Annotated in this window: 96 protein-coding genes, 1 tRNA gene and 1 pseudogene (1 of these 98 running past the window's edge); 37 read left to right on the forward strand and 61 right to left on the reverse strand. The window is 73.4% G+C overall.

Annotated elements, in window-relative coordinates; genetic code table 11:
• The 10 genes and pseudogenes from QUV83_RS00005 to QUV83_RS00050 all read right to left on the reverse strand — a co-directional run.
• Positions 1-461 (reverse strand): annotated as a pseudogene (locus tag QUV83_RS00005) (hypothetical protein); the annotation flags it as partial.
• Between the two features lie 159 nt (positions 462-620).
• A complete protein-coding gene (locus QUV83_RS00010; protein ID WP_289561536.1) occupies positions 621-1130 on the reverse strand; it encodes a flavin reductase family protein in 510 nt (169 codons plus the stop codon).
• A complete protein-coding gene (locus QUV83_RS00015) occupies positions 1127-1495 on the reverse strand; it encodes a hypothetical protein (RefSeq protein ID WP_289561537.1) in 369 nt (122 codons plus the stop codon). The genes QUV83_RS00010 and QUV83_RS00015 overlap by 4 nt, the downstream gene beginning before the upstream one ends.
• 40 nt (positions 1496-1535) lie before the next feature.
• Entirely contained in the window at positions 1536-2540 is a 1005-nt protein-coding gene (locus QUV83_RS00020) for a PIG-L family deacetylase (RefSeq protein ID WP_289561538.1), read from the reverse strand.
• A gap of 11 nt (positions 2541-2551) precedes the next feature.
• Positions 2552-4465 (reverse strand): translational GTPase TypA, encoded by a 1914-nt coding sequence (typA, locus tag QUV83_RS00025; protein ID WP_289561539.1) that lies wholly within the window; start codon positions 4463-4465, stop codon positions 2552-2554.
• A 107-nt stretch (positions 4466-4572) separates the two neighbouring features.
• Positions 4573-6315, reverse strand: coding sequence for a dipeptide ABC transporter ATP-binding protein (locus QUV83_RS00030; protein ID WP_289561540.1), 1743 nt, complete (start codon positions 6313-6315; stop codon positions 4573-4575).
• Positions 6312-7262 (reverse strand): ABC transporter permease, encoded by a 951-nt coding sequence (locus QUV83_RS00035; protein WP_289561541.1) that lies wholly within the window; start codon positions 7260-7262, stop codon positions 6312-6314. The genes QUV83_RS00030 and QUV83_RS00035 overlap by 4 nt, the downstream gene beginning before the upstream one ends.
• Positions 7255-8181, reverse strand: coding sequence for an ABC transporter permease (locus QUV83_RS00040; RefSeq protein ID WP_289561542.1), 927 nt, complete (start codon positions 8179-8181; stop codon positions 7255-7257). The genes QUV83_RS00035 and QUV83_RS00040 overlap by 8 nt, the downstream gene beginning before the upstream one ends.
• A gap of 136 nt (positions 8182-8317) precedes the next feature.
• The gene (locus QUV83_RS00045; RefSeq protein WP_289561543.1) at positions 8318-9934 is read right to left on the reverse strand and encodes a peptide ABC transporter substrate-binding protein; all 1617 of its coding nucleotides are present in this window, start codon (positions 9932-9934) and stop codon (positions 8318-8320) included.
• Between the two features lie 418 nt (positions 9935-10352).
• Positions 10353-12173: an ABC transporter ATP-binding protein gene (locus QUV83_RS00050; protein ID WP_289561544.1), complete on the reverse strand. Its 1821-nt coding sequence runs from the start codon at positions 12171-12173 to the stop codon at positions 10353-10355.
• An 82-nt stretch (positions 12174-12255) separates the two neighbouring features.
• Here QUV83_RS00050 and QUV83_RS00055 point away from each other — a divergent pair, with 82 nt between their 5' ends.
• Complete coding sequence (locus tag QUV83_RS00055) at positions 12256-12831, forward strand: PH domain-containing protein (protein ID WP_289561545.1); 576 nt, start codon at positions 12256-12258, stop codon at positions 12829-12831.
• Between the two features lie 35 nt (positions 12832-12866).
• On the opposite strand, the gene QUV83_RS00060 is transcribed toward QUV83_RS00055, so the two are convergent.
• The 3 genes from QUV83_RS00060 to QUV83_RS00070 form a co-directional block, all read right to left on the reverse strand.
• The gene (locus QUV83_RS00060) at positions 12867-13952 is read right to left on the reverse strand and encodes an ABC transporter permease (RefSeq protein ID WP_289561546.1); all 1086 of its coding nucleotides are present in this window, start codon (positions 13950-13952) and stop codon (positions 12867-12869) included.
• Positions 13949-15475, reverse strand: a complete 1527-nt coding sequence (locus QUV83_RS00065; RefSeq protein WP_289561547.1) for an ABC transporter permease — start codon at positions 15473-15475, stop codon at positions 13949-13951. Before QUV83_RS00065 ends, QUV83_RS00060 begins: the two co-directional genes overlap by 4 nt.
• 263 nt (positions 15476-15738) lie before the next feature.
• Positions 15739-17592 (reverse strand): ABC transporter family substrate-binding protein, encoded by a 1854-nt coding sequence (locus QUV83_RS00070; RefSeq protein ID WP_289561548.1) that lies wholly within the window; start codon positions 17590-17592, stop codon positions 15739-15741.
• Between the two features lie 534 nt (positions 17593-18126).
• On the opposite strand from QUV83_RS00070, the gene QUV83_RS00075 reads away from it, so the two are divergent.
• Positions 18127-18696, forward strand: coding sequence for a dihydrofolate reductase family protein (locus tag QUV83_RS00075; RefSeq protein ID WP_289561549.1), 570 nt, complete (start codon positions 18127-18129; stop codon positions 18694-18696).
• A gap of 17 nt (positions 18697-18713) precedes the next feature.
• Here QUV83_RS00075 and ychF read toward each other — a convergent pair whose 3' ends face one another.
• From ychF to QUV83_RS00090, 3 genes are all read right to left on the reverse strand, one after another.
• Positions 18714-19799, reverse strand: coding sequence for a redox-regulated ATPase YchF (gene ychF, locus QUV83_RS00080; RefSeq protein WP_289561550.1), 1086 nt, complete (start codon positions 19797-19799; stop codon positions 18714-18716).
• 63 nt (positions 19800-19862) lie between these two features.
• Positions 19863-21428, reverse strand: a complete 1566-nt coding sequence (locus QUV83_RS00085; RefSeq protein WP_289561551.1) for a hypothetical protein — start codon at positions 21426-21428, stop codon at positions 19863-19865.
• On the reverse strand, positions 21404-22264 hold the full coding sequence (locus QUV83_RS00090) for an ABC transporter ATP-binding protein (protein WP_436231853.1): 861 nt from the start codon (positions 22262-22264) through the stop codon (positions 21404-21406). The genes QUV83_RS00085 and QUV83_RS00090 overlap by 25 nt, the downstream gene beginning before the upstream one ends.
• Before the next feature lie 75 nt (positions 22265-22339).
• Between QUV83_RS00090 and rmuC the strand changes: the two genes are divergently transcribed.
• A complete protein-coding gene (gene rmuC, locus QUV83_RS00095; protein ID WP_289561552.1) occupies positions 22340-23653 on the forward strand; it encodes a DNA recombination protein RmuC in 1314 nt (437 codons plus the stop codon).
• 70 nt (positions 23654-23723) lie between these two features.
• On the opposite strand, the gene QUV83_RS00100 is transcribed toward rmuC, so the two are convergent.
• The gene (locus QUV83_RS00100; RefSeq protein WP_289561553.1) at positions 23724-24755 is read right to left on the reverse strand and encodes a 4-hydroxy-3-methylbut-2-enyl diphosphate reductase; all 1032 of its coding nucleotides are present in this window, start codon (positions 24753-24755) and stop codon (positions 23724-23726) included.
• Between the two features lie 195 nt (positions 24756-24950).
• On the opposite strand from QUV83_RS00100, the gene xseA reads away from it, so the two are divergent.
• The 4 genes from xseA to QUV83_RS00120 all read left to right on the forward strand — a co-directional run bounded on the left by xseA (position 24951) and on the right by QUV83_RS00120 (position 27881).
• Entirely contained in the window at positions 24951-26234 is a 1284-nt protein-coding gene (xseA, locus tag QUV83_RS00105) for an exodeoxyribonuclease VII large subunit (RefSeq protein WP_289561554.1), read from the forward strand.
• Positions 26235-26242: 8 nt separating this feature from the next.
• The gene (locus tag QUV83_RS00110) at positions 26243-26509 is read left to right on the forward strand and encodes an exodeoxyribonuclease VII small subunit (protein ID WP_289561555.1); all 267 of its coding nucleotides are present in this window, start codon (positions 26243-26245) and stop codon (positions 26507-26509) included.
• Positions 26506-27441: a carbohydrate kinase family protein gene (locus tag QUV83_RS00115; RefSeq protein WP_289561556.1), complete on the forward strand. Its 936-nt coding sequence runs from the start codon at positions 26506-26508 to the stop codon at positions 27439-27441. The genes QUV83_RS00110 and QUV83_RS00115 overlap by 4 nt, the downstream gene beginning before the upstream one ends.
• An 83-nt stretch (positions 27442-27524) precedes the next feature.
• Complete coding sequence (locus tag QUV83_RS00120; protein ID WP_289561557.1) at positions 27525-27881, forward strand: iron chaperone; 357 nt, start codon at positions 27525-27527, stop codon at positions 27879-27881.
• 42 nt (positions 27882-27923) lie between these two features.
• Here QUV83_RS00120 and QUV83_RS00125 read toward each other — a convergent pair whose 3' ends face one another.
• The 5 genes from QUV83_RS00125 to QUV83_RS00145 form a co-directional block, all read right to left on the reverse strand.
• A complete protein-coding gene (locus QUV83_RS00125; RefSeq protein WP_289561558.1) occupies positions 27924-29267 on the reverse strand; it encodes a glycoside hydrolase family 15 in 1344 nt (447 codons plus the stop codon).
• A 124-nt stretch (positions 29268-29391) separates the two neighbouring features.
• On the reverse strand, positions 29392-30648 hold the full coding sequence (locus QUV83_RS00130; protein WP_289561559.1) for an ABC transporter ATP-binding protein: 1257 nt from the start codon (positions 30646-30648) through the stop codon (positions 29392-29394).
• Between the two features lie 30 nt (positions 30649-30678).
• A complete protein-coding gene (locus QUV83_RS00135; RefSeq protein WP_289561560.1) occupies positions 30679-31524 on the reverse strand; it encodes a carbohydrate ABC transporter permease in 846 nt (281 codons plus the stop codon).
• Positions 31525-31526: 2 nt separating this feature from the next.
• Positions 31527-32504 carry a carbohydrate ABC transporter permease gene (locus QUV83_RS00140; RefSeq protein WP_289561561.1) on the reverse strand — a complete coding sequence of 326 codons (978 nt, stop codon included), beginning with the start codon at positions 32502-32504 and terminating at the stop codon, positions 31527-31529.
• Entirely contained in the window at positions 32501-33793 is a 1293-nt protein-coding gene (locus QUV83_RS00145; RefSeq protein ID WP_289561562.1) for a sugar ABC transporter substrate-binding protein, read from the reverse strand. Before QUV83_RS00145 ends, QUV83_RS00140 begins: the two co-directional genes overlap by 4 nt.
• Before the next feature lie 143 nt (positions 33794-33936).
• Between QUV83_RS00145 and QUV83_RS00150 the strand changes: the two genes are divergently transcribed.
• The 6 genes from QUV83_RS00150 to QUV83_RS00175 all read left to right on the forward strand — a co-directional run bounded on the left by QUV83_RS00150 (position 33937) and on the right by QUV83_RS00175 (position 44123).
• Positions 33937-34593 carry a carbonic anhydrase gene (locus QUV83_RS00150; protein ID WP_289561563.1) on the forward strand — a complete coding sequence of 219 codons (657 nt, stop codon included), beginning with the start codon at positions 33937-33939 and terminating at the stop codon, positions 34591-34593.
• Between the two features lie 42 nt (positions 34594-34635).
• Positions 34636-36075, forward strand: coding sequence for a class II fumarate hydratase (locus QUV83_RS00155; RefSeq protein WP_436231854.1), 1440 nt, complete (start codon positions 34636-34638; stop codon positions 36073-36075).
• Positions 36076-36280: 205 nt separating this feature from the next.
• Positions 36281-39577: an FtsX-like permease family protein gene (locus QUV83_RS00160; protein ID WP_289561564.1), complete on the forward strand. Its 3297-nt coding sequence runs from the start codon at positions 36281-36283 to the stop codon at positions 39575-39577.
• Complete coding sequence (locus QUV83_RS00165; protein ID WP_289561565.1) at positions 39574-42345, forward strand: FtsX-like permease family protein; 2772 nt, start codon at positions 39574-39576, stop codon at positions 42343-42345. The genes QUV83_RS00160 and QUV83_RS00165 overlap by 4 nt, the downstream gene beginning before the upstream one ends.
• Positions 42346-42411: 66 nt before the next feature.
• Entirely contained in the window at positions 42412-43410 is a 999-nt protein-coding gene (locus tag QUV83_RS00170) for an ABC transporter ATP-binding protein (RefSeq protein WP_289561566.1), read from the forward strand.
• Positions 43411-43454: 44 nt separating this feature from the next.
• Positions 43455-44123, forward strand: coding sequence for an ABC transporter ATP-binding protein (locus tag QUV83_RS00175; RefSeq protein WP_289562111.1), 669 nt, complete (start codon positions 43455-43457; stop codon positions 44121-44123).
• A gap of 30 nt (positions 44124-44153) precedes the next feature.
• Here QUV83_RS00175 and QUV83_RS00180 read toward each other — a convergent pair whose 3' ends face one another.
• Positions 44154-45521, reverse strand: coding sequence for a PhoH family protein (locus tag QUV83_RS00180; protein WP_289562113.1), 1368 nt, complete (start codon positions 45519-45521; stop codon positions 44154-44156).
• A 314-nt stretch (positions 45522-45835) separates the two neighbouring features.
• A complete protein-coding gene (locus tag QUV83_RS00185) occupies positions 45836-46597 on the reverse strand; it encodes an isoprenyl transferase (protein ID WP_289561567.1) in 762 nt (253 codons plus the stop codon).
• A gap of 184 nt (positions 46598-46781) precedes the next feature.
• On the opposite strand from QUV83_RS00185, the gene trhA reads away from it, so the two are divergent.
• Positions 46782-47456 carry a PAQR family membrane homeostasis protein TrhA gene (gene trhA / locus QUV83_RS00190; protein WP_289561568.1) on the forward strand — a complete coding sequence of 225 codons (675 nt, stop codon included), beginning with the start codon at positions 46782-46784 and terminating at the stop codon, positions 47454-47456.
• A 17-nt stretch (positions 47457-47473) separates the two neighbouring features.
• Here the strand turns inward: trhA and QUV83_RS00195 are convergent, their stop codons facing one another.
• From QUV83_RS00195 to mca, 3 genes are read right to left on the reverse strand one after another with little or no spacing between them, the layout of a single operon-like run.
• Positions 47474-48301, reverse strand: a complete 828-nt coding sequence (locus tag QUV83_RS00195) for a nitrilase-related carbon-nitrogen hydrolase (protein WP_289561569.1) — start codon at positions 48299-48301, stop codon at positions 47474-47476.
• Between the two features lie 37 nt (positions 48302-48338).
• A complete protein-coding gene (locus tag QUV83_RS00200; protein ID WP_289561570.1) occupies positions 48339-48713 on the reverse strand; it encodes a hypothetical protein in 375 nt (124 codons plus the stop codon).
• Positions 48710-49567 (reverse strand): mycothiol conjugate amidase Mca, encoded by an 858-nt coding sequence (gene mca / locus QUV83_RS00205; RefSeq protein WP_436231862.1) that lies wholly within the window; start codon positions 49565-49567, stop codon positions 48710-48712. Before mca ends, QUV83_RS00200 begins: the two co-directional genes overlap by 4 nt.
• A 132-nt stretch (positions 49568-49699) precedes the next feature.
• On the opposite strand from mca, the gene QUV83_RS00210 reads away from it, so the two are divergent.
• Together QUV83_RS00210 and greA are read left to right on the forward strand one after the other, a co-directional pair.
• Positions 49700-50122 (forward strand): DUF4307 domain-containing protein, encoded by a 423-nt coding sequence (locus QUV83_RS00210; RefSeq protein ID WP_289561572.1) that lies wholly within the window; start codon positions 49700-49702, stop codon positions 50120-50122.
• 218 nt (positions 50123-50340) lie between these two features.
• A complete protein-coding gene (gene greA, locus QUV83_RS00215) occupies positions 50341-50826 on the forward strand; it encodes a transcription elongation factor GreA (protein WP_289561573.1) in 486 nt (161 codons plus the stop codon).
• A gap of 117 nt (positions 50827-50943) precedes the next feature.
• Here the strand turns inward: greA and ilvA are convergent, their stop codons facing one another.
• The 3 genes from ilvA to QUV83_RS00230 are packed head-to-tail and all read right to left on the reverse strand — an operon-like array spanning position 50944 to position 54586.
• A complete protein-coding gene (ilvA, locus tag QUV83_RS00220) occupies positions 50944-52149 on the reverse strand; it encodes a threonine ammonia-lyase (RefSeq protein ID WP_289561574.1) in 1206 nt (401 codons plus the stop codon).
• On the reverse strand, positions 52146-53360 hold the full coding sequence (locus QUV83_RS00225) for an AI-2E family transporter (RefSeq protein ID WP_289561575.1): 1215 nt from the start codon (positions 53358-53360) through the stop codon (positions 52146-52148). Before QUV83_RS00225 ends, ilvA begins: the two co-directional genes overlap by 4 nt.
• On the reverse strand, positions 53357-54586 hold the full coding sequence (locus QUV83_RS00230; protein ID WP_289561576.1) for a cystathionine gamma-synthase: 1230 nt from the start codon (positions 54584-54586) through the stop codon (positions 53357-53359). The genes QUV83_RS00225 and QUV83_RS00230 overlap by 4 nt, the downstream gene beginning before the upstream one ends.
• A gap of 94 nt (positions 54587-54680) precedes the next feature.
• On the opposite strand from QUV83_RS00230, the gene msrA reads away from it, so the two are divergent.
• Positions 54681-55343 carry a peptide-methionine (S)-S-oxide reductase MsrA gene (msrA, locus tag QUV83_RS00235; protein ID WP_289561577.1) on the forward strand — a complete coding sequence of 221 codons (663 nt, stop codon included), beginning with the start codon at positions 54681-54683 and terminating at the stop codon, positions 55341-55343.
• A 74-nt stretch (positions 55344-55417) separates the two neighbouring features.
• Positions 55418-56137 (forward strand): DNA alkylation repair protein, encoded by a 720-nt coding sequence (locus tag QUV83_RS00240; RefSeq protein WP_289561578.1) that lies wholly within the window; start codon positions 55418-55420, stop codon positions 56135-56137.
• A gap of 69 nt (positions 56138-56206) precedes the next feature.
• Here the strand turns inward: QUV83_RS00240 and QUV83_RS00245 are convergent, their stop codons facing one another.
• On the reverse strand, positions 56207-56611 hold the full coding sequence (locus tag QUV83_RS00245) for an FKBP-type peptidyl-prolyl cis-trans isomerase (protein ID WP_066584906.1): 405 nt from the start codon (positions 56609-56611) through the stop codon (positions 56207-56209).
• A gap of 156 nt (positions 56612-56767) precedes the next feature.
• Between QUV83_RS00245 and QUV83_RS00250 the strand changes: the two genes are divergently transcribed.
• Together QUV83_RS00250 and QUV83_RS00255 are read left to right on the forward strand one after the other, a co-directional pair.
• Positions 56768-57619, forward strand: a complete 852-nt coding sequence (locus QUV83_RS00250) for an alpha/beta fold hydrolase (RefSeq protein WP_289561579.1) — start codon at positions 56768-56770, stop codon at positions 57617-57619.
• The gene (locus tag QUV83_RS00255) at positions 57612-58217 is read left to right on the forward strand and encodes a TetR/AcrR family transcriptional regulator (RefSeq protein WP_289561580.1); all 606 of its coding nucleotides are present in this window, start codon (positions 57612-57614) and stop codon (positions 58215-58217) included. The genes QUV83_RS00250 and QUV83_RS00255 overlap by 8 nt, the downstream gene beginning before the upstream one ends.
• Here the strand turns inward: QUV83_RS00255 and QUV83_RS00260 are convergent.
• From QUV83_RS00260 to QUV83_RS00270, 3 genes are all read right to left on the reverse strand, one after another.
• Positions 58198-59235, reverse strand: a complete 1038-nt coding sequence (locus QUV83_RS00260; RefSeq protein ID WP_289561581.1) for an acetylxylan esterase — start codon at positions 59233-59235, stop codon at positions 58198-58200. The two genes, QUV83_RS00255 and QUV83_RS00260, sit on opposite strands and share 20 nt — an antisense overlap.
• Before the next feature lie 76 nt (positions 59236-59311).
• Positions 59312-60718 (reverse strand): cystathionine beta-synthase, encoded by a 1407-nt coding sequence (locus QUV83_RS00265; RefSeq protein ID WP_289561582.1) that lies wholly within the window; start codon positions 60716-60718, stop codon positions 59312-59314.
• A gap of 208 nt (positions 60719-60926) precedes the next feature.
• Positions 60927-61772 carry a Bax inhibitor-1/YccA family protein gene (locus QUV83_RS00270; RefSeq protein ID WP_289561583.1) on the reverse strand — a complete coding sequence of 282 codons (846 nt, stop codon included), beginning with the start codon at positions 61770-61772 and terminating at the stop codon, positions 60927-60929.
• A gap of 295 nt (positions 61773-62067) precedes the next feature.
• On the opposite strand from QUV83_RS00270, the gene QUV83_RS00275 reads away from it, so the two are divergent.
• The 6 genes from QUV83_RS00275 to QUV83_RS00300 all read left to right on the forward strand — a co-directional run bounded on the left by QUV83_RS00275 (position 62068) and on the right by QUV83_RS00300 (position 67383).
• The gene (locus QUV83_RS00275; protein ID WP_289561584.1) at positions 62068-63027 is read left to right on the forward strand and encodes an ATP-binding cassette domain-containing protein; all 960 of its coding nucleotides are present in this window, start codon (positions 62068-62070) and stop codon (positions 63025-63027) included.
• Positions 63027-63896 carry an ABC transporter permease subunit gene (locus QUV83_RS00280; RefSeq protein ID WP_289561585.1) on the forward strand — a complete coding sequence of 290 codons (870 nt, stop codon included), beginning with the start codon at positions 63027-63029 and terminating at the stop codon, positions 63894-63896. Before QUV83_RS00275 ends, QUV83_RS00280 begins: the two co-directional genes overlap by 1 nt.
• Positions 63812-65227, forward strand: a complete 1416-nt coding sequence (locus tag QUV83_RS00285; protein WP_436231855.1) for a histidine kinase — start codon at positions 63812-63814, stop codon at positions 65225-65227. The genes QUV83_RS00280 and QUV83_RS00285 overlap by 85 nt, the downstream gene beginning before the upstream one ends.
• Positions 65228-65283: 56 nt before the next feature.
• Positions 65284-65919 (forward strand): response regulator, encoded by a 636-nt coding sequence (locus QUV83_RS00290; protein WP_436231863.1) that lies wholly within the window; start codon positions 65284-65286, stop codon positions 65917-65919.
• A gap of 90 nt (positions 65920-66009) precedes the next feature.
• The gene (locus QUV83_RS00295; RefSeq protein WP_289561588.1) at positions 66010-66873 is read left to right on the forward strand and encodes a siderophore-interacting protein; all 864 of its coding nucleotides are present in this window, start codon (positions 66010-66012) and stop codon (positions 66871-66873) included.
• A gap of 99 nt (positions 66874-66972) precedes the next feature.
• The gene (locus QUV83_RS00300; protein ID WP_289561589.1) at positions 66973-67383 is read left to right on the forward strand and encodes a PLD nuclease N-terminal domain-containing protein; all 411 of its coding nucleotides are present in this window, start codon (positions 66973-66975) and stop codon (positions 67381-67383) included.
• A gap of 12 nt (positions 67384-67395) precedes the next feature.
• On the opposite strand, the gene QUV83_RS00305 is transcribed toward QUV83_RS00300, so the two are convergent.
• From QUV83_RS00305 to mfd, 13 genes are all read right to left on the reverse strand, one after another.
• Positions 67396-67469: transfer RNA gene (locus QUV83_RS00305), tRNA-Leu, on the reverse strand.
• A gap of 72 nt (positions 67470-67541) precedes the next feature.
• Positions 67542-68972 (reverse strand): NAD(P)/FAD-dependent oxidoreductase, encoded by a 1431-nt coding sequence (locus QUV83_RS00310; protein ID WP_289561590.1) that lies wholly within the window; start codon positions 68970-68972, stop codon positions 67542-67544.
• Between the two features lie 102 nt (positions 68973-69074).
• Complete coding sequence (locus QUV83_RS00315; RefSeq protein ID WP_289561591.1) at positions 69075-70295, reverse strand: HAAS signaling domain-containing protein; 1221 nt, start codon at positions 70293-70295, stop codon at positions 69075-69077.
• The gene (locus tag QUV83_RS00320; RefSeq protein WP_289561592.1) at positions 70292-70621 is read right to left on the reverse strand and encodes a PadR family transcriptional regulator; all 330 of its coding nucleotides are present in this window, start codon (positions 70619-70621) and stop codon (positions 70292-70294) included. The genes QUV83_RS00315 and QUV83_RS00320 overlap by 4 nt, the downstream gene beginning before the upstream one ends.
• 206 nt (positions 70622-70827) lie before the next feature.
• Positions 70828-71775: a Ppx/GppA phosphatase family protein gene (locus QUV83_RS00325; RefSeq protein WP_289561593.1), complete on the reverse strand. Its 948-nt coding sequence runs from the start codon at positions 71773-71775 to the stop codon at positions 70828-70830.
• Positions 71776-71818: 43 nt separating this feature from the next.
• Positions 71819-72337, reverse strand: coding sequence for a DUF501 domain-containing protein (locus QUV83_RS00330; protein ID WP_234346580.1), 519 nt, complete (start codon positions 72335-72337; stop codon positions 71819-71821).
• Between the two features lie 119 nt (positions 72338-72456).
• Entirely contained in the window at positions 72457-73041 is a 585-nt protein-coding gene (locus QUV83_RS00335) for an FtsB family cell division protein (RefSeq protein WP_289561594.1), read from the reverse strand.
• Positions 73042-73332: 291 nt separating this feature from the next.
• A complete protein-coding gene (eno, locus tag QUV83_RS00340; protein WP_289561595.1) occupies positions 73333-74616 on the reverse strand; it encodes a phosphopyruvate hydratase in 1284 nt (427 codons plus the stop codon).
• Positions 74617-74812: 196 nt separating this feature from the next.
• Positions 74813-76195: a Re/Si-specific NAD(P)(+) transhydrogenase subunit beta gene (gene pntB / locus QUV83_RS00345; RefSeq protein ID WP_289561596.1), complete on the reverse strand. Its 1383-nt coding sequence runs from the start codon at positions 76193-76195 to the stop codon at positions 74813-74815.
• Positions 76195-77745, reverse strand: a complete 1551-nt coding sequence (locus QUV83_RS00350; protein WP_289561597.1) for a Re/Si-specific NAD(P)(+) transhydrogenase subunit alpha — start codon at positions 77743-77745, stop codon at positions 76195-76197. The genes pntB and QUV83_RS00350 overlap by 1 nt, the downstream gene beginning before the upstream one ends.
• Before the next feature lie 132 nt (positions 77746-77877).
• A complete protein-coding gene (locus QUV83_RS00355) occupies positions 77878-78588 on the reverse strand; it encodes a MazG family protein (RefSeq protein ID WP_289561598.1) in 711 nt (236 codons plus the stop codon).
• Positions 78585-79097, reverse strand: a complete 513-nt coding sequence (locus QUV83_RS00360) for a hypothetical protein (RefSeq protein ID WP_289561599.1) — start codon at positions 79095-79097, stop codon at positions 78585-78587. Before QUV83_RS00360 ends, QUV83_RS00355 begins: the two co-directional genes overlap by 4 nt.
• Positions 79098-79213: 116 nt before the next feature.
• A complete protein-coding gene (mfd, locus tag QUV83_RS00365) occupies positions 79214-82861 on the reverse strand; it encodes a transcription-repair coupling factor (protein WP_289561600.1) in 3648 nt (1215 codons plus the stop codon).
• A gap of 398 nt (positions 82862-83259) precedes the next feature.
• On the opposite strand from mfd, the gene QUV83_RS00370 reads away from it, so the two are divergent.
• The 5 genes from QUV83_RS00370 to wecC are packed head-to-tail and all read left to right on the forward strand — an operon-like array spanning position 83260 to position 89119.
• Positions 83260-84633 carry an MFS transporter gene (locus QUV83_RS00370; protein WP_289561601.1) on the forward strand — a complete coding sequence of 458 codons (1374 nt, stop codon included), beginning with the start codon at positions 83260-83262 and terminating at the stop codon, positions 84631-84633.
• Positions 84630-85655, forward strand: a complete 1026-nt coding sequence (locus QUV83_RS00375) for a hypothetical protein (protein WP_289561602.1) — start codon at positions 84630-84632, stop codon at positions 85653-85655. The genes QUV83_RS00370 and QUV83_RS00375 overlap by 4 nt, the downstream gene beginning before the upstream one ends.
• Before the next feature lie 53 nt (positions 85656-85708).
• Positions 85709-86986 carry a hypothetical protein gene (locus tag QUV83_RS00380; RefSeq protein ID WP_289561603.1) on the forward strand — a complete coding sequence of 426 codons (1278 nt, stop codon included), beginning with the start codon at positions 85709-85711 and terminating at the stop codon, positions 86984-86986.
• Positions 86983-87870 (forward strand): WecB/TagA/CpsF family glycosyltransferase, encoded by an 888-nt coding sequence (locus QUV83_RS00385; RefSeq protein WP_289561604.1) that lies wholly within the window; start codon positions 86983-86985, stop codon positions 87868-87870. The genes QUV83_RS00380 and QUV83_RS00385 overlap by 4 nt, the downstream gene beginning before the upstream one ends.
• Positions 87857-89119: a UDP-N-acetyl-D-mannosamine dehydrogenase gene (gene wecC / locus QUV83_RS00390; protein WP_289561605.1), complete on the forward strand. Its 1263-nt coding sequence runs from the start codon at positions 87857-87859 to the stop codon at positions 89117-89119. Before QUV83_RS00385 ends, wecC begins: the two co-directional genes overlap by 14 nt.
• A 56-nt stretch (positions 89120-89175) precedes the next feature.
• Here the strand turns inward: wecC and wecB are convergent, their stop codons facing one another.
• Positions 89176-90348 carry a non-hydrolyzing UDP-N-acetylglucosamine 2-epimerase gene (gene wecB / locus QUV83_RS00395; RefSeq protein ID WP_289561606.1) on the reverse strand — a complete coding sequence of 391 codons (1173 nt, stop codon included), beginning with the start codon at positions 90346-90348 and terminating at the stop codon, positions 89176-89178.
• Positions 90348-91007 (reverse strand): hypothetical protein, encoded by a 660-nt coding sequence (locus tag QUV83_RS00400; protein ID WP_289561607.1) that lies wholly within the window; start codon positions 91005-91007, stop codon positions 90348-90350. The genes wecB and QUV83_RS00400 overlap by 1 nt, the downstream gene beginning before the upstream one ends.
• Before the next feature lie 171 nt (positions 91008-91178).
• On the opposite strand from QUV83_RS00400, the gene QUV83_RS00405 reads away from it, so the two are divergent.
• On the forward strand, positions 91179-93266 hold the full coding sequence (locus tag QUV83_RS00405) for an O-antigen ligase family protein (protein ID WP_289561608.1): 2088 nt from the start codon (positions 91179-91181) through the stop codon (positions 93264-93266).
• Positions 93267-93342: 76 nt separating this feature from the next.
• Positions 93343-94641, forward strand: coding sequence for a right-handed parallel beta-helix repeat-containing protein (locus QUV83_RS00410; RefSeq protein WP_289561609.1), 1299 nt, complete (start codon positions 93343-93345; stop codon positions 94639-94641).
• 29 nt (positions 94642-94670) lie between these two features.
• Here QUV83_RS00410 and QUV83_RS00415 read toward each other — a convergent pair whose 3' ends face one another.
• Positions 94671-95576, reverse strand: a complete 906-nt coding sequence (locus QUV83_RS00415; protein ID WP_289561610.1) for a glycosyltransferase family 2 protein — start codon at positions 95574-95576, stop codon at positions 94671-94673.
• A gap of 70 nt (positions 95577-95646) precedes the next feature.
• On the opposite strand from QUV83_RS00415, the gene QUV83_RS00420 reads away from it, so the two are divergent.
• Together QUV83_RS00420 and QUV83_RS00425 are read left to right on the forward strand one after the other, a co-directional pair.
• Complete coding sequence (locus QUV83_RS00420; protein ID WP_289561611.1) at positions 95647-96927, forward strand: glycosyltransferase family 4 protein; 1281 nt, start codon at positions 95647-95649, stop codon at positions 96925-96927.
• A complete protein-coding gene (locus QUV83_RS00425) occupies positions 96924-97877 on the forward strand; it encodes a glycosyltransferase family 2 protein (RefSeq protein WP_289561612.1) in 954 nt (317 codons plus the stop codon). Before QUV83_RS00420 ends, QUV83_RS00425 begins: the two co-directional genes overlap by 4 nt.
• On the opposite strand, the gene QUV83_RS00430 is transcribed toward QUV83_RS00425, so the two are convergent.
• The 9 genes from QUV83_RS00430 to QUV83_RS00470 form a co-directional block, all read right to left on the reverse strand.
• Entirely contained in the window at positions 97819-99171 is a 1353-nt protein-coding gene (locus QUV83_RS00430) for a rhamnosyltransferase WsaF family glycosyltransferase (RefSeq protein ID WP_289561613.1), read from the reverse strand. The genes QUV83_RS00425 and QUV83_RS00430 overlap by 59 nt on opposite strands.
• 43 nt (positions 99172-99214) lie before the next feature.
• Positions 99215-100324 (reverse strand): DegT/DnrJ/EryC1/StrS family aminotransferase, encoded by a 1110-nt coding sequence (locus QUV83_RS00435; RefSeq protein ID WP_289561614.1) that lies wholly within the window; start codon positions 100322-100324, stop codon positions 99215-99217.
• A complete protein-coding gene (locus QUV83_RS00440) occupies positions 100321-101880 on the reverse strand; it encodes an oligosaccharide flippase family protein (protein WP_289561615.1) in 1560 nt (519 codons plus the stop codon). Before QUV83_RS00440 ends, QUV83_RS00435 begins: the two co-directional genes overlap by 4 nt.
• Entirely contained in the window at positions 101877-102950 is a 1074-nt protein-coding gene (locus QUV83_RS00445) for a glycosyltransferase family 2 protein (RefSeq protein ID WP_289561616.1), read from the reverse strand. Before QUV83_RS00445 ends, QUV83_RS00440 begins: the two co-directional genes overlap by 4 nt.
• Entirely contained in the window at positions 102947-103807 is an 861-nt protein-coding gene (locus tag QUV83_RS00450) for a NeuD/PglB/VioB family sugar acetyltransferase (protein WP_354003910.1), read from the reverse strand. Before QUV83_RS00450 ends, QUV83_RS00445 begins: the two co-directional genes overlap by 4 nt.
• A 142-nt stretch (positions 103808-103949) precedes the next feature.
• Positions 103950-105167, reverse strand: coding sequence for a DegT/DnrJ/EryC1/StrS family aminotransferase (locus QUV83_RS00455; RefSeq protein WP_289562115.1), 1218 nt, complete (start codon positions 105165-105167; stop codon positions 103950-103952).
• Positions 105168-105217: 50 nt separating this feature from the next.
• Positions 105218-106216: an NAD-dependent epimerase/dehydratase family protein gene (locus tag QUV83_RS00460; protein WP_289561617.1), complete on the reverse strand. Its 999-nt coding sequence runs from the start codon at positions 106214-106216 to the stop codon at positions 105218-105220.
• Positions 106213-107292 (reverse strand): Gfo/Idh/MocA family protein, encoded by a 1080-nt coding sequence (locus QUV83_RS00465; RefSeq protein ID WP_289561618.1) that lies wholly within the window; start codon positions 107290-107292, stop codon positions 106213-106215. Before QUV83_RS00465 ends, QUV83_RS00460 begins: the two co-directional genes overlap by 4 nt.
• Positions 107293-107391: 99 nt before the next feature.
• A complete protein-coding gene (locus tag QUV83_RS00470; RefSeq protein ID WP_289561619.1) occupies positions 107392-112146 on the reverse strand; it encodes a DUF4082 domain-containing protein in 4755 nt (1584 codons plus the stop codon).
• 234 nt (positions 112147-112380) lie between these two features.
• On the opposite strand from QUV83_RS00470, the gene QUV83_RS00475 reads away from it, so the two are divergent.
• Positions 112381-113070: an acyltransferase gene (locus QUV83_RS00475; RefSeq protein ID WP_289561620.1), complete on the forward strand. Its 690-nt coding sequence runs from the start codon at positions 112381-112383 to the stop codon at positions 113068-113070.
• Positions 113067-114254, forward strand: coding sequence for an L-2-hydroxyglutarate oxidase (gene lhgO, locus QUV83_RS00480; protein ID WP_289561621.1), 1188 nt, complete (start codon positions 113067-113069; stop codon positions 114252-114254). The genes QUV83_RS00475 and lhgO overlap by 4 nt, the downstream gene beginning before the upstream one ends.
• Here the strand turns inward: lhgO and QUV83_RS00485 are convergent.
• Positions 114251-115045 carry a polysaccharide deacetylase family protein gene (locus QUV83_RS00485; RefSeq protein ID WP_289561622.1) on the reverse strand — a complete coding sequence of 265 codons (795 nt, stop codon included), beginning with the start codon at positions 115043-115045 and terminating at the stop codon, positions 114251-114253. The genes lhgO and QUV83_RS00485 overlap by 4 nt on opposite strands.
• Positions 115035-115343, reverse strand: partial view of a glycosyltransferase gene (locus QUV83_RS00490; protein ID WP_289561623.1) — the final stretch only. 645 nt of this gene lie beyond the right edge of the window; only the last 309 of its 954 coding nucleotides appear in the window; its start codon lies off the right edge, out of view; the stop codon is at positions 115035-115037. Before QUV83_RS00490 ends, QUV83_RS00485 begins: the two co-directional genes overlap by 11 nt.

The raw sequence follows: 115343 nt of genomic DNA on the forward strand, positions 1-115343 counted from the left end.
GGAGGGACGGCGTCGAGTGCGCGGGTCTCCGCGTGCTCCTCGGGGGCGGGGGCAGGCGCCGGCACGGGCGCCTGGGCCGACGCTGCCGCGCTGGACGCGTCGGCGTCAGTCAAGTCGTCGACCGGCTGCGCCTCGTCGACTGCTTCGGGCGCGTCATCGGGCGCGGCGTCGTCGCCCGGCGCGGCATCAGCGTCATCGGGCTCGTCCGCCTGGGGGGCCTGCGGCTCGGCGTCATCGGGCAGCACGTCGACCGCGTCGAGGACGGCGTCGTCGTCGCCCACAGCGTCGTCAGCGGCCTCGCCGTCGGCAATGCCCTCGTCGCCCGCAGCGTCGTCGCCCGTGGGGGCTGTCCCGTCGGGGCCGTCGGCTATGCCGGAGCCCTCGCGTTCGTGCTCTGCGGTGTCGGGGGTGTCCGAGGCGAGGCTCGGCGCGTGTTCGTCGACCTGTTCGTTGGTGCCCATCGTTGACTCCCCCTGCGACATGGTGGTGCGGGTGATACAGGCGCAGATTCTACGGGCGCCGCCCGGGCTGCCTGGTCAAGCGCAGGCGCGTCACCGGGTCTGCACTCATTCGCCACAGGTGGCGCCGGACAGGGCACGTCACGCGAGGTCTGCGGGGGCTCAGCGGATCCCGTGCATGCGCCCGCGCAGGTGCACCAAGCCGCCGGCGTCGGGGGCTCCCTGCTGGGCGCCGAGGACCTCGCCGACGATGATGTCGTGGTCGCCGGCCGGGTGGATGGCGGCGGTGCGGCAGTCGAACCAGGCGGCGGCGCCGTCGATCCAGGCGGCGCCGGACAGCGGCGCCGTGCGGTGCGCGACGCGGGCGAGCTGCCCGACGGCGGGGCGGCCAGGTGACGCGAGCCAGTCGGCGACGGGTCCCGCGGTGTCGGAGAGCACGCTCACGGCCCAGGTGTCCACGTCGTCGAGGGCGTCACGGAGCCGGGAGTCCTGGTGCACGCAGAACAGGAGCATCGCGGGCTCGAGGGAGACGGACGCCAAGGAGCTGACGGTGGTGGCGTGGTCGGTGCCCCGCCAGCGCAGCGAGACGACGCCGACCCCGGAGGGCAGGCGGCCGATGGCGGCGCGGTAGACGACGGGGTCGACGGGCTGGGGGGCGACGGCGCCGGTCATGGCGCCTCGGGGCCCGTCTTGCCCCGTCGGCTGCGGCGTTCGCGGGGCTCGTCGCTGAAGAGGCGGCGTGGGGCGAAGGCCGCGGCGGCGAGGGCGAGCCCGGAGCCGATGATCCACCACCAGCCGAGCGAGTCCCCGGCCGGGACGAGCACGTCGCCGCCGGGGCCGGTCTGGGCGAGGAGCTGGACCATGAAGTACAGGCCGCCGGCGTAGCCGATGAAGGTGATCCAGCCGGCCCAGGCGCGCACCGCGATGCCCGTCGACAGCACGAGGGCGAGCGCGAGCACCATGCCCCACGGTGTCTCGGAACGGTGCATGACGGTGCCGACGGCGCCCACGACGGCGCCCAGGAGGAGGGCTGCCACGCCACGGAGGATCGAGGCGCCGGTCAGTGGTTGCACGGCTTCAGGCTACCTTTCGGACCCCAGTGGGCCAGGCCACGGCCTCTGGCCGAGATCCCGGCGCCAGGCGGTGGCCCTCGACGGCCAGCAGGGGGGCGAGGACGTCGTTGCTCAGCGCGTATTGGCCCAGCACGACGGGGTCGGCGCCGGGTGACACGCGCCCCAGGGCGTGCACCTGCGTCGCGTGGGCGCGCAGGGCGCCGACGACGGCGGGCAGCACGGGCGCCACGTCGACCACGACGTCGATCTCGTCGTCGGGCACGGCGACGGACGGCAGCGGCCCGTCCGGGTCGGGGACGGCCAGCGCGGGCTCGGCGCTGTGCTGGCCGGGGGCCGCGGGCTCGGCGGCCAGTGCCGCGTAGGCCTGCCGCAGGGCCGACTGCCCCTGCGCGGCCCAGAGCACCACGGGAGTGGTGTGCGGGGCGCCCGCCTCGGGCTCCCATGCGGGGTCCGCCGCGAGCCGCACCGCCGCCATGGCGACCTCGTGGGCGCGCACGTGGTCGGGGTGCCCGTAGCCGCCGCCCGGCTCGTACGTGGCGACGACGGAGGGTCGGCGGTCGCGGAGCACGCGGGCGAGTCGCCCGGCGGCCTCGTCCAGTGGCGCGGCGACGAACGCGTCGGGGGGCAGGTCCGCGAGACGGCCGGCTTGCCCGACGCCGGCCCAGGCCATGCCCGAGTCCGCGTACCGGGCGGCGGAGGGCTCCCCGGCGGGGCCCTGCCCAGCGGGGCCGGGCACGGTGTCGAGGAACACGTGGTCGCGCACGCCGAGCCGCGCGAGGGCGGCCGCGAGCTCGCCGGTGCGGTGCGCGGCGAGCGCCGGGCCGTCGCCCTCGAGGTGCGCGAGGGCGGAGCCGATGACCTCGCCACGCTCGCCACGAGTGCACGTGACGACTGTGGCGGGCGCGCCGGCGGCCGCCCACGTGGCCAGCAGCGCCCCGGTGGCCAGAGTCTCGTCGTCAGGGTGCGCGTGCACCGCGACGAGCGGGCCCACGGCCACCGGGCTCACCACAGGCCAGTCCCTCAGGCGCGCTTGGTGCGGGCGAACGCGCGGGCGCGCTCGGTCTGGTCGAGGATCACCTTGCGGATCCGCACGACCTCGGGGGTCACCTCGACGCACTCGTCCTCACGGGCGAACTCAAGGCTCTCCTCGAGGGTGAGGTGACGCGGCGGAGTGAGGTTCTCGAACGTGTCGCTGGAGGCAGCGCGCATGTTCGTGAGCTTCTTCTCCTTGGTGATGTTGACGTCCATGTCCTCGTTGCGAGCGTTCTCGCCGACGATCATGCCCTCGTAGACCTCCTGCGTGGGGTCGACGAAGAACGAGCCGCGCTCCTGCAGGTTGATCATCGCGAAGGGCGTGACCACACCGGCGCGGTCGGCGACGAGCGAGCCGTTGACACGGGTCTCGATCGGGCCGGCCCACGGCTCGTAGCCCTCGGCGATCGAGGACGCGATGCCGGTGCCGCGGGTGTCCGTCATGAAGCGCGTGCGGAAGCCGATGAGGCCACGGGCGGGGACCACGAACTCCATGCGGACCCAGCCGGTGCCGTGGTTCGACATGGTCTCCATGCGGCCCTTGCGCTGCGCGAGGAGCTGGGTCACCGAGCCCAGGTACTCCTCGGGCACGTCGATGGTCATGCGCTCCATCGGCTCGTGGCGCTTGCCGTCGATCATGCGCGTGACGACCTGCGGCTTGCCGACGGTGAGCTCGAAGCCCTCGCGGCGCATCTGCTCGACGAGGATGGCCAGCGCGAGCTCGCCACGGCCCTGGACCTCCCACGCGTCGGGACGCTCGGTGGGCAGGACGCGCAGCGACACGTTGCCGATGAGCTCCTTGTCGAGGCGGTCCTTGACCTGGCGCGCGGTGACCTTGTGGCCCTTGCCGCCACGGCCCGCGAGCGGGGACGTGTTGATGCCGATGGTCATGGAGATCGCCGGGTCGTCGACCTTGATGAGCGGCAGCGGCCGCGGGTCGTCGGGGTCCGTGAGCGTCTCGCCGATGGTGATGTCCTCGATGCCGGCGACGGCGACGATGTCACCGGGGCCCGCCGAGTCAGTGGGCACGCGGTCGAGCGCCTTGGTCTCCAGCAGCTCGGTGATCTTCACGTTCTGCAGGGTGCCGTCGGCACGGGCCCACGCGACCGTCTGGCCCTTGCGGAGCGTGCCGTTGTACATCCGCAGCAGCGCGAGGCGGCCCAGGAACGGCGACGCGTCGAGGTTCGTGACGTGCGCCTGGAGCGGCGCGCCCTCGTCGTACGTCGGGGCGGGGATCTTCTCGATGATGGTGGCGAACAGCGGCTCCAGGGAGTCGCTGTCGGCGGGGAGGGTGCCGTCGGGCGGCTGGATCCGCGAGGCGCGGCCCGCCTTGGCTGCGGCGTAGACGACCGGCACGTCGAGGATGGCGTCCAGGTCGAGGTCCGGGACGTCCTCGTGCAGGTCGCTCGCGAGGCCGAGCAGCAGGTCGGTGGCCTCGACGACCACCTCGGAGATGCGCGAGTCGGGCCGGTCCACCTTGTTGACCACGATGATCACGGGCTTCTTCGACTCGAGCGCCTTGCGGAGCACGAAGCGCGTCTGGGGCAGCGGGCCCTCGGACGCGTCGACCAGCAGCACCACGCCGTCGACCATCGACAGGCCGCGCTCGACCTCGCCGCCGAAGTCGGCGTGGCCCGGGGTGTCGATCACGTTGATGGTGATGCCGTCAGGCTCGCCAGCCGCCGCGGCCGCGGGACCCGTGTACCGGATCGCCGTGTTCTTCGCGAGGATGGTGATGCCCTTCTCGCGTTCGAGGTCACCCGAGTCCATCGCCCGTTCGTCGACGTGGGCGTGGTCGCCGAACGACCCCGCCTGCCACAGCATGGCGTCGACGAGAGTGGTCTTGCCGTGGTCGACGTGGGCGACGATCGCGACATTGCGCAGGTCGGAGCGCACAGACATGGGGAACTCATTTCGCATGATGGGGAGCGCACCCGTCAGCGGGCGCCCGAGAATCCTACCTGCCCTGACTAGTCGGGCTTTCCAGGGAGCCTGTCAAGGGGCCTTGGTCAGGCGCGGACTCCCTGGTCAGAACCGCCGAAGATATTCAGCGCGGCGCCCGGGATCGCGGCCAGCAGGTCGCGCGTGTACTGCTCCCGGGGGTTGTCGAACACCTCGTCGGTGACGGCGGCCTCGACGATCTTGCCGCTCTTCATGACGCACACCTCGTCGGCGATCTGGCGGACCACCGCGAGGTCGTGCGTGATGAACAGGTAGCTGAGCCCGAGCTCCGCCTGCAGGTCGTTGAGCAGCGTGAGGATCTGCGCCTGCACGAGCACGTCGAGCGCCGAGACGGCCTCGTCGCAGACGATGACTTCGGGGCCCAGCGCCAGGGCGCGCGCGATGGCGATGCGCTGGCGCTGCCCGCCGGACAGCTCGTTGGGGTACCGGCGCATGGTGGACGCCGGCAGCGCCACGAGGTCGAGCAGCTCGCGGACCCTGGCCTCGCGCGACTTCTGGTCGCCGATCTTGTGGGTGCGCAGCGGCTCCTCGATCGTGCGGTAGATCGAGTACATCGGGTCGAGCGAGCCGTACGGGTTCTGGAAGATCGGCTGCACGCGACGGCGGAAGTCGAACAACTGGGCCCGGTTGAGCGTGCTCAGGTCCGTCCCGTCGAACAGGATGCGGCCGCTGGTGGGGTCGAGCAGGTTGAGCACGATGTTCGCCACAGTGGACTTGCCCGAGCCGGACTCCCCCACCAGCGCCATCGTCGTGCCGCGCTTGATCGAGAACGACACGTCGTCGACGGCCGTGAACTCCTTCTGCTTGCCCGGCCGCCCGCCGCGCAGCTTGAAGGTGCGCGTGAGGTGCTCCACGGCCACGACGTCGTCGCGGGTCGTGTTCACGCCGTCGCCGCCCGTCGGGGCGAGCAGCTCGGTGGTCGCGACACCCCGCTCCTTGGCGCTCTGGATGCGCTGCGAGGCGAGCGAGGGCGCGGACGCCACCAGTCGCTGCGTGTACGGGTGCCTCGGCGCGCTGAGGATGTCGCGCGCGGGGCCGGACTCGACGACCTTGCCGCGGTACATCACCACAAGGTGCTCGGCGCGCTCGGCGGCCAGGCCCAGGTCGTGCGTGATGAACAGCACGGCGGTGCCGAGCTCCTCGGTGAGGCCCTGCAGGTGGTCCAGGATCGTGCGCTGGACCGTGACGTCCAGGGCGGACGTCGGCTCGTCGGCGATGAGCAGCTTGGGGCGCGCCGCGAGGCCGATCGCGATCAGCGCGCGCTGGCGCATGCCGCCCGAGTACTCGTGCGGGTACTGCTTCGCCCGACGGGCCGCGTCGGGCAGGCCCGCCTCGGTCAGCAGCTCCGCGACGCGCTTGTCCGCTGCCGTGCCGCGCGCCACGCCGTTGGCCTTGAGGGCCTCCTTGACCTGGAACCCGACGGACCACACGGGGTTGAGGTTCGACATCGGGTCCTGCGGGACCAGGCCGATCTCCTTGCCGCGCACCGCGACCATCTCGCGGCGGCTCAGCGTCGCCAGGTCCCGGCCCTCGAACATGATCGACCCACCGGTGACCTTGCCGGTGCCCGGCAGCAGGTCGATGATCGCGTGCGCGGTCGTCGACTTGCCGGATCCCGACTCGCCCACGATCGCGACCGTCTGGCCGGGGTAGACCGTGAGGTCCACGCCGCGCACAGCGGGCACGACGCCCGCCGCCGTGGTGAAGGAGACCTCGAGGTCGCGGATCGCCAGCAGTGGCTGCTGGTCGCTCGGGCGCGCGGCGGCGCCTGTCGATGTCGGCTGGCTCATCGCTTGCGTGCCTTCGGGTCGAGGGCGTCGCGCACGGCGTCGCCCATCATGATGAAGCTGAGCACGGTCAGGGCGAGCGCCCCGGCCGGGTAGAAGAGCACCGACGGCTGGCTGCGCAGCGACGTCTGGGCCTTCGAGATGTCGGCGCCCCACGAGGTGACCTCAGGGGGGAGGCCGATGCCCAGGAAGGACAGGGTGGCCTCGGCCACGATGAACGTGCCCAGGGCGACCGTCGCGTAGACGATGACCGGCGCCGCGGCGTTCGGGATGACGTGGCGCAGCAGCGTCTTCACCCGGGAGGCGCCGAGCGACTTCGCGGCGGTGACGAAGTCCGCGTTCTTGACGCTCATCACCGCGCCGCGCATCACGCGGGCGAGCTGCGGCCAGCCGAAGATGCCGAGCACCACCACCACGGTGAGGATGTTGCGGCTCTCCTTGAACATCTGCATGACGACGATCGCGGCGAGCACCAGCGGGATCGCGAAGAAGATGTCCGTGACGCGGGACAGCACGGCGTCGAACCAGCCGCCGAAGAAGCCGGCGACAGCCCCGATCAGGCCGCCGACGAGGACCACGACGAAGGTGGTCAGCACGCCGACGAGCACCGAGGCGCGCGCGCCGTAGATGGTGCGCGCGTAGATGTCGCAGCCCTGGCGGTCGAAGCCGAACGGGTGGCCCGCGCTGGGGCCGTCGAGGCTGTTCTTCAGCTCGCAGAACCGCGGGTCCGTGGACGTGAACAGGCCGGGGAACGCGGCGACGGCCACGACCAGCAGGATCAGCGTCGCGGAGATCCAGAACAGCGGGCGGCGGCGCAGGTTGTGCCAGGCGTCGACCCACAGGCTCGCGGGAGCGGCGCCCTCGTCGATGGAGTCCACGACTTCCAGCGGGGCCTGGTCCAGGTTGGCGAAGTAGTGCGCCTGGTGCGGACGGGTGGTGGCGTCAGGCATAACGGATCCTCGGGTCGAGTGCCGCGTAGAGGAGGTCGACGAGCAGGTTCGCGACGATGTAGACGATGACGAGCACCGTCGTCACGGACACGACGGTCGTGGACTGCCCCTGCTGGATCGCGCGGAACAGCGTCCCGCCGACCCCGTTGATGTTGAAGATGCCCTCGGTGATGATCGCGCCGCCCATCAGGGCGCCCAGGTCGGCGCCGAGGAACGTCACCACGGGGATCAGGGAGTTGCGCAGCACGTGCACGCTGACCACCCGGGGCCGGGACAGGCCCTTCGCGGTGGCGGTGCGGACGTGGTCGGCCGTGAGGTTCTCCGCGACCGAGTTGCGGGTCAGCCGGAGCACATAGGCGAAGGAGACCGCGCCGAGCACGATGGCCGGCATGATCAGCGACGTGAAGCTCACGTCCGAGCCCACGGCGGTGGGCAGCCAGCGCAGCTTCACGCCGACGACGAACTGCATCACGAAGCCGATGACGAACGTCGGCACCGCGACCACCAGCAGGCTCAGGACGAGCACGGTGGCGTCGAAGGCCTTGCCCTTGCGGAGGCCGGCGATCACGCCGGCGGCGATGCCGAAGACGGCCTCGAAGACCAGCGCCATCACGGCGAGCTGGAACGTGACGGGGAACGCGTCGGCCATGACGTCCGTCACGGGCCGGCCGGAGAACGTGGTCCCCAAGTCGAAGGTGAAGATGCCCTGCAGGTAGAGCAGGTACTGGACGAGGAACGGCTTGTCCAGGTTGTACTCCGCGCGGATCTGCGCTGCCACAGCGGGGTTGAGCCCCCGCTCGCCACCCAGGGCGGCGACGGGGTCCCCGGGGAGCAGGAACACCATCGCGTAGATCAGCAGCGTGGCCCCGAGGAACACCGGGATCATCTGCAAGAGCCTGCGCCCGACGTACCAGGCCATCAGGTCTCCTCCTCGTGTGGTTCCACGCGCCTCGCGGCCACGCGGACAGACAGTGGGAGCCCGCTCCGGACTTCCCGGGCGGGCGAGCCCTGGGGGTGGGGCCGGCGCGGCTCCACCCCCAGGGCGTCAGGCGAGGTCAGTTCTTGGTGACCTCGTAGAGCAGCGGGACGCTGTTCCAGCCGAACTCGACGTTCGAGACGGTGTCAGCGGAGCCGCCGGTGACGTTCTGGTACCAGAGCGGGATCGCCGGGAGGTCCTGGAACAGGACTTCCTGCGCCTGCGTGAAGTACTCGTTGGCCTCGTCGACCGACGTGGCCGCGGAGCCCTGCGCGAGCAGCGAGTCGAACTCGGCGTTCGAGTAGCCGGCGTCGTTCGAGCCTGCCCCGGTGCCGTACAGCGGGCCGAGGAAGTTGTAGAGGCCCGGGTAGTCGGCCTGCCAGCCGGAGCGGAACGCACCGGAGATGGCGCCGTTGGTGACGTCCTCGCGGAGGTCCTTGAAGGCGGGGTACGGGTTGCCCTCGGCGGAGATGCCCAGGGTGTTGCGCAGGCTGTTGGCCACAGCGTCGACCCAGGCCTGGTGGCCGCCGTCGCTGTTGTAGCCGATCGTGAACGTGCCGGTGTACGGCGAGATCGCGTCAGCCTGGGCCCACAGCGACTTGGCCTTGGCCGCGTTGTAGTCGAGCACCTCGGAGCCGGCCACGGAGTCGGACCAGCCGTCGATCACGGGCGACGTGAAGTCGTCCGCGGGGGTGCGGGTGCCCTCGAAGATCGCGTCGGTGATCTCCTCGCGGTTGATCGCCATGGAGATCGCCTGGCGGCGGAGCTGGCCCTCGGCGCCGCTGAAGTGCTCGAGGCCCATCGGGATGATGAGCGTCTGGATCATCGCGGCGGGCTGGTTGACCGCACGGTCGCCCAGCTCGTCCTCAAGGGTGCTGAACGCGCTGTCCGGAACCTGGTCGAGCACGTCGAGCTGGCCGGCGAGCAGGTCGTTGTAGGCGCCGTCGAGGGTCTCGTAGAACTTGACCGTCACCCCGCCGTTCTGCGCCTTGCGGTCGCCGGAGTAGTCCTCGTTCGGCGTCAGGGCGATCTCGACGTTGTGCTGCCACGCGTCCTCGGAGGCCACCTTGTAGGGGCCGTTGCCGATCGGGTGCTCGCCGAAGGCGTCCATGTCCTCGAACGCGACCTGGGGCAGCGGGAAGTACGCGGAGTAGCCGAGGCGCAGCGGGAAGTCGGCCTCAGGCTGCTTGAGCTTCACGGTGAAGGTCGTGTCATCGACGATCTGGAGCCCGGTGAGCTCGGAGTCCTCGTCCCACGAGAAGCCCTCGATGCCCTCGAAGAAGTAGCTCGAGAGCTGGGCGTTGCTCAGCTTGGCGCCGTAGTTCCAGGCGTCGACGAAGCTCTCGGACGTGACGGGCTCGCCGTTGGTGAACGTCCAGCCCTCGTTGAGGGTGATCGTGTAGGTCTGCGCGTCCTCGGTCTCGATGGACTTCGCGACCTCGTTGTGCGCGGCGCCGTCGGCGTCGTAGTAGACCAGGCCCGCGAAGACCAGGTCGATGATCTTCCCGCCGCCGACCTCGTTGGTGTTGGTGGGGATGAGCGGGTTCTGCGGCTCACTGCCCCAGGCGGTCACGATGCCGCCCGAGCTGTCAGCCGTGGAGCCGCCGCCGTCCGTGCCCGCGCTGGCGCACGAGGTCAGGGCAAGCGCGCCCACCGCGATGGTGGCCGCGAAGCCGGCGAAACGCCTGATCTTCATTGTTCCTCCAGTGGAATCCGGACAGGCCCGGAATTCGGTGACCGCGGTCGGCTCGACAGGCCGCGGTCGAGCAGCAACGGGGGCGCGGCATGCCGGCCGGGTGGCAGGCGTGACCGTCACCGTGCGCGATCGATCCCGAGTGGCTGGAACGGGTGGCACAGGCCGAACAACCCCCCAGCGCTCGAGCACCGAGCGGCGGGCGAGTCGATCCGCCATTCAGGCGGTCGATTCATCCCATAGGGTTAATTTGGACCAAAGCCATCACCTTGCAGCCGCGCACATGGTATACGCCGAATCCGGGAGCGATGGACACACGTCCAATGTGCGGTCACCCGCCCCGCCGCGACCCCTGGCACACGACAGGCAGGGCCGGCGCGGAAGTCCGCGCCGGCCCTGCCTGTCGTGTGGTGAGACGCGCTCAGAGCGCGTTCGGCGGCACCCTGTCCTCGCCGATGCCGTCGAGCCGGGCGGCCGACGCGCGCGCCAGCGCCTCGTGCTCGATCGCGTCCTGCTCCTGTGCGGCCTCGGCCAGCAACGCCGCGCGGGCCTCCCGCCGACGGCGCTGCTCCACCGGGTCCGGCACCGGCACGGCCGCGAGCAGCCGCTGCGTGTACGGGTGCTGCGGGGAGTGCACCACCTGCTCCGTGGCGCCATGCTCCACGAGCCTCCCCTGGTGCATCACGGCCACCCGGCTGGAGAGGATCTCCACCACCGCCAGGTCATGCGAGATGAACAGGCACGCGAACCCGTGCTCGCGCTGCAGCTCCTGGAACAGCTCCAGCACGCGGGCCTGCACCGAGACGTCCAACGCCGAGGTCGGCTCGTCGGCCACCAACAGCTTCGGCTCCAGCGACAGCGCCCGGGCGATGCCGACGCGCTGGCGCTGCCCGCCCGAGAGCTCATGCGGGTACCGGTTGCGCATGGCGCGCGGCAAGTGCACCTGGTCCAGCAGCTCCTCGACCCGGCGGCTCAGCTCGGCGCCCTTGATGCCGGAGTGCAGCATCAGCGGCTCGCCGATCGACTCGCCGATCGGCAGGCGCGGGTTGAGCGAGGAGCCCGGGTCCTGGAAGACGATCCCGACCTGGTGGCGCAGCGGCGCCAAGGTCTTGCGGGACGCGCCGACCATGTCCACCCCGGCCACCCGCAGCGTGCCCGCGGAGACGGGCAGCAGGCCCACGACGGCGCGGCCGATGGTGGTCTTGCCCGAGCCGGACTCCCCCACCAGGCCCACGACCTCGCCCTGGTGCAGGGTCAAGTCGACGCCGTCCACCGCGCGGAACCCGGGCGCGCGCCCGCGACCGGGGTACTCGATGACCATGCCCTGCGCGTCGAGCACGACCGGGCGCTCATCCGCGGGCGGCGCTGTGGGCGCCGGCTCGGGCTCGGTGACGACAGTGGCCGCCGTGCGAGCGGAGCCCAGGTGCGGCACCGCCGCGAGCAGCGAGCGGGTGTACGGGTGCTGCGGGTTCGAGAAGATCTGCTCCGCCGCGCCCTGCTCGACGACGCGCCCGTCCTTCATCACCAGGATCGAGTCGGCCAAGTCCGCCACCACGCCCATGTCATGGGTGATCAGCACGATGCCCGAGTCGATGCGGGTGCGCAGATCGCGCATGAGCTGCAGGATCTCCGCCTGCACCGTCACGTCCAACGCCGTGGTCGGCTCGTCGGCGATCAGCAGCCGCGGGTCGCAGGCCAGCGCCTGGGCGATCATCGCGCGCTGCCGCTGACCACCGGAGAGCTGGTGCGGGTAGGAGTCGAACCGGCGCTCCGGCTCGGGGATCTCCACCATGGTCAGCAGCTCGATGGCGCGGGCCTTGGCCTCCTTGGGGCCCATCGGGAAGTGCGTGCGCAGCGTCTCCACGATCTGGAAGCCGACCGTGTAGACGGGGTTCAGGGCCGTCATCGGCTCCTGGAAGATGACCGCGACCTCCTTGCCCCGCACATGGCGCAGCCGCCCGGGCGACATGCCCAGCAGCTCGCGGCCGTCGAGCATGGCGCTGCCATACGCGCGGCCGTTGGGGGGCAGCAGGCCGATCAGCGACATCGACGACTGCGTCTTGCCGGAGCCCGACTCGCCGACGATGGCGAGCACCTCGCCCGGGCGCACGTCGTAGCTGACGTCCACGGCGGCGGGGAACCACTCCCCGTCCACGTAGAAGTTGACGCTCAGGTCGCGGACGGTCAGGACCGGCTCGGCGCGCTCGCGCGCGGGCGCCTCGACTGCGGTATCAGTGGCCACGGGTGATCTGGTCCTTCCGGGGGGTCCTGCATGCGCCCGCGGGCGTGACAGGCGTGCTCATCGTGTCTGGGAGCATGTGCGCATGGGTGCTGCGCGGGTGTTCAGGTCGATGCCGGGTCGTGTGCTGACGGTCGCGACAGCCTTCGCCGGGCTGGTGTGCCTGGTGGCGATGGCCGTCGGCGGCGGCTCGGAGCTGCTGCGCTACGGCGCCGTGCCGCTGCTCGTCGTGCTGCTGGTGTGGGCCATGTTCTGGCGCCCGCGGGTCGAGGTCTCCGACGGCGGCATCGAGCTGCGCAACGTGCTGCGCACAGTGCATGTGCCGTGGCCCGCGTACCGGGGCGCCGACACCCGCCTCGCCCTGAAGATCGAGACCACCGGCGGCGACTACACCGCCTGGGCGACGCCCGCCCGCAGCGGGGCCCCCGCCCGCCGCGACCTGGCCACGCCGGTCGACGCGCGCCGCACGGCCACCGGGGCCAGCGCCGACGCCGCGGCCCTGGAGATCGCCGCCCGCCACACGGCGCTGCGCGAGGCCGGGCACCTGGACCGGGTTCCCGCGCAGGGAGCCCCAGAGCCGACCGTCCGCTGGCACTGGGATGTGGTGGCCGGCTGCGCGGTGCTGTCCGTGCTGGTCGCGCTCGGCGCCGCCGCAGGCTGACGGGGCCGCCTGCGAGGGCCTGAGCAGGCCCGTCATCAGAGTCCCGGTTCCGTGGCCGGCGCGGCCGACCGCGCCGCACGGGCCGCCGCGCGGTCCATCTTGCGCTGCGACGGGATGCGCTTCTGCCGCGGGTCGAACGCGTCCCGCATGCCGTCGCCGATGAAGTTCACCGTCAGCGCGATCGCCACGATCAGCAGGCCCGGCCACCAGAACAGCCACGGCCGCGTCGCGAACGCCTCCTGGTACTGGTTGATGAGCTGGCCCAGCGACACGTTGGGGTAGCGGATGCCCATTCCCACGAAGCTGAGCGCCGTCTCCAGCAGGATCGCCGAGCTCATCAGCAGCGTCTGGTTGACGATGATGACGCCGATCGAGTTCGGCAGCATGTGCTTGAAGATGATCCGGCGGTCGCTCGCCCCGGCCACGCGGGCCGCGTCGACGAACTCCCGCTCGCGCAGCGACAGGAACTCCCCGCGCACCAGCCGCGCCAACGTCGTCCACGACGCCAGGCCGAGGAAGATCGCCAGCAGGTACGCGCCGCCGGCGCCCGCGGCGAGGCTGCCCAGGATCGCGCCGAGCACGAGCACGGGGATGGTGATGACCAGGTCTGTGAACCGCATCAGCCAGCTGTCCAGCGCGCCGCGGTAGTAGCCCGCCAGCGCGCCCACGAGGATGCCCACCATCGAGGCCACCAGGCCCACGATGACCATCACGGTGAGCGACGTCTGCGTGCCGCGCATGACGCGCGCGAACACGTCACGGCCGGCCTCGTCCTGGCCGAAGGGGTGCTCCCCGATCGCCAGGCCGGTGCCGCCCAGCCATGTGGGCAGGCTCATTGTGGGCGTCCCGCCCGGGTTGGTCAGCGTGCCCGTCTCATTGGGCGTGAACTTCCACCACCCGGGGATCGGGCCGACGCCGATCGACGTGAAGGCCAGCAGCACGATGCCGATGAGCACCACCATCGCCGCGACGGCCGCGCGGTGGCGGAAGAACCGCCGCAAGACGATCTGGTTCTGCGAGAGCCCCTCGACCTCTTTGAGCTCGATGGCGTTCTCGACGGCCTCCTCCGGGGGCAGCTCGTCGAGGGCGCCGTGCGGGGAGGGGGTCGATGGCGTGCTCATGCGTTCACCCGGATTCGAGGGTCGAGTGCGGCATAGATGAGGTCGGCGAGGATGTTCGCGAGGACCGCGAGCCCTGCCGTGATCACGAGGTAGGCCATGATCGGCTCGATCTCCGCGTTGTGCAGCGACTTGATGAAGAGCTGGCCCATGCCGGGCCGTCCGAAGACCTGCTCGGTGATGATCGCGCCGCCGAACAGCGCGACGATGTCCAGCGGGACGATGGTGGCCAGCGGGATCATCGAGTTGCGGAACCCGTGGCGCATCACCACTGTCCGCTCGGAGAGCCCCTTGGCCCGGGCTGTGCGGATGTAGTCCTGGCCCATCACCTCGAGCATGCTGGCGCGGGAGAACCGCGTGTACCCGGCGAAGCTGATGAGCAGCAGCGCCATCGTCGGCAGCAGCAGGTGGGTGTAGGTGTCGAGCGTCCGCACCCAGAAGTCACCGCCCAGGTTCGGGGTCCGGTCGCCGACAGTGGCGATGGGACGGCCGTTGATCGCCGGGGCGGCGAAGTACTTGGGCCACACCTGCATGACCTCGTCGATGAAGATCATGGCGGAGACGGCCAGGGCGGTCAGCGCCGCGGTGCGCGAGGACTGCCCGTGGTCCGGGCCGCCCCACAGCCGCCCGACGAGCCAGCCCGATCCGATGGCGACGCCGCCCAGCGCGAGGGCGAGCGGCCAGCTCATGGGCACGTACGCGAAGAGGTACTGCAGCGGCGTGTAGAGCACGATGCCGAGCACCACGACGGACACCGCGGAGCCGAGCGACCGGCGGTTGCGCAGGCCTGTCGACAGCGTGGTGATGCCGAAGGCGATGCCCGTGCCGACGACGGCGATGAGCACGGGGCCCAGGTGCGGGGTCTTCCACCAGCCGCTGAGCGACAGGTAGGCCAGGACGGCGGTGGTGGCCACGGCGCCGATGGCGAAGCCGATGACGCGCCGGCGGGCATCGCCCCCGACAGCCAATGCGGCGACGACGCCGAGCACCACCCCTGCGCCGATCATCGCCGGCCACGACTGCGAGGCGTCGGCGAGGAAGTCGTTGAACCCGATCGCGCCCCACTGCTTGAGCAGGACCGCCACCCAGAACGCGGGCAGCGAGTAGAGGACGAACGAGACGAAGGTGATGAGGTAGTCGAACGACGTGTACTGGCGCAGCGCGCTGACGATGCCGACGGCCACCCCGAACAGGATGGCGAGCAGCGTCGCGGCGCTGACGAGCTGCAGCGTCGAGACCACGGCCCCGCCGAGCTTGTCGCTGACGGCCTGGCCGCTCACCCACGCCGTGCCGAGGTCGCCGGTGAGGAAGTTGCCGAGCCACTTGACGTACCGGACCACCACTGGCGTGTCCAAGTCGAGGAGCGCCCGCCGGGCGGCGATGAGCTGCGCCTTATTGGGCGACGTGCTCTCGAGGAGGTCGTCGAGGGGCCGGATCGAGACCGACACCATCAGGTACATCAGGAAGCTCGACGCCAGCAGGGTGGCAAGCCCTTGCAGGATTCGTCGCGATATGAAGGTGAACATCGAAAGCGATACCTCGCAGTGACAGCGGAATCCCCCGTGGCCGCGCCAGCGTACGCGCTCCTGGGCCGCGACTCGAAATGCGCGGCCCCCACTGGGGCCCGCCCCGGCCGTCAGAACGGGGGCGGGGAAGAAAAGGACACGACCGTGACGCCGACCGCTGGGGCATGAAACCACGAAGCGCGCCGGAACTCGGGGTTCCGGCGCGCTCGCGTGGTACCCAGACCGCTGTCAGGCCTGGTCAGGCGTATAGCCGAGCCGAATGGTCAGCTGGTGGCGGAAGGCTCGTTGCCCGCCGTCGTGCCCGTGGTCTCCCAGTTCCAGAATCCCGCGAAGATCGTGGGCGAGATGCTGATCGGCGTGACACCGGTGATGTTCTTCCAGGCCTGGATCGCCGGGAACTGGAAGATCGTGGTGCCGAATGCGTCATCCCAGAGGATCTTCTCGACCGCGATCTGGATCTCGATCTGCTTGGCCGGGTCGGTCTCGACCTGGAGCTCGTCGAAGAGCGCGTCAACCTCGGCGTTGGAGTACCCGCCGTAGTTGTTCACGCCACCCGTGCGGTAGTTGGCGTCCGACTCGGTGACGGCCGTCGAGGTGGACTGCCAGCCGAAGAGCGAGGCGTCGTACTGGTCCTGGCCGGAGGACAGGAGCGTGCCCCACTCGGTGGCGGGCTTGCTCGCGTCGACGAGCGTGAAGCCAGCGGCGGCCGCCGTCTCCGTGATGAGCGCGAACTGCGTCTGGCGGCGCGTGTTGTCACCGTTGAACGCGAAGCGGACGTTGATCGGCGTGGTCACGCCGGCCTCGGCGAGCAGCGCCTTGGCGCCCTCGATGTCCTCTGCCGCCGCGTAGGCGTCGGAGCCGTTGCCCTTGACCATGTCGTCGTAGTCAGAGGAGCCGGGGATGATGATGAACGAGTTGCGCACCTCGGCGTCCGGGTTCAGCGGGACGATGAGGTTGTCCACGATCTGCTGGCGCGGGATCGCCTTGAGGAACGCCTGGCGGACCTTGCGGGCCTTGTCGGCGTCGCCGCCGTAGGTGGCCGGGTCGAACGGGCCGCCGTTGTTGAAGACCAGGTCGACGTGCTCGTACGTGCCCTCGACACCGCTGAGCGACGTGACGTCGTCGCCCAGGGCCTCGATCGCGGCGCGGACGTCAGCGGTGGCCTGCGGGCCGATCAGGTCGACCTCACCGTTCTGCAGGGCCGTGACCTGGGCCATCGGGTCCTCGATGTACCGGATGGTGACGCTGTCGACCTTCGGCTTGAGGTCGCCCTTGTAGTCGGGGTTCGCCTCGAGCGTCATGTGCGAGTTCTCGACGTACTCCTTCATCAGGAAGGCGCCGTTGGAGACGTAGACCTTCTCGTCAGACGGCAGGCTCGTGAACTCGAAGCCGGAGTTCCAGACCTTCGAGAGCTTGCTCAGCGCCTCGACGTCGTTCTCCTGGATGGCGGTGACGACGGCGGCCTTGGCCTCCGCGGCGTCCTCGATGCCCAGGGCGAGCTGGCCCGCGACGTGCGCCGGGATGTCGGACTTCTGGAAGTCGGCCTCCCAGTCGGCGAACGGCTTGGAGTAGACGAACGTGATCGTCTTGCCGTCGTCGCTGATCTCCGGGGTCTCGGTGACGAGCGCGCGCCCGGGGACGTTGCCGTCGAAGTAGACGCCAGCGTCGATCTCCGCCTGGTTGAGGACCTCGCCCGTCTCCGGGTCTTCCTCGGCCTCGACGTTGTTGAAGACGTTGGACGTGCCCGCCCACTCGAGGAGCAGGTCAGCGGCGTCGGTCGGCGTGCCGTCGCTCCACTTGACGTCGTCCGCGTACGTGTACTTGACCGTCAGCGGGTCGTCGCTGATCTTCTCGTAGGTGCCGAAGGACTCGTCGTGGACGAGCTCCAGGCCCTCGTTGTAGTACCAGAACGCGCCGTTCAGCATGGAGGTGATGACCGCGTTCTGCGTGGCGTTGCCGTTCACGGAGCTCGTGTTGAGCTCGTTCAGCGGCGCCTCCCACGCGACGGTGATGGTGCTGGAGTCCGAGATGCCGGAGTCCTGCTCCGCCGGGCCCGAGCATGCCGCCAGCACGAGCGAACCCGCCGCCAGCGTGGAGACGGCCGCAACCGCTCGCATCGTCTTCAATGTTCCTCCTGGGAATGTGTGACGAACCCGCCGCACACTGCGACGCGGTTCGGACACCGGGCGCCTCCCGTCCTGTTCGGACAGGCCGGCGCCAAGGGATGTGTGGTCACGCTAGCCATGTCGCCAGGGACATATCGGACTCTGCGGTTTCGCACAGCGGATCGTTACCGTATCGATACTGGGCAGTATCGTCCACGATATGAGATCGACATCCCCGGAAACATCGCTGTTACACAGCGGGGACGGTCGAAGAGCGCGAAAAGTGGCCGATCGCGCTGCATGAACAGGATGCGCATGCTATGGGCGAGCGTGATTCCTCGCCAGACCACGCGCCCAGGGGCACTGCTGGCCCGGCGCACGGCGGGCGATATCGTGCGGTATGCGGCCCACATTCCTGGACTCCACGCCCTCCTGGCCGCATTGCGCGCCGGCGAGGCACAGGTTAGGGCGCCGATGAGAAATGGCGTCGGCAGTGGTCTGCACACCGTCCGGTGAACGCGACGCGCCTCAAGGGAGAGCACCCAGATGAGACCACTTCGATACTCGATCAACGTCACGCTCGACGGCTGCTGCCATCACGAGGCGGGACTCCCCCCAGACGAGGAGTCGATGCGCTACTGGACCGCCGAGATGGAGCGCGCCGATGCCCTGCTCTTCGGCCGGGTGACCTACGAGATGATGGAGTCGGCGTGGCGGAAGCCGGCCACGGGCACATGGCCCGACTGGATGCTGGAGTGGCAGATCCCGTTCGCCGAGGCCATCGACCGGGCGAGAAAGCACGTCGTGTCGAGCACGCTGAGCGAGGTCGACTGGAACGCCGAGCTGGTGCGGGACGACCTAGGGCCGGCGGTTGAGCGGCTCAAGCAGGAGTCAGGCGAGGGCCTGTGGGTGGGCGGCGTGACGCTCCCCTTGGCACTGGCGGATCTCGGGCTGATCGACGAGTACGAGTTCCTGGTGCAGCCGGTCCTCTCCGGACACGGGCCGACGCTGCTCGCCGGACTGCGCGAGCGCATCCAACTCGATCTCGTGAACCGCCACGAGCTCCAGTCCGGAGCGGTCGCCCTGCGATACCGGCCCGCGCCAGTCACGGCCTGACCGCTCCACAAGGAGCCCTAGACGTTGAAGCGGAACTCCACCACGTCGCCGTCGTGCATCACGTAGTCCTTGCCCTCGATGCGCGCCTTGCCGGCCGCACGAGCGGCGGCCACTGAGCCCGCGGCCACCAGGTCCTCGAAGCCGATGACCTCGGCCTTGATGAAGCCCTTCTGGAAGTCGGTGTGGATGACGCCCGCGGCCTGCGGGGCCGTCCAGCCCTGGTGGATCGTCCAGGCGCGCGACTCCTTGGGGCCCGCGGTGAGGTACGTCTGCAGGCCGAGGGTGTGGAAGCCGACCTTGGCGAGCTGCTCCAGGCCGGGCACCTCCTGGCCGTTCTCGGCGAGCATCTCCTTGGCCTCGTCGGGCTCGAGCTCCACGAGCTCGGACTCGAACTTCGCGTCGAGGAAGATCGCGTCGGCGGGGGCGACGAACGCGCGCAGGTCCTCCTGCATGGCGGTGTCCGCGAGGCCCGCGTCGTCGGTGTTGAAGACGTAGATGAACGGCTTGGCCGTCATGAGCTGGAGCTGCGCGAGCTGCTCGGGGTCGATGCCCGCGGCCTTCGCGCCCTGGAACAGGGTCTCGCCCTTCTCCAGCACAGCCTGGGCCTGCTGGGCCGCGGTCAGCAGCGCCTGCTCGGCCTTCTTGCCCCGCACCTCCTTCTCGAGGCGGGGCACCGCCTTCTCCAGGGTCTGCAGGTCCGCGAGGATCAGCTCGGTGTTGATCGTCTCGATGTCGTCCTTGGGCGAGACGCGGCCGTCGACGTGCACCACGTCCGGGTCGGCGAACGCGCGGGTGACCTGGCAGATGGCCTCGGCCTCGCGGATGTTCGCGAGGAACTTGTTGCCGAGCCCCTCCCCCTCGCTCGCGCCCTTGACGATGCCCGCGATGTCGACGAACGACACCGTCGCGGGCAGGATGCGCTCGCTGCCGAAGATCTCGGCGAGCTTCTCCAGCCGGGGGTCGGGCAGCGGGACCACGCCGACGTTGGGCTCGATCGTGGCGAACGGGTAGTTCGCCGCGAGCACCTGCGCGCGGGTCAGTGCGTTGAAAAGGGTGGACTTGCCGACGTTGGGCAGGCCGACGATGCCGATGGTGAGTGCCACGTCGGGCAATGCTACGTGGCCAAGCCGAATGCCGGGCCGAGGCGCCGCGTCGAGGCTGCGAGGTCAGGCGAATCCGCGCATCGTCGTGAGCAGCTCCGGAGCCCGCTTGTCGTACTGCGCGCCGCCCATCCGCACTCCCACCACCAGGATGAGGCCGCCCAGTCCCAGCGACACGACGGCCGCGAGCAGGCCCAGCCACACCGCGCCGATGAGCACCGCCGCCACCGCGACGGCTGTGCTCGGCAGCGCCAGCAGGAGGATCCCCGCCATGCCCGCCATCTGCGAGACCATCGCCGCGGTCTGGCTGCCCTGCGGGGTGGAGAACGGGCTCTCCCCGGGCTTCGGCACGGGGTAGACGACGCGCGCCGAGATGAAGCTCGAGACCCCGGTCGCGGTGGCCAGCACCCCGAGGCTGTACCCCGCCACGGGGACGATCAGGTCCCAGCGCCCGGTCAACGCGACCACCACCACCGACATCAGCAGCGTCGCGGGCACGCCGAGCGCCAGCGACGCGCAGACCCGCCCCCACCGGTCCACGGTGCCGCGGATCGGCGCGGCGACGTGCGTCCAGAACGCCGTGCTGTCGTAGGCGACGTCCGCGGCGATGCCCCAGCCGAAGAGCAGCGCCGCGATCGGCGCCGAGAGCAGCAGCGGTGTGTCGCGCCCGCCCAGGAAGAGGAACAGCACCGGCACCAACGGGACCAGGATCACCGCGCCGGCGTACCGGGGGTCGCGCAGCCAGTACGTCAGGCTGCGCGCGGCCACCGCGCCCACCGGCGTCGCCGGGAAGCGGTCGAACCAGCCGAGCCCGCGCGCCTGCGCGCGCGGCCCCTCACGCCGCTCCCCGCCGGTGAGCGCACGGGTCAGCGCCCTGTCCCACACCCACAGCAACGCCGCGAGCGTCGCCAGCCCGATGGCGAGCTTCGCGACCGCGGGACCCCAGTGCCCCGCGGCGACGTCGACGGCGAGCGCCCACGGCGCCCCGAACGGCGTCCAGCCGAGCGTCAGCGCGACCTCCGGGAAAGCGCCCGACATGCTCTCCAGCCCGCTGCCCACCGCGCCCATGATCGGCCCCAGCAGGAACATCGGGATCAGCACCGCGATCGTGGCGAGCTCACGCACCTTGCGACGCGTGACCAAGGGAGCCAGCGCCGTGGTCGTGGCGCGCGAGCCGACGACGCACAGCGCCACCGCGAGCACCGCGCCCACGAGCCCTGCCGCGACAGCCGCGGGCGCCCGCCACCACACCGCGGCGGACGTCAGCGCCACCAGCACCGTCACCAGGCCGGGAATGCCCACCAGGCCCGCGAGCGAGAGCCCGGCCAGCAGCGAGCGCCGCGGCACGGAGAACGTCGTGAACCGCTGCGGGTCGAGCGTCGCGTCCACCCCGAAGGCGACGAGCGGGACGACCCACCAGCCCAGCACCAGGAGGCTCCCGCCCAGCAGCAGGACAGTCGCGGCGAGCTCCTGGTCGGACTGCACGGCCAACGCCACCAGGCCCACCAACAGCAACGCCGCCAAGCCCAGGCCGTACATGAGCCCGACGATCAGGCCGACGACCTGCCATGCCGACCGGCGCAACCCGTTGCGCAGCAGCGCGACCTTCAGCGAGACGAGGTGCGCAACCACGCGAGGCCCTCCCCCGTGCTCCGGCCGCCGACGAGCTCCACGAACCGGTCCTCGAGGCTCGCGCCCGCGCGCACGTCGTCCACGGTGCCCGCCGCCAGCACATGGCCGTTCGCGATCACCGCGACGTGGTCGCACATGCGCTGCACCAGGTCCATCACATGCGAGGACACGATCACCGTGCCGCCCGAGGCGACGTACGACGTGAGGATCTCGCGGATGTTCGCCGCCGAGACCGGGTCGACCGCCTCGAACGGCTCGTCGAGCACCAGCACGCGAGGGGCGTGCACGATGGCGCAGGCCAGCGCGATCTTCTTGGTCATGCCCGCGGAGTACTCGACCACCAGCGTGCGGGCGTCGGCCGTCAGGTCCAGGGCCGCCAGCAGGTCGGTGGCGCGCGCGGCGACCGTCTCCCGGTCCAGCCCGTGCAGCAGGCCCGCGTACGTCACCAGCTGCTCGCCGGTGAGCCGGTCGAACAGCCGCACGCCATCCGGCAGGACGCCCAGCAGCGACTTGCCCTTCACCGGGTCCGCCCACAGGTCCTGGCCGAGCACCATCACCTGGCCGAAGTCGGGGCGCAGCAGGCCCGTGGCCATCGACAGCGATGTCGTCTTGCCGGCGCCGTTCGGGCCCACCAACCCGTAGAACGAGCCAGCGGGAACGGTCAGGTCGATGCCGGCGACGGCGATCTTGGAGCCGAACTTCTTCCACAGGCCGCGCAGTTCCAGCGCGGCGGGAGCGGCTGAGGCGCCCGTGAGTCCCGTCGACGCCGGGGCGTCGGCGACGGGGGCGGGCGGCTGCGGCGGGGCGGGCTCGTGGGCGGCGGTGCTCTCGGTCACGTGGTCAGGCTAGTGGGGCGCTCGACGGGCCGTCCGCGGTTCCGGCGTGTGGGCGGTCCGTGACACGGTGACGCCATGGACATCTTGGCTGTGCTGCTCGCGCTCGTCGTCGGTGTGCTCGGGGGCGCGTTCGCCGCGAGCAGGCGCTCTGCCGCCCAGCTGCGGACCGCGCAGGTGGACACGGCCCGCGCGCAGGCGCAGCTCGCCGCCGAGCGGGATGCGCACGCCGAACGGCTCGCCGGTGTCCGCGAGGACCAGCAGCGGCTCTCCGAGCAGTTCCGCGCCCTGGCCGCCGACGCGCTGACCAGCAACAACGAGCAGTTCCTCGCACTCGCCCATCAGCGGCTGGCGGCGAGCCAGCAGTCGCAAGTCGGGGAGCTGGCGCAGCGCGAGCAGGCGGTGCGCGCGATGGTGGAGCCGCTGAGCCGCACCCTCGACGCGGTGCGCCACGAGCTGACCACCGCCGAGAAGGCCCGGCTCGAGGGGCAGGCGGCGCTCGGCGAGCAGGTGCGGGCGATGCGCGCCTCGTCCGAGCAGCTCCGCGCCGAGACGTCCCAGCTCGTCACGGCGCTGCGCTCCTCGCAGGTGCGCGGGCGGTGGGGCGAGCAGCAGCTCCGGCGCGTGGTGGAGTCGGCCGGGATGCTCGCGAACGTCGACTTCGTCGAGCAGGACCAGGTGCGCACCGACGACGGCCTGCTGCGACCCGACATGGTGGTCAAGCTCGCCGGGGGGAAGAACGTGGTGGTCGACGCGAAGGTCGCCTTCCTCGGCTTCCTCGAGGCGAGCCAGGCCGCCGACGAGTCCGTCCGGGCGGCCCGGCTCAAGGCCCACGCCCGGCATGTGCGGGCGCATGTCGACGACCTCGCCGCCAAGCGGTACTGGGACCAGTTCGCCCCGGCCCCCGAATTCGTCGTCATGTTCGTGCCGGCCGAGGCGTTCCTGCACGCGGCCGTCGAGGAGGACCCGACGATCGTCGAGCACGCCTTCGAGCGCAACGTCGTCATCGCCACGCCCATGACGCTGCTCGCGATGCTCCGCACCATCGCCTACGCCTGGCGTCAGGACGCCCTCGCGTCCAACGCCCAGCAGGTGCTCACCCTCGGCAAGGAGCTGCACGGGCGGCTGGCGACGATGGGATCCCACCTGGCCAAGCTCGGCCGGTCCATCGACGCGGCCGCGGGCGCGTACAACCAGACGGTGTCCTCGCTGGAGACTCGTGTGCTGGTGAGCGCCCGCCGGTTCGCCGACCTGCGGGTCGTCGACGGCGACCTGGCCACGCCGCCCGCCGCCAACCCCCAGCTCAGCGCCGTCAGCGCACCCGAGCTGCTCGCCTCCGCGAGCGAGCGCTACGTCGCCCTCGACGAGCTCGACAGCGCCGCCGGGCGCTGACCCGCCCGCCGCCCGGAGAGCTAGGCGGCGGGCGGATCAGCGTTGTTCGAGAATCAGCGCTGTTCGGGCATCAGAGCGGCTGGATGCTCAGGTCGCGGCGCGAGCCCCGGCGCGGGGTGCTCACATTGACGCCCATCCGCTTGAGGTCCGAGGCCAGTTCGCGCGGCAGCGAGAACATCAGGTCCTCGGTGGCCGTGCGGACCTCCTCGACCTCGCCGAAGCCGTGCTCGGCCAGCAGGTCCAGCACGTCGCGGACCAGGATCTCGGGCACCGACGCGCCGGAGGTGAGGCCCACAGTGGTGGCGCCCTCCAGCCAGGCGGGGTCGATCTCGGCGGCGCGGTCCACCCGGTAGGACGAGCGGGCCCCGGCGTCCAGGGCCACCTCGACCAGGCGCACCGAGTTCGACGAGTTCGCCGAGCCCACGGTGATGACCACGTCGCAGTCCGGCGCCAGCTTCTTCACTGCGACCTGGCGGTTCTGGGTGGCGTAGCAGATGTCGTCCGAGGGCGGGTCCTGCAGCGTCGGGAACCGCTCGCGCAGCCGCCGCACCGTCTCCATCGTCTCGTCCACGGACAGCGTGGTCTGCGAGATCCACACCACCTTGTCCGGGTCGCGGACCACCACGTCGTCGACGTCCGCCGGGGAGTTGACCACCTGGATGTGCTCGGGGGCCTCGCCCTGCGTGCCCTCGACCTCCTCGTGGCCGGTGTGCCCGATCAGCAGGATGTCGTAGTCGTCGGAGGCGAACCGCACGGCCTCCTTGTGCACCTTGGTCACCAGCGGGCAGGTCGCGTCGATGGTCTGCAAGGAGCGCTCGGCCGCCGCGGCGTGCACCGCCGGGGAGACGCCGTGCGCGGAGAACACGACCCGGGCGCCCTCGGGCACCTCGTCGGTCTCATCCACGAAAATCGCGCCGCGGGCCGCGAGGGTCTCCACGACGTACTTGTTGTGCACGATCTCCTTGCGCACGTAGATCGGGGCGCCGTAGTGGTCGAGGGCTTTCTCGACGGCGATGACGGCACGGTCGACTCCGGCGCAGTAGCCGCGTGGCGCGGCCAGCAGCACACGCTTGCGAACGGGCGAGGGCAACGAGGTGGTCACGCCCGCCAGTCTAGGCAGGCCCCGTGACCACCCGCCCCGCCCGGCGCCGCCCCGCCACAGACCCGTCACCAGCCCACCGCGTCTCCCAGGCCGCCGTGGCCGGCATCGGCGTGCGGCGGCCGCTGCCGGGCATGTCTCCGGCGCATGACAGGCTGGTCGGGTGCAGATCAGGAACACGGGACAGGGGCGTGACGCATGAGCGCGGGCGAGGGCCAGGCCGGCGGCGGGCTCCCCGCGAGGGCGCTGGACACCACGGCGGAGAACCCGTGGCCGGTGCGGTTGCTGTCGTCGAAGATCGCCGACTACGTGGCGCGGATGGCCCCCGTGTGGGTCGAGGGCCAGGTGGTGCAGCTCAACCGGCGCCCCGGCTCGGGCATCGCGTTCCTCACGCTGCGTGACACCGACGCGGACATGTCCCTGCCGGTGTCGATGCCTGCGGGGGTGCTGGCCGCCGCGACGACGTCGGTGCAGGAGGGCGCGCATGTGGTGGTGCACGCCAAGCCGGTGTTCTGGACGAAGCGCGGCACGCTCCAACTCAACGCGGACGCGGTGCGGGCGATCGGCGTGGGGGAACTGCTGGCCCGCATCGAGCACCTCAAGCGCGTGCTCGCCGCGGAGGGGCTGTTCGACGCGGACCGGAAGGTAGCGCTGCCGTTCCTGCCCCGTGTGGTCGGCCTGGTGTGCGGGCGCGAGTCGAAAGCCGAGCATGACGTGGTGGTGAACGCCCGGGCCCGCTGGCCGCAGGTCGAGTTCGTCATCCGCGAGGTCGCGGTGCAGGGCGTGGGCGCCGTCGCGCAGGTCAGCGCGGCCATCGCCGAGCTCGACGCGCGCCCCGACGTCGAGGTGATCGTGGTGGCCCGCGGCGGTGGCGCCGTGGAGGACCTGCTCCCGTTCAGCAACGAGACGCTGGTCCGCGCCGCGGCGGCCTGCCGCACCCCGCTGGTCAGCGCCATCGGCCACGAGACGGACACGCCGCTGCTGGACCTGGTCGCCGACTACCGGGCGTCCACCCCCACCGACGCGGCCAAGCGGATCGTGCCCGACGTGGGCGAGGAGCGGGCCCGGCTGACGCAGGCCCGGGGCCGGATGCGCGCGGCGCTGACGCACCGGGTGGTGCGGGAGCGCGCCGGGTTGGAGGCGTTGCGCTCGCGCCCGGTGCTCGCGCAGCCCGGGACGCTCGTCGACATGCGCGAGCATGACGTGCACCGTGCGCGGGACACCGCCCGGCGTTCGCTGGACCTGCTGCTGAGCCGCGCGGCGGGGCAGACCGAGCGGCTCGCGGCGCAGGTGCGCGCGCTGTCGCCCGCGGCGACCCTCGAGCGCGGTTACGCGGTGGTGCAGCGCGGTGATGGCGCCGTGGTCCGCGACCCCGCGGAGGTCGCGGAAGGGGACGCTCTGCGGGTGCGGGTGGCCCTCGGCGAGTTGCGCGCGGCGGTGACCTCGACAGAGGTTCGCGGGACGTCGGCGGCGGCTGGTTGACTGGTCCCGTGCCGAAGACCACTGCCTCCGAGTCCCCCGCCCCCGACGACGCCCTCGCCGCGCTGAGCTACGAGGAGGCGCGTGACGAGCTGATCGCCGTCGTCGCCCGGCTCGAGGCCGGCGGCGCCAGCTTGGAGGAGTCGCTCCTGCTGTGGGAGCGCGGCGAGGCGCTGGCGAACCGCTGCCAGCAGTGGCTAGACGGCGCCCGTGAGCGCCTCTCGGCCGCGCAGGGCCTGGACCGCCCGGCCGACGCCGACGAGGAGGACGCGCGATGAGCCCGGCACCCGGTCGCGCGCTGGTGGTCGGCGAGGCCCTCGTCGACGTGGTGCGCCGCCCTGACGGCACGATCGGCGAGCACGTCGGCGGCAGCCCCGCCAACGTCGCCCTCGGCCTGGCCAGGCTCGGCCGGGCCGCGGAGCTGCTCACCTGGATCGGGCCCGACGCGTACGGCGCGTTGGTGAACCGCCACCTCGACGCCTCGGGCGTCCGGGTGCTGCAGGGCGCCGAGTCGGCGATCTCGACCTCCATCGCGACGGCGACCCTCGACGAGGAGGGCGTCGCCACCTACGACTTCGACCTCGACTGGAATCTCCCCAGCACCTGGGAGGAGTCGCCGGAGCCGCCGCTGGTGCTGCACACCGGCTCGATCGCGGCAGTGCTCGAGCCTGGGGCGGCGAAGGTCGCGCGGCTCGTCGAGGCCCGGCGCCCGACGTCGACCATCACCTACGACCCGAACCTGCGCCCCGCCCTGATGGGCTCCCCCGAGCAGGCGCTGCCGGTGGTCGAGGCGCTGGTGCTGCAGTCCGACGTGGTGAAGGTCAGCGACGAGGACCTCGCGTGGCTGCTGCCCGGCATCGCCCCCGCGGAGATCGCCGAGGAGTGGACCCGCCGCGGCCCGTCGCTCGTGGTCGTCACCCACGGCGGCAAGGGCGCGTTCGCGTCGACCAACTCCGGGGCACGGCTGATGGTGGCCGCCCCGACGGTCACGGTGGCGGACACCGTGGGCGCCGGGGACTCGTTCATGTCCGGGCTCATCGACGGGCTGTGGAGTGCCGGGCTGCTGGGCGCCGAGCGCCGGGACGCGCTGCGCGACGTGCCGCCGGAGACGGTGGAGGCCATCCTGGAACGGTGCGCGAGGATCGCGGCGATCACCGTGTCGCGGCCGGGCGCCAACCCGCCGACGGCTGCCGAGCTCGGCGAGGGCTGAGCTCGGCGAAGGCTGAGCTCGGCGAAGGCTGAGGTCAGTCGACGACGGCTGGGCTCCATCGACGAAGGGGACGGTGCACTGCGATGACCGATGACGTCGAGGCGTACTTCGCCTCCGCACCCGAGCCCCATCGGACGACGCTGCTGGCCATGCGCGCCACACTCGCCGAGCTGCTCCCCGAGGCGGTCGAGACGATCTCCTACGGCCTGCCGACCTTCACCGTGGGCGGCAAGGGCGTGGCGGGGATCGGCTTCGCGGCCCGGCACTGCCAGTACCTGCCGATGAGCGGCGCCGTGACGACCACCCTGGCGGACCAGTTGACGGGGTACTCCACGTCGAAGGGCGCCGTGCGAGTGCCCGTGGACGCGCCGCTTCCGCGCGAGCTCCTCGCCGCGCTCGTCGAGGCCCGGCTGACGGAGATCGCGGCGAAGCGCGGCTGACCGGCCCCGGGTCAGCGCAGGCACGGCGGGCGCCCGGGCCGCTCAGCCGCGGGCGGCCAGGGCCCCGACCTGGCGCTCGTCGAGCTCGACGAGCGCCAGCAGCACCAGCGCCGACGTCCAAGACAGCGGGGCCACCTCCGCCGGTTGCCCGTTCCACAGCACCTTCTCGGGAAGCGACCCGGCGGCGGTGCGGTGCGCGTCCAGCCAGGCCAACCACCCGGTCGCCTGCACGTCGTCACCGGAGGCCGCGGCCGCGAGCGCGAACAGCGCCGTCTGCGGCGTCCACGAGATCCCGTCGCTGTGCCAGCCCTCCCCCGGCGCGAGCCCTCCGGCGGGACGGCTCATGACCACGGCGGCCCGCTCCCATGCGGCGCGGACCTCGGCGTCGGCGGGGGCGAACGGCGGCATCAGGAACGCGACGCTCGCGTCGAGCAGCGCGCCGCCCGCATGCCGCGGGTACCCGTGCGCCGCGAAGTCCCGGTGCACGGCGCCCTCCAGCAGCGCCTCGAGAGCGGCCCCACGGGCGGCCAGCTCACCGGTCCACTGCGCTTGGGCGCCTCGGGGCGCGGCGCCGGCCAGCTCCTGGACTGAGCGCGCCCCGAGCAGCAGGGCGCTGATCGAGCCGAGGGTGACGCCGGTCTCCGGGACCTCCCAGTAGTCCGGGCTGGGCTTGGGCGACCCGGTCATCGGGTCGATGGACGCCTCGATCGCGTCGACGGCTCGGGTGAGCGCGGGCCGCAGCCGGGAGAGCACCGACGCGCGGCCGTCCTCGGGCGCCTGCTCCAGCCACTCGGCGGCCGCCCAGAGGAACCACCCGTCGCCGTCGAGCTGGACGCCGCGGTCGTCCGGTGGCAGCCCGCTGCCGTCGGTCGCGTACCGGGCCTGGAACGTCCCGTCCGCAGACTGCAGGTCGGCCAGGTGCAGCAGGATGCGGGCTGCGTCGTCGGTGTGGCCGGTGCGGCTGAGCGCCACCGCGGCGAAGCTCGCGTCCCGCGGCCAGGTGTACCGCCAGGCGCCGTTCGGGGCGGCGAGCAGCGCGCCGTCCTCCAACAGCATGGTGTCGAGGTCGAGGAGCGCCTGCCGGGCCATGTCCTTGTGATCCTCGGGCCCGGGCACGTCGCCCGACGCGAGCCATCGGCGCTGCTCGTCCGCGAGTGCCGCTGACGCCGCGTGCTCGGCGCCGCCCTCCTGGGTCAGCAGCACGTTCGTGCCCGCGAAGCGCTGGACTGTGTCGCCCGCACGCACGGCCACCACGCCGGTGGGCGTGAGCACCGCGGTCTGCGACTTCAGCGCCCGCACGTCGAAGCGCGCGCGCTCCACCGAGGGCGCCGGGAACCCCGCGACGATGATGACCGCGGCCAGCCCGCTGACGCCCAGCAGGCGCATGCTGGCGCGGCGGGATCCCGCCCGGTGACCAGGGGCTCCGTCCAGCGGGGCCGGAGGTGTCGATGCGCCCCGTCGCCCGCCCATGCGCCCCACCTTATCGACGCGGGCGCGCCCGGCCGCTCGGTCAGCTCGCCGCGGAGAGCCGGGCCGCTGCCCGTTCCAGCGCCGCCTTGCGGTCCTGCTCGTTCTGGTCGTCGAGGGCCCGCACCGCTTCCTCGTTGTAGGTGAGGTTGTCCCAGGTCTCGGGGTCGAAGATGAGCATCCGCGCGGGGTCGAACCACAGCGCGTGCGTGTCACCGTCCCGCACGCGCGACTCCGAGCTGAGGGCCGCGACGAGCTGGGTGCGCATGCTCTCCCCGTCGAGGTCGCGGTCGAGCTCGTCGAGCTTGGCGGCGACGTCGGGGTGCGTCTCGAACGGCACGTAGGCGTACAGCTCGGAGCCCAGCCACTCGATGACGTCCACCACCGCGTCGAAGGTCACGCCGGACTCGCGCTTGTGCTCCTCGAGCAGTGCCGCGTCGACGAAGTGGTCGGGGCGGATGCCGACGATCACGAGGCGCCGGTCGCCGAGCCGCTCCCGCAGCTCGGGGGTCATCGGCACGTCCGCGATGGGCAGGCGCAGCACGTCGCCCTCGACCTCGCCGGGCAGGAAGTTCATCGGCGGGGATCCGATGAACCCGGCGACGAACAGGTTGACGGGCTGCTCGTAGAGGCCGCGCGGGCTGGCGATCTGCTGCAGCTCGCCCTTGCGGAGCACCGCCACCCGGTCGCCCAGCGTCATGGCCTCCGTCTGGTCGTGGGTGACGTAGACCGTGGTGATGCCGAGTGAGCGTTGCAGCCGGGAGATCTCGGTGCGCATCTGCCCGCGCAGCTTCGCGTCGAGGTTCGACAGCGGCTCGTCGAACAGGAACGCGCGGGCGTCGCGCACGATCGCGCGGCCCATCGCCACCCGCTGCCGCTGCCCGCCGGACAGGTTCGCCGGCTTGCGGTCCAGGTGGTCCTGCAGCTCCAGGGTCTCGGCGGCGAACCGCACCTTCTCCCGGATCTGCTCCTCGGTGAACTGGCCGCGCTCGAGCCGCAGCGGGAACGCGATGTTCTCGAACACCGTCAGGTGCGGGTACAGCGCGTAGTTCTGGAAGACCATCGCCAGGCGGCGTTTGCGGGGCGCCTCCTCGTTGACGCGCTCGCCGTCGATGAGCAGGTCGCCGGAGGTGATGTCCTCGAGGCCCACGATCATCCGCAGCAGCGTGGACTTCCCGCAGCCCGACGGCCCGACGAGGATGACGAACTCGCCCTCGGCGATGTCCAGGCTCACGCCCTTCACGGCGAGGTAGCCGTCGCCGTACACCTTGACGATGTCCTTGAGGGTGATGGAGGCCATGTGCTTCTCCTCGAGAGGGGTGGGGCGGCGTCAGCCCTTGACGGCGCCCTGGGTGAGGCCGGCGACGATCTGCCGCTGGAACAGCAGGACGAGGATGACGACGGGGATGGTGACGACCACCGCCGCGGCGGAGATCGCGCCGGTCGGCTCCTCGAACTGCGAGGCGCCGGTGAAGAACGCGAGCGCCGCCGGCACGGGCCGGGCCCGGTCGGTGGACGTCAGCGAGATGCCGTAGACGAAGTCGTTCCACGCGATGAAGAACGCGATCAGCGCCGTGGTGAAGACGCCCGGGGCTGCCAGCGGGACGATCGCCTTGCGGAACGCCTGCCAGCTCGTGGCGCCGTCCACCTGCGCGGCCTGCTCCAGCTCCCAGGGGATCTGCCGGAAGAACGCCGCGAGCGTCCAGATGGAGATCGGCAGCGTCAGCGACAGGTACGGGATGATCAGGCCGAGCCATGTGTCGTAGAGGCCGATGTTGCGCCACAGGTTGAACAGCGGCGTGACGATCGAGATGGCCGGGAAGATCGACACCCCGAGCGCTGCGGTCAGGATGAGCCGCTTGCCGGGGAAGTCGAGCCGGCCGATGGCGTACGCCGCGAGCGTGGCCAGCACCACCGCGACGGCCGTGGCGATCAGCGAGATGCCGATGGAGTTGCGCAGCGCAGACAGGAACAGGGTCTTCGCGTCGCCCACCAAGATCTGCTCGTAGTTGCTGGTGGTCCAGGTCTTGGGCCAGAACAGCCCGAGGTTGAGCTGGCTGGGCAGCTTGAACGACGTCGCGAAGATCGACACCACCGGGAACAGCGCCCACAGCAGCACCAGCACGGAGATCACGGCCCACCAGAAGCGTTGCCGGCCCGTCAGCGTCCCGGTCATCGCTACTCCCCTCTCGCGCTGGCGAGGTCGACCTTGAAGAGCTTGATCGCGACCCAGCAGATGAGGATCACGCACAGGAAGAGCAGCACCGAGATCGCGGAGCCGAGCCCGATCTCGAGCCGGCCGATCGACGTCTTGTAGGCCAGCAGGGACAGCACAGTGGTGCCGTTGGCGCCGTTGGTCATGATGAACACGTTGTCGAAGATGCGGAACGCGTCCAGGGCCCGGAACAGGACGGCCACCATGATCGCGGCCTTCATGTTGGGGATGATCACGCGCCGGAACCGCTGCCACGCGGTGGCGCCGTCCACCTCCGCGGCCTCCTCGAGGTCGCCGGGCACCTGCGCCAGCCCGGAGAGCAGCAGCAGCGAGATGAACGGCGTCGTCTTCCAGATCTCGGAGGCGATGATCACGAACAGGCTGGTGCCGGTCTGCGCGAACCAGTTGAGGTCCGGGGAGATGCCCGGCACCCAGTCGAACCAGTGGTTGACGTACCCGGAGTTGATGTCGAACGCGTAGAACCACGCGAACGCCGAGACGACGGTGATGATCCCGTACGGCACCAGGATCGCGGTGCGCAGCAGGCCCCGCAGGCGCCGGATCGCGCGGTGCATCACCAGGGCCAGCGCGAAGCCCAGGATGAGCTCCACGATCACCGTCACCACGGTGATGAACAGCGTCACCCCCACCGACTGCCAGAACAGCCCGTCGCGCAGGATCACCCAGTAGTTCTCGAACCAGATGAACGCCTTGTCGTCGGGCGTCGTCAGCCGGTACCGGAACAGCGAGTCGTAGAAGGCCTGCAGGATCGGGTACAGCGTGACGGCCAGCATGATGACGAACGCCGGCCCCGCGAGGTACCACCCGAGCCGCGCCTCCGCCTTGGTGCGGTCGCTGTGCGCGGCCTTCGCCTTCTGCTCCGCGTCGGTGGCGCCGGGCTCCCGGTGCCGGCCGCGCTCACGTGTCGCATCGGTGCTCACAGGAGTCGCTCCCCTCGCAGCACGGCCGTGATGAAGTCCGTCGACCGCCGCGGCGTCGAGTCGGGGTCGACTGACGACGGCGGGTGCCAGGTCTCCTGCAAGCCGATGGAGACGTCGTTGTAGTACGGCGTCTGGGGCCGTGGGACTGCCTGCTCGAGCGACTCGCGGATGACGGGCGCCATCGGGTAGGCCTCGAGCACCGCGGCGTCGGTGTAGGCGGCGGTGTTCGACGCCGGGTTGCCGTTGGTGGCGAAGTAGTAGGCCTGGTGCTCAGGCGTCACGATGCACTCCGCCGCCTGGTACGCCAGGTCGGTGTGCTTGCTGAACGCCCCGACCCCCAGGTTGATGCCGCCGTAGGGCGTGCCCGCCGGGGTGGCGGCGTCCACGCGGGGGTACAGGGCCCAGCCGATGTCGTCGAGCAGGGCCTGCGTGAGCGTGCCGTCCTCGACGCCGGCCTTGGTGGCCGACCAGACGAACGGCCAGTTCACCATGAACGAGCCCTTGTCCCCCTGGAACACCGACAGGCCCGCGTTCTCGTCCTCGGTGGGCAGCCCCGGGCCGCCGAGGCCCTCCTTGCCGATGGTGCCGATGATGCGCGCCGCCTCCCGGCCGGCGTCCGACTCCAGGCCGAGCTCGAGGTCTTGCGCGTCGGCGGTGGGGTTCACCACGATCTCCCCGCCCGCCGAGGCGACCAGCGCGTTGATCCACACCGTGAGCGACTCGGCCTTGGTCCCCTGGACTGCCAGGTACACGTCCTGGGTGCGCACCGCGTCGATGAGCTGGTCCCAGGTCACCGGCTGGGTCATGTCGAGCCCCGCGGCCGCCGCCACCGACTTCCGGTACCAGAGCAGCTGGGTGTTCGCCCAGAACGGCACCGTGACGAGCTCGTCCTTCCAGGTCGCCCCCGCGAGCGCTCCGGCCACGACGTCCTGGGTCACCCGATCCTTGACGTCGTCCGGCACGGGCGCCAGGAAGCCCGGCTCGGCCAGCTCGGGGATGAACGGCGGGTCCAGGCTCATCAGGTCGATCGAGGAGTCCTTCGCCGCGAGCCGCCGCGCGAGCTGCTCGCGCTGCGAGCTGGCGTCGCGGGGAAGCACCGACACCTCGATCGTGTAAGCCCCGTCGGCCGCCTCGGTGCACTCCTTGGCGATCTGCGCCTGTCCGCCGTCGTCTGGGTTGATGTACCACGTGAGCGTTGGCGCGCTGGACCCGGAGTCCCCACACGCCGCGAGCCCTCCGACGACCGCGATCGCGACCGCCGTGCTGACCAGCCTCGTTCGTCGTCGCACGCTGCCCCCCCGCTGCTGCGCGGCACTGAACTCAAGGACTACACCCCGGTTTGTCCCTCTGCCACTCGGGCGCGGGTGGGCGCGGGGCGACCACATCGCGGTCGTGATGTGGGACGTTCGGCCTGTGCTGCGACGATGACGCCATGTCTCGACCCGCCACCCCAGCCCAGGCATGGTCCGCGCTGCTCGCCGGAAACGAGAGGTTCGTGCGCGACGAGATGGCGCACCCCTCCCAGGGCATCGCCCGCCGGGCGGAGTTGAGCGCCTCGCAGGCCCCCTTCGCCGTGATCTTCGGCTGCTCGGACAGCCGCGTGGCCGCCGAGATCATCTTCGACCAGGGGCTCGGCGACGTGTTCGTGGTGCGCACCGCGGGCCACGTTCTCGACACCACGGTGATCGGGTCCATCGAGTACGGCGTCGACATCCTGGGCGCGTCGCTCGTGGTGGTCCTGGGGCACGACAGCTGCGGGGCGGTGGCCGCCGCCACGTCGGCGCTGACCACCGGCGTCGTGCCGGACGGCTTCGTGCGCGCCATCGTCGACCGCGTCATCCCCTCCATCGTGTCGCTGACGGGAGCGGCCGACGGCCCCGGGCTGGCCACCGTCTCCGCCGAGCAGCTGGGGCATGAGCACGTGCGCCACACGGTGCAGATGCTCGACAGCTACTCGCGCTCGCTCGCGGACGCGGTGGCCGAGGGGCGGTGCGCGATCGTCGGCGTCGAGTACACCCTCGCGGACGGCCGGGTGCACCTGTCCGAGACGATCGGCGACGTCGCGGAGGACGCCCCACCGGCACGGTGAGAGCCGGCCCGCCCGGATGACGCTCAGTGAGAAGATGCGCCCATGAGTGAGCACGCCAATGACGCCGCCGCCCCCATGACCGCCTCTCCCGAGGGATTCCGCATCGAACACGACACGATGGGCGAGGTCCTCGTCCCCGCCGACGCGCTGTACCGGGCCCAGACCCAACGGGCCGTGGAGAACTTCCCCATCTCGGGCACGCGACTCGAGCGCGGCCACATCGAGGCCCTGGCCCGGATCAAGAAGGCCGCCGCCCTCGCGAACGCCGAGCTGGGGGTGCTGGACGCCGACATCGCCGCCGCCGTCACCGCAGCCGCCGACGAGGTCGCCTCGGGCGCCCACGACCAGCACTTCCCGATCGACGTGTTCCAGACGGGCTCGGGCACGTCCTCCAACATGAACACCAACGAGGTGCTGGCCACGCTGGCCTCGGCCCGCCTGGGCCGGCCGGTGCACCCGAACGACCACGTCAACGCCTCGCAGTCCTCCAACGACGTGTTCCCCACCTCCGTGCACGTGGCGGCCACCGCCGGCGTCGTCCGCGACCTCATCCCCGCGCTCGAGCACCTGGCCGGGGCGCTCGAGGCGAAGGCCGAGCAGTTCGCCACCGTCGTGAAGTCGGGTCGCACGCACCTCATGGACGCCACGCCCGTGACCCTCGGCCAGGAGTTCGGCGGCTACGCCGCGGCGATCCGCTACGGCGTGGAGCGCCTGCAGTCGGCGTTGCCCCGGGTCGCGGAGGTGCCGCTCGGCGGGACGGCCGTCGGCACCGGCATCAACACCCCGGCGGGCTTCCCGCAGCGGGTCATCGCGCTGCTGCGCGAGGACACGGGGCTGCCGTTGACGGAGGCGCGCGACCACTTCGAGGCGCAGAGCGCCCGTGACGGGCTGGTCGAGCTGTCCGGGGCGCTGCGCACCATCGCGGTGAGCCTGACGAAGATCTGCAACGACCTGCGCTGGATGGGATCGGGCCCCAACACCGGCCTCGGGGAGATCTTCATCCCCGACCTGCAGCCCGGCTCGTCGATCATGCCCGGCAAGGTCAACCCGGTGATCCCCGAGGCGGTGCTCATGGTGGCCGCGCGCGTCATCGGCAACGACGCGACGGTCGCCTGGGCCGGCGCCAGCGGGTCGTTCGAGCTCAACGTGCAGATCCCCGTGATCGCGCTGGGCGTCCTGGAGTCGATCCGGCTGCTCGCGAACGCCTCGACGCTCCTCGCCGACAAGACGGTGTCCGGCATCGAGGCGAACGTCGAGCGGGCGCGGGCGCTGGCGGAGTCCTCCCCGTCGATCGTGACGCCGCTGAACCGGGTGATCGGCTACGAGGCCGCCGCGAAGATCGCCAAGCACTCGGTCAAGCACGGCATGACCGTGCGCGAGGCCGTGGCAGACCTCGGCTACGTGGAGCGGGGCGAGGTCACCGAGGAGCAGCTCGACGCGGCGCTCGACGTGCTCGCGATGACCCGTCCGCCGCACATCTGACCCACCTGCCGCACAACGTTCGACGGGGGCCGTTCGTCGCCTAAATCACGGCGGCGTAACGATCTTCGGGCGCTTCGGCGGACTGCGCGGAAACGCTCCCACACCCCACATCACGGCGGCTAGATTCGGGCGCCCGTCACCGGTCAGGTGGCGGGCGCCCTTGCTCGACAAGGGGGGGCGAAACCGGCGGCAAGGGGATCACAGCGTGCGGTGGGCGACCGGGATCGTGCTGCGACGGGCAGCGACCCAACGGACCGTGCTCGCGGCGGTGCTGGTGGTCGCCCTAGCGGGAGCGGGGCTGATCGGGGCCTTCACCCTGCTGTACTCGACCAGCAACGAGCGGGCAGTCGCCGCCGACCTCGCCCGCCGCCAGACGTCCGAGCTGCAGCTCGAGGCCACCCTGTCGGTCGGCGCGCACAGCGGCGAGGAGGCGCTCGACTCCGCCATCGGCGCGCTGGAGGCCACCGTCGGGGACGTGGCCGCCACCCGGCACGAGTGGCTGCTCTCCACCGCGTACCGGCACCCCTCGCCCACCGCGGGGGCGCTCGACGTGGCGTTGCTCCTCGGGGCCTTCGACGCCACCACCGAGGGCGCCCGGCTCGTCGCCGGGCAGTGGCCGCAGGACGGCGCCGCGGACCGCGTCGAGGTCGCCGTCCCGCGCGTCGCCGCCGACGAGCTCGGCTGGCAGCCGGGCGACGTGGTGCCGCTGCGCGCGTACACCTCGAGCTCCGCCGTGGACGTGGTGGTCGTCGGGGTGTACGAGCCCCTGTACGCCGCCCTCTTCTGGTCCAGGGACCCGCTCTCCGGGGCATCCGTCGACCGGGAGTACCCCGTGCCCGGCTCCTGGGGATACTCCATGACTGTCGCGTACGGGCCGCTGCTCGCCACCCCGACGGCCATGCGCTCCCCCCAGATCGCGCTGGACACCGCGTATATCGTCCTGCGGCCCGACGTCGTGGGCGCGGACGCCGCCACGCTGGACCGCCTGCGCACCCGGCTCGACGACGCGCGCGTGGACCTGGCCAAGGCGATGACCGCCTCGGCGCAGAGCGCCACGTTCACGAGCCGGCTCGCCGCGAGCCTCGACAGTGCCCGCGCCGGGCTCGCCGTGACCCGGGTGGCGCTGATCGTGCTGAGCCTGATGCTCCTGGCGCTCACCGCGAGCGTGCTGCAGCTCAGTGCCCGGCTCCTCACCGAGCGGCGCACCGGCGAGGAGGCGCTGCTGACGTCACGAGGCGCGTCGCGAGCCCAGCTCGTGGGGCTGGGCGTGCTGGAGGCCGCAGGGGTGGCGGCACTGACGGTGGCGGCGGCGCCGTGGATCGCCCGCGGCGTGTACCGGGTCCTCGCGGACGAGGCGTGGCTCGCGGCGGCCGGACTGCCGGCCGACGCCGGTATGCCGGCCCTGCTCTGGCTCGCCTGCGCCGGAGCCGCGTTGCTGTTCGGCGCGGTGCTCGTGGTGCCTCTGCTGCGCCGCACCACCAGCGTGGTCGACGCGGAGCAGGCCCAGGTGCGCCAGGACCGGCACGCGATGATGACGCGCTCCGGGCTCGACGTGGCACTTGTGGCGCTCGCCGTGGTCGCCTACCTCCAACTGCGCCAGTACCGCTCCCCCGTGCTGCGCACGGGAGGCGTGGACCCGGTGCTGGTGGTGGGCCCGGCGCTGTTCCTGCTGGCAGGCGCTGCCATTGCGCTCCGACTGCTCCCGCTGGTCGCGGCGGCCGCCGAGCGCCGGGCCGGGCGCAGCCGCTCCCTCGCGGCGCCGCTGGCCGCCTGGGAAGTCGGACGCCGCCCCCGGCGGGCCACCGGGGCCATGCTCATCCTGACGCTCGCGATCGCCATCGGCGTCTTCGCGCAGTCGCTCCTGGCCACGTGGACGCTCTCGCAGACGGAGCAGTCCGCTGTCGGCGTCGGGACGGATGTGCGCGTCGACCGGCTCCCCCTCGGCCCCCAAGAGCAGTCCAGCGCCATCGCCGGGCTGGACGGGGTCTCCGCTGTCTCGGCTGTGGCCTCCCGGTCCGTGTCGCTGGGCAGCCGCGTGGACATGGGCTCCCTGGACGGCAAGGCCAGCACCGTCCACCTCCTCGCCGTCGACGCCGCGCAGGCGCCGGCACTCGTCCGGGGCCGTGAGGACGCGTCCGCGTGGGACGACCTCCTGCGCCCCGACGGCGTGGAGTCCGGCGGTTGGGCTCCCCTGCCATCGGGGACCATGAAGCTCGCCGTGACCGTGAGCGGGGCTTCGTCGGAGGAGGGCGCCATGGTCATGCGCATGCGCGTCCTGGTCCAGGACGCGCACGGGGTCATCGTCTCGCGGGGCCCGGAGAACATGGTGCCGCTCGATGGCGCGCCCCGGGAGGTCGCCATCGCCCTGGCCGGGGACGACGCGCGGTTTGCCGAGCCGTTGACCGTGGTGGGGTTCACCGGGCAGCTCTTCGCCAAGCCGGATCAGGCCGAGGACTCGCTCGTGCCGATCACGCAGGGCGTCCCCTTCACGGTCGAGCTCTCCTCGCTCCTGGCCGTCGACCAGGCAGGCGTCGAGACGCCGACGACGCTCGACGGCGGCGAGTGGACGGCCCGCACGCCACCCGACCCCACCGGCTCGGTGTCCCTGCTCGCCATCGCTGGCGGCCAGGGCGCGGAGCCGCTCGTCGTGCGCCAGCCAGGCGTCGACCCCTTCCTGCGTTTCGGTGACGCGACCTTCGTCGCCACAGTCTTCGACGCGAATGGCACGGTGCCCGCCATCGCCTCGGCCAGGCTGCTCGACGAGGTGGGCCTCAAGGTCGGGGACGACACCGCGCTGATGGTGGGAGGGCTTGTGGTGTGGGCGCAGATCGTGGACGTCGTGCCCCACCTCCCCTCCGTGCCCGGCCAGGACGCGCTGCTGGTGGACCGGACGACCCTCACTCGCTGGCTCGCCAGTGCCGGCTTCGACGAGAACCTGGTGGATGAGTGGTGGCTGGAGGTCGACGATGCGGACGCTGACGCCGTGGTGGCGGAGATCCGCCAACGACATGGCGGAACCGCCGTCAGCCGAGTCCAGGTCGAGGACGACCTTGCCCGCGGGCCGCTGCGGGTGTCGGTGACGGCGGCGCTGCTCCTCATCACCCTGGCCGCTGCCGTGCTCGCGGTCGTGGGCCTGACGATGAGCGCCACCGTCTCGGTGCGTCAGCGACGCCTGGAGTTGGCCCGGCTGCAGGCGCTGGGCGCGGCGCGCTCGACACTGGTGCGATCGGTGGTGGCCGAGCACGCCCTGCTGATGGCGCTGGGCGTGGGCGCCGGCGCGGTTGTCGGCGCCTTCCTGGCCAGGCTCGTGGCCCCCCTGCTCACGCTCGGCGCCAGCGGCGGGCCCCCGCTCCCCGCGGCCCGGCTGGTGTGGGACTGGCCCGGGCAGGCCGTCCTGCTGCTGGGCATCGTGACACTGGCCGGCGTCGCCATCACGCTCACCGCGGGCACGCTCATGCGCCGAGCCTCCGCTGAGCTCCTGCGACTGGGGGACGACCGATGACCACACCGACCTCACCATCCCCACAGCCCGGGCGCCGGGCTGCGCTGACACGCGCCGTGCGCGCCACCGTCGGCGGATCAGCGCTCATGGCCCGCAACCGCGCCCAGTCCGACCGGGGCCTGCTCGCGGGGCAGCTGCTGCTCATCACCGTGCTGTGCTTCCTCACCCTGAGCGGCCCGCGCCTGCTCGCCAGCGGCGCCGACGCCGGGCTGCAAGGCGCGGCAGAACGCGCGGGGACGTCGGCCGACGTGGTCGCGCGGCTGCCCGTCTCCATCGCCGAGGCCGTTCCCGGAGACCGTCCGAGCGATGCCGCGAGCCGGCTCCGCACCACCGTGGACCGGATGGACGAGGCGCTCGCCCCTGAGCTCAGCGCGGTGACCGGCGAGCCACAGGCCATCTTCTCGGCGCACACTGCCGTGGCGCTGGGCGGGAAGCAGTCCATTGCCCAGTACTCCTGGTGGTCGAGCCAGGACCCGGCCGACGTGCGCTGGGTGGAGGGCGGGGCGCCCGCCACCCCGTCGGAGCGGGAGGAAGACGAGAACGGCGCGCCCATCGGCCCGCGTCGCGTCGGGGTGGCGGTCTCGGAGCACAACGCGCAGGCCCTCGGGCTCGAGGTGGGGCAGGAGGTGCCGGTCGTGCGCGGCACCCGGGGCGAGACCGTGCTGGTCGTCTCGGGGGTTTTCGACGCCACCGGGGCCTCCGACCCGGGGTGGGCGGCGGCGGACGCGCTCCTGGAGTGGAGGACAACCCGCGGCGCGGACGCCCAGACGGTGTTCGGCGTGATGCTGGGCGACGACTCGCTGCCTGACGCCGCGCTGGCCGTGCTCGGCCCCGCCCAGGTCCTCGAGGTGCGGTACCCGTTGCTCACCGACGAACTGCGGAGCGACCGGGCCGCCGCACTCGAGCAGTCGCTGGCCAGGACCATCCTGGACACCAGGCCACTGATGACCCGCTACGGCGCGCCCGCGGTGAGCTCCGCTCTCACCGCCGTGCTGCCCGAGTTCCAGCGCCAGTTGCGCGGCGCGCAGGCGCAAGCGTCAGTGGTGCTCGCGGGCCTGGTGCTGGTGGGGTCGCTCGCCCTGCTGCTCGCCGCGAGGCTCGTCCTGGAGCGTCGCCGGCCGGTGCTGGTCGCCGAGCGCGCGCGGGGCGCGTCGGTGGCCTCCGTCGCCCTCCGGCTCGGCCTCGAGTCCGTCCCGCTGACTGCCCTGGGCTTCGCACTGGCCCTCCTGGGGGCGATCCCGATGGCCTACGGCGCGGCGTGGACGTGGTGGCCGGCGCTGATCGTCGCCGGCGTGGCGGCAGTCGCCGTCCCCGTCGGCGGGGCGTTCCTCGTGGCCCGTGCCTGGGGCGGCCGCCAGGTCCCGGCGAATCGCAGCGACCGCGAGCGCCTGGCCACCAGGCGACGGACCCGCCGCGTGGTGGCCGAGGCCGCCGTGGTGCTGCTGGCTGTCGGGGCGGTGGGCGCCCTCCGCGCGCGCGGCCTGCTCCAGTCGCAGACGGGCGGCGCGGACCTGCTGCTCAGCGCCACGCCCGCGCTGATGGCCGGGGCGGCCACCGTCGTCGCCCTGCGCGTGCTGCCCGTGGCGCTCCGCGCGTCCGCGCGGGCGGCGACCCGCAGTCGTGGCCTCGTCGCCGTCGTCGCCACTGCGCGCGCCGCCGGGGCGGCCGGTGGCGGCCTGCCGCTGCTCGCCCTGGCGGTCTGCACCGCGCTCGTCGTGTTCTCCGGCAGCATCGCCGCGACCGTCGGCGACGGCCAGGTGCGGGCGTCGACACAACAGGTCGGCGCGGAGGTGCGGATCGACGGCCCGGTGCTCGACGACGACGCCGCCCAGGTGCTCGCGCAGCCCGGGGTGAGCACCGTCGCGGCCGCGCAGCGCACCACCGACCGGACCTTCAACCGCGGCTCGGACATCAAGGTGACGGTGCTGGCCGCCGACGCCACCGGCCTCGACCAGTTGCTGGACTCGCACGACGAGCGGTACGGCGGCGAGCTGCGGCTCCTCGACGGGCCTGGCGGCACGGGCGAGCCCAAGGCCGTGGTCTCCCCCGCGTTGGCGGATATCGCGGCCGAGGCGGGCGCCTCCATCTTCCACGGCGAGGACTTCGTCAAGCTCGACGTGGTGGGCGTCACCGACCTCGGAGAGCCCGGCGAGCTGCTCGTGATCGTCGACCGCGCGCAACTCGCCGCGGCGTCCGGCGAGGTGGTTGAGACCAGCCTGTTGTGGGTGGACGGCCCCGGGGCGGAGGCTGCCATCACCGCCGTGGGCCTCGACAAGAACGCCCAGTTCACTGTCACCACCCGCGGGCAATGGCTCGCCGACGCCCGCAGCGCACCGCTCAGCTCGCGCCTGCTCGACCTCCTCGTGGCCTCCGCGGCCATCCTGGCGGCGCTCGCGTCGGTCACCCTGGCGCTGACCGTCGTGGCCAGCGCGCCCGAGCGCGGCCGCACCGTGTCCGCGCTGCGCACCCTCGGCCTGGACGCGCGCCTCGCGCGCCGGATCACCCTGGGCGAGCTCCTGCCGCTCACGGTGTCCGCGGTGCTCATGGGCGTCGTCGTGGGCGTGGCCGTGCCGGTCATGTTGCACGGCGCCCTGGGCCTCAGCGCGCTGACCGGCGAGTTGCGACCCGGGCCGGTGACCCTGGACTGGGCGTCGGTCGGCGTCGCCATCGGCGCCAGCGCGCTCGCGCTGGCCGTGAGCATCGCCGTCGAGACAGCCGTGCGACGCCGTGACCGGCTCGGGGACGTGCTGCGCGTCGGGGAGCGGTGAGGGGGCGATGAGGGACACGCCAGGACGCACGACCATCACAGCAGGGCGAACGACGGGAGACGACAGGTGAGCACCACCCAGACCGACGACCTCGAGACGCTCGAGGCACTCGAGGACCGCGCGCGGCGCCGCCCCGACGAGTTCGGGCACAACGCCCTGATCGCATGCGACAACCTGGTGCGCATCTACCAGTCGGAGGGCATCGAGGTGCAGGCCCTGCAGGGCCTGGACCTGCTCATCGAGGCCGGGGAGGAGGTCGCCATCATCGGCGCCTCCGGATCGGGCAAGTCGACGCTGCTGTCGGTGCTCTCGGGCCTCGACGTGCCCACCGCTGGCCGCGTGCGGGTGGGGCCGTGGGACCTGATGGCGATGACAGCGCGCCAGCGGGTCGCCTACCGGCGCTCGATGGTCGGCTTCGTGTGGCAGCAGACCGCGCGCAACCTCGTGCCCTACCTCGACGCCGCGCAGAACGTCGAGCTGCCGCTCGCGCTCGCGGGCGTGGGCCGTCGCCAGCGGGCCGCCCGGGCGGTCGAGCTGCTCGACATGCTCGGCGTGGGGTACTGCGCGGCCCGGCGCCCGTCGCAGATGTCCGGCGGCGAGCAGCAGCGCGTGGCCATCGGCGTGGCCCTCGCCGCGTCCCCACAGGTGCTGTTCGCCGACGAGCCCACCGGCCAGCTCGACACCGCGACGTCCGTGGAGGTGCTCCAGTCCCTGCGCGCCGTCAACCGCGAGCTGGGCGTCACGGTGGTGGTCGTCACGCACGACCCGTCGGTCAGCGAGCATGTGCAGCGCACAGTCTCCATCCGCGACGGGCGCACCAGCTCCGAGGTGCTGCGCCGCACCCACACTGACGAGCACGGCTCCGAGTCCGTGGTCGCCGAGGAGTACGCGGTGCTCGACCGCGCCGGCCGCGTGCAGCTCCCGCGCGAGTACCGCGAGGTGCTCGAGCTCAGCGACCGGGTGCGGCTCGCGCTCGAGTCGAGCCATGTCGCGGTGTGGCCGGACCGGCCCCGCGCGCAGCCCGCCGTCCCCGCCGTCCCCGCCGTCACCGAGGAGCAGCCGTGACCAGCACCGCCACCACCCCGACGCCGTCCACCACCGGCGAGCCGATGGTCGCCGTGCAGGGCGTGAGCCGCACGTTCGGCAGTGGCGCCGCCGCGGTGCACGCGGTGCAGGACGTGGGGTTCACCGTGCAGCCTGGCGAGCTCGTGGCGCTGGTCGGCAAGTCGGGCTCGGGCAAGACGACCCTGCTGAACATCATCGGCGGCCTGGACCGGCCGGACGCCGGCCGGGTGGTGATCGACGGGCGGGAGGTCACCTCGCTCGATGAGCGCGGACTGGTCGAGCTGCGCCGCGACGTCGTCTCGTTCATCTTCCAGACGTTCGGCCTGGTGCCGGTGCTCTCCGCCGCGGAGAACGTGGGCGTCCCGCTGCGGCTGCGCAAGCTCCCGGCCGCCGTGCGCGAGGAGCGGGTGGCCCTGCTGCTCGACTTGGTGGGCCTGGGCGCGCACACGTTGCAGCGTCCCGGGGAGCTCTCCGGCGGGCAGCAGCAGCGCGTCGCGATCGCCCGCGCGCTGGCCAACTCGCCCCGCCTGCTCATCGCCGACGAGCCGACCGGCCAGCTCGACACCGAGACAGGCCTGGCCGTGATGGCGTTGCTGCGCGCGGTGGTGCAGGCCGAGGGCATGACGGCCATCGTCTCCACGCACGACCCGTTGATGATCGACCTCGCCGACCGCGTGATCCGGCTGGCGGACGGCCGCCTCGTCGAGGGGTGACCGCCCGCCGTCCCGATCCGGCCGCGTGAATCAGCCCTCGATGCCCTCGAGCATCTCGGTGACGAGCGCGGCCACCGGCGAGCGCTCTGACCGCGTCAGGGTGATGTGCGCGAACAGCGGGTGACCCTTGAGCGCCTCGATCACGGCGGCGACCCCGTCGTGGCGCCCCACGCGCAGGTTGTCCCGCTGCGCCACGTCGTGGGTGAGCACCACACGGGAGCCCTGCCCGATGCGGGACAGCACGGTGAGCAGCACGTTGCGCTCCAGGGACTGCGCCTCGTCGACGATCACGTAGGCGTCATGCAGGGAGCGCCCGCGGATGTGCGTCAGGGGCAGCACCTCGAGCAGGTCCCGGGCCATGACCTCGGCGACCACGTCGGGGCTGACCAGCGCGCCGAGGGTGTCGAAGACGGCCTGCGCCCACGGGCCCATCTTCTCCGCCTCGGTGCCGGGCAGGTAGCCGAGGTCCTGGCCGCCCACCGCGTACAGCGGCCGGAACACCATCACCTTGCGGTGCTGGCCGCGTTCGAGCACCGCCTCGAGGCCGGCGCACAGGGCCAGCGCCGACTTGCCCGTCCCCGCCCGGCCGCCCAGGGACACGATGCCGATGGCCTCGTCGAGCAGCAGGTCGATGGCGATGCGCTGCTCGGCGCTGCGTCCGCGCAGCCCGAACGCCTCCCGGTCGCCCCGCACGAGCTGCACGCGCTTGTCCGCCGTGACCCTGCCGAGGGCCGACCCGCGTGGCGAGTGCAGCACGAGGCCGGTGTGGCAGGGAAGCTCGGGCAGGGCGGGGGCCGCCGCGTCCGCCGCGTCGAGCTCGGCGAGCCCGAGGCCCTCCTCGTCCCATAGGCGGGCCATGTCCTGCTCGGTGACGTCGAGCGCGTCCATGCCGGTCCACCCGGAGTCGACGGCCAGCTCGGCGCGGTACTCCTCGGCGCGCAGCCCCAGCGCTGAGGCCTTGACCCGCATCGGCAGGTCCTTCGACACGACTGTGACGTCGCGGCCCTCGGCGGCGAGGTTCGCGGCGACGGCGAGGATCCGTGAGTCGTTGTCGCCCAGCCGGAACCCCGCGGGCAGCGCTGACGGGTCGGTGTGGTTGAGCTCGACGCGCAGCGTGCCGCCCTGGCGGCCCAGCGGGATCGGCACGTCCAGCCGCCCGTGCACCACCCGCAGGTCGTCGAGCATCCGCAGCGCCGATCGGGCGAAGTAGCCGAGCTCGGCGTGGTGCCGCTTGCCCTCGAGCTCGGTGACGACCACGACCGGCAGGACCACGTCGTGCTCCGCGAAGCGCTGAATGGCTTGGGGGTCCGCCAGCAGGACGGAGGTGTCCAGCACGTGCGTGCGCCGATGGTCGTCGGCCGGGCTGTCCCCCGGGCTCGTCGGTGCGGGGACTCGCAGCTCTTGCTTGACCACGGCAGGCTCCCTCCGGCGCCTCAGCGGCGCCGCATCGGGCCCCTCATGCTGTTCCGCCTGGGCACGGGCGGTCGGTGGCACGAGGTGACGGGACGAGGTCGGCCGGCCGCGGGGGCCGGATCCGGCCCTCCTCCTGGAGCGTCTGCTCCATGGGCTGGCCTCCCGGGGACGGCGGATGCCGTCCGTCGCGGCGAACGCTACGCCGGGTCTGAGAGGGTTCGCTCCCGACACGCGTGCCTGTCACGCGATGTTCACCGGATCGTGGCCGCGGTCCCCGCCGGCCGTCCGACGGCGCCGGCTCAGCGGCCGAGCCGGCGCTCCCGCGCGGCGTAGGCGCGCACCGCTCGGAGGAAGTCGACCCGGCGGAAGTCGGGCCAGTACGCCTCGCAGAAGTAGTACTCGGAGTGCGCGCTCTGCCACAGCAGGAAGCCGCCGAGCCGCTGCTCCCCGGAGGTGCGGATGACCAGGTCGGGGTCGGGCTGGCCCTTGGTGTAGAGATGCTCGGCGATGTGCTCGACGCTGAACGACTCGGCCAGCTCGTCGAGGCTGGTGCCGGCCTGGGCGTGCTGGCGCAGGATGGAGCGGACCGCGTCGGCGATCTCCCGGCGGCCGCCGTAGCCGACGGCCACGTTGACGTGCAGCCCGGCGATGTCGCGGGTGCTCGCCTCGGCGTCCTTGAGTGCCTGCACGGTGGCCTCGGGCAGCAGGTCGAGCGAGCCGACGGCCTGCACGCGCCAGCGCCCGGTGCTCGCGAGGTCGCGGACCGCGTCCTCGATGATGGCGAGCAGCGCCGTGAGCTCCTCGGCGGAGCGGGAGAGGTTGTCGGTGGAGAGCATCCACAGTGTGACGACCTCGACGCCGATCTCCTCGCTCCAGGTGAGCAGGTCGGAGATCTTGTCCGCGCCGCGCTGGTGGCCAGTCGCGGCGGACGCTCCCACGGTGCGCGCCCAACGCCGGTTACCGTCGAGAATGACGCCGACATGGCGCGGCACCTGCTCCGGCGAGAGCGAGGCGGCGATGCGTCGCTCGTAGATGCCGTAGAGCGGATGGGGCAGGCGCACGCGCAGAACGCTCCTTCGAGGTGCTGAGGCTCTTCCGGGCACACACGGTACTCGCCCCACGCCGTGTCGATGACCGATCCGCCCGACATCGACCACTACCTACGCACACGTAACCTACGGTCTCGTAAGTTATGCTCCAGCTGCCCAGAAGCCGTATCCCGCGGCACGCACAGGACGGACGCCAGTGGACATCCCACAGACAGTCGAGGACGTTGCCACCGCGATCAAGCCACGCCTGCGCGGCTGGCTCCACGCAGGAATGTTCCCGCTGGTCCTCGTGGCGTCGATCGTGCTGGTCGCCACCGCACCCACCTTCACCGCGCGCTGGTCGTCCGCAGTCTTCGGCTTCACGTCGATCCTGCTCTTCGGCACTAGCGCGGTGTACCACCGCGGCACCTGGTCGCCGCGCGTCACAGGCGTGCTGCGCCGCCTGGACCACTCCAACATCTTCCTCATCATCGCGGGCACCTACACCCCGCTGGCAGCCCTCCTGCTGCCGCCGCGCACCCGCGACATCCTGCTGATCGTCGTGTGGTCCGGGGCCGTGCTCGGGCTGCTGGCGCGCGTGCTGTGGCTCGGCGCCCCGCGATGGGTCTACACCCCGATCTACGTGGCCCTGGGCTGTGTCGCGCTCGGGTTCCTGCCCCAGTTCTGGGAGGCGCCCGGCGGGGTCGCCGCCGTCTGGCTGATCATCGCCTGCGGCGTCGCCTACATCGCCGGCGCCGTCGTCTACGCGCTCAAGCGGCCCAACCCGAGCCCCCGCTGGTTCGGGTTCCACGAGATCTTCCACGCGCTGACCATCATCGGGTTCACCTGCACGTACGTCGCCGTCGCCATCGCCTCGCACGCCAGCGCCTGACGAGCCCAGGCCGCCGCTCAGTCGAGCGGGACCACCCCGTACCGGCGGTGGCGCAGCGACGGATTGCGCTCCCGCACCGCCGCCAGCGCGGCGCCGTCGATGTCGGCCGTGCGGATGCCCGGCTTGTCGTCGAGCTCCAGGCCCACCACACCGTCAGGCGCCACCAGCAGTGAGCGCCCCACCACCCCGCGCCCAGCCTGCCCGACGGCCACCACCGCCGCGGTGTTCTCGATCGCGCGGGCGACGGCGAGCGTGCGCCAGTGCAGCGCCTTGAGCTCCCCCGCCGCCCAGGCAGCGGGAATCACCAGCACCTGGGCGCCCGCGTCCACCAGCCTGCGGGCCGATTCCGGGAAGCGCAGGTCGTAGCAGGTCAGCACGCCGAACCGCAGCCCGCCGACGTCCAGCAGCAGCGGCGGAGCCTCGGGTGGGCCCGCCTCGAGCCGGTCGGACTCGCGGTGCCCGAACGCGTCGTACAGGTGCACCTTGCGGTACACGCCCAGCAGCGCCCCGGAGCCGTCCACCGCGACCACGGCGTTGACCCCGCGCGCGGGCGAGGCGCCCGGCAGCATGGTCCCGGCCACCACGGCGACGCCGGTCTTGGCGGCCTGCTCGCGCAGCATGCTGACGAAGGGGCCGTCCAGCGCCTCGGCATGCTCGGGGCCGACGCCGCGCGGGTCGAAGCCCGAGGCGTACTCGGGCAGCACCAGCAGATCGGCCCTCGCGCGCGCGGCGGTGCGCAGCGCGTCCACCACGGCGAGCCGGTTCGCGGCGTGGTCCTCGCTGATCGCGAGCTGGCCGATCGTGACGCGGACCGCGGGCCGCGCGGGCGGGGCTGTGCCGCTCATCGCGGCCACCACGTCGGCTGCCCCGCCCGGCCCGGGGTCATGGCCGGACGGCGTCCGGCTCGTCGACGCCGTCGGCGGGCGCCTGCGCGCCGAGGCCCGGCTCGCCGCCACCCGCGCCGTCGCCCGTCACCACCTCGGCAGGCTCCGCCGGCTCCGCGGCCACGGGCTCGACCGCTCCCGGCCACGGGCCGTCCACCCGACGGCGCCCCTCAAGGCCCATCTGCTCCGCGCGGTGCTCCATCCGGCGCAGCTGGCGCGTCAGCCCGAAGAACAGGCCGATCGCGGCAAGCGCGACGGCGAACGTCACGAGGAACCCGAGGATGCCCGGCGAGCCCGCCTGCGACCCGACGGCCCCGGAGGTCGGCGAGGGAGACGGGCTGACGGCCAGCGCCAGCATTGCGGGGACGTTCACTCGGCCACCTCTCGCACCCCGGCGAACAGGTCGTCCTCCGGCAACGTCGTCGGCACGCGGGACTCCGCGAGCTCGTACTCCTCGAACGGCCACACCTCGCGCTCGATGTCGCGCGGGAACGCGAAGAAGAAGCCGGTGGGGTCGATCTGCGTGGCGTGCGCGCGCAGCGCCTCGTCGCGGGCGTCGAACCAGTCGGCGCACTGGATCCGGGTGGTGACCTCCCGCTCCGGGATCTCCCGGGCGGCGCGCGACTCCACCCACTCGCCGAACGGGGACTCCTGGCCCAGCGCGAGCAGAGCCTCATGGGCGGCTCGTATCCGCGCCATCGAGAAGCCGTGGTTGTAGTACAGCTTCAGCGGCTCCCAGGGCTCGCCGGAGTCCCGGTAGCGCTCGGGGTCCCCGGCGGCGGCGAAGGCCTCGGCGGAGACGCGGTGGGTCATGATGTGGTCCGGGTGCGGGTAGCCGCCCGTGGGGTCGTACGTGGTCATGACATGCGGCCGGAACTCGCGCACCAGCCGCACGAGCGGCTCGGCGGCGTCCTCCAGCGGCACCAGCGCGAAGCAGCCCTCGGGCAGCGGCGGCAGCGGGTCGCCCTCGGGCAGCCCGGAGTCCACGAAACCGAGCCACTCCTGGCGGACGCCGAGCGCCTGCGCGGCGGCGGCCATCTCGGCGCGGCGGATCGCGTTCATCTCCGCGGGGCCCCCGGTGACGGGCGGGTAGTGCGGGTTGAGCACGTCGCCGCGCTCACCGCCGGTGCACGTCACGACGAGCACGTCGACGCCCTCCGCCGCATATCGGGCCATCGACGCGGCGCCCTTGCTCGACTCGTCGTCGGGATGGGCGTGCACGGCCATCAAGCGCAGCCGTTCTCCGGTCACCGCAACCTCCTGTGGGACGACCCGGCGCTCGGCGCGCGGCGGGCGAGAGACAATGATCGCGCACGCCGGCGACGTCCGGCGCCCCGAGCCCCCGCGAGGAGCCCTGCTGTGAGCGAGTCGACCCCGACCCGGCCGCCCGTCGGCCGCTATGGCCCCGAGCCCCGCGCGCGCCGCTGGCCGGCGTGGGCAGTGCCCGCCGCGGTGATCGCGGTCATCGCCGTGCCGGTCGGGGTGTGGACCGGCATGGGCGTGCTGCGCGACCCGGTCCAGTGGTCCACCGTGGGGTTCTCCGTCACCGGTGACGACAACACCGACATCACGTTCGACGTGACCCGCGACGCGGGGACGACCGTCGCATGCGCCGTGCACGCGTTGAACGTCGCCTACGCCGAGGTCGGAGTCCGCGACATCGTGGTGGAGCCCTCCCAGCACCGCACGGTGCGGGTGAGCGAGCCGATACCCACCGCCGAGCTCGCGACGGCGGCCGAGGTCACGTCCTGCTGGGTCGTGGATCCGGACGCCGCTCCCTGAGCCCGGCGCCGCATGTTCGCGCCGCGCTGAGCGGCGAAGAAACGGGCACGCCAGCGCTCTGATTGGACCTGGGCCTTGCTATCCTGGTCGATTCACGCGCCAAGACGGTCAGGCGTGACCACAGGTCGACGCGACCGAGCGAGAAGGCACGACCTCACTCGATCACAGGTTCCGTGCCCGGACGCGTGCACCCCCGATGTTGCAAGGAAGGAGCGATCGTGACCGAGACGACTCAGGCCACCTGGTTGACGCAGGAGGCCTACGACCGGCTCAAGGCTGAGCTCGCACGCCTCGAGGATGAGGGCCGCACCGAGATCGCCGAGCGGATCGCCGCCGCGCGTGACGAGGGCGACCTCAAGGAGAACGGCGGCTACCACGCGGCCCGCGAGGAGCAGGCCAAGCAGGAGGCGCGCATCCGCGAGCTCAAGGAGAAGCTGCGGAACGTGCAGATCGGCACGCCGCCCGACGACGGCGTGATCGAGCCCGGCATGGTCGTCAAGGCAGTGGTCGCCGGCGACGAGATGGTCTTCCTCCTGGGCTCGCGCGAGATCGCGGGCACTGCGGAGATCGACGTCTTCTCGCCCACGTCACCGCTGGGCGCCGCGATCAGCGGCCGCTCGGTGGGCGACACGGTGAGCTACGAGGCGCCGAACGGCTCGCAGATCCCCGTCGAGATCAAGGCGGCCAAGCCCTTCGAGGGCTGACCCCATCGGGAGCGCATGCGTGCGCGGCGCAAGCCGATCGCAGTGGCGAGGGCCCTGCACCTTCACGGTGCGGGGCCCTCGCCCGTTGCCTGCCCTGATCACGGTCGAGGGGGCGGCTCAGCCCTCGACGAGCCGGAACCCGGCGGCGAGCACGTGCTCGCGCACCTGGGCGCAGTGCTCGGGGCCCTTGGTCTCGACCTGCACCTCGATCTCCACCTCGTCGATCGCGAGGCCGGTGCCGGTGCGCACATGCGAGACGTGCATGACGTTGCCGCCGGTGGCAGCGAGCTCGCCGAGCAGGCCGGCCAGGGCGCCCGGGGAGTCGTCGACCTTGACGCGCAGCTGCAGGTACCGGCCCGCCGAGGCCAGGCCGTGGCGCACCACGCGCAGCAGCACCAGCGGGTCGATGTTCCCGCCGGAGAGCACCGCGACCGCGGGACCCTCGAAGGTCCCCGCGGGGGCGGCCATCAGCGCCGCGACGGCGGCGGCCCCCGACGGCTCCACCAGCAGCTTCGCGCGCTCCGCCACGAGCAGCAGCGCGCGTGAGAGGTCCTCTTCGGTGACGGTGCGGATCTCGCAGCCCAGCGCGTGCAGCATCTCGAACGGCACCACACCGGGGGTCCCCACGGCGATGCCGTCCGCCATGGTGCGCACGCTCGCGGCGGGCACTGGGCGCCCGGCGGCCATCGAGGCCGGGTAGGCGGCGGCGCGGGCCGCCTGGACTCCCACCACGCGCACATCGGGCCGCAGCTCGGCGACGGTGGCGGCGATGCCGGCGGCGAGGCCTCCCCCGCCGACGGGCACCAGGATCGTGGCGACGCCCGGCACCTGCTCGAGGATCTCGAGCGCGATGGTGCCCTGGCCGGCGACGACGTCCCGGTGGTCGAACGGGTGGATCAGCACCGCCCCGGTCCGCTCGGACTCCGCGAGGGCCGCGACGAGCGCCTCGTCGACGCTGGAGCCCACGAGCCGCACCTCGGCGCCGTAGTCGCGGGTCGCGGCGACCTTCGGCAGTGCGGCGTCGACGGGCATGTACACCACGGCGTTGATCCCCAGCAGCCGGGCGGCGAGCGCCACCCCTTGCGCGTGGTTCCCGGCGCTGGCGGCGATCACCCCGCGCGCCCGCTCCTGGGCGTCCAGGCGGGCCATCCGCACATACGCGCCGCGGATCTTGAACGAGCCGGCGCGTTGCAGGTTCTCGCACTTGAGCCACACGTCGGCGCCGGCGGCCTGGGACAGCGCCCGGCTGGCGTCGACGGGGGTGCGGGTCGCGATCCCGTCCAGCAGCGCGGCGGCTGAGCGCACCTCCTCCACCCAGGTCATGAGCGGTCCTCCACAGCAGGGTCAGCGGGGTCGGCAGGGTCTGCGGGGGCGGCGGGCGCCGTGGCGACGGGGGTCGGCGGATGGGGCGGCCTGCCGTGGAAGGCGTCGTCGTCCCCCAAGTCGAGGAACTTGTCATGCCCGTGCAAGTAGAGGACCACCGTGTTGATCACGGCGACGACGGGCACCGCGAGCAGCGCCCCGACGATGCCCGCGAGCAGGGACCCGGTCGCGACGGCGAGCAGCACCGCCACGGGGTGCAGCGACACCGCGTGGCCCATGATGAACGGCTGCAGCACGTGTCCCTCGATCTGCTGCACGGCCAGGACGATGACCAGCATGATGATCGCGGCGCCCGGCCCCTGCGCGACGAGGGCGACGAGCACGGCGATCGCGCCGGTGAGCACGGCGCCGACGATCGGCACGAACGAGCCGATGAACACCAGGATGCCCAGGGGCAGCGCGAGCGGCACCCCCAGGATCGCGGCGCCGGCGCCGATGCCCACCGCGTCGACGAACGCGACGAGGATCTGCGTGCGGGTGTAGGCGCCGAGTGTGACCAGGCCGCGGCGGGCGGCCTGGTGGGTGCGGGCCCGGGCGCGCACGGGCAGCAGGCCCACGCACCAGCGCCAGATCGCGGTGCCGTCGAGCAGGAAGAAGAACGTGCAGAACAGCGCGATGAGCGCGCCTGCCGCGACGTGGCCCAGGGTGGTCGTCACCGACAGCGCGCCGGAGACCAGGCCGTCGCTGTTCTCGGTGATCGACGTGCCGAGCTGGCTGAAGTACTGGTCGAGCTGGTCGGCGGAGATCTGCAGCGGCCCCTCGGCGAGCCACTGGGTGATCTCGTCGATGCCCTGCGCCGCCTGGTCGCCGAGCTCGCCGAACCCCTTGACCACCGAGTTGCCCGCGACAGTGAGCAGCCCGCCGACCAGGCCCAGCAGCCCGATCAGCGCCCCGCCCGCCGCGAGCCCCCGGGGGAACCGCGCCCGCTCGCGCAGGAACCGCGCCACCGGGGCCAGCAGCACCGCGAGCAGGATGGCGATGGCGATCGGCACCACGATGGTCTTCAGCACGCTGACGACCCACACCCCCACAGCGGTGGCCGCCATGATCAGCAGCACCCGCCAGGACCATGCGGCGGAGAGCCGCACCGAGCGCGGGATCGACGCCACGACGGGGGTCGCGTCGGGCGTCGCGTCGGGGGAATCACTCATGCGAGGCCCTGCTCCAGGTCAGCCAGCAGGTCGGCCAGGTCCTCGATGCCCACCGAGAGGCGGACCAGGTCGTCCGGCACCTCCAGGGCCGTGCCCGCGACGGAGCCGTGCGTCATCTTGCCGGGGTGCTCGATGAGCGACTCGACGCCGCCCAGCGACTCGGCGAGGGTGAACACGCGGGTCTTCGCGCAGACCGCGAGCGCCGACTCGAGGCTCCCGGTGCGGAAGGAGACCATCCCGCCGAAGCCGCTCATCTGGCGGGCGGCGACCTCGTGTCCCGGGTGGGACGCGAGGCCGGGGTAGATGACCTCGGTGACCTTGGGGTGCGCCTCCAGGTAGTCGGCCACGGCCGTGGCGTTGGCGATATGCCGGTCCATCCGCACGGCCAAGGTCTTCAGCCCGCGCAGCGTGAGCCACGAGTCGAACGGCCCGGCGACGGCGCCCGACGAGTTCTGGTGGAAGCCGACCGCGTCCGCGAGCGAGGTCGTGCCCGTCGGCCCGACGAGGCCCACGGGGAGCTGCGCGCCGTCGGCGGTCACCAGGGCGCCGCCGACGACATCGCTGTGCCCGCCGATGTACTTGGTCGTGGAGTGCACCACCACGTCCGCGCCGAGGGCGAGGGGCTGCTGCAGGTACGGGGTGGCGAACGTGTTGTCGACGACGAGCAGCGCGCCGGCCGAGCGGGCGTGCGCGGCGAGCGCGGCGATGTCCGCGATGCCGAGCAGCGGGTTGGTGGGCGTCTCCACCCAGATGAGCTTGGTGCGGCCGGGCTGGATGGCGTCGACCACGGCGCGCGGGTCGGCCAGGTCGACGGGCGTGTGGTCGATGCCCCACGGGCCGAACACGCGGGCGATCAGCCGGTAGGTGCCGCCGTAGGCGTCGTCGGGCACCACGACGTGGTCGCCGGGGCGCAGCACCGCGCGCAGCAGCGTGTCCTCCGCGGCGAGCCCGGACGCGAACGCGAAGCCGGCGCCGCCGCCCTCGGCAGCCCGCAGCGCCTCCTCGAGCGCGGCGCGCGTGGGGTTCGCGGACCGGGAGTACTCGTAGCCGCCGCGCAGGCCCCCGACGCCGTCCTGCTTGTACGTCGAGACCTGGTAGATGGGGGGCACCACCGCGCCGGTGGCGGCGTCCGGGTCCTGACCTGCGTGGATGGCGCGGGTGGAGAACCCGGCGGCGTCCCAGTCGTGGCCGGAGGGCTGGTCGAGGGCGTGGGAGTCGGTCGTCACGGGGACAGGCTAGGCGGTGCGCCTGTCAGTGGCAGTCGGGAACACGGCACATCCCCCCTGCTGTTGCACGGTGTGACCCGAGGAGAGTGACGAGATGGCCGGATGGCTGTTCGGTTCCGCGATGAAGTCGACGATGGTCACGCCCGACCGGGCCCTGGCCGGGCGCGAGGACTACGCCTACCCGGTGCCCGAGCGGCACGCCGTGCTGGGCACACCGCTGCGGGGCCCGTGGCCGGAGGGCACCCAGGTGGTCTACCTGGCGCTCGGGTGCTTCTGGGGCGCCGAGAAGGAGATGTGGCAGCTGCCCGGGGTGGTGACGACGGCGGCTGGCTACCAGGGCGGGTTCACCCCCTACCCGACGTATGACGAGACGTGCACGGCCCTGACCGGCCACACCGAGACGGTGATGGTCGCGTACGACCCGGCGGTGCTGCCCACCACCGAGCTGCTGCGCACGTTCTGGACGCTGCACGACCCGACGCAGGGCTTCCGCCAGGGCAACGACGTGGGCACCCAGTACCGCTCGGCGATCTTCACCACCACGCCCGAGCAGGCCGAGGCGGCCCGGACGACCCGCGACCTGTACGCGCCCGAGCTGGCGCGCAACGGCTATGGGGAGATCACCACCGAGATCCGCGACGCGGCCGACGCCGGCCCGTTCTACTACGCGGAGGAGTACCACCAGCAGTACCTGCACAAGGTGCCGAACGGGTACTGCCCGGTCCACTCCACGGGGGTCGCCTGCCCCGTGCCGTGAGCCGCGGCAGGCCCGCCTGACGGGTGGCGCGGGGCCGCGCCGCCCGTCACAGCCACCAGCGTTAGCCTCTGCCCGTGGGACGTCGTGAGGAGTACCGCGAGGCGGTCGCCGGCCTGGCCGGGGACGCCTTGGACGTGTACCTCGACGCCCGCTCGGGGCTACCTGGCCCGCGCGCGAACCTGGAGCTCGCCGGCGCCGTGGCCGAGGTTGCCGACGCGGACACGGCCTGGCGGCTGGTGGACTCGGATCGGGAGTACCCGCGGTTGTGCGGCGTGGTCGCGCTGGGCGCCCTGGCGGCCCGCTCCGACGACGACGCCGTCCGCGCGCGGGTCGTCGAGCGGCTGCGCGCCGAGGCCGACGATGAGCGGTGGCGGATCCGGGAGGCGGTGGTCCTCGCGCTGCAGCGCGTCGGCGACGCCGATGCCGGCCTGCTGCGCGAGGTGGTGCGCGCCTGGATGGCCGAGGCGGACCCGTTGGCGCTGCGGGCCGCGCTGGCCGGGGTGTGCGAGCCGCGGCTGCTGCGCGATCCTCAGACGGCGGCCCTCGCGTTGGAGGTGTGCGACCGGGCGACGGAGCGCCTGAGCGGGATGTCCCCGCTCGTCCGCCGCAACCCCCAGGTGCGGGTGCTGCGGCAGACCCTGGGCTACTGCTGGTCGGTGGCGGTGGCCGCCGATCCGGAGCACGGCCTGCCCCGGTTCGCCCGGCTCGCGGGCTCGTCCGACCCGGATGTGCGCTGGGTGGACCGCGAGAACCGGCGCAGGGCGCGCCTGCAGCGCGTCCTGCGGCGCGACTGACCTGCCCGGCATGACGACGCGCCCGGTCCCGTGTGCACGGGGCCGGGCGCGCCAGGTCGTGCGCTCGGGTCAGTTGACCCCGACGATGTCGACGACGAAGACGAGCGTGCTGTCGCCCTTGATGCCGGCCTGCGGCACGCCACGGTCGCCGTAGCCCAGGTGCGGCGGGATGGAGATCAGCACACGGGAGCCGATCTGCTGCCCGACGAGCGCCTGGTCCCAGCCGCCGATGACGGCGCCGACCCCGATCGGGAAGTTGATCGACGAGCCCCGGTCGTAGGAGTTGTCGAAGATGGGGCCGTTCCAGAGCTGGCCCAGGTAGTTGACGACGAGGTCGTCGCCCGCCTCGACGAGCGCGCCGTCGCCGCGGCTGAGCACCGCCACCTCGAGCTCGGCCGGCGGCGCCGCGTCGGGGAAGGTCAGCGTCGGCTTCTCACCGAACGATCCGGTCGCCTCGGGAAGCTGTGCGGTCATGGGGGTGGTCTCCTCGGATGGACGTCAGGTGGCGTCCATCCTCCCCTGTCATGGCCGTCGATGCGCGCACGGCTGCCGGGTGGCGCGGAATCGGGCTCGATGGACGGGCGCTGTGGGCACTAGACGGCGTTGGCTAATGGCATTAGCCTGCAAATCATGGACACCACGCTGCACCACCTCGACCGAGGCGACGGACGGCTCGCCTACACCTCCCACGGCGCCGGGCCCCTGGTCGTGCTGGTGCCCGGGATGGGCGACCTGCGCTCCACCTGGCGCGACCTCGCCGGCCCGCTCGCCGAGGCCGGCCACCGCGTCATCGCCCTCGACCTGCGCGGCCACGGCGACTCCGACGCGACCTTCGCCGAGCTCGGCCTGGTCCCGATCGCCCAGGACGTGCTCGCCTTGCTCGAGCACCTCGACGAGCCCGCCGTGATCATCGGCAACTCAGTGGGCGCCGGGGCCGCCGCCTGGGTCGCGAACGCCCGCCCCGACCTGGTCGCCGGCCTCGTCCTCATCGCCGCCCACCTGCAGGACCACGGTCCGGCCGGCTTGGCCGCCCGGCTGCAGGTCTCGCTGCTGCTGCGCCGCCCGTGGGGCCCGGCCGCCTGGGCCTGGTACTACCGCTCGCTCAACAACGGCCACCAGGCCCCCTGGCTCGGCGAGCACATCAACGCGCTGCGGGCCTCGCTGCGCCGCCCAGGGCGCATGGAGGCGTTCGGCGCCCTCGCCCGGAGCCTCGTCACCGACAAGGTCGACATCGCCGTGCAGGACATCCAGGCCCCCGCGCTCGTGCTCTACGGCGAGGGCGACAAGGAGTTCCCCGACCCCGCCGCCGAGCTCGACTGGCTAGTGGAACGGCTGCCGCAGGCGACGGGCTCACTCATCCCCGACAGCGGCCACTACCCGCAGGGCCAACGCCCCGACGTCGTGGTCCCCGCGGTCCTGGGCCACGTCGCCACGCTGCCCCGCACGGACAGCGCCTGGGTGTCGGGCGCCGCCCGTGCCTAGGGCCGGACTGTCGCCCGACGCCGTCGTCGCCCTCGCCCTCGAGCTCGTGGACGAGGGCGGCCCGCGCGGGTTCGCGCAGCTCACGCTCTCCGCAGTGGCCGAGCGGGCCGGGGTCGCGACACCCAGCCTCTACAAGCACGTGGGCGGGCTGCCCGCGCTGCGCCGCGAGGTGGCCAGGATCGCCGTCGAGCAGTTCACCGCCACGCTGTCCGCCGCCGCCGCCAGCACGCGCGACCCCGCGGACGCGCTGCGCGGCATGGCCCACGCGGTGCGCGACCAGGCCCGCGCCCTGCCCGGCCGGTACAGCGCCGTCCAGGGGTCGAGCTGGGTGTTCGACCCGGAGGCCACGGCCGTGCACGCCGCCGCCGGCGAGACCGTCGCCGCGATCGCCGAGCAACTCGCGCGGCTGGGCGTCCCCGAGTCCCGCCGGATCGACGCGGTCCGCGCGTTCCGGGCGGCGGTGCACGGCTTCGTCGCCCTCGAGCTCGACGGCGGGTTCGGCCTCCCGGACGACGTGGACGTGAGCTTCGACTACCTCGTCGACGGGCTGGTGGACGCGCTGGCGAGGACCGGCGCCGCTACGACAGCGAGCCAGTGACGGACGGGTCCAGGGCCACCGGCTCCGCGCCACGCGCCACCCGGGGCGCCAGCCACTCGAGCTGACGGCTGAACTGGTAGGCCTCGCCGCCCTCATGCTGGTTGAACGGGTAGACGACCATCTCCTTGTCCTCGACCCCGCCGGCCAGCGCCCCGTAGTGGTTGAACGCCGCGTAGACGGTGGACGGCGGGCAGATCGGGTCCATCAACGCCACGGAGAACAGCGCCGGGGCGGACGCCCGCCGTGCCAGGTGCACGCCGTCGAGGTAGGAGAGGGTGCGGAACACCTGCTCGTCCGTGCCGCGGCGCACCGCGAGGTAGTTGGTGATCTCGCCATACGGGTCGGTGTCCGTGATCTCCACGGCCCGCCGGTAGTGGCACAGGAAGGGCACGTTGGGCATCACGGCGAGCAGGCCGTCGGCCAGCCCGGCGACCGCCAGCGCGAGCCCGCCGCCCTGGCTGCCGCCGGTCACCGTCACACGGGCGCCGTCCACGCCGGGCACGGCGCGGACCGCGTCGATCGCGCGCACCGCATCGGTCATCACCCGGCGGTAGTAGTGCTCCCGGGGGTCGAGGATGCCGCGGGTCATGAAGCCCGGCGTCGCCGGCCCCGAGCCCACCGGGTCGGGGGTGTCCCCGCCGGCGCCCCAGCGCCCGCCCTGGCCCCGGGTGTCCATGAGCAAGTGCGCGTAGCCCGCGGCCGCCCAGCCCAGGCGCTCATGCGGCAGCCCGCGCCCGCCGCCGTAGCCGATGAGCTCCACCACCGCGGGCAGTGGGCCAGCAGCGCCCGCCGGGCGGGTCAGCCAGCCCTTGATCGGGTGCCCGCCGAATCCCGCGAACGTCACGTCGTACGTGTCGATCAGCGTCAGCCCGGTCTCGACGGGCTCGAGCCGCAGCCCGAGGTCGTGGGCCCGCGCCTCGGCGAGCGTCTCGCGCCAGAACTCGTCGAAGTCGTCCGGCTCGTCGAGGGCCGGCAGGTACGTCTCGAGCTCGGCGAGGGGCAGATCGAACAGGGCCATGAGGACACGCTTCCTACGAGGTCGTGGACAGGGTCTGGCGGGCGCCCGGCGGCTGCTCGGCGTCGGGCGGCGTCGGTTAGTGCGTGAGGAATCCGAGCAGGTCGTGGCGGGTCAGGACGCCCACGGGGTTGCCGTCGTCGACGACCATGAGCGCGTCGGCCTGCTGCAGCGCGGCGCGGGCAGCCTCCACCGACTCCCCCGCCCCGATCAGCGGCAGCCGGTCGGACATGTGCCGGTCGACCCGGTCGGAGAGCTCCGCCGCGCCGGAGAACACCGCGTCGAGCAGCGCGCGCTCGCTCACGGACCCGGCCACCTCGCCGATCATCACGGGCGGCTCGGCGCCGACCACCGGCATCTGCGAGACGCCGTACTCGTGCAGGATCTCGATCGCGTCGCGCACCGTCTCGTTCGGGTGGGTGTGCACCAGCGCCGGGATCTGGCCGCTCTTGCCGCCCAGCACGTCGGCGACGGTGGCGCCCTCCTCGGCGGGCAGGAACCCGTACGAGCGCATCCAGGAGTCGTTGAAGATCTTGGACATGTACCCGCGGCCGCTGTCGGGCAGCAGCACCACGATGACCGCCGACGCGGCCGCCTGCGGGTCCTCGTCCTGCAGGCGCTGGGCCAGGCGCAGCGCGGCCACCACGGCCATCCCGCAGGAGCCGCCGACCAGCAGCCCCTCCTCGCGGGCGAGCCGCCGGGTCATCGAGAACGAGTCGGCGTCGGAGACGGCGATGATCTCGTCGGGCACCGCGGGGTCGTAGGCCGTCGGCCAGAAGTCCTCCCCCACGCCCTCGACGAGGTACGGCCGCCCGTCCCCGCCGGAGTAGACCGACCCCTGCGGGTCGGCGCCCACGACGCGCACCCTGCCGCCGTCGGCCGCGGCCCGCCCGGCCGACGCGTCCTTGAGGTAGCGGCCGGTGCCGGTGATGGTGCCGCCGGTGCCCACGCCGGCGACGAAGTGCGTCACGCGGCCGTCCGTGTCGTTCCAGACCTCGGGCCCGGTGGTCTCGTAGTGGCTCGCCGGGCCGTTGAGGTTGGCGTACTGGTTGGGCTTCCAGGCGCCCTCGATCTCCGTCACGAGCCGGTCGGAGACGGAGTAGTAGGAGTCGGGGTGGTCGGGGGCGACCGCCGTGGGGGTCACCACGACCTCGGCGCCATAGGCGCGCAGCACGTCGCGCTTGTCCTGGGAGACCTTGTCCGGGCACACGAAGACGCAGCGGTACCCCTTGCGCTGGGCCACCAGGGCCAGGCCCACGCCGGTGTTCCCGCTGGTCGGCTCGACGATGGTGCCGCCCGGCCGCAGCTCGCCGCTGGCCTCCGCCGCCTCGATCATCTTCAGCGCGATGCGGTCCTTCGCGGAGCCGCCGGGGTTCATGTACTCGATCTTGGCGAGGACTGTCGCGGACAGCCCCTCGGTCACGGAGGTGAGCTGGACGAGGGGGGTGTTCCCGACGAGCTCGGAGATGTGCTTCGCGTACTTCACGGTGGCGGTGCTCCGGGGGGTGGGCGGCAGGTGCGGACGGCGGCGCCCGCATTGGCGCGCGTCGTCCCGGCGATCATCCCACCAGCAGGGTCGCTGGCACAGCCTCCCGCCACGCGGGTGCGGCGGGATAGATCAACCCAGCCCCGTGGACGCGCGGACGCCCGGGTGCGACTCGCACCCGGGCGTCCGGTCGTTCGTGTCCTAGCGGTCAGTCGCCGCGCAGGATCGACAGGATGCGGAGCAGCTCGAGGTACAGCCACACCAGCGTGACGATCAGCCCGAAGGCCGCCGACCAGGCGAACTTCGCGGGCGCGCCCTGCTCGACGCCGCGCTTGATGGAGTCGAAGTCCATGATCAGCGACATGGACGCCAGGCCCACCGCGAACAGGCCGACGACGATGCCGAGCCCGCCACTGCGCAGCGGGCCGTAGTCCCCGCCGCCCACGCCGACCAGCATGAGGACGACGTTGATCAGCGAGTACGCGACGTAGCCGACCAGCGCCAGCATGAGGAACTTGGTGAACTTCGGGGTGACGCGCACCTTGCCCGAGCGGAACAGGAACAGCGCCGTGCCGAAGACGGCGAGGGTCGCGAGGACCGCCTGCCCGACGACGCCGTTGTACTGCGCCTCGTAGAACGCGCTGATGCCGCCGAGGAAGACGCCCTGGGCCACCGTGTACGCGATGATCAGCGCGGGGCTCGGGGTCTTCTTGAACGCGTTCACCAGGCCGAGGCCGAGGCCGACGATGGCGCCGATGAAGAACAGGCCCGGCGCGATCATCCACGTCGCCGCGCCGACGACCACGAGCAGCGCGAGCAGCCCGCCGGTCTTCATGATGACGTCGTCGTACGTCATCCGGCCCGTCTGCGCCGTGGTGGCGGACGGGGCCTCGTACAGCTCGTTCAGCGACGCGGCATCGGCCGGGACCCCGTACGGCGCCTGCTGCCCGTAGGGCGCCGGCATCGTGGACGTGCTCCCGGATCCCTTGCGGGCGCGAGCCCGCTCCCGGGGGTCGCCGAAGATGTCGCTGTTGCCGAAGACGGGATTGCTCATGTCTTCCTCCTGGTCGCGGCGCCCCGAGCACACCTCGGCGCGGTCGTGTGGACGGCCGGTCCGCCGCGGGGACGGAGCCGCTGGCCAGTCACTACAGTACGCAAACGCGCGACCCGGCCGATTCGTTCCCCGAGGCGCCACCCCCTGATCCGACCCGGACGCTCGGCTCAGGGTGGTCCTCCTTGCGGCGTACTCCCCCGGCCGGCGATCTCCGTCTCGCGACGGTTCCGCGCCCGCTCCCGGCCGCCGTAGGTTCGTGATGCTCGCTCCCCACCCCTGCATCCGAGGACGTCACATGATCGAGGCACGCGGCCTGACCAAGAGGTACGGGTCCAAGACTGCCGTCGACGGCATCAGCTTCACCGTCCAGCCGGGCAAGGTCACCGGCTTCCTGGGCCCGAACGGCGCCGGCAAGTCCACCACCATGCGCATGATCGTGGGGCTCGACCGCCCCACCGCCGGCGATGTCACGGTCAACGGCCGACCGTTCGCCGATCACCAGGCCCCCCTGCACGAGGTCGGCGCCCTGCTCGACGCGAAGGCCGTGCACACGGGGCGCAGCGCCGCGAACCACCTGGCCGCGATGGCCGCCACGCACGGCATCGGCAAGTCCCGGGTGCGCGAGGTCATCGAGATGACCGGCCTGGGAACCGTCGCCGGCAAGCGCGTCGGCGGGTTCTCGCTCGGCATGGGCCAGCGCCTGGGCATCGCGTCGGCGCTGCTCGGCGACCCGCGCACGCTCATCCTCGACGAGCCGGTCAACGGCCTCGACCCCGAGGGCGTGCTGTGGGTGCGCAACCTCGTGCGGTTCCTCGCCTCCGAGGGCCGCACCGTGTTCCTGTCCTCGCACCTGATGAGCGAGATGGCGCTGACCGCCGACCACATCATCGTCATCGGGCGCGGGCGCATCATCGCGGACGCCCCGGTGCAGGACATCGTGGCCCGCGCCACCGGCACCACCGTCCGGGTGCGCACCCCGCACGCGACCCAGCTCGCCGAGCTGCTGCGCGCCCCCGACGTGACCATCTCCACCTCGGCGCCCGGCCTGCTCGAGGTCACCGGCTCCACCGCCGTGACCATCGGGGAGACCGCCGCCGCCGCCCAGCTCGTGCTGCACGAGCTCACCCCGGTCGCCGCGTCCCTCGAGGACGCCTACATGTCCCTGACCGCCGACTCCGTCGAGTACCACTCGACCTCGACCGGCCTGCCCACGCCGGTCGGCGCAGCGTCCGGCGTGACCTCTGAGGAGAACTGATGAGCACCACGACGCTGGCCGCGGGGACGACGCCGGCCACCACCTCCGCCGGGCGGGCGGCGCGCCCCGGCGTGACGTTCGGGCGCCTGGTCGTCGCCGAGTGGATCAAGTTCCGCTCACTGCGCTCGACCTGGTGGACCCTCGCCCTGGCCGTCCTCGGCATGGTCGGGATCAGCTTGATCTTCTCGATCGGCGTGCGCTCGAACGCGGTCACCGCCGAGGGGGACGAGGGCAGCATGCTCGGCGTCCTGGTGATCGTCTTCGGCTACTCCGCCGCCCAACTCGCGCTCGCCGTCCTCGGCGCCCTGAGCATCACCGGCGAGTACTCCACCGGGATGATCCGCTCCACCCTCACGGCGGCCCCGCGCCGGCTGCCCGCGCTGTGGGCGAAGCTGCTGGTGCTCACCGTCGTGACGGTGGTCGTCTCCGTCGTCGGCCTCACGCTGTCCTACCTCGTGACGCTCCCGCTGCTCTCGGGCACGGGCGTGAGCCTGGACTTCGGCGACAGCGAGACGGTGCGCGCCATCGCGGGCGTGCCGCTCTACCTCACGGCCATCACGTTGCTGGCCTTCGCCATCGGCGCGATCATGCGGCACTCGGCGGGGGCCATCACCACCACGCTCGGCATCATGCTGGTCCTGCCCATGGTGTTCAGCATCCTCGGGGTGTTCTTCAGCTGGGCGGCGCGCGTCGCCGCCTACCTGCCCACGACCGCCGGCGAGCAGATCATGTCGTTCGGCGGGATGTCGGGCGGCGGCATGGTCTCGGACGTGTCGCTGGCCCCGTGGGCGGGCATCGGACTGCTCGGCGGCTACGTCGTCGTGCTCCTCGCGGTCGCGGCTGTGCTCATGCGCCGGAGGGACGCCTGAGCGACGTCGCGCCCCTGGCGCCGGGTCGGGCACTGCCCGACCCGGCGCCCTCGTCTGCCGCCCTCCCCCGCACGGGCGTCGCGCGGAGCCAGCCCACCGCGCTGAGGCCGGCGCCGTTCAGCGAGCAGAACGCCCGGCACGGCGGCCCTGTCCGGCGCTGGGTCTGGCGCCATCCGGTGGCGATGGACTGGCTCGTCGCCGGGAGCTTCGCCGCCGCCGGCGTGCTGAACTCGCTGGTGGTCGACGGCCCTCGGTCGGTCGCCATGCTGCCGGTGGTCCTGGCTGGCGCGGCCGCGCTGCTCGCCCGGCGCCAGCGCCCCGAGGCCATGCTCGCGGTGCTCTCGCTGCTCGGCGCGATCGCCCTGGCCCTCACGGCCAGCCTGTCCAGCTTCGACCTCGCCGCGGCCTTCGGCCTGTACGCCGTCGCCGCCGTGCGCACACCCCGCGTCGCCTGGACCGCGTTCGGCCTCTCCGCCGGCGCGACAACCCTGGCGGTGCTCGCCTTCGCCCCGTCGAAGCTCTCAGGCGAGGTGGGCGTCTACCTCGTCCTCGGGTTCGCGGCGCTCGCGATCGGCGCCTCGGCCCGCAACCGCCGCCTGCACGTCGCCGACCTGGTGGACCGGGCCAACGCGCTCGCCCGCGAGACCGAGCAGCGCGCCCAGCTCGCCAGCGCCGACGAGCGCGCCCGGATCGCCCGCGAGATGCACGACATCGTGGCGCACAGCCTGTCGGTGATGGTCGCGCTGGCCGACGGCGCCGGGGCCTCGATCGCCAAGTCCCCGGCCAGCGCCCAGGCGGCGGTCGACCAGCTCTCCGAGACCGGGCGCGCCGCGTTGGCCGACATGCGCCGCGTGCTCAGCGTGCTGCGGGACGCCGACGCCCAGTACGGCCCCACGCCCGGCGAGACCGACCTGGACGAGCTGGTCGGCCGGTTCCGGCTGGCCGGCATGGCGGTGCAGCTCTCGGTCTCAGGCGCCGGCCTCCCGCCGGACACCGGACTGCAGCTCGCCGTCTACCGCATCGTCCAGGAGTCCCTGACGAATGCCCTGCGCCATGCGCGCGCCGGCCACGTGGTGGTGGCGATCACGCGCACGGACCTCACGATCATGGTCGAGGTCACCGACGACGGCGGCATGGGCGTCGGCCGCCGCCCCGCGCCCGAGACGGAGCCCGGCGGTGGACGCGGCGTCATCGGGATGCGCGAACGCGCGACGATCTATGGCGGGACCGTCGAGGCCGGGCCGCACGGGGCCGGCTGGCGGGTGCGGGCCGTGCTGCCGTGGGACGCCCCGCACGACGGCCTGACGACGAGGGATGAGGGGACGACGTGACACACGGCCAGACCCAGGAGCCGGTGCGAGTGCTGCTCGTCGACGACCAGGCGCTGATGCGCATGGGCTTCCGACTGGTGCTCGAGGCCGAGGACGGCATCGAGGTGGTCGGCGAGGCCGGGGACGGCGCCAGCGCGGTGCGGCAGGCGGCGGTGCTGCGGCCCGACGTGGTGCTGATGGACGTCCGGATGCCTGGCATGAACGGCATCGAGGCCACCGAGCAGGTCGTCGCGGCGGGCACGGGCGTGCGGGTGCTGATCCTCACGACGTTCGACCTCGACGAGTACGCATTCGCCGCGCTGCGGGCCGGCGCCAGCGGGTTCCTGTTGAAGGACGCCCGCCCGGCCGAGCTCGTCGCCGCGATCCGCGCTGTGGCCACCGGCGACGCCGTCGTGTCGCCGCGCGTCACCCGCCGCATGCTCGAGATGTTCTCCGACCGGCTGCCCGACGGTCGCACGGCGGATGGCGCGGCGGCGGCGGCCGACCCGCGCCTGTCCCAGCTCACCAGCCGCGAGGCCGAGGTGCTGCGCACCGTCGCCGAGGGCATGTCCAACGCGGAGATCGCCGAGCGGCTGTTCCTCTCCGAGGCGACGGTGAAGACGCACGTCGGGCGGATCCTCGCCAAGCTCCAGGTGCGGGACCGGGTGCAGGCCGTCGTGCTCGCCTACGAGACGGGCCTGGTCGGCCGCTGAGCGTCCGGGGGTGGGCGCCTGAGGCACGCCACAGCGAGTCCGCCTAGTCTCAAGTGGCCCACCAGCCTCCCCTGCTGAGACGAGTGAGACATGTCGGCCCCCGCCGCACGCCCCCGACCGACCGCCCTGCGCGCCACAGTGCTGCGCGCCGAACGGCTCACCCCCACGTTGGTGCGCCTCGTGCTGGGCGGCCCCGGGATGGCCTCGTTCACCCCGTCCGAGCACGCCGACTCCTACGTCAAGCTCGTGTTCCTGCCCTCGGCCCCCGCCGAGCTGCCGCTGGCGCCCGATGGCCGGGTGGACCTCGACGCGGTGCGCGCGGCGCTGCCCGCCGACCAGCAGCCCCGGCTGCGCAGCTACACGGTGCGATCCTTCGACCCGCAGGCGCTCGAGCTCGTCATCGACGTGGTGGTGCACGGCGAGGACGGCATCGCGGGCCCTTGGGCGGCCACCGCCGAGCCGGGTGACGAGATCCTCGTCGTCGGGCCCGGCGGCGCCTACTCCCCGGCCGCCGACGCCGACTGGCACCTGCTGATCGGCGACACCAGCGCGCTGCCGGCCATCGCCGTGGCTCTGGAGCGCCTGGGGCAGGACGCGCGGGGGCACGCCCTCATCGAGGTGCACGACACCGAGGAGGAGGTCCCCCTCACCGCGCCCGAGGGCGTGCGGGTGCAGTGGGTGCGCCGCGGCCACGGCGTCGTGGGGCTCGCGCTCGTCGAGGCCGTGCGGGACCTGCCGTGGCCGGACGGCGTCGCGCACGCCTTCGTGCACGGCGAGGCGGGCACCATCAAGGAGCTGCGCCACCACCTGCGCGCCGAGCGGGGGATCGCCCGGGACCGGCTGTCCATCTCCGGGTACTGGCGCCTGGGCGCGGACGACGAGGCGTGGCGGGCGGCCAAGAAGGCGTGGATCGGCGCCATCGAGGCTGACGAGCAGGCCGCCGGGCTCGACTGAGCGAACCGCTTCGATTCTCGAGACGACCGACGCCCCGCTCCCCTAGGGTTCCGGGAGGCATGCCGGCCGAGGAGGCCGGCCCTCGTCACAAGGAGAGTCATGCGCAACCTGCTGGTGCTGGTCCAGGTCGCGATCCTCGTCTACTGCCTGATCGACTGCATCCAGTCCGACTCCGACCGCATCCGGAACCTGCCCAAGATCGTCTGGGTCATGCTCATCGTGTTCGTGCCGGTCATCGGCGGGGTGGCGTGGCTCGTCGCGGGCAGGCCGGAGCGGGCGCCCCGCGGCCGCGCGCCGTGGCCCTCGACGACCACCGCCGGCTTCCCCGAGTACGAGCGTCCACGACCCGTCGCCCCAGATGACGACCCCGAGTTCCTCGCCGGGCTGCGCCGCTCGAACACCGAGCACGAGAAGATGCTGGGCGACTGGGAGGCGCGGCTGCGGGAGCGCGAGGAACGGCTCAAGCGCCAGGAGGCCGACGACGACGACGCGCCGCGGCCGGGCGCCTGAGCCGCACGCCTGTGCCCCCGGCGGGTTTCGAACCCGCACTGGACCGGGTTTAAGCCGGTTGCCTCTGCCGGTTGGGCTACGGGGGCCAGCCCACATCCTGCCAGGAGGTGGTGCTGGCGCCCGTCGCCCCACCGGCTAGCGGCGGGCCCGCAGGCCGGTCAGACGCCGACGCTCGTCGTCGCCTCGGCTGCCGGCTCGGCCGGGCGGGGCTTCGGCGGGACCGACGCGGCGCGGAACTCGGCGCGCGGGTCGTGCAGCGAGCCCAGCGAGACGACCTCGCGGCGGAGCAGCAGCGAGCCCGTCCAGCCGGCCATGATGCGGACCTTGCGGTTGAAGGTCGGCATCGCGAAGACGTGGTACGTGCGGTGCAGCACCCAGGCGAGGAAGCCGCGGACCTTGATGCGGCCGAACATCTGCGCGACGCCCTTGTACATGCCGAGCGACGCGACGGCGCCGACGTTCTTGTGCTTGTACGGCGTGGGCTCCGCGCTGCGGAGCACGTTCGCCAGGTTGTCGCCGAGGCGCTTGGCCTGGCGCAGGGCGTGCTGGGCGTTCGGCGGGCAGAACTTGCCCGGGTTGTACAGGTCGGGCACGGCTGCGCAGTCGCCGGCGGAGTACGCGTCGGGCACCACGGCGCCGTCGGCGTCGACGACCTGGAGGGTCGCGGAGCAGGTCACGCGGCCGAGCTTGTCGAGCGGCAGGTCGGAGTCCTGCAGCACCGGGTTGGCCTTGACGCCGGCCGTCCACACGATGGTGTCGCTGTCGAACTCGAGCCCGTTGGAGAGCACGACGTGGCCGTCGACGCAGGAGTTGAGGAACGTGGACAGGTGGATCTCGATGTCCCGCTTGCGCAGTTGCTCGAGGGTGTACCCGCCCAGCTCGTCGCTGACCTCGGGCAGGATGCGCTGCGAGCCCTCGACGAGCACGAAGCGCAGCTCGGACTGCTCGATCTGCTTGTAGTAGCGCACCGTGGCGCGGGCCATGTCCTCGACCTCGCCGAGCGCCTCGACGCCGGCGAACCCGCCGCCCACGAACGTGAAGGTGAGCATGCGGCGGCGCAGTTCCGGGTCCCACGTGGAGGCGGCCACGTCGATGCGGTCCAGCACGTGGTTGCGCACCGCGATGGCCTCTTCGACGTTCTTGAAGCCGATGCCCTGCTCCGCCAGCCCCGGGATGGGCAGCGTGCGGGCGACGGAGCCGAGGCCCACGACCAGGTGGTCGTAGGTGATCCAGTACGGCTCGCCCTCCTCGGGGATGATCTGCACGGTGCGGTCGCCGTGCTTGATCTCGCCGACCTTGCCCTGCAGCACGTCCACGCCCTTGAGGGCACGGCGGTGCGGGGCCACGATGTGGCGCGGGTCGATGGACCCGGCGGCGGCCTCGGGCAGGAACGGCTGGTACGTCATGTACGGGCGCGGGTCGACGACCACGATGGCCGCCTCGCGCCGGCCCAGGCGCTTGCGCAGGCGCCGCGCCGAGTAGAGGCCGACGGTGCCGCCGCCCAGGATCACGATGCGCGGGACCTTGCGGGGACGGGGCGCGGGAGCCTGTGCGCGGGCAGCATCAACGGGGGTGGCAACCTGAGGCATGATTCGAGGTTAAACCCCGCCCGGACAGGGAAAAACCGGATCCGACGTGATCCCGCGCACACGTGGCCGCCACGCTCTCAGCGCGCGGCGGCCGCGCGGCGGTCACGGCGCTGCGGGCGCTGGGCCGGCGGGCGCGGGCACACCGCCCTCCGCCGGGGTCGTGGCCGGGTCTGGCGTGCCAGGGTCGGGTGTGGCGGCGTCGGTCGCCGTGTCGGACGGGGCGCCGTTGGTGGCAGCGTCACCGGGCGCCTGCTCCTCGACGGTCACGGTCGAGGCGAGCGCCGGGGCCTTGGCGAACGGGCGCGGCGGGACGCGCAGCATCGAGCCTGGCACGAGCGTGGGACGCCCCTCGGCATCGGTGTCGTCACCGAAGTCGCTCATGGGCGCGCCGCGCTGCGGGTAGACGTTCCAGCGGGTGCGCCCGTCCTCGTCCTCCACTGACGTGAACCGCCACGGCTCGTCGACCCCGTAGAGGTTCCAGACGCCGAAGCCGTTGTCGACCATCGTCTGCACGGGCCGGCCGCGGTCGTCGTAGATCTGCACGTCGTCGAGCGGGTTGCCCTCCGCGTCGTACACGTAGAGGTTGCTCACCGCCATGCCGCCCACCACCACGCCGTCCCCGACGGCAGGGGCGTCCGCGTACTCGACGACTGTCTCGTAGCGGTACTCGACGTCGTGCGTCGAGAGGCTCGCCACGACGGGCAGGGCGGCGACCAGCGCGGCCACAGTCATGACCCTCGGCAACCGCCGCAGCCGGCCGGTCGGGACCCAGAGTCCGCGCCCCCACTGCACGCTCAGCAGGATGGCGGCGAGCATGAGCACGAAGAGCAGCGGATTGCCGAACGGCGCCCAGGTCATGCGCAGGCCCAACGGCGCGCCGAACACCGCGAACACGAGCTGGTACGCCATCCACCCGCGCAGCACCCACGCGACGGGCAGCAGCACCGTGAGGAGCTCGCCCACCGGCGGCCACCAGGTCTGCGACCGCAGCACGTCGAAGCCCTCCACGCACGCCTCATAGGCGGAGCGGATCGGCAGGGTGAGCCACGGCCAGAACCCCCTGCGGCGCCGCGGCGCGACGGCGCCGTCCGGCAGCCCGGCGGCAGCGCGGAGCTCGGCGGCGTACGCGCGGGGCTCGCCGAACCTGGCGACCAGGTCGCCGGTGCCGGGCGCGTCGGCGAGGGCCTCGCCCAGGTCGGCCTCGAGCCCGTCGGTGAGGTCGTCGACCTGCTCGGGGGTGAGCCCCACGAGGTGGCGGCGCACCTCGGCGGCGTAGGTGTGGGCGTCGGTGATGACGCCGGGGCCTGCGTGCGTGCTGCTCATCGGGCAGTCTCCGTCTCCAGCAGGCGCGCCATGGTGCCTGCGAACTCGAACCAATCCTTGCGCTGCGCCTCGAGCATCGCCCGGCCCTGCGCGTTAATGCCGTAGTACTTGCGGTGCGGCCCCTCGTCGCTGGGCACGACGTAGGACGTGAGCGCCCCGGACGAGTACAGCCGGCGCAGCGTGCCGTACACCGACGCGTCGCCGACCTGCTCGAGCCCCCCGGCCCGCAGCCGCCGCAGGACGTCGTAGCCGTAGCCGTCCTCCTCGGCGACCACCGCGAGGACCGCGACGTCGAGGACCCCCTTCAACAACTGGGTGGTGTCCATGAGTGCCTCCTGGCGATTGGTGTCGCGGGAGCCCGCCCCTCCGCGGGCTCCCGCGACACGCACGGTACTACGGATCGCGCGGTACCGGGCACAGTGGGCTACCACGCGAGGTGTTTCACCCATTCGGGCGCAGCAGCGACGACGCCTGTCTAGGCGTCGTCAAGCCGGGCGCGGGGGCGCCGACGGGCGGGCGGAGGCCCGTCGCGTCAGGCGATGCTCCAGGCGATCCCGTCGAGGATGTCGTGCTCGGAAGTGACGACCTCGGCGAGCTCACGGCCCTGGGCCCGCACGGCGTCCCGCACGCGCGCCACGACGTCATGCCACACCAGCGCCCCGGCGGCGATCACGTCGACGCGCCCCGGGTGCATGAAGCCCAGCGCGGCACGCGACTCACGGTCCCGGGCGAGCAGGTCGTCGCAGGCCGCGAGCACCGTGTCCACGGGCAGCGCGGCGCCGTCGATGCGCTGCGGGTCGTAGGCCGCGAGGCCCAGCGCATGCGCCGTGACGGTGGTCACCGAGCCCGCGAGGCCCACCAGCGTCACCGTGTCGCCGAACGGCACGGTCAGCGCCGCCTCGTCGAGCGCCGCCGCGACATCGGCATGCGCCGCGGCCATCTGCGACGCCGTCGGCGGGTCGGTCAGCAGGTGCCGCTCGGTGAGGCGCACGCAGCCCACGTCCATCGAGAACGCGGCGTCCGGGGCTGTCGTGCCGATGACCACCTCCGTGGACCCGCCACCGAGGTCGACTACCAGGAACGGCCCGGGCCGGCGGGCGGCCAGCACCCCGGTGGCGCCGCGGAAGGACAGCGTCGCCTCCTCCTGCCCGCCGATGACCTCGGGCTCGACGCCCAGGGCGGCGCGCACGCCGTCCACGAAGTCGGCGCGGTTCTCGGCGTCCCGCGACGCGCTGGTGGCCACGAAGCGGATGCGCTCGACGCCCAGGTCGCCGCAGACCTTTGAGTAGCGGGCCGCGGCGTCCAGCGTGCGCTCGAGGGCCTCCGGCGCGATGCGGCCGGTGCGGTCCACGCCCTGCCCCAGGCGGACTACCTCCATGCGGCGGTCGAGGTCGACCAGCGTCCCGGCGACGGGGTCGACGTCCGCCACGAGGAGTCGGATCGAGTTCGTCCCGCAGTCGATGGCAGCCACACGCGTCATGGCCGACATCCTCCCATTCCCGCGTGCGCGGATCGGCCGCCCGTCAGCAGCTGCAGCGGTCCGGGCGCCACACATCCCGCAGCAGCGCGAGCGTCTCGTCGCCCACCGGGTTGACCCCGGGACCCGAGGCCAGGGCATGCCCCACCAGCACATGCAGGCACTTCACCCGAGTCGGCATCCCGCCCGCGGAGATCCCCGCGATCTCCTCCACATGCCCCAGCTCCTCGCGCTGTGCGAGATACGCCACATGCGCGCGCTGGTACGCGGCCGCGAGCTCCTCGTCCTCCTGCAGGCGCGCGGTGAGCTCCTTCATCAACCCGCTGGCCTCCAGCGTGCTGACGGCCGCCACAGCAGGAGGGCACGTCAGGTAGAACGTCGTCGGGAACGGGGTGCCGTCGTCCAGGCGCGGCGCCGTGCGCACCACCAGCGGCCGGCCGCACACGCACCGCGCCGCCACCGCCACCACCCCGCGCGGGGGACGGCCGAGCTGCTCGGCGAGCACCTCCAGGTCGCCATCCGTCACGACCGCGTCATCGGTCCTCGCCAGGGGGATCTCGCTCACTGCACGTCCGTTCCAGGTCAGCTCACTGTGGTCGTCATCCGGCGCATGCCGGACCGGCACACATTCTCGCTCAGCCAGATGGGACCGCGGGCGCCGGGCCCACTCGCGGCGCAGCCCGGTCAGGGGGCGGCGGGCTCCTCGGCTCCCTCGGGCGGGGCGAGCTCCGCCTCGCCGGCCAGCCGCACCGACTCCCACACCGTCGCGTACCACGGCAGCCGCAGGTCCTGCTGCTCGGCGCCGGCCATCGGCCCGACGGCCGGCGCGTCGGTCGACGCCGGGGCGTTCTCCGGGTCGGCGACCCGGTACGCCGTCTCCCCCGGCAGCACGTAGCCGAGGCGCGCCCGGGCCTGCGCGATCACGTACGCGTCATCCGACCACCTGTCGACGGCGGCGTTCAGGTCGTCGTTGCGCGCCCGTGCCGCCTCCGCCTGCGCGGTGAGCTGCTCCAGCTCCACCCGCTGCGCCAGGTAGCTGCGGAGCGTCGGGAAGACGAGCACGAACGCGATCATCGTCACGACGCCGAGCACCATGACCCGCACGGTGAACAGCCGTGGGACGCGCGTCTGCACCTGCTCGGCGCGGGGCACCCCGCGCGCGGGCGTGCCGCCGGAGGCCCGTGCGGCGGGTCGCGCCGACGCCGGCCGGGTGGCCGAGACACGAGGGGTCGATCCGGCGCGCGCGGCCCCGCCCCGGCCCCCGCTCACGCGCGGCGTGCTCCCCGTGCGCGGTCCACCGCCGCCCTGGCGCGCCCCAGCGGCCCCCTGGCGTGGGGAGGCGGGGCGGCGGGCGGAGGGCACGCGTTGATTGTGCCCCTCGCATCACGGATTGGCGCGCAGGAGGGCTGGCCGCGTCGCCCTCCGACCGGGACCTTCACGACTGCTCCCCACTCTGGCCCCGCCTGGGCTCGACGAGCCGCGCGGTGGGCCAGGACGCACCGGAGGCCGGCGACCCTCACGGGTCACCGGCCTCCGGGCGCTGCGGGGACTACGCCCCGATCAGGCCTGCTTCCAACGCGGGAAGGCGCTGACGCCGGCGTAACGGCCGGCGTCGTCCAGCTCCTCCTCGATGCGGAGCAGCTGGTTGTACTTGTTGATGCGCTCGCCACGGGCAGGGGCGCCCGTCTTGATCTGGCCGGCGTTGGTCGCGACGGACAGGTCGGCGATGGTGGTGTCCTCGGTCTCGCCGGAGCGGTGCGAGGTCATCGTGGTGAAGCCGTTGCGCTGCGCCATCTCGACAGCGTCGAGCGTCTCGGTGAGCGTGCCGATCTGGTTGAGCTTGACCAGCAGCGAGTTCGCGGCCTTGAGCTCGATGCCCTTGGCCAGGCGGACCGGGTTGGTGACGAACAGGTCGTCGCCGACGATCTGCACGCGGTCGCCCACGGCGCCCATGAGCGCGGCCCAGGAGTCCCACTCGTCCTCGGACAGCGGGTCCTCGATGGAGACCAGCGGGTAGTCGCGGACGAGGCCCTCGTAGTACTCGATCATCTCGGCCGGCGTGAACGCGCGACCCTCGAACTGGTACGCGCCGTCCTTGAAGAACTCGGTCGCGGCCACGTCGAGCGCCAGGCCGAGGTCCTTGCCGGGCACGAAGCCGGCCTTCTCGATCGCGACGAGGATCAGGTCGAGCGCCTCGCGGTTGCTGCCCAGGTTGGGGGCGAAGCCGCCCTCGTCGCCCAGGCCGGTGCTCAGGCCCTTGCTCTTCAGCACGGACTTCAGCGAGTGGTAGACCTCGGCGCCGGTGCGCAGCGCCTCACGGAACGTGGTGGCGCCGATGGGGGCGACCATGAACTCCTGGATGTCGACGTTGGAGTCGGCGTGCGACCCACCGTTGAGGATGTTCATCATCGGAACGGGCAGGATGTGCGCGTTCGGGCCGCCGACGTAGCGGAACAGCGGAAGGTCGGCCGAGTCGGCAGCGGCCTTCGCGACGGCGAGCGAGACGCCGAGGATGGCGTTCGCGCCGAGCTTGCCCTTGTTGGGCGTGCCGTCGAGGTCGATCAGGGCCTGGTCCACCAGGCGCTGCTCGGATGCCTCGAAGCCGATGATCTCAGGGGCGATCTCGTCGATCACCGCGTTGACGGCGTCCTCGACGCCCTTGCCCAGGTAACGGCCCTTGTCGCCGTCACGACGCTCGACGGCCTCGAACGCACCGGTGGACGCGCCCGAGGGCACTCCGGCGCGGGCGATGGTGCCGTCGTCGAGAGCGACCTCGACCTCCACGGTGGGGTTTCCGCGCGAGTCCAGGATCTCCCGGGCTCCGACGGCCTCAATGCTGGCCATGGTGGCTCCTTCGACGAAAGGTGGGGTTGCGACCTCAGCCTAGTGGCGTGCGCCACGCGGCGCGGCGGGACCTTCGGCCGCTGGACAACCGCGAGGCTCGACTATCCGGCCGAACCGCAGGTCAGAGCACGCGGACATGACGAGCGCCCGCCCGCCCGGGTGTGCCCCGGAGCGGCGCGGGCGCCTGTCAGAACGGTCAGAACGCCTGGATGATGTTCTCCACCTGGGACTTCGCGTCGCCGAAGAGCATCGCCGTGTTCTCCCGGAAGAACAGCGGGTTCTGCACGCCCGCGTAGCCGGTGGCCATCGACCGCTTGAACACGATCACCTGGCGCGAGCCCCACACCTCGAGCACCGGCATGCCGGCGATCGGCGAGCCCGGGTCCTCCAGCGCGGCGGGGTTCACGGTGTCGTTGGCGCCGATCACCAGCACGACGTCGGTGTCCGCGAAGTCGTCGTTGATCTCGTCCATCTCGAGGACGATGTCGTACGGCACCTTGGCCTCGGCCAGCAGCACGTTCATGTGGCCCGGCAGGCGCCCGGCGACGGGGTGCACCCCGAACCGCACGTTCACGCCCTGCCCGCGCAGCCGCTGGACCAGGTCGGCCACCGGGTACTGCGCCTTGGCCACAGCCATGCCGTAGCCGGGGGTCACGATGACCGAGCGGGCGTTCTTCAGCATGTCCGCGACGTCGGCGGCGCTCACCTCGCGGTGCTCGCCGTAGTCCGTGTCGGAGGCCACGACCGTGCCGCCCTCGGCGCCGAAGCCGCCGAGGATCACCGAGATGAACGAGCGGTTCATCGCCTTGCACATGATCCAGCTGAGGATCGCGCCGGAGGAGCCCACGAGGGCGCCGACGACGATCAGCAGGTCGTTGCTCAGCATGAAGCCGGCAGCGGCGGCAGCCCACCCGGAGTACGAGTTGAGCATCGAGACGACCACCGGCATGTCGCCGCCGCCGATGGAGGCCACCAGGTGCCACCCGACGAGCAGCGCGATCACCGTCATGGCGATCAGCGGCATGAGGGCGGCGTCCGCGATGAACCAGCCCATCAAGCCGAGCGAGGCGACCACGGCGCCCAGGTTCAGCCAGTTGCGGCCCGGGATCATCAGCGGCGCCGAGGAGATCTTCGCGGCGAGCTTCAGGTACGCCACGATCGAGCCGGTGAACGTCACGGCGCCGATGAACACGCCGAGGAACACCTCGACGAGGTGCACCGTGTCGGGCGCCTCCGTCAGGTAGGAGTTGAAGCCGACGAGCACCGCCGCGAGGCCCACGAAGCTGTGCAGCATCGCGATCATCTCGGGCATCTGCGTCATCTCGACCTTGCGGGCCTGCCAGGTGCCGATCGTGGCGCCGATGAGGAACACCAGGGCGATGAGCATCAGCGTCACGTAGACGGGCCGCTCGGAGTTCTGCGCGGCGAGCAGGACCGTGGCGAACAGGGCCAGGCCCATGCCGACCATGCCGAGCACGTTGCCGCGCCGGGCGGACTCAGGCTTGGAGAGTCCCGCGAGGGACAGCACGAACAGGACGGCCGCGATGAGGTACACGGCCTGGGCGAGCGACGTCAACATCAGGCGTCCTTCCTGAACATGCCGATCATGCGGTACGCGACCAGGAACCCACCGAAGATGTTGATGCTGGCCACGGCCGCGGCGATGAACGCCAGCGTCGAGACGATCCAGCTCTCCGAGCCGATCTGCAGCAGCGCGCCGACGAGGATGATCCCGGAGATCGCATTGGTCTGTGCCATCAGCGGCGTGTGCAACGAGTGGCTCACGTTCGAGATGACGTAGTAGCCGATGACCACCGCGAGGACGAACACCGTGAAGTGCCCGAGGAACGCCGCGGGGACGAACATCAGCGCGAGGGCGAGCAGCACGGCGCCCAGCCCGGCCATCGCCATCCGCCGCTGGCCGCGCACCTGCGCGGCGCGGGCGGCCTCCGCCGGGTCGACGACGGCGACGGGCGCCGCCTCCGACTGCGCGGCGGGCGCCGCCGAGACCTGCACGGGCGGCGGCGGCCACAGCACCTCGCCGGCGCCGACCACCGTCATGCCGCGCTGGACGACGTCCTCGAGGTCGAGGACCAGCTGGCCGTCCTTCTCGGGGGTGAGCAGCGCCATGAGGTGCACGATGTTCGTGCCGAAGAGCTGCGAGGTGTGCTGCGGCATGCGGCTGGTGAGGTCGGTGTAGCCGAGGATGACCACGCCGTTCTCGGTCACCACGCGCTCGCCGGGGACGGTGAGCTCGCAGTTGCCGCCGCCGGAGGCCGCGAGGTCCACGATGACCGAGCCGGGCCGCATCGCGGCGACCATCTCGGCGGTGATCGTGGTGGGGGCCTGGCCGCGCACCAGCGCGGTGGTGATGACGATGTCCGCCTGGCGGGTCTCCTCGGCGTACATGCGCGCCGTGAGCTCCTCCTGCTCGGCGGTCAGGGCGCTCGCGTAGCCGTCGGAGCTGACCTCCTGCTGGGCGGTCTGCGCCTGGACGAACTGCGCGCCCATCGACTCGATCTGCTCGCCGACCTCGGGGCGGACGTCGAACGCCCGCACCTGGGCGCCGAGGCTGCCCGCGGCGCCGATCGCGGCGAGGCCAGCGACCCCGGCGCCGATGACGAACACGTGCGCGGGCGGCGTCTTGCCGGCGGCGGTGACCTGGCCGGAGAACATGCCGCCGTACTCCTCGGCGGCCTCGATGACGGCGCGGTAGCCGGCCACGTTGGACAGCGTCGAGAGCACGTCGAGGGCCTGCGCGCGGGAGATGCGCGGCACGGCGTCGAGGGCGAGGGCGTTCACGCCCCGCGCGGCCAGGGCGTCCAGCAGCTCGGGGTGCGTGGCGGGGGCCATCATCGACACGACGGTGGCGCCAGGCTGCAGCGCCTCGATCTGCGCGTCGGCGGGAGCCTCCACCGAGGTGACGATGTCGCTGGCCCAGACGTCGGACGCGCTGCCGATGCTCGCGCCGGCGTCCTCGTAGGCCACGTCGGGGAAGTTCGCCGCGGCGCCCGCCCCCGACTCGACCACCACGTCATAGCCGAGCTTGACGAGCTGCGCGACTGTCTTGGGCGTCGCGGCCACCAGCCGCTCGCCCGGGCGTTGCTCGCGCGGGACGCCGATCCTCATCTTCTGGCCCTTCCTCTGATCCACAGCGTGCCGTCAGGCAACCGCCACTCATTGTTGTGAGGGTGACTTCCACCCACCCCGGACCTTCGACCTGATCCGCGGGACATTGCCCATCTGTTGAGACGTTCTGGCTCAGGAATGAGGATTCTCGGCCTGCGCCGAGGCCTCAGCGGCGCGAACCCGGGACTCCAGTCCCCGCGTCGCCGCCCGGAGCTCCTGCTCGGCGTCGACACCCGCGGACTGCGCCTCGGCGACCAGCGCCAGCATGCGCTCGCCCAGGCTCGCGGGATCCGGCGCCGTGTCCGCGCCCGCCGGGGCGCCCGGCGCCCGGCCACCGTGCCCGGAGCGCCGCGCGCGGGACACGACCTTCTGCGCGCGGGCCACAGCCCCCAGCGTCGCCGGGATGCCGTCCAGCACCGAGCCGCGCCGCTTCTCCTCGGCCTTGATCCGGTCCCACTGGACGTGCAGGTCCTCAAGGCTGCCGACCTCCGAGGCGTCGGCGAAGACGTGCGGGTGGCGCCGGACCAGCTTGGCGGTGATGCCGCGCGCGACGTCGTCGACGTCGAACGGGTCGTCCGGGTCCTCCTGCGCGATCCGCGCGTGGAAGACGACCTGCAGCAGCAGGTCGCCCAGCTCCTCGCGCATCCCGGCGCGGTCGCCCTGCTCGATGGCCTCGGCGACCTCGTGGGCCTCCTCGAGGGCATACGGCACGAGCGAGAGATGCGTCTGCTCGGCGTCCCACGGGCACCCGCCGGGCGAGCGCAGCCGGTCCATCACCTCGACCAGCTCGCGCAAGCCCGCTCCAGACTCCCCCGCGTCACGACCTGCCGGGGTCGGGCTCATCCGCCGGACGAGTCCCCGGCCGCCACGAGCCAGTCGCGGACGGGGGCGACGATCTCGTTGTCGCCCACCAGCTCGGCGTATCGGGGGCTGACCTCGATGTCCGCGTCGGCGACCTCCTCGGTGAGCTGCGTGAACGCCTCCTCGGCGTTCGGCAGCGTCTGGAGCGCGGTGATCTCCAGGGAGAACCGCGCCACCGCCCGGGAGCCCTTGCCGAACGTCGTGTCCGTCGAGCCGGACTGCTCGGCGAGCTGGGCGAGCAGCGCGTCGGCGTCCTCATCGGACACCGCGACGCCGTTCTCGGCCGCGACGCGGTCGACGGCGGGGGTCTGCACCAGCACGTTCAGCACCGTGAGCGGCGACGAGCCCTGGAGGAACGGCCCGATCTCGGCGACCGCGTCCTGGAGCTCGGCCGCGCTGATCTCCTCGCCATCCACGATGGCGGCGGCGCCGGGCTGGCCGCTGCACGCGGCGAGCAGGCCCGCGACGGCGAGCCCAGCGGCTGCCGCCACTGCTCGACGCGGCCTGACCGACCGGGAATTCTTCGCCGTCACTGTGGGGACCTCCTGCGTCGTCGCACCTGCGGATCGGCCCATCGTAGGCGCTGCGGGCGCCGCGGCCGTCCAGCTCATCGTCCCGCCGAGCCGGTGCCGACCTGCGCGGCCGCGGACACGTCGCCACTGATCACGGCGTCGATGAGCTGCCGCGCCCAGGCGAGCACCTCGCCGCCGTGCAGCGGGCGCCCGCCGATCCGCGCGGTCGTCGGGAACGGCACGAGGATGGTGCGCACCGCGGGCTTGAGCACAGTGCCCGGGTAGAGCCGCTTGAGCCGGAGCTGCGCCGACTCGGGCAGGTCGACGGGCGCGAACCGCACGAACTTGCCCTGCGCGGTGATGTCCGCGAGCCCCGCGGCGCGCGCGTGGGTGCGGAAGTCCGCCACCTCGAAGAGGTTGGCCACCGCGTCGGGCACCGGCCCGTAGCGGTCCACGAGCTCGGCGCGGACCTCCCCGAGCTGCGCGGAGTCGGTGGCCGAGGCGATCTTGCGGTACGCCTCGAGCCGCAGCCGCTCATGCGCGATGTAGTCGTGCGGGATGTGCGCGTCGACGGGCAGCTCGATGGTGACGTCCGGAGCCTCCTCCTCGGCCTCGCCCCGGTAGGACGCGACGGCCTCGCCGACCATGCGGATGTACAGGTCGAAGCCGACGCCCTCGATGTGCCCGGACTGCTCGCCGCCCAGCAGGTTCCCCGCGCCGCGGATCTCCAGGTCCTTCATGGCCACGGCCATGCCGGCGCCCAGGTCGGTGTTGGCCGCGATGGTCTGGAGCCGGTCGTGGGCGGTCTCGGTGAGCGGGCGCTCGGGCGGGTAGAGGAAGTAGGCGTAGGCCCGCTCCCGGCCACGGCCCACGCGCCCGCGGAGCTGGTGGAGCTGGGACAGGCCCAGCAGGTCCGCGCGCTCCAGGATCAGGGTGTTGGCGTTGGAGATGTCCAGGCCCGTCTCGACGATCGTGGTGCAGACCAGCACGTCGAACTTCTTCTCCCAGAAGTCGACGATCACCTGCTCGAGCTGGTTCTCGTTCATCTTGCCGTGGGCCACGGCGATGCGGGCCTCGGGCACGAGCTCGGCCAGCCGCGAGGCCGTCCGCTCGATCGAGTCGACCTTGTTGTGCACGTAGAAGACCTGGCCCTCGCGGAGCAGCTCGCGCCGGATCGCCGCGGAGATCTGCTTCTCCTCATACGGCCCGACGAAGGTCAGCACCGGGTGCCGCTCCTCGGGCGGGGTCGCCAGGGTGGACATCTCGCGGATGCCCGTCACGGCCATCTCGAGCGTGCGCGGGATCGGGGTCGCGCTCATCGCGAGCACGTCCACGTTGGTGCGCAGGGCCTTGAGGGTCTCCTTGTGCTCGACGCCGAAGCGCTGCTCCTCGTCGACGATCACCAGGCCGAGGTCCTTGAAGCGGACCTCGCCGGTGATGAGCCGGTGGGTGCCGATGACCACGTCCACGGAGCCGTCCCTGAGCCCCTCGACGACCGCCTTGCTCTCGGCGGCCGACTGGAACCGGGACAGCGCCTTGACCGTCACCGGGAACGGCGCGTACCGCTCCAGGAAGGTGTCGAGGTGCTGCTGCACCAGCAGGGTGGTCGGCACCAGCACGGCGACCTGCTTGCCGTCCTGCACGGCCTTGAACGCCGCGCGCACCGCGATCTCCGTCTTGCCGTAGCCGACGTCCCCGCAGACCAGCCGGTCCATCGGGACGGGCTTCTCCATGTCGGCCTTGACCTCGTCGATGGTGACGAGCTGGTCGGGGGTCTCGACGTACGCGAAAGCGTCCTCCAGCTCGCGCTGCCACGGGGTGTCGGGGCCGAACTGGTGCCCCGACGTCGCCATCCGCGCCGCGTAGAGGCGGATCAGCTCGGCGGCGATCTCCTTGACGGCCTTGCGCGCGCGGCTCTTGGTCTTGGCCCAGTCGCCGCCGCCCATCTTGCTCAGGCTCGGCGACTCGCCGCCCACGTACTTGGTCACCTGGTCGAGCTGGTCGGTGGGCACGAACAACCGGTCGCCCGGCTGGCCGCGCTTGCTCGCGGCGTACTCCACCACCATGTACTCGCGGGTCGCGGCACTGGCGCCGGAGCCGATGGTGCGCTGCACGAGCTCCACGAAGCGCCCGACGCCGTGCTGCTCATGCACCACGAAGTCGCCCGGCCGCAGCTGCAGCGGGTCGACGGTGTTGCGACGGCGGCTCGGCATCCGGCGCATGTCGCGGGTGGAGGAGCCGGCGCGGCCCGTCAGGTCGGACTCGGAGAGCACGGCCAGGCCGAGCCCCTCGAAGACGAACCCGGGGCCCACCGGGGCGGGCACGACGAGCACGACGCCGGGCTCGGCCTCCTCGGTGATCTGCGGCACCAGGCGCGCGGGCACGTCCGCGGCGCGGAGCTGCTCGGTCATGCGCTGGGCGGGGCCATGCCCCTCGGTGGCGAGCACGACGCGCCAGCCAGCCTGCTGGTGCTCGCGCAGATGCGCCACGGCTCGGGCCACGTCGCCCCGGTACCGCTCCACCTCGCGGGCGGCGACGACCAGCGTCTCCCCCGCGTCGGGGTCCACGAACGGCGTGCTGCCGGGCTCGGCGCCGCCAGTGGCGTCGACGTCGAGCGTGAACGGGCTGAGCGCCCACCAGCCGAGCCCGCGCACGGCCGCCAGGGCGCGCACCTCGGCGAACGTGGCGAACGACGCGGCGGACAGGTCGAGGGGCGTCTGGGCGCCCGCGGCCGCCGACGTCCACGCGGCGGCGAGGAACTCGTCAGTGGTGGCCGCCAGGTCGTGCGCGCGGCGGCGCACCCGCTCGGGGTCGGCGAGGACGAGCAGCGAGTCGTCGGGCACCAGGTCGAGCACGGGGACCATCTCGTCGACGAGCACCGGCGCGAGGGACTCCATGCCCTCGACGGCGATGCCGGACGCGAGCTTGTCGAGCATCTCCGCGGCGGCCGGGAGCTCGTCGACCAGCGACGCGGCGCGCTGCCGCACCTCGTCGGTCAGCAGGATCTCCCGGCAGGGCGGCGCCCACACGCCATGCGAGGCGACCTCGAGGCTGCGCTGGTCCGCCACCGAGAACCAACGGATCTCCTCGACGTCCTCGCCCCAGAACTCGATGCGCAGCGGGTGGTCCTCGGTGGGCGGGAACACGTCGAGGATGCCGCCGCGCACGGCGAACTCCCCGCGCTTCTCCACCATGTCCACGCGCTGGTAGGCCGCGGCGACGAGCCGGTCGGCGACATCGGCCAGGTCGACGCGGTCGCCCACGGCCAGTGAGACGGGCTCGAGCTCGCCGAGGCCCGCGACCACCGGCTGCAGCATCGCGCGGACCGGCATGACCAGCACGCGGATGGGCCCGGCGAGGCCCAGCTCGACGCTCGGGTGGGCCAGGCGGCGGAACACCGCGAGCCGCCGGGCGACGGTGTCGCTGCGCGGGGAGAGCCGCTCATGGGGCAGCGTCTCCCAGGCGGGCAGCACCGCGACGTCGTCGTCGGGCAAGTAGCAGCGCAGCGCGGCGGCCAGCTCGTCAGCCTCGCGCCCGGTGGCGGTGACCACCACGAGCGGACGGGGCCGAGCGGCCCGCGGGGCGTCGCCTGGCTGGTGCGCGCCCGCGAGCGCGGCGAGCAGCGGGGGCCGGATGCCGGCGGGGCCGACGATGTCCACCTCGCCGCGCGCGGGCGCCAGTTCGAGGGCTCGGGCGGCTGCGGGGTCGGCGAGGACGGCGGGCAGGATTCCGGTGAGGTCCATGGTTCCCTTCGGGCCTTGCCCGGGGCCCGTCCGCGGTGGCGGAGGGCGGCCGGGCGAGGGGCACGGCAGCACGAGAACCCCGGATCCGGGGGGACACGGGGTGCGGGCGTCATCTTACGTGCGCGGTCTGACGGCCGGGCTGCTCTGCCGAAGACTCGGACGTGGTGGGCGGTCGGGGCCCACTGGGTGAAAAAACATCACGATTCGGATAGATCGGACACCGAAGGCCGCGCGAGCGCTACCGTGACCTACGCCCGCTTCGCCCCTTTCGCCCCGCTTTGGACGCCGCCCGCCCACGGAGCTCGACTCAGCAAGGTGACCGATGGACCTGCCGCCCCGCCTCCGTGTGGCCCAGCGCATGGAGGGCGCCCCCGAACTCGCCCCGGTGGGAGCCTGACGTGTATGTGACGCTCCGCGACCGCCCCGCACGGGCGCCCCTCGGGCCGGCGGCGCGGGCCTCTGCCGGCCGTGGGCGCGTGCCCTCCGTGGTGGTGACCCTCGGCGTGGTCAGCCTGCTCACCGACATCTCCTCCGAGGCTGTGGCCGCGGTGCTGCCCATCTACCTCACCGCCGCCCTGGGCCTGTCGACGATCGCCTACGGGATCGTCGACGGCCTGCTGCAGGGCATGAGCGCCCTCGTGCGCGTCGGCGGCGGCTGGGCCGCGGATCGCGGCGACCGGCCCAAGTGGGTCGCGCTCACCGGCTACGGGCTCTCCGCCCTCACCCGCGGCGGGCTGCTCCTCGCCACCGGCTTCGCCGCCGTGACGGCGCTGGTCGCCGTGGACCGCGTCGGCAAGGGCATCCGCACCGCCCCGCGCGACGCCATGATCTCGGCGGCGGCCGACCCCGACCACGTGGCGCGGGCGTTCGGCGTGCACCGCATGCTCGACACCATCGGCGCCGCGCTCGGGCCGCTGCTGGCCTTCCTCATCCTGTGGGCCGTGCCCGACGGGTACCGCTCGGTCTTCGTCCTCTCCCTCGGCTGCGCGGTGCTGGGCGTGGCGGTGCTGGGGCTGCTGGCGCCGGACGCGCGCCCGCGGCGGGACCGCGAGCGGGCCGCCGCGGCTGCGGCCGCTGACGGGACCGGCTCTGGCAGGACGGGCGCTGGCGAGACCGGCGCTGGCGGGGCCACCGCCGTCGCGTCGCGTCCTGTGACGGCGCCCGTGGTGCTGCGCCACCTCGCCGACCCCCGGCTGCGCCGCCTGCTGCTCGTCGCAGGGGCGCTCGGCCTGCTGACCGTCGGCGACGGCTTCGTGTACCTCGCGCTGCAGACCAGGGACGGCTTCGCGACGACGTGGTTCCCCCTGCTGTACGTGGGGTCGAACATCGTCTACCTGCTCCTGGCCATCCCCGTCGGCCGGCTCGCGGACCGGGCAGGCCGGGGCCGGGTGCTCGTCGCGGGGCACGTGGCGCTCGTCGGCGCCTACCTGTGCGCGGGGCTGCAGACCGGGTGGGCTGGCGCCACCGTCGCGGCCCTGGTGCTGATCGGCGTCTTCTACGCCGCGACCGACGGTGTGCTCGCGGCCATCGCCGGGCGGCTCGTCGACCCGGACGCGCGCGCCACCGCCATCGCCTCGGCGCAGACGGTGGTCGCCGTGGCCCGGATGCTCGCCTCGATCGGCTTCGGGCTGCTGTGGCACACCGTGGGCCGGGGCCCGGCGATGCTCGCCATCGCCGGGCTGCTCGTGGCGGTGCTGCCGGTGTGCTGGTGGGCGCTGCGCCCCGTCGACCGCGCGCCGTCCGACGTCGCCCTCCCGCTGGGGCGCTCATGAGGCGCCCGGGGGCCCGAGTGGCCATCATCGCCGCGCTCGGCGTCGTCGTGGCCGGCGGGGTCGTCACGCACATCGCGATGCAGCGCGGCGCCGCGCAGGCCCGCACCGCCGCCGCGCCGGCAGTCGCGCAGGCCGACTTGGCCCAGGTGCGACAGGGCCCGCACATCGTGTTCCGCAGCACCGCGCCGGGCGACGAGTACGGGCTCGTGGCCGCCGTCCCCCTCGATGCGCCTGACGGGCCGCGCGCCTTCACCGACGTCGCCTGCGACCGGGTCGACGCGACGTCCGACGCCGCGTCCTGCCTGCGCACCCTGCGCGGCGTCGTCACCCGCTACGAGGCGCGCCTGCTCGACGCGGAGTGGCAGACGGTGCAGACGTGGCCGCTGCCGGGGCTGCCGAGCCGCACCCGCCTGTCCGCCGACGCGACACTGCTGTCCAGCACGTCCTTCGTCACTGGGCACTCCTACGCCTCCGTCGGCTTCTCCACCGAGACCGTCGTGCACCGGGCGGACGGCTCGAGCTTCGGGAACCTCGAGGAGTTCGCCCTGACGGTGGGCGGCGAGCCGTTCACCGCGCTCGACCGCAACATCTGGGGCGTCACGTTCGTCGACGACGACGCCTTCTACGCGACGGCCGCGTCCGCGTCGGCGGGCGCCACCTGGCTGGTGCGGGGCAGCCTGTCCGCGCGCACGCTCGAGGCGCTGCGCGAGAACGTCGAGTGCCCGTCGCTCTCCCCCGACGGGACGCGCGTGGCCTTCAAACGGGATGTCGGCGAGGGGGGCACGCCCTACTGGGCGATCGCGGTGCTCGACCTGGCGACGGACGCCGAGACGGTGCTCGCCGAGGAGCGCGACGTGGACGACCAGGTCGAGTGGCTGGACGACGACACCCTGCTGTACGGCATGCCCCGCGACGACGACGTGGGCGTCACCGACGTGTGGGCGATCCCCGCGCGGCCCGACGCCGCGGCGCGCGTGCTGATCCCGCAGGCCTGGTCCCCCGCCGTCGTCCAAGACGGCTGACCCGGGTGGGCTCCGAGCACCACCCGATCCGGCGGCGACACGAGAGGACCAACATGACGCAGGCACCGAGCAGCACGGAGCGGGCACAGTCCGGCGACGGGCCACAGACCCTCACCGCAGAGGACGCGACGTCGGGGGGCGCCGCGCAGGGGGCGGCGCCCCGCGACCGCGCCTCTGCGATGACGGCCGCACGGCGGGCGCGCGTGGACGACCTGGTCGCGCTCGCCGTGCGCGGCTTGCCGGCAGCCGCGACCCCTCGCGCCGCGGGGCTCTTCGCGCAGACCGTCCGCGCGGTGCGCGGCGACGCGGGGGTCACGCTGCGGGCCGAGGGGTCGAACCTGCGGTACGCCGCGATCGTCGCGCTCGGCCTCGCCCGGCTGCCCGAGGCGGCGCAACGGGCCGCCCACGGCAGCCTCACCGCCGCGGAGCTCGCGGCGCAGGTCGTCGAGCGCGCCGCCACGCACCCCGACCCCGGGGCCGTCGCCCTGGCCGCGTGGGCGGGCGCCGAGGCCGGTGGCGTGTGGCCCACCGACGGGCTGGGCCGCCTGGTCGAACGCCTGCGCGGCCTGCTCGACGGCGCCCCGCTGCCCACCGTGGACACCGCCTGGATGCTCACCGCCGCGCTCGCCGTGGAGCGCCACGGGCCCGATCCGGTCGCCGCCGCCGTCCGCGTCGCGGCCCGTGGGCGCCTGCTCGCCGCGCAGGGGCCGCAGGGACTGTTCCCGCACGCGTTGCCCGCCGAGTCGCTGGGCCGGCTCCGAGCGCACGTCGGCTGCTTCGCGGACCAGGTGTACCCCATCCAGGCCCTGGCCCGGCTCGCGGCCGCGATGCCGGACGAGGAGGCGCTCGCCGCGGCGAACCGCTGCGCCGCGCGGATCTGCGCGCTGCAGGGCGACGCCGGCCAATGGTGGTGGCACTACGACGCGCGCGCCGGCGACGTCGTCGAGGGGTACCCCGTGTACAGCGTCCACCAGCACGCCATGGGCCCGATGGCACTGCTCGACCTGCGCGAGGCCGGCGGCGACGACCACCTGGACGCGGTGGAGCGCGGCCTCGACTGGCTCGACGCGCACCCCGAGGTGCTCGAGGACCTGGTCTCGGAGCGCCACGCGCTCGTCTGGCGCAAGGTCGGGCGCCGCGAGCCCGCGAAGGCCATGCGCAAGATCGCCGCCGCCACCACAGCCTTCGCCCCGCGGCTGCGGCTGCCCGGCCTCGCGCGGCTGATGCCGCCGTCGGTCGTGGACCACGAGTGCCGGCCCTACGAGCTGGGCTGGCTCGTCTACGCCTGGCGCACTCCCGACCCCGCCACCCCGAGCCCGGAGCAGAGATGACCACGCCGGAGACCTCCGTCCGCACGCCCGTCGAGCACGACAACCCCCTCGACAAGGCCCTCGACAGCTCCTTCGACCGGGCGCCCGCCGGGCCCCGCCGCCTGCTGTTCGGCCTGCGGCTCGACGGCCTGACCCTCGCCGAGGTGGCGCAGCGCTGCGGCGACGCGATGCGCGAGCGCGAGCGGCTGCTGATCGGTGTGGTCAACGCCGCGAAGGTCGTGAACCTGCGGCGCGACCCGCTGCTGCGCGAGTCGCTGCTCGAGGCGGACGTGCTGCTGGCCGACGGCCAGTCGGTGGTGTGGGCGAGCCGGCTGTTGCGCCGCGGGCTGCCCGAGCGCGTCGCCGGCATCGACCTGTTCGAGCAGCTGCTCGCCCTGGGCGACCGCGAGGGCCGGGGCGTGTACCTGCTCGGCGCCCGGTCCGAGGTGCTGCGCGAGCTCGTGACCCGCATCGAGGCCCGGTTCCCCGGGCTGCGCGTGGTGGGCAGCCGGGACGGCTACTTCTCGGCCGCCGAGTCCGGGGCCGTCGCCGCGGAGATCGCCGCGAGCGGCGCCGACATGCTCTTCCTGGGCATGACCTCCCCGCACAAAGAGGTCTTCCTGGCCACGCACGGCCCGAGCCTCGGGGTCTCGGTGCTGCACGGCGTCGGCGGGTCCTTCGACGTGCTCGCCGGGCGCACCCGCCGGGCGCCCCGCGCCTGGCAGCGGCTCGGCCTGGAGTGGGCGTACCGCCTGGTCCAGGAGCCGCGCCGGCTGTGGAAGCGGTACCTGGTCACCAACACGAGGTTCGTGGCGCTCGTCGCGCGCGAGCTCGTCCGGCCGTCGGCGCCACTGCGCCACACGGCTCCCGCACTCGAACGCAGGGGGAACGATGTCCACGGATGAGCAGTTCAGCGGCCGGGTGGCCGTGATCGGGCTGGGCTACATCGGCTTGCCCACAGCCGTCGCGCTCGCGACCCGCGGGCTCGACGTGGTGGGCGTGGACGTCAACGAGGACACGGTCAAGGCCGTGGCGCACGGCCAGGTCCCGTTCGTCGAGCCCGACCTGGCTGTCGCGGTGAGCGGCGCGGTGGGCATCGGGCGGCTCACGGCCACCACCGAAACCCCCGTCGCTGACGCGTTCATCATCGCGGTGCCGACCCCGTTCCTCCCCGACCGCACCGCCGACCTGTCCTACGTGCGGGCCGCCGTCGAGCAGATCGCACCCCGGCTGCGCGGCGGGGAGCTCGTGGTGCTGGAGTCCACCTCCCCGCCCGGCACCACCGAGCTGGTCAGCCGGTGGCTCGCGGAGCTGCGCCCCGACCTGCGGCTGCCGCATGAGGGCGAGGGCGTGCCCGACGTGCACGTGGCGCACTGCCCGGAGCGGGTGCTGCCCGGCCGGATCATGATCGAGATGATCACCAACGACCGGGTGGTCGGCGGCATCACCCCGCGCTGCGCGGCCCGCGCCGAGTCGCTCTACCGGGTCTTCGCGCAGGGCGCGATCCTGCGGACGGACGCGGCGAGCGCCGAGATGGCCAAGCTCGTGGAGAACGCGTACCGCGACGTGAACATCGCCTTCGCCAACGAGCTGTCCCTGGTGAGCGAGCACCTGCGCCTGGACGTGTGGGAGGTCATCCGGCTGGCCAACCACCACCCGCGGGTGAACATCCTGTCCCCCGGGCCCGGCGTGGGCGGGCACTGCATCGCCGTGGACCCGTGGTTCATCGTGGGCGCCGCCCCGCACCTGACCCCCCTGATCCGCGCCGCCCGGGAGGTCAACGACGGCAAGCCGCAGCATGTGGCGGCCCAGGTGGTCGCGAAGACCGCCCGGTTCCGCGACCCGACGGTGGTGTGCCTGGGCCTGGCCTTCAAGGCCAATGTCGACGACCTGCGCGAGAGCCCGGCGGTGGACGTCGTCGCGGCCATCGCGGACGCCCTGCCCGATCTGGACCTGCGGGTCGTGGAGCCGTACGCCGAGACGCTGCCGCGCGAGCTCGCCCACCGCGAGCGCGTGCGCCTGCAATCCGCCGGCGAGGCGATCGACGACGCCGACATCGTGGTGCTGCTCGTCGACCACGACCAGTTCCGCTCGATGAGCCGATCGCGGCTCGAGGGCAAGGTCGTCTACGACACGCGCGGCGTCTGGCGCTGACCGGGCGGGCGGCCCACCGGCCGCCCGCCCGCTCGCCAACCCGCCCGCCTGCCCGCTCAGGCGAGCTCGGCCGCCAGGTCGCGCGCCGGGGCCGGCGTGAAGTCCGTGGGGCGCGGCCCGAGGCCGAACAGGTGCTCGATGGCGCCGACCACCCGGCGCGCGGCCTGGCCGTCGCCGTAGGGGTTCACGGCATGCGCCATCTGCGCGTGCGCGTCCGGGTCGACGAGCAGCCGGGTGACCTCCTCGACCACGACGTCCTCGTCGGTGCCGACCAGCCGGACCGTCCCGGCGAGCACCGCCTCCGGCCGCTCGGTGGTCTCGCGCAGCACCAGCACCGGCTTGCCGAGACTGGGCGCCTCCTCCTGCACGCCCCCCGAGTCCGTGACGACGAGCGTCGAGGCCGCCATCAGCCGCGCCATGTCCGAGTAGCCCAGGGGCTCGGTGACGAGCACGTTCGCCAGGCCCCGCACCGGCGGCAGCAGCACCTCGCGCACCGCCGGGTTGAGGTGCGCGGGCAGCACGTACAGCACGTCGGGAAAGGCCCTGGCCAGACGCGCGAGCGCCCGCCCGGTGCGCGCCATCGGCTCGCCCCACGACTCCCGCCGGTGGCTGGTGACGAGCACGACGCGCTCGGCGCCCTCGACGCGGCGCAGCGCCGGGTCCTGCAACGGGAGGTCCCGGGAGACCACGTCCAGCAGCGCGTCGATCACGGTGTTCCCGGTGACGACCACCTCGGCGGGGTCGATGCCCTCCGCGAGCAGGTTCTCCCGCGAGGTGGGCGTCGGGGCCAGGTGCAGCGTGGTCAGCGCGGACGTCAGGCGCCGGTTGAGCTCCTCGGGGAACGGGTCGTAGCGCGCCCCGGTGCGCAGCCCGGCCTCGACGTGGGCGACGGGCGCCTGCGCGTAGGAGGCGGCGAGGGCGGCCGCGAAACTCGTGGTCGTGTCCCCTTGCACCACCACGAGGTCGGGCTGCTCGGCGTCCAGCACCCGCACGAGCCCCTGCAGCGATCGGGTGGTGACGCCGGTGAGGTCCTGCCGCTCGCGCAGGATGTCCAGGTCATGGGCCGGGGTGATGCCGAACAGGCTGTTGACCTGGTCGAGCATCGCCCGGTGCTGCCCGGTCACGACCACCACGGGCCGCAGCCCCGCGGAGGCCGCCAGCCCCGCGACGACCGGCGCCAGCTTGATGGCCTCGGGGCGTGTGCCGTAGACGACGAGGACGGTGCGCATCAGGAGGCCTCCATCAGGTCGGCGCGGGGCCGGGCGCCGAGGCGCTTGTCGGCGGTGAGGACTGCGGCGAGGGTGAGCAGGAGCCCCAGGGCCAGCGCGACGGCGGTGGCCCGGGTGGACCGGGCGCCGATGTGGTGGACCACCGGGACGCGCGGCGCCTGGTCGATGACGATCCGGCTGGCAGGCTCGACGCCCGCCTCGTCCTGGAGCTCGGCCAGGGCCTGCTCGATCCGCTCCAGCAGGGCGGTGGCCCGCTGCTGGACCTCCGCGGCGGTGGGCCCGACGACCTGCACGTCGAGCACCGGCCGCTCGAAGTTCTCGGCCCATTGGCCGCCGGAGTTCGGCAGCCGCACGGCCTGCCCCTCGCGGACGCCCAGCCCCACCAGGCTCGTGCCGGACGACGCGAGCTGGGTGACGTCCGCGCCGTCGTCGACCCGGTGCGAGACGATCCCGGCCGTGGCGATGATGCTCTGCGAGGTGACCTCGAGGGTGTTCGGGTAGCGGGCGCTCGCGGGCGCGAGGAAGACCACGTCCACCTGCGTCCAGTACGACCCCGGCGCCCGGCCCACCGCCGCGCAGGCCAGTGCGGTGGCGAGCAGCCCGACCACCACCACCCACCAGCGCCGGCGCGCGGCCAGCAGCACCCCCATGACAGTCATGGCACCCCCTAGGCCTGCCATCCTGCCAGGCATATGGGGACATAATGGGCCGTAAGGGTCACGTTTGTGGGTGAAGAGTGCGAGTGCGGCGCCCATGGCACGTATGCGGCTTTTGCCCGATCTATGCTGCGAAGGCCGCGCTGGGCGACGACCCTCAGGAACGGGTGGACGATGAACCTCAAGGAGCTCGGCGGCGCGCTCACGCGCCGCTGGTACCTCACCCTCGCCGGGGCGGTCCTGGCCGCTGCCCTGTGCGTGCTGGCCTACGTGCTGGTGCCCCCGACGTACGAGTCCGGGGGCGACGTCGTGCTCCTGCCGCCGCAGACCACCGTCGGCGAGGGCGGCAACCCCTACCTCTTCCTCGGCGACCTCGACCAGGCGGTGGACATCCTCACGCGCTCGCTGATGTCGGGCGAGACCGTCGCCGACGTCGAGGACGAGGTGCCGGGCGCCGAGTTCGAGGTGCTCCCCGACTGGACCACGAGCGGCCCGATCCTGGTCATCACCGGCCGGGCGAGCACCGCGAGCGGCGCCGAGGCCGCGCGCGACGCCGTCCTAGACCGGCTGCCCGCCACGCTGCTCGCCTTGCAGGACACGCTGCAGGTCCCCGCCGACGCCCAGATCGAGTCGATGGTGCTCACCCAGGACCTCGAGCCCGAGGCGGTGGCCACTGCGCGGATGCGCGCCGTCACGGCCGCCGGCGCCCTGGGGCTCGTGGGCGCGGCGCTCGCCATCGGCCTGCTCGACGCCCTCCTGGCCCGCGATCGCCGCGCGGCCCGGCCCCGTGCGGCGGCGGCGGCCAAGGAAGCAGAGCCCATGCCCGACGACGCCCAGACAGCCCTCCGCCCTGCCGCCAGCCGCACCGCAGCCACCCGCGCCGTCGCCGCCCGCACGGCGGTGAGCAGCCCCCCGCGCGCCTTGCCGCGCGCCTCCCCGGCGATCCACCGACGGGGCCTGCCGCGCACGCCCCTCGCGCCGTCGACGCTGGGCGATGGCGTCGGGCTGCTCAGCGCCTACGTGCTGCTCCTCATCGCGATCCCCTCGCGCCTGGTGCTGGCCCCGCTGGGCGGCGCGGGAACCCCGTCGCTGCTGCTCGGCTGCGGCTGCGCGTTGTGGTGGGTGTGGCACCGGTTGAACCGCTCCGAGCCCGAGCCGGCGCCGCCCGCGCCGGTGCGCCGCACCGTGCTGCTGTTCGGCGCCGCGGTGCTGGCCAGCTACGTCAACGCGATGGCCCGCCCGATCGTCTCCGAGGAGGTCGGCACCGCCGACCTGGGCCTCGTGGCGCTGCTGGGCTGGACGGGTGTGGCGCTCCTCGCGCATGACGGGATCGCGAACCGCGACCGGCTCACGACGCTGCTCTCCCGGCTCGCGGTGGCGGGTGGCGCGCTGGCCCTGGTCGGGATCCTGCAGTTCGCGACCAAGGAGTCGTGGGTGGATCGGATCGACATCCCCGGCCTGACAGCCAACGCCACGCTCGCCAACGTGTACGACAGGGACGGCTTCGCGCGCCCGGCCGGCACGGCCATCCATCCCATCGAGTTCGGCGTGGCCGTGACGATGCTGCTGCCGTTCGCGCTGCACCGCGCCTTCCACTCGACCAGCCTCGGGGCCCTGCGACGCTGGTGGCCGCTGCTCGCGCTGGCGCTGGCCATCCCGCTGTCGATCTCCCGGTCGGCGCTGATCGGGGCGGTCACGGTCCTCGCGGTGATGATCCCGGCGTGGCCGCCCGTGCGGCGGCGCCTCGCCCTGCTGTTCGTCGCGGCGATCAGCGCCGTGGTGTTCATCGGCATCCCGGGCATGGTCGGGACGCTGACCGGCATGTTCACCGGCATCGGGGCCGACAGCAGCGCCCGGTCCCGCACCGACGGCTACTCGGTGGCGCTCGAGTTCGTGGCGCGCGGTCCCGTGTTCGGGCGGGGATTCTCGACGTTCCTGCCGTCGTACCGGATCCTCGACAACCAGTACCTGCTGCTGCTGATCGAGATCGGCGTCGTGGGGCTGGCCGCGATGCTCGCGATGCTCGGCGCGGCGTGGACCGCGGCCCGCCGGGCCCGCCGGGCGTCCACGATCGAGGCCGACCGCCATCTGGCCCAGGCCGTGGCCGCGTCGGTGGCCGCGGGCGCCGTGAGCCTCGCCCTGTTCGACGCGTTCTCGTTCCCGATGGTGGCGGGCCTGCTGTTCCTCGCGGTGGGCATCGCGGGAGCGGTGGGGCGCATCGCCTGGACCGAGGGGGTCGCCACCCGGCAGGCCCGGTGCTAGCGTCCCAGCGGTCAGGCGCCGGAAATGCCCGGTGCGCCGGAAGACCACCCGACCGATGATCGGGGAGCTCTCACCCATGACGCCGACCTCCGCCCACCGCGCGCCTCGCGCAGCCCATCGCGGCCCGCGCCGTTCCGGGCTCCGCCGCGCCCGGCAGTCCGCCCAGGGCGCCGCGCTCGCGCTCGCGCTGCTCGTCACGGTGATGGGCGCCGAGCCCGGCGCGAGCGCGCACCCCGGCGCCCACGGCCCGCACAGCCCGCCCGGCGCCGTCGCCGCATCCGACGAGGAGCGCGCCGATGCGGCGCCCGGCCGCACCCCCTGGGAACAGCACACCCCCACCCCCTCCCTCGTCCCCGCGGACGCCACCGGGGAGGCGGGGCCCACCGCGACTCCCGACGGGGTGCTGAGTGCCGACCCTGCCAGCACGTCCGTGCCGGGGGACGCTGCCCCCGAGGGCGGGGCCGTCGCGGGCTCGACAGCGGCTGGCGCCCCGCAGGCGGGCGGCGCCGCGCGGCAGGCCAACGGCTGCGCCGCCCAGCCGAGCGCCTGCGGATACCCGGACGCCAGCACCACGGGGGTGCCCGCCGGGACGGTGCTGCGCGCGGTGCCCCAGGAGCTCACCTCCGGGCCGGGCTGGCACTACGACGAGCGCGGCTGGATCGTGGTCGACGGCGACGGCGCGGTGCTCGAGGGGATCACCACGACCGCCACCGTCGAGGTCACCGGGCGGGGCGCCGTGGTGCGCGCCTCGCAGATCGTCGTCGCCGGCGAGGCGAACGGGGTCGCGCTGCGCCACGCGCAGGACGTCACCATCGAGGACTGCGAGATCTCCGGGCCGACGGGCAGCGGGCCGCAACGCCTACTGGTGGGCATCAAGGACGTCTACGGCGACGCCACGGGCGCCGTGATCCGGCGCAACGACATCTGGCACACGTCGACGGGCGTGCAGATCGACTCCGGGCTCATCGAGGGCAACTACATCCACGACCTGGGGCTCGCGAGCGGCGACCACCTCAACGGCACCACCAGCGGCGGCGGGACCGCGCAGCTGACCATCCGCGGCAACACGATCCTCAACCCGCATCCCCAGACGGACGCGGTGAGCCTGTTCCAGGACTTCGGGCCGCAGGCGAACCGGCTCATCGAGGGCAACCTGCTGGCCGGGGGCGGGTACACGCTCTACGCGGGCGCGAACAGCGGGAAGGAGTCGACGGCCACGAACATCAGCGTGATCGGCAACCGCTTCGCGCGCTCGTACTACGCGCAGGCCGGCTCCTACGGCCCCGTCACCGCGTACACCTCGGGTGGCGGCAACAAGTGGAGCGGGAACGTGTGGGACGACGACGGGTCGACGATCCCGACGCCACACGGCTGAGCGGGCGCTGCTCGCGGGAGCCCCGGGCGTCAGCGCGGCACGAGCGCCGGGGGGCAGCCGAGCTCGGCGGGCCTGCGGCCGGGGCGCAGCAGCGCGGCCAGCGACGCGCGCGACTCCTGGTGCCCGCGGGCGAGCCAGCTCAGCTCGCTGGCCACGACGAGGGCGTAGTAGACGGCGCTGGCGGGCCGGCGGTGGCGGCGCGCGTACAGGCGCACCCGGTTGACGATCTGCATGGCGTGGGTGCGCGGCGTGCGCCCCGACCCGCCACCGGCGTGCATCACCTCGGCATGCGGCGTGTAGACGGTGCGCCAGCCCGCGTCGGCGGCCCGCAGGCACAGGTCCGTCTCCTCGGAGTAGAGGAAGAACGACTCGTCCCAGCCGCCCAGCGCGTCGTGGCAGGTGCGATCGACGAGCAGGACCGCGCCGAGGGCCCAGTCCACCGGGTGCTCGACGACATAGGCGCGCGGGTCGGTGATGTGCTCGCTGACGGCCGCCCACCCGGTGAAGCCCAGCCCCGTGGCGCGGCCGAGCGTCGGCGCCCGGCGCAGCGACCAGGCCAGCCGCCCCTGCTCGTCCACGACGCGCGGGGCGACGATCCCGGCGCCGGTGCGCTTCAGGGCCTCGACCATCAGCTCCACCGCATGGGGCGCCAGGCGCGCGTCGGGGTTGAGCACGAGGACCAGCCCGGCGCCCGGCACGGCGTCCGCGCCGGCGTTGATGCCCGCCGCGTAGCCCCGGTTCGCCTGCGACACCACGAGGCAGTCGGCCCGGGCCCGGGCGAGATCTGCGGTGCCGTCGGTGGAGCCGTTGTCCACGACGACGACCTCGGCCACGACGGAGCCGAGGGCGGCGGGCAGGCTGTCCAGCAGCGGATCGAGGTCGAGCGCGCTGTTGTGCGTCACGACGACCACGACGACCTCGGGGGTGCTGATCACGCGCGCCATCCTAGGGGTGAAGATCGGTCCTTTTCGTCTCAAAGCAGACATTCGACGCTATCGTCGACGTGTGACCCGCATCCTCCTCGTGGCTCCGACCTGCGACGGCACCGACGTGGGCGAGGCATGGGTCGCCCACCAGTGGGCCTCGCGGCTCGGACGACGCCATGACGTCACGCTGCTCACGTCCCATAAGCGCGACCGGCCCCCGGCGGCGCCCCAGCTCCCCGGCGTCCGCGTCATCGAATGGCCCGATCCGCCCGGGCTCGGCCGCGCCGAGCGGCTCAACAGCCTGCTGAAGCCCGGCTACGCGGCGTTCCACGTGCGCGCCCGCCGCTGGGCGCGCGCCGCCCTGGCCCGCGGGGAGCGCTTCGACGTGGCCCACCAGCCGGCGCCCGTGGCCACGCGGTACCCGTCCCCGCTGGCCGGCCTCGGCATCCCCTGGCTGCTGGGCCCCGTGGGCGGCGGCCTCACCGACCCGCCGGGCTTCCCCGCCGACGACACCGCCCCCTGGTACGTGGGCCTGCGAGCCGTCGACGGGTGGCGGCTCGCCCACGACCCGTGGCTGCGCCGCACCTACCGCGACGCCTCGATCGTGCTCGGCATCGCCCCCTACGTCGCCGAGCACCTGGCCGACGCGCCCGTGCGCGAGCTCGTGACGCTCAGCGAGACGGCGCTGCCCGAGCTCCCGGACCTCGAGCCGCGCATCCCGCATGACGGACCGCTGCGGCTGCTGCATGTCGGCAGGCTGGTGCGCACCAAGGGCGCCCGGGACGTGGTGCGGGCCCTCAGCCTGCTCCCCCGGGGCCGCGCACGGCTCGACGTGGTGGGCGACGGCCCGGACCGCGAGGCCTGCGAGGCGTTGGCCCGCGAGCTCGGCGTCGCGCCGCACGTCACCTTCCACGGCCGCCAGGACCGCGCCGCCGTCGAGGCCCACTACCGGGCCGCTGACGTGTTCGTCTTCCCCAGCTACCGCGAGCCCGGCGGCAACGTGGTGCTCGAGGCGATGGGCCACGGGCTGCCAGTGGTCGTGGCCGACAGGGGCGGGCCCGCGAGCGCCGTCGACGACGCGTGCGCGATCCGGCTGCCCGTCACGACGCCCGACGCGCTCGCCGCCGGCCTCGCCGCCGCGATCGAGCGCCTCGCCGCCGACCCGGCCCTGCGCGCCGAGATGGGCCAGGCGGCCCGCGGGCGGATGGAGCGGGTGGGGTTGTGGGAGGCCAAGATCGACGAGGCCGAGCGGCTGTACGCGCGGGTCATCCGCGACGCCGCGGTGGGCGGGGGCGCTGGCACTGGCGCTGGCACTGGCGCTGATCGGCGTGCCGTCGTCCGGCGACGGTCGGGCTCATGACGACGCGTTCGGCGGACGGCCCTGGGCCGATGGCCGGCGTGGTGGTGCCGGCCCACAACGAGGAGCGCACGATCACGCGGTTGCTCACCGCGCTGACCGCCGACCCCGGCATCCCGCTCGAGGTCGTGGTGGTGTGCAACGGCTGCTCCGACCGCACCGCCGACGTCGCACGCCGCATGGCCCTGCCGGCCGGCGCGCGCTCGACGGTCACGGTGGTGGAGCTGGCCGAGGCGGGCAAGGCGGGCGCGCTGCTCCGGGGCGACGAGGCCACCGCCGCCTACCCCCGCGTGTACGTGGACGCCGACGTGGAGATCACCGCCGCCTCGGTCGCCGCCCTCGCCGCAGCCCTCGACGGAGGCCCCGACGGCGCGTCGGCGGCGGCGCCCTCCGGCGGCCGCCTGGCCGGCGGCCACCTGGCCGCCGGGCCTGAGCGCCAGGTGCCGCGGGACGGCGTGGGCTGGCCGGTGCGGTGGTATTACGACGTGTGGGAGCGGCTGCCGCAGGTCCGCGACGGGCTGTTCGGACGCGGGGTCGTGGCCGTGTCGGCCGAGGGCCATGCCCGGCTGCGCGGGCTGCCGTCGATGCTGTCCGACGACCTGGTGATGTCGGAGGCGTTCACCCCCGCCGAGCGCGTCGTCGCCCCCGGCGCCGTCGTCGTGGTGCGGCCCCCGCGCACGCTGCGTGACCTGCTGCGTCGCCGGGTGCGGGTGGCGACGGGCAACGCGCAGGCGGACGGCGCCGGGCTGCGGGGCTCGTCGGCCGCCACCTCCCCGGGCACGCTGGCCCGCCTGGTGCGGGAGCGCCCGTCGTCGGCGCCCCAGGTCGGGCTCTTCGTGGCGGTGGCGCTCGTCGCCCGCACCCGTGCGCGGCGCGCGGTGCGGCGCGGCGACTTCAGGACGTGGCTGCGGGACGAGAGCTCGCGGGTCCCGGCCCCGCTGCCTCCGGGGTGAGGCTCGCTCGGGCGGCCGGGGCGGCGCCCCCACGCTCCTCAGCGGCGTCGCGGGCGGCGCGCGGCGCGCTCTCGACTGCGGTCCCGTAGACGGCGTCCTCGATGATCCGCACCACCCCCCGCTGCGCGGGCCCCCAGCCCTGCCGTGCGCTGGCGGCCAGCACCGAGCGCGGCTCGGGGAAGGCGATGGCACGCTCCAGGCCGGCGGCCAGGCCGCCCGGGGTCGGCGGCGCCCACACCACATGCGGGTTCACCAGGTCGGCGCGCGCGTCCGGGTGGTCGTTGACCACGGGGACCAGCCCGGCGGCCAGCATCTCCTCCGCGACGAGGGAGATGTTCGTGAAGGACAGCGCGAAGCCCGCAGAGCAGCGCCGGTACAGCGCGGCCAGCTCGGTGGGGGTGAGCCGCCCGTGCCACGTCACGGGGAAGGTGACGTCGGTGAACCGCTCGCCGTAGGCGTGGATCTCCTGCTCGGGGTGGCGGGCGTGGAACTGCTCGAGGGCGAGCCGGGCGAGCAGGTAGCCGCGGCGGCCGACGCCCGGCTTGGCGTAGAGCACGACGCCGGTTCGGGCGTCGTCCGCTGCCGCCCCGGCTGCCGGTGACGCGGGATCCAGCGCGTAGGTGTCGGTGTCGCAGCCGAACGGGACCACGTCCACGTCCACCCCCACCTCGCGGGCGAGCGTGCTGGCGACCATCTCCCCCAGCGCGATCATCCGCAGGCCGAGCCGGTAGCTGTCCTCGGCGAGCGCGTACCGCGACCCGCGCGGGAAGAAGTACGGCTCGAAGTCCTGCACGAAGTACAGCCGGCGCATCGGCATCGTGCCCCGCGACGCCAGCACATGCGCCGTGGGCCAGGACGTGGCCACACACGCGTCGACGCCGACGATGCCGCCGTCCGCGCTGAGGACTTGCGCCTGCACCCCCGGCCAGCCCGCGCGCACGACAGCCGCCTGCTCGCGCACGTCGCCGCCGTGCCGGTCATAGAGGAACACCGTGCAGGTGTGCCCCGCGGCCTCGAGCCCCTCGATCATCCGGAACATCGTGGTGTGGCCGCCGGAGCCCAGCGACGGCGGCGTGCACAGCCACCCGATGTGCAGCGAGCGCGCGCGGCGCGGGCGCACCGGCGGCGACGCCAGCCGCACCCGGGTGGAGTCCGCGACGTCGCCGGCCAGCAGCGGGAGTTCCGGCGCCTGCGCGTCCAAGCGCGCGGCGAGCCGCCGGACCCCGCGCCGGAACAGCTCGCGGACCCCGTGCCGTCGGGCGAACCGGATCACGCCTCGTGCCGAGATGCTCATCTCGTCCTCCTGCCTGCGTGCGGATGGCACGCCGTCGCGGCGCTCACAGGTCGCGCAGCGCCTTGTCGAGCACCTCGACGACGCGGTCCTGCTGGGCCGGCTCCAGGTGCGGGTGCAGCGGCAGCGAGAGGATCTCCCCCGCCGCCGCCTCGGCCACCGGGAAGTCCCCGCGTCCGTGGCCTAGCGGCGCCAGCGCGCCTGTGAGGTGCAGCGGCACGGGGTAGTGCACCCCGGCGCCGATGCCCGCCGCGTGCAGCGCCGCGAGCACGCGGTCGCGCTCCGGCACGCGCACCACGTACAGGTGCCACACGTCGAGGTTCCCCGGGGCCGACGTGGGGGCCGCCACGTGGTCGACGTCCGCCAGCAGCTCGCCGTACCGCTGCGCGGCTGCCCGGCGCTTCTCGTTCCACAGCTCCAGGCGCCGCAGCTTCGCGGAGAGCACCACGGCTTGGATCGTGTCGAGCCGCGAGTTGAAGCCGACGGCGTCATGCCGGTACTTCACGGCGCTGCCGTGCGCTCCGAGCAGGCGGACACGCTGCGCGATGTCGGGGTCGTTCGTGGTGACCGCCCCCGCGTCGCCCGCGGCGCCCAGGTTCTTGCCCGGGTAGAAGCTGGTGGCGGCCACCGCCCCGAGCGCCCCGGCGGACGCCCCGTGTCGCCTGGCCCCCTGCGCCTGGGCCGCGTCCTCGACGATGACGGCGCCGACGGCGGCGGCCAACGGGGCGAGCAACTCGACGGGAGCCGTCTGGCCGAACAGGTGCACGGGCACGATCGCCGCGGTGCGGTCGGTCACGGCGGCGGCGGCCCGCGCCGGGTCGAGCAGCAGGTGCACGGGGTCGACATCAGCGAGCACCGGTGTCGCGCCAGCGCGCAGCACGGCCTCCGCGGTGGCGATGAACGTGTTGGCGGGCAGCACCACCTCGTCCCGGGGCCCGACGCCGACGGCGCGCAGCGCGAGCTCGAGCGCGTCGGTGCCGTTCGCGACGCCCACGCAGCCCGACACCCCGAGGTACCGCGCGTACTCGGCCTCGAAGGCGGCCACCTGCGGCCCGCCCACGAAGGCGGTGGACTCGAAGACGGCGCGCAGCGCGGGGGCCACCTCCGCGTCGATCTCGCGTTGCTGGGCCCCGAGGTCCACCAGGGGGATGCTCATGCCACGACCTCCTCGACGTTGCTGCCCGGGGACGCGTCTGGCCCTCGGGTCGTGCGGGCCTGCGCGTCGCGCCGACCGGGATCGGCGCCGGGTTGCGGTGGCTCGTCGGCGCGACCGGCAGCCCGGGCGCGGCGCGGCAGTGTCGTCCACCACGGCGCCGTGAGGCCCACGTGGACGGCCAGCCCTGCCAGGCCGCCGAGCACAGCGGCCAGCAGCGGCGACTCGACCAGGCCGGCAGTCCAGGCCGCGGCGAGGCCGCAGGCGACGCTGCCTGCGAGCGCGGGAGCCACGGCCCGGACGAGTGGGGACACCGGCGTCGCCACCGCACGGCGCAGCACCAGCACATACAGCGGCACGACGACCGCCACCGCGACCACGGCGTGCGCGAGCCCGGCGCCCGCCAGGCCCCACCGCGCCACACCGAGCGCCATCGCGGGCGCCAGGGCGGCGCACCAGGCGACCTGCACCCAGAACAGCCCGACCGTCCGGCCCGCCCCCACGCTCAGATCCGCGAACACCTCGGCCAGCACGCGCGCCGCGGCGAACACCGCCAGCCCGAGCATCGCCGCGGCAGCCCCCGACCACGGGCCGCCGTACACCCCGGTGACCAGCGGCTGCGCGAGGGCGGCCAGCAGCGCGCACACCGGGAACGACACGAGCGCGATGCCCTCGACCACGAGCGGGATCGCCGGCGCCAGGCGGCCCGCCGTGAACAGCCGCCCGAACGTCGGCACGGCCACGGTGCGGATGATCGCGGTGAACACGCTGCTGGGCAGGCTCGCCAGGTTGAACGCCAACAAGTACAGCCCCAGCTCGACGGCGCCGAGGGTGCGGCCGATCACGACGTAGTCGATGTTCAGCGTCGCGAAGACGACGAGGTTCGCGGCGGCGAGCGGCAGGCCCATCCGCAGCACGTCCCGCGCCACCCGGCGGTCGAAGCCCGGCCGGTGGCGCGTCGGGCTGACGATCAGGTACCCGGCCGTCGCCACGAGCTGCCCGCCGACGCGCGACCACGCGAGCGCGTACGCGCCCCAGCCGGCCTGGGCCATCGGGATCACCAACGCCAGGCTCACGATGATGTTCGCGAGGTCCACGAGGATGCGCCGGCGCTGATGGAAGTCCCGCCAGATCAGCGCCGTGGACACCGACGAGACGCCGGTGAGCAGCACCGTGAGGGCGAGCACCTGGATCACGGGCGCTGCCGCGGGGTCGCCCAGCACGCCGGCCAACCACGGTGCGCCCAGCACCATCGCGGCGGTGAGCCCCGCGCTGTTCGCCAGGGAGATCGTCCAGACGGTGGGCGCGAGCTCGGCGGGGTCGCGGTCGCCGCGGGCCAGCGAGGCGGTGACGCCCAGCTCGGCGGCGTTCAGCGCGATGGTCTGCACGACGATCGCGATGGCCAGCACCCCGAAGTGCTCCGGGGCGACAAGCCGCGCGACGATGATCGTCGAGACGAAGGTCAGCACCCGCGACGCGGCCACGTTGGCCGCGCCCCACAGCGCGCCGCTGCGCACCCGGGGGGCGAGCCCGGCATCGGCGGCAGGGGGTGCTGTCACGAGATGCCCACGATCCGCCAGACCTTCCAGCGGATGCGGTCGGCGGCGTCGCGGGCCAGGCGCATGAGCCCTTGCGCGCGGGTGGGCCCGCGGCCGGCGACGGCGTGCGCGAGCGTGCGCCGCACCGCGCGGGAGCGACGCCATCCCGCGCTGGCGGGCCACGCCTCCTCGGCGAAGTCCGCGAGCTGGGCGGCCGTGGCGGGATCTGCGCCGGCGTCGAGGTCGCGGGCCGCGAGCACCAGGGCCTCGCGCGCGAGGGCGCGCCGGGCCCGCCGCCACCGCACGGGCGCGCTGGGCAACAGGGCGCGAGTCTGCGGCTGGTCGAGGACGGCGAACGCCGCGAGCCGGTGCCGCAGGTCGACGAGCATGGTGGCGAAGACCGTGAGGTGCATGTTGGCCTCGTGCACCCGGTAGTGGGCGTGGACGGGCCCGTTGACGCGCCCGACGTCCCAGCGCGCCGCGGTGCGCAGCCAGTACTCGAGGTCCGCCGAGTGCGGCAGCGCCGGGTTGTAATCGCCGACCTCGCGCAATGCCGCCGTCCGCATCACCACCTCGGGCGAGAGGATGAAGCAGCGGCCACGGCGGCTCGCCCACGCGATCCAGTCGGCGCCGGCCCACAGCGTCCACGAGATCGGGCGCCACCCGGGACGCGGCGGAGTCGGCGCCGAGAAGGACTCCGGCAGGCCGTACACGAGCCCCACCGACGGTTCCGCCTCCATCAGGTCGGTGGCCCGCGCGAGCGCGCCTGGCGCCAGCAGGTCGTCGGCGGAGAGCAGCACCACGTATGTCCCCCGCGCGAGGGCGAAGCCGTCGTTGTACGTCGCGATGTGCCCGCGGTTGGCCTCGTGGGCCAGCACTGTGACGCGCTTGTCCGCCTCCGCGAGCGCGCGTGCCACCTGCAGCGAGTCGTCGGTGGACGCGTCGTCGACGATCACGACATCGGCGCGCACCCGCTCCTGGGTCAGCACGCTCGCCACGACCTGCGGCAGGTAGCGGCCGTAGTTGTAGCAGGGCACCACCACGGTGACGGTGGGCTCGGCTGTCGCGCGGCGGGGTCGGAGCGGCCTCATGCCCCGCCTCCACGGCCGTCCGACGCCGCCACGCCGGCCGGCTCAGTCGGCGCGTCCAGGCCGCCCGACTCGTCGGGCAGGGCCAGGTTGGTCGGCGCGGCCAGGTCCACGAGCAGTGCCGCCTGCGCGAGACCGGCGTCCGCGAGCCCGGCGTCCTCAAGCTCCGGGATGGTGACACTGGCGGCGCGGTGCCGCCCCGCGGACGCCGCGCCCAACGGCCGGGCCGGGACACCGACCCAGGTCTCGCCGTCCGGCAGGTCCCGCAGCAGCGCCCCGCCCATCCCGAGGACCGCGCCCACGCCCACGCGCACCCCCTGCCGCACCGACGCGTTCATCCCGACGTAGGCGGCGCGCCCCACCACGACCCCGCCGCCGAGGGTGGCCCCCGCGCACAGCGTCGCGAAGTCCTCGACCACCACGTCGTGGGTGAGGGTGGCCTGCGGCATGGCCACGACGTGCGCGCCCACGGTGACCGAGGCGGTCAGCACGACCCCCGCGAGCATGATCGCGCCGGGCCCGACCACGCAGCCCGCCGGCACCTCGACGCCGGGATGGATCGCCCGGGCCCAGCGCGCCTCCCCGACACCGGCCTCGGCGAGCCGCGCCACGAGCGCCGCGCGCGCGGAGCCCTGCCCCGCGCAGACCAGGACGCGCACGTCGGGCAGCGTCGCGATGTGCGCGACGCCGCCGAGCACGGGCGCCCCGTCCACCGAGGCGCCGCGCAACGCGGGCGAGTCGTCGAGGAAGCCGGCCACGTCCTCGCCAGCCGCGCGCAGCAGCGCCAGGACCTCGCGGCCCAGCCCGCCGGCCGCGACGAGGACGATCGGCGACGCCGCGGCGCCCGCGCCCGACGCCACCTGCCGCGGAGCCTCCTCACGCGGTCTCTCCTCACGCGGAGCCTCCCCACGCGGAGCAGACGCGCGCGGAGCGGACCCGCGTGGAGCCCCAGCCGATCCGCCACGCCTCGGGGCCGCGGCGCGGGGCGCCCGCGCCGCCCCGTCAGTGCTGCGCGCCATACGCCCCACCTCCCTCGAGCCGCCCGGCGCCGACCGGCTCGCCCCGTCCCCGCCCCGGGTCGTCGGGATCTGAGCCGCCCGCAAGGCCTGCGGCCGAGCGGAGGGCGTTGACGACCCGCGCCTGCTCGGCGCCGGTGAGCTCGTGGTGCAGCGGCAGGATCAGCGTGGTGTCGGTGAGGTGCTCGGTGGCCGGCAACGGCTGGCCGCCGTGGTCGCCGTCCGCGTAGGCGGGCTGGCGGTGGATGGCCATGATCCCGCGCCGTGCGGAGATGCCCGCCGCCGCCAGGTGGGCCAGCAGCCCGTCGCGGTCGAGCGGGAAGCCCGCGCCGACCTCCACCCAGTAGGACTGGAAGTTGCTGGCGCCCCAGGCCGGGTCGGCGACCGCGCGCAGGCCGGGGATCTGGGCGATGTGCGCGGTGTACTCGGCGGCCAGCGAGCGGCGCCGGGCCACGATGTCCCGCAGGCGCCCGAGCTGCACGATGCCGACGGCGGCCTGCAGGTCCGTCATCCGGTAGTTGAAGCCGACCTCGAGGTACTGCTCGGCGGGGGCGAGCACGCTGGCGTGCCGCTCGGCCGCCGAGACGCTCATCGCGTGCTCGCGCAGGCGGCGGGCGCGCTCGGCCCAGTCGGGGCGCGGCGTGGTGATCATGCCGCCCTCTCCGGTGGTCAGGAGCTTGCGGGGGTGGAAGGACCACGCCGCGATCTCCGCGCCGGCCCCTGCCGGGCGCCCGAGGTAGGTGGTCCCGGCGGCGCAGGCCGCGTCCTCCACGACCACGATCCCGCGCGGGTCGCATTCGGCCCGCACCTGCTCGAGGTCGACGGGCTGGCCGCCCTGGTCGACGACGATCACGGCCCGGGTGCGGGGGGTCAGCGCCGCGGCGACCGTCGCTCCGGTGACGTTCCCGGTGACGGGGTCGACGTCGGCGAACACGGGCCGGGCGCCGGCGTGCACCACGGCGTTGGCGGTCGCGACGAAGGAGAACGACGGCACGACGACGTCGTCACCCGGCTCGACGCCCGCCACGACCAGCGCGAGGTGCAGCGCCGTGGTGCAGGAGGACGTCGCGACGGCGAACCCTGCCCGCTGCGCCTCCGCGAACTCCTCCTCGAACTGCGCGACCCGGGGGCCCTGCGCGATCCAGCCGGAGGCGATCACCTCGGTGAGCGCCTCGACCTCGGCGGCGCCCAGCCACGGGCGCATCACGTCGATGCGGTCTGGCGCCCGCAGCTCCGAGGCGCCCTCGGCCCCCGTCACGACGCCGCCACCAGCGCGCGCCCGGCCGCGATCTGCTCGCGTTGCGGCCGCCACCACTCGACGAGCTCACGGAGGCCGTCCTCGAGCCCCACCCGCGCCTCGAACCCCAGGTCGACGCGTGCCGCCGTGGTGTCGGCGAGCCGCCGGGCCACGCCGTTGACCGCGCGCTCGGGGCCGTGCTCCACGGACAGGTCGGAGTCCATCGCCCGCAGCAGCGCCTGCGCGAGGCCCAGCAGCGAGGTCTCGGTCCCCGACGCGATGTTGTAGACGCCCTCGACCACGTCGCTGGACGCGGCGAGCACGTTCGAGCGGGCGATGTCCCGGGTGAACGCGAAGTCCATCGTCTGCAGCCCGTCGCCGAAGATCAACGGCGGCAGCCCGTCCGCGATCCGCTCCATCCAGCGCACCAGCACCTCGGTGTAGAGGCCGTGCACGTCCATGCGCGGGCCATAGACGTTGAAGTACCGCAGCAGCACGTAGTCGAGGCCGTGCATCGCGCGGAAGCTGCGGGCCATGCCCTCGTTGAAGGACTTCGCGGCGCCGTAGAACGTGTCGTTGTTGTGGTGGTGGTGCCGCTCCCCCGTCGGGAACTGCTCCGCCAGCCCGTACACCGACGCGCTGGACGCGGCGACGACCTTCTGCACCCGGTGCTCCACGGCGGCCTCCAGGACGGTGAACGTCCCGTCGACGAGCACCTCGAGGGCCAGGCGGGGCTCCTCCGCGCACTGGGTGATGCGGATCGCCGCCTGATGGAAGACGACGTCCTGGCCGCGGGTGACGTCGTGCACCAGGTCGCGATCCCGCAGGTCGCCCTCGACGAGGTCCACGCGGCCGGAGGCGAGCGCGTCGGCGAGGTTCTCTCGCCGCCCGCGCACCAGGTTGTCCAGGACGACGACGTGCCCCGCCCCGGCGTCGAGGAGCTGGTCCACCAACGTGGAGCCGATGGTGCCGGCCCCTCCGGTCACCAGGATGCGGGCTCCTTGCAGCGTGCTCATGCGACGGTCTCCAACGTGGGTGTGGTGGCGGATGCGGGAGCCGCGGGGGTGAGCGGTGTGAGCCGGCCCCCGTCGGCGAGGCTGCGGGAGGCGGACTCGAGCACGTCGAGCACGCGCAGCCCGGCGTTCCCGTCGGTGCGGGGCGCCCGGCCCTCGCGGATGCTCGCGGCGAACTCGGCGACCATCAGCCCGAGGGCCTCCTTCTCGGGGAGCGCGGGCGCCCAGGCGTCGCCGAGCCGGTAGGACACGTTCGCCGTGGCGCGGTCCGGCAGCGGCTGCCCGAGGTCCACACCGCGGTCGTACACGGTGAGCCGCTGCTGCGGGCTGAGGTCGTCCCACACGAGGGTGCGCCGCGACCCGCCCACCACCATCTGGCGGATCTTCGTGGGGCTGAGCCAGTTGACGTGCACATGCGCGATGGCGCCGTCGGCCAGCGGCAGCGTCAGGTAGCCGACGCAGGCCTGGCCGGCGCCGAGCGGGTCCGCGCCCTGCGCTCCGACGCCGGTGGGCACCAGGCCCCCCGGGAGGATGAAGTCGAGGATCGACAGGTCATGCGGCGCCAGGTCCCAGAACACGTCCACGTCGGGCTGGACGATGCCGAGGTTGATGCGCACCGAGTCGATGAAGTGCACGTCCCCGAGGGCGCCGTCGGCGATGAGCTCGCGGATCTTCAGCACCGGCGGGGTGTAGCAGAACGTGTGGTCGACCATGAGCACGAGCCCACGCTCGTCGGCGCGCGCGATCATCTGCCGCGCCGCGGCGCCGCGGTCCGCCACGGGCTTCTCCACGAGCACGTGCTTGCCCGCGTCGAGCGCCGCCAGGGCGAGCGGGGCGTGCGTGCGGGCGGGCGTCGCGATGGCGACGGCGTCCACGTCGTCGCGCGCGAGCAGCTCGGCGGTGGACGTCATGACGTCCACGGTGCTGCGCGGGCCGACGACGCGGCGGGCCCTGTCCTCGTCGAGGTCGCACACCGCCACCAGGTCCCAGTCGGGGCTGGTGCGGAAGTTGCGGGCGAGGTTCGGCCCCCAGTAGCCGGCGCCGATCACAGCGGCCCGCAGCGGATCGCGCTCAGACATCATGCTCCTTCGTGGTGCGTCTCCCGTGCGGGACAGAATGTGTCGATCTCTACTCAATTCGGACATCCTCTCACCCGAGTGGCGACTCGGGTGGGCCCTTCAGCCCGAGGTCTCGAACACCACGTCGACCCCGTAGGAGGCTGACGACGTCGATGCCGGGAAGCCCGTCCCGTAGACGTAGGCGCCGCCGAGGGGCAGCGTCGACAGCGGGCCCCGGACACGGCTCTCCGCGAGCGCGCCCGGCTCATAGGCGTACTTCCCGGCGCTCGAGTGGTAGGACGCCACGAGCACCTGGCCCGCGGCGACGGGCACGGGCGACGCGAGCTCCACCGTCTGCCACCCGGACGCCGACTCGGCAGCCGATGGCGCGGTGGCGAGCAGGTTCCCGTCGCCGTCCCACAGGTTCACGGTGTGCGCCCCGGTGTTCTGCGGGCCCTTGTAGAACCGCACGGCCGTCACCTGCCCCGCGACGCTCGACGAGAACCGGGAGCCCACCTGCACCGCGCCGGCGTCGGCGACATTCGCGGTGGACGGCGCCTCGGCATCCGACCACAGCGAGCAGGGGCAGGAGCCGTCGGGCGGCGCCGCCGACGTGGTGAAGCTCCAGGCGCCGCCCGTGAGGCCTTGGCCCCCGAGCGTCAGCGACGCGGCCACCACCACGCCGGCGGGCATCGGCGCGGCCGGCGTGAACAGAACAGTGCGCGTCGCCGCGTCGAAGGCGCTCGTCCCGGCGATCGGCCCGGACGGGCCGGTGAGCGCGAGCACCGGCGTGCCCTGCGCGGGGGCCTTCGAGAGCACCGCGGAGACCGTGGCGCGCGTGGACACGTTGCCCGCGCCCGACGGCGGCGCCTGCGACACGACGACGGGCGCAGTGGGCGCACCGCGCTGGAACACGGCGTCGACGAAGTAGTTCGTCGACTGCCAGGAGCCGCGCGGGAACCCTCCCCCGTAGACGTAGCGCCCGTTGCCCCCGGCCGGGGCCGTGAGCGGCCCCGCCTGCCAGGGCGAGGCGAAGAAGGACGGCGTCGCGGAGTAGCGCCCCTGCGGCGCCAGGTACGACACCACGTAGGACGTGCCCGGCTCGACGGGCACCGGCGCCGCGAAGGACGCCGTCTGCCAGCCCGTCGCGCTCTCGTTGGTGAACGTCACGGTGGCGAGCCGGGCGCCGTCCGCCGTCCACAGCGAGCCGGTGTGCGTGCCGACGTTGCCGGATCCCTTGTAGAACCGCACACCCGTGACCTGGCCGTCCTCCGTGGGCGTGAACACGACGCCGAGCTCCACGGCGCCGCCGTCGTTGCTCGACCCGGTGGCGGGGATCTGGGAGCCGAACATCGTGCAGGGGCAGCCGTCGGCGGAGACGGTGGTGAAGCTCCAGCTCGTCGGCGGCGCCGACATCCCGTCCACGGACACAGCGCCGGTGACCGTCACGACGTGTTGCGTGGCCACGGCCAGCGGCGCGGCCGGGGTGAAGGTGACAGTGCGGCGGTCGGCGGACAGCGTGGTGGCGCCGGCGATGGCACGTCCCGCAGCGGTCACCGCGACGGTGGGCGCCGAGGCCAGCGGGACGTTGAACGCGGCGGTCACGGGCGCGTCGAGCGCGGCGCCCGGGTCGGCCGGGGCGGGCGTCTGGTCGACGACGGCCAACGGCTCGGGGTCCGGGGTGAACACGACGTCCACGAGGTAGCCCGTGGACGTCCGGATGGCGGGGAAGCCCGTGCCGTAGGTGTACGCGCCGCCGCTCGCCGTGGTCCGCAGCGGCCCGCGCTGCAGCCCCTGCGACCCGAACGCCTGGGGTGTCACCGAGTACCGCCCGGCCGGCGCGCGGTAGGACGCCACGTACTCGACGTCCTTCGCGAGGGCGACGGGCTGGGCGAACGTCGCCGTCTGCCAGCCCGTGACGCTCTCCGACGTGAAGGTGGCGGTGGCCAGCACAGTGCCATCGGCGGCCCACAGCGTGCCGGTGTGCGTGCCGGTGTTGCCGAGCCCCTTGTAGAACCGGAGGGCGCTCACCTTGCCCGCCGAGGCGCTCGCGAAACGCACCCCGACGGTCACCGCCTGCGCGTCATTCGCCATGGGCGTCACGGGCGCCGTGGAGTCGTCGAGCAGCGAGCACGGGCAGCTCGCCGGGTCGCGGTCGGGCGCCGCGGTGGTGAAGGACCACGAGGCCGCCCCGGCGATGGGCCGCCCCAGCGCGTCGAGTGCCGAGACCCGCGCGGTGTGCTGGGCCGAGGGCGCCAGCGCGGCGTCGGGGGTGAACGTGGCCGTCCGCGCGTCGGCGTCGAAGGCCGTGCTGCCGGCCACCGGGCTTCCCGACGCGTCGGTGACGGTGATCGCGACGTCATGCGCCGTCGGCTTGGACAGCACCACGGAGACCGGCGCCCCTGGCGGCACGCTCGTGGCGCCGTTCACGGGCTGCTGGCCGCTGGCGGTGAGGGGTGTGCCGTCGACGGTGTCGAACAGCACGTCGACGTAGTAGTTGCTGTTCTGATGGCTCATCGACGGGAACCCGGAGCCGCCCTGGAACACCCCCGCGGGCTCGGCGCCGAACCCGCCCGCCACCCGCAGCGGCGCGGCCTGCACCCCGCTGGGGGTGAAGGCGTGGGACTGCACCGCGTAGTGGCCGTTCGGCGCGGTGTAGGACACGACGTACGTCGTCCCGGCGGCGAGCTCCACGGGCGCCGCGAACTCGGCGGACTGCCAGCCCGACTCGGTCTCGTCCGTGAACGCCACGGTGGCGAGCCGGGCGCCCGTGGCGCCCCACAGCGAGCCGGTGTGGCTCCCGGTGTTGCCGGGGCCCTTGTAGAAGCGGACGCCTGTGGCGTACCCGTCGATCGTGGCGCTGAACCGCAGGCCCAGCTCCACGGCTCCCGCATCGTTGGTGGCGGGCACTGCCGGCTCCCGCGCCCCGAGGACGCTGCAGGGGCAGGACACGGCGAGGCCCAGCGTGCTGGCGGCGCCGATGTTCGCGCTGTCGTCGACGGCGCGCGCCTTCACCGGCACGGCGGCGCCCTGGCCGGGCTGGACGTACGTGTGCGTCCACGTCTCGCGGCCGGTGGCCGGATGCCAGGTGGCCCCGTTGTCGGTGGACACCTCGACTCCGGCGACTCGGCCGCCGCCGACGTCCGCAGCCGTCCCGGTGACGGTCACGGACGCGCCATTCGGCACGGCGGAGCCCGACGCCGGGGACGTGATCGTGACCGTCGGCCCGCGGGTGTCGGTGGAGCGCGCCGCGGCCGTGAGCCCTGCCATCAGCGTCGTGGGCTGGGCGCCCATGTCGGCCAGCAGGTTCACCGTCGCCTGCTGCATCCGCGGGTCGGCCGGGGCGCCGTCGCCGTCATGCGTCTGGTCCAGCCCCCACGCCCACTGCACGCTGCCGGCGGAGAACACCAGGGCGCCGCTGGGCGCCCGGTACAACGTGGTGTGGTGCGTCGTCGTGCCCGGAGCCGTCTGGTTGCCGTAGTCCTGCAGGTACTCGGGCACCGCGCCGGTGGTCGTGGACAGCCGGATGAGCCCGGCCGGGCGCTCGCCGTTGTCCAGGTCCTCGTTGGACTCGTAGCCGACGGTGTGCGGCGCCAGCTCGGCGCTCGTCCCGGGCGCGAGCGACGCCAGCGATGTGCCGCGCCACAGCCGCAGGCGGCCCTCATCCGCCGAGACGGTCACGGGCAGGTCCGAGTCGTTGGACATGTAGAGCGTGCCGGTCAGCCCGTTCTCCGCCCGCCCGGCGCCTGCCGAGCGCGCGGCGAAGCGCGGGTCGCGCCACGTCCCCGTCCACTCCGGCGACGGGTCGATCTTGGCCCCGCCCCAGGTCTCCTTGTAGGAGACGAGCGTGCGATGGGGCGCCTGGTCGCCCACGGCTGCCGGCTCGAAGCGGGTGCGCCAATAGACCTCGTTGCCGCTGAAGAACGCCAGGTCGAGGCCCGCGTCTCGGGCCGCCTCCACATTCGCGCGCTGCGGCCCGGACCAGTACTCGTCATGCCCCACCGAGAGGAACACCTCGTGGTTGGCCAGCAGCGACCCGTTCCGATCGGCGTCCACGCCCGCGATGTAGCTCACGTCGTAGCCGTTGCGCTCGAGGAACCGCACCATCGCGAACTCGGAGCTGAAGTAGAAGTCGCGGCCGCCCTGGTGGCCGCGCGTCGCGAAGGGGCGGTTGTAGCTGAGCTTGTACGCCCGCCCGTTGGCCGAGCCCTGGTAGAAGCTCGAGCCGCCGTAGGTGTTGTACGCCTGCCAGGTCGTGTCCGACGTCTGGAACAGCACCTCGGAGTGGCTCGTGTCGTCGCGCACGATGAAGGTGATGTGGCTCTCGTCGCCGGTGTCCGGGCGGCGCAGGTGGGCGAGGTACACCCCGGACACGGCGGTGCTGGGCACATCCCATGAGGCGGACACGGACCACTCGCCGCAGTCGTACAGCTCGGTGGCGGGGTCCCTGCGGCACTCGGGCTGTGGGCGGTCCCGCACGGCCCCGGGCACCGATGTGATGAACCGGGCGCCCTTCCCGCCGTACCAACCGGTCCGGTAGATGTCGACGGTGTACGCGGTGGCGTCAGTGTCGATCTTGAAGTCGATGCGCTCGCCGGCGTCCACGGAGATGTCGGTGGCGTAGCCCTGGATCGAGTCGGAGCCCGCGGCGTGCACATCCCACACCGACGGGTCCGTGCCGGCCTTGGAGTTCTCGCACACGATCGGGTTCGCGCCGGCGGCGCACGGGTCGGCCGCGGCGGCGGCGCCCACCGCGACGACGGCGGCGGCCGGGGGCGCGACCAGGGCGGCCCCTGCCGCGAGGATGACCGCCAGCGCCGCCGCCAGGCCCGGGCCGCGTCGCGTGGACCGTATGAGGCCGGTGGCGCTCGTCATGGGGGCTCCAGGTGCGTGGTGCGCGGCATGTGCGTGGGAAGAGATGAGGAGATCCGGCCGGACGTCAAGGCCCCGAAAGGCCCTGGCGTCGCGATGCGGAACACGGACAGAATAGATGAGAAGGTGATGAAACGGACATCAGGCGGATCGGGTGAAATCTCGCCGCCCCGCGTCGCCGGCGCCCCGCTACGGTGGGCGGCCATCGGCGCATCCCACCCCGGCACGGAGGCCCGCATGACAGCCACGACCCAGCACCCCGCACCCGCCACGGCCGGGGCGCACATCGCCCCGGGCGCGGACGTCGACGAGCGCGCGACGCTCGGCCCGGGCGCCCGGGTGTGGCACATGGCCCAGATCCGCGAGGACGCCGTCGTCGGCGCCGACTGCGTCATCGGGCGCGGCGCCTACATCGGCCCGGGCGTCCAGGTGGGCGACCGCTGCAAGATCCAGAACCACGCGCTCGTCTACGAGCCCGCCGTGCTCGAGGACGGCGTGTTCATCGGCCCGGGCGTCGTGCTCACCAACGACCACCTGCCCCGCGCCGTCAACCCGGACGGCTCACTGAAGACCGGCGATGACTGGCACGCCGTCGGCGTCACAGTGCGCGCCGGGGCGGCGGTGGGCGCCCGGGCGGTCTGCGTGGCGCCGGTGGTGATCGGCCGCTGGGCGATGGTGGCCGCCGGGGCCGTGGTGACCCGCGATGTGCCCGACTTCGCTCTGGTCGCCGGGGTCCCGGCGCGCTGGGTGCGGTGGATCGGGCGCACCGGGGAGGCGCTCGTGTCCGACGATGCCGTGCCCGACGACGCCGTGTTTGACGAGGGCCCGGCCGGGGGCGCGGACCGCCGCTGGCGATGCCCCGACACCGCAGACGCCTTCGTCGAGCAGGACGGCGTGCTCGTCGAGGCGACGGAGGCCCGCTCATGAGCCGCGTCGTGGTCGTGGGCGCCGGCATCGTGGGGCTCGCCATCGCGGCCCGCCTGGCCGGGCGCGGCGACGAGGTCACGGTCGTCGACAAGGAGCCGGACGTCGCGCTGCACCAGACGGGCCGCAACTCCGGCGTCATCCACTCGGGCCTGTACTACGCGCCCGGCAGCCTCAAGGCGACGATGAGCGCCGCGGGGGCGCGATCGATGACGGCGTACGCGCGCTCGCGCGGCATCCCCGTGCAGACCTGCGGCAAGCTCGTGGTGGCCACGGACGAGCGCGAGCTGCCCGGCCTGCTGCGGCTCGCGCAGCGCGCCGAGGCGAATGGCGTGGACGCGCGGCTGGTCACCCCCGCCGAGGCCCGCGAGCTCGAGCCCCATGTGCGCAGCGTGGGCGCGCTCCGCGTCGAGAGCACCGGCATCGTCGACTACCCCGGCGTGTGCCGCGCGCTGGTCAAGGACGTCGAGGCGGGCGGCGGCAGCGTGCGGCTCGGCGAGTCGGTGCTGGCGATCCGCACCACGGGCTCGCGCGTGCACGTGCGCACCGACCAGGCGGACCTCGAGGCCGACGCCGTGATCGCCTGCGCCGGGCTGCACGCCGACCGGCTGGCACGGGCGTCCGGGATCGAGCCCGCGGCGCGCATCCTCCCGTTCCGCGGCGAGTACTTCGAGCTGGCGCCCGACGCCGCCGGCCTGGTGCGCGGCCTCGTCTACCCCGTGCCGGATCCCCGGTTCCCGTTCCTGGGCGTGCACCTGACCCGGATGATCGACGGCACGGTGCACGCCGGCCCGAACGCCGTGCTCGCGCTGGCCCGCGAGGGCTACACCTGGTCGACCGTGCGCGTCCACGATGTGCGGGACGCGCTGGGCTGGCCGGGCCTGTGGCGGCTCGCGCGGGGGAACGTGGTCCCCGGCGCCGCCGAGGTGCTGCGCTCGATGTCCACCCGGGCCTTCGCGCGCAGCCTGGCCCGGCTCGTCCCCGCGATCACGGCACGCGACCTGCGCCCGGCCCCCGCGGGCGTCCGGGCCCAGGCGGTGCGCCGGGACGGGACGCTGGTGGACGACTTCCTGGTGCAGACCGGGCCACGGCAGGTGCACGTCCTCAACGCGCCCTCGCCGGCGGCCACCGCGTCGCTGGAGATCGCGCGGCATCTGGTCGGGCGCCTCGACGCGCTGCTCGACTAGCCCATGAGGTCGCGCAGCACGGCGCGGATGCGAGGGTAGGCGGCCAGGAGATCGCCCGCGGTGCGGAACGTGTAGTCCGGCGCGCCGTCGAGCACCCGTCGCAGCACATCCGCTCGGTCGAAGCGCGGCAGCTCCTCGTCGGGCCCGGCGGTCTCGGGGTCCGCGCGCACGTCGTGCAGCAAGAGGATGCCCCCGGGGGTCAGCGCCGCGAGCGCCCGCGCCGCGACGGCGGACTCCTCGTCGTGCCGCCAGTCCTCCGCCCAGCCGGACCACAGCACCACGTCGAGTCCCAGCCGGGCCCATCCGCGCAGCTGCGCTGGCGTGTGCGCGCCATAGGCCGGCCGGAACAGCCGCACCGGGACGCCCGCGAGCCGCTCCACCTCGTCGCGGGCGGCGGCCACCAGCGCCACCGCCTCGGCGGTGGGCAGCCCGCTGAGCCGCCGGTGGTCCCAGCCGTGCAGGGCGACCTCATGCCCGTCCTCGACGATCCGGCGGATCAGCGCGGGGTGGGCACGGGCGGCCGTCGCGAGGACGAAGAACGTGGCGGGCACGCCGCGCTCCGCGAGCACGTCGAGCAGCGCCGGGGTGTGCGCCGGGTCGGGCCCGTCGTCGAAGGTGAGAGAGGCGACCCGCTGCGTGGTCGCCGCCGCCACGGTGCAGGTCAACGGGCGCACGAGTGGGGCCATCGGCTGCAGGGCCCAGCGCCTGCCCGGGGGCAGCGGCGCGCCGAACGGCCCCAGGTCGCGGCGCAGCACGAGCACGTCTCGGGTGTCACGGGTGTCACGGCGCATGGGACTCCTTCGGGGGCAGGCGCACGGTCTCAGGCTCGGGCCCGCGGCCGAGCGCGAAGCCCAGGCCCCAGGCGGTGGACCAGCACAGGGCCAGCAACTCGCCCCGCCGGCGCACCCGGGCGAGCCTCGCGCCGACGCCGAGCACCCGGCGCAGCAGCCGGCTGGCCCTGCTGGCAGCGGGCGGTGCGGCGGTCACCTCGTGCGCTGGCGGAGAGGCGGCGCCGGCCACGTCGGCGTAGCGGCGCGCGAGCCCGCGCTCCGCCGCCCCGTACGCGAAGCCCTGGCGGACGGCGGAGCG

Origin of the sequence: Cellulomonas cellasea, assembly GCF_030372105.1 — a bacterium.
Taxonomy (GTDB): domain Bacteria; phylum Actinomycetota; class Actinomycetes; order Actinomycetales; family Cellulomonadaceae; genus Cellulomonas_A; species Cellulomonas_A cellasea_A.

Bases quoted from the DNA above. Each gene is read 5' to 3' on its own strand.
- QUV83_RS00010 (WP_289561536.1), bottom strand. From the start codon at position 1,130: ATGACCGGCGCCGTCGCCCCCCAGCCCGTCGACCCCGTCGTCTACCGC.
- typA (WP_289561539.1), bottom strand. From the start codon at position 4,465: ATGTCTGTGCGCTCCGACCTGCGCAATGTCGCGATCGTCGCCCACGTC.
- QUV83_RS00030 (WP_289561540.1), bottom strand. From the start codon at position 6,315: ATGAGCCAGCCGACATCGACAGGCGCCGCCGCGCGCCCGAGCGACCAG.
- QUV83_RS00035 (WP_289561541.1), bottom strand. From the start codon at position 7,262: ATGCCTGACGCCACCACCCGTCCGCACCAGGCGCACTACTTCGCCAAC.
- QUV83_RS00040 (WP_289561542.1), bottom strand. From the start codon at position 8,181: ATGGCCTGGTACGTCGGGCGCAGGCTCTTGCAGATGATCCCGGTGTTC.
- QUV83_RS00045 (WP_289561543.1), bottom strand. From the start codon at position 9,934: ATGAAGATCAGGCGTTTCGCCGGCTTCGCGGCCACCATCGCGGTGGGC.
- QUV83_RS00055 (WP_289561545.1), top strand. From the start codon at position 12,256: ATGGGTGCTGCGCGGGTGTTCAGGTCGATGCCGGGTCGTGTGCTGACG.
- QUV83_RS00060 (WP_289561546.1), bottom strand. From the start codon at position 13,952: ATGAGCACGCCATCGACCCCCTCCCCGCACGGCGCCCTCGACGAGCTG.
- QUV83_RS00065 (WP_289561547.1), bottom strand. From the start codon at position 15,475: ATGTTCACCTTCATATCGCGACGAATCCTGCAAGGGCTTGCCACCCTG.
- QUV83_RS00070 (WP_289561548.1), bottom strand. From the start codon at position 17,592: ATGCGAGCGGTTGCGGCCGTCTCCACGCTGGCGGCGGGTTCGCTCGTG.
- QUV83_RS00075 (WP_289561549.1), top strand. From the start codon at position 18,127: ATGAGACCACTTCGATACTCGATCAACGTCACGCTCGACGGCTGCTGC.
- rmuC (WP_289561552.1), top strand. From the start codon at position 22,340: ATGGACATCTTGGCTGTGCTGCTCGCGCTCGTCGTCGGTGTGCTCGGG.
- xseA (WP_289561554.1), top strand. From the start codon at position 24,951: ATGAGCGCGGGCGAGGGCCAGGCCGGCGGCGGGCTCCCCGCGAGGGCG.
- QUV83_RS00115 (WP_289561556.1), top strand. From the start codon at position 26,506: ATGAGCCCGGCACCCGGTCGCGCGCTGGTGGTCGGCGAGGCCCTCGTC.
- QUV83_RS00120 (WP_289561557.1), top strand. From the start codon at position 27,525: ATGACCGATGACGTCGAGGCGTACTTCGCCTCCGCACCCGAGCCCCAT.
- QUV83_RS00125 (WP_289561558.1), bottom strand. From the start codon at position 29,267: ATGCGCCTGCTGGGCGTCAGCGGGCTGGCCGCGGTCATCATCGTCGCG.
- QUV83_RS00130 (WP_289561559.1), bottom strand. From the start codon at position 30,648: ATGGCCTCCATCACCCTCAAGGACATCGTCAAGGTGTACGGCGACGGC.
- QUV83_RS00135 (WP_289561560.1), bottom strand. From the start codon at position 31,524: ATGACCGGGACGCTGACGGGCCGGCAACGCTTCTGGTGGGCCGTGATC.
- QUV83_RS00150 (WP_289561563.1), top strand. From the start codon at position 33,937: ATGTCTCGACCCGCCACCCCAGCCCAGGCATGGTCCGCGCTGCTCGCC.
- QUV83_RS00155 (WP_436231854.1), top strand. From the start codon at position 34,636: ATGAGTGAGCACGCCAATGACGCCGCCGCCCCCATGACCGCCTCTCCC.
- QUV83_RS00165 (WP_289561565.1), top strand. From the start codon at position 39,574: ATGACCACACCGACCTCACCATCCCCACAGCCCGGGCGCCGGGCTGCG.
- QUV83_RS00175 (WP_289562111.1), top strand. From the start codon at position 43,455: ATGGTCGCCGTGCAGGGCGTGAGCCGCACGTTCGGCAGTGGCGCCGCC.
- QUV83_RS00195 (WP_289561569.1), bottom strand. From the start codon at position 48,301: ATGAGCGGCACAGCCCCGCCCGCGCGGCCCGCGGTCCGCGTCACGATC.
- mca (WP_436231862.1), bottom strand. From the start codon at position 49,567: ATGGCCGTGCACGCCCATCCCGACGACGAGTCGAGCAAGGGCGCCGCG.
- ilvA (WP_289561574.1), bottom strand. From the start codon at position 52,149: ATGACCTGGGTGGAGGAGGTGCGCTCAGCCGCCGCGCTGCTGGACGGG.
- QUV83_RS00225 (WP_289561575.1), bottom strand. From the start codon at position 53,360: ATGAGTGATTCCCCCGACGCGACGCCCGACGCGACCCCCGTCGTGGCG.
- msrA (WP_289561577.1), top strand. From the start codon at position 54,681: ATGGCCGGATGGCTGTTCGGTTCCGCGATGAAGTCGACGATGGTCACG.
- QUV83_RS00245 (WP_066584906.1), bottom strand. From the start codon at position 56,611: ATGACCGCACAGCTTCCCGAGGCGACCGGATCGTTCGGTGAGAAGCCG.
- QUV83_RS00250 (WP_289561579.1), top strand. From the start codon at position 56,768: ATGGACACCACGCTGCACCACCTCGACCGAGGCGACGGACGGCTCGCC.
- QUV83_RS00260 (WP_289561581.1), bottom strand. From the start codon at position 59,235: ATGGCCCTGTTCGATCTGCCCCTCGCCGAGCTCGAGACGTACCTGCCG.
- QUV83_RS00270 (WP_289561583.1), bottom strand. From the start codon at position 61,772: ATGAGCAATCCCGTCTTCGGCAACAGCGACATCTTCGGCGACCCCCGG.
- QUV83_RS00275 (WP_289561584.1), top strand. From the start codon at position 62,068: ATGATCGAGGCACGCGGCCTGACCAAGAGGTACGGGTCCAAGACTGCC.
- QUV83_RS00280 (WP_289561585.1), top strand. From the start codon at position 63,027: ATGAGCACCACGACGCTGGCCGCGGGGACGACGCCGGCCACCACCTCC.
- QUV83_RS00290 (WP_436231863.1), top strand. From the start codon at position 65,284: ATGCGCATGGGCTTCCGACTGGTGCTCGAGGCCGAGGACGGCATCGAG.
- QUV83_RS00295 (WP_289561588.1), top strand. From the start codon at position 66,010: ATGTCGGCCCCCGCCGCACGCCCCCGACCGACCGCCCTGCGCGCCACA.
- QUV83_RS00300 (WP_289561589.1), top strand. From the start codon at position 66,973: ATGCGCAACCTGCTGGTGCTGGTCCAGGTCGCGATCCTCGTCTACTGC.
- QUV83_RS00310 (WP_289561590.1), bottom strand. From the start codon at position 68,972: ATGCCTCAGGTTGCCACCCCCGTTGATGCTGCCCGCGCACAGGCTCCC.
- QUV83_RS00315 (WP_289561591.1), bottom strand. From the start codon at position 70,295: ATGAGCAGCACGCACGCAGGCCCCGGCGTCATCACCGACGCCCACACC.
- QUV83_RS00320 (WP_289561592.1), bottom strand. From the start codon at position 70,621: ATGGACACCACCCAGTTGTTGAAGGGGGTCCTCGACGTCGCGGTCCTC.
- QUV83_RS00325 (WP_289561593.1), bottom strand. From the start codon at position 71,775: ATGACGCGTGTGGCTGCCATCGACTGCGGGACGAACTCGATCCGACTC.
- eno (WP_289561595.1), bottom strand. From the start codon at position 74,616: ATGGCCAGCATTGAGGCCGTCGGAGCCCGGGAGATCCTGGACTCGCGC.
- pntB (WP_289561596.1), bottom strand. From the start codon at position 76,195: ATGTTGACGTCGCTCGCCCAGGCCGTGTACCTCATCGCGGCCGTCCTG.
- QUV83_RS00350 (WP_289561597.1), bottom strand. From the start codon at position 77,745: ATGAGGATCGGCGTCCCGCGCGAGCAACGCCCGGGCGAGCGGCTGGTG.
- QUV83_RS00355 (WP_289561598.1), bottom strand. From the start codon at position 78,588: ATGAGCCCGACCCCGGCAGGTCGTGACGCGGGGGAGTCTGGAGCGGGC.
- mfd (WP_289561600.1), bottom strand. From the start codon at position 82,861: ATGGACCTCACCGGAATCCTGCCCGCCGTCCTCGCCGACCCCGCAGCC.
- QUV83_RS00375 (WP_289561602.1), top strand. From the start codon at position 84,630: ATGAGGCGCCCGGGGGCCCGAGTGGCCATCATCGCCGCGCTCGGCGTC.
- QUV83_RS00380 (WP_289561603.1), top strand. From the start codon at position 85,709: ATGACGCAGGCACCGAGCAGCACGGAGCGGGCACAGTCCGGCGACGGG.
- QUV83_RS00385 (WP_289561604.1), top strand. From the start codon at position 86,983: ATGACCACGCCGGAGACCTCCGTCCGCACGCCCGTCGAGCACGACAAC.
- wecC (WP_289561605.1), top strand. From the start codon at position 87,857: ATGTCCACGGATGAGCAGTTCAGCGGCCGGGTGGCCGTGATCGGGCTG.
- wecB (WP_289561606.1), bottom strand. From the start codon at position 90,348: ATGCGCACCGTCCTCGTCGTCTACGGCACACGCCCCGAGGCCATCAAG.
- QUV83_RS00400 (WP_289561607.1), bottom strand. From the start codon at position 91,007: ATGACTGTCATGGGGGTGCTGCTGGCCGCGCGCCGGCGCTGGTGGGTG.
- QUV83_RS00405 (WP_289561608.1), top strand. From the start codon at position 91,179: ATGAACCTCAAGGAGCTCGGCGGCGCGCTCACGCGCCGCTGGTACCTC.
- QUV83_RS00410 (WP_289561609.1), top strand. From the start codon at position 93,343: ATGACGCCGACCTCCGCCCACCGCGCGCCTCGCGCAGCCCATCGCGGC.
- QUV83_RS00425 (WP_289561612.1), top strand. From the start codon at position 96,924: ATGACGACGCGTTCGGCGGACGGCCCTGGGCCGATGGCCGGCGTGGTG.
- QUV83_RS00430 (WP_289561613.1), bottom strand. From the start codon at position 99,171: ATGAGCATCTCGGCACGAGGCGTGATCCGGTTCGCCCGACGGCACGGG.
- QUV83_RS00435 (WP_289561614.1), bottom strand. From the start codon at position 100,324: ATGAGCATCCCCCTGGTGGACCTCGGGGCCCAGCAACGCGAGATCGAC.
- QUV83_RS00445 (WP_289561616.1), bottom strand. From the start codon at position 102,950: ATGAGGCCGCTCCGACCCCGCCGCGCGACAGCCGAGCCCACCGTCACC.
- QUV83_RS00455 (WP_289562115.1), bottom strand. From the start codon at position 105,167: ATGCGCCCGTGGCTGGGCGCCGCCGAGGTCGAGGCGCTCACCGAGGTG.
- QUV83_RS00460 (WP_289561617.1), bottom strand. From the start codon at position 106,216: ATGAGCACGCTGCAAGGAGCCCGCATCCTGGTGACCGGAGGGGCCGGC.
- QUV83_RS00465 (WP_289561618.1), bottom strand. From the start codon at position 107,292: ATGTCTGAGCGCGATCCGCTGCGGGCCGCTGTGATCGGCGCCGGCTAC.
- QUV83_RS00470 (WP_289561619.1), bottom strand. From the start codon at position 112,146: ATGACGAGCGCCACCGGCCTCATACGGTCCACGCGACGCGGCCCGGGC.
- QUV83_RS00475 (WP_289561620.1), top strand. From the start codon at position 112,381: ATGACAGCCACGACCCAGCACCCCGCACCCGCCACGGCCGGGGCGCAC.
- lhgO (WP_289561621.1), top strand. From the start codon at position 113,067: ATGAGCCGCGTCGTGGTCGTGGGCGCCGGCATCGTGGGGCTCGCCATC.
- QUV83_RS00485 (WP_289561622.1), bottom strand. From the start codon at position 115,045: ATGCGCCGTGACACCCGTGACACCCGAGACGTGCTCGTGCTGCGCCGC.